General features: G+C 35.6%; 119 protein-coding genes, 2 tRNA genes and 1 rRNA gene (1 of these 122 running past the window's edge). 25 read left to right on the top strand and 97 right to left on the bottom strand.

Features of this window, described 5'->3' with window-relative positions; genetic code table 11:
• The 14 genes from rapZ to uvrA all read right to left on the bottom strand — a co-directional run.
• Positions 1 to 738, bottom strand: the 5' portion of a protein-coding gene (gene rapZ, locus NW240_RS06675) for an RNase adapter RapZ (protein WP_258436745.1). Its footprint begins 189 nt before the window's first position; the window shows 738 of its 927 coding nt (coding positions 1–738); the start codon lies at positions 736 to 738; the stop codon falls past the left edge of the window.
• A 144-nt stretch (positions 739 to 882) separates the two neighbouring features.
• Positions 883 to 2,601, bottom strand: coding sequence for a phospho-sugar mutase (locus tag NW240_RS06670; RefSeq protein WP_258436743.1), 1,719 nt, complete (start codon positions 2,599 to 2,601; stop codon positions 883 to 885).
• Between the two features lie 132 nt (positions 2,602 to 2,733).
• Positions 2,734 to 3,687, bottom strand: a complete 954-nt coding sequence (trxB, locus tag NW240_RS06665) for a thioredoxin-disulfide reductase (protein WP_258436742.1) — start codon at positions 3,685 to 3,687, stop codon at positions 2,734 to 2,736.
• Between the two features lies 1 nt (position 3,688).
• Positions 3,689 to 4,741 (bottom strand): NAD(P)H-dependent glycerol-3-phosphate dehydrogenase, encoded by a 1,053-nt coding sequence (locus tag NW240_RS06660; protein ID WP_258436741.1) that lies wholly within the window; start codon positions 4,739 to 4,741, stop codon positions 3,689 to 3,691.
• 10 nt (positions 4,742 to 4,751) lie between these two features.
• The gene (gene lgt / locus NW240_RS06655) at positions 4,752 to 5,558 is read right to left on the bottom strand and encodes a prolipoprotein diacylglyceryl transferase (protein ID WP_258436740.1); all 807 of its coding nucleotides are present in this window, start codon (positions 5,556 to 5,558) and stop codon (positions 4,752 to 4,754) included.
• A 19-nt stretch (positions 5,559 to 5,577) separates the two neighbouring features.
• The gene (gene hprK, locus NW240_RS06650) at positions 5,578 to 6,519 is read right to left on the bottom strand and encodes an HPr(Ser) kinase/phosphatase (RefSeq protein WP_258436739.1); all 942 of its coding nucleotides are present in this window, start codon (positions 6,517 to 6,519) and stop codon (positions 5,578 to 5,580) included.
• A gap of 170 nt (positions 6,520 to 6,689) precedes the next feature.
• Positions 6,690 to 7,733 carry an ABC transporter permease gene (locus NW240_RS06645; RefSeq protein WP_258436738.1) on the bottom strand — a complete coding sequence of 348 codons (1,044 nt, stop codon included), beginning with the start codon at positions 7,731 to 7,733 and terminating at the stop codon, positions 6,690 to 6,692.
• Positions 7,717 to 8,871, bottom strand: a complete 1,155-nt coding sequence (locus tag NW240_RS06640) for an ABC transporter permease (RefSeq protein ID WP_258436736.1) — start codon at positions 8,869 to 8,871, stop codon at positions 7,717 to 7,719. The genes NW240_RS06645 and NW240_RS06640 overlap by 17 nt, the downstream gene beginning before the upstream one ends.
• Positions 8,872 to 8,901: 30 nt before the next feature.
• Positions 8,902 to 9,843, bottom strand: a complete 942-nt coding sequence (locus NW240_RS06635) for an ABC transporter ATP-binding protein (RefSeq protein ID WP_258436735.1) — start codon at positions 9,841 to 9,843, stop codon at positions 8,902 to 8,904.
• Between the two features lie 225 nt (positions 9,844 to 10,068).
• The gene (locus NW240_RS06630; protein ID WP_258436732.1) at positions 10,069 to 10,704 is read right to left on the bottom strand and encodes a response regulator transcription factor; all 636 of its coding nucleotides are present in this window, start codon (positions 10,702 to 10,704) and stop codon (positions 10,069 to 10,071) included.
• Positions 10,685 to 11,743, bottom strand: coding sequence for a sensor histidine kinase (locus NW240_RS06625; RefSeq protein ID WP_258436731.1), 1,059 nt, complete (start codon positions 11,741 to 11,743; stop codon positions 10,685 to 10,687). Before NW240_RS06625 ends, NW240_RS06630 begins: the two co-directional genes overlap by 20 nt.
• A gap of 456 nt (positions 11,744 to 12,199) precedes the next feature.
• Positions 12,200 to 12,493: a PspC domain-containing protein gene (locus NW240_RS06620; RefSeq protein WP_258436729.1), complete on the bottom strand. Its 294-nt coding sequence runs from the start codon at positions 12,491 to 12,493 to the stop codon at positions 12,200 to 12,202.
• Positions 12,493 to 14,238, bottom strand: a complete 1,746-nt coding sequence (locus NW240_RS06615; protein ID WP_258436727.1) for a DUF4097 family beta strand repeat-containing protein — start codon at positions 14,236 to 14,238, stop codon at positions 12,493 to 12,495. The genes NW240_RS06620 and NW240_RS06615 overlap by 1 nt, the downstream gene beginning before the upstream one ends.
• A 184-nt stretch (positions 14,239 to 14,422) precedes the next feature.
• Positions 14,423 to 17,272: an excinuclease ABC subunit UvrA gene (gene uvrA / locus NW240_RS06610; RefSeq protein ID WP_258436726.1), complete on the bottom strand. Its 2,850-nt coding sequence runs from the start codon at positions 17,270 to 17,272 to the stop codon at positions 14,423 to 14,425.
• Between the two features lie 196 nt (positions 17,273 to 17,468).
• On the opposite strand from uvrA, the gene NW240_RS06605 reads away from it, so the two are divergent.
• From NW240_RS06605 to NW240_RS06595, 3 genes are all read left to right on the top strand, one after another.
• Positions 17,469 to 18,155 (top strand): phosphoribosylaminoimidazolesuccinocarboxamide synthase, encoded by a 687-nt coding sequence (locus NW240_RS06605; protein WP_258436725.1) that lies wholly within the window; start codon positions 17,469 to 17,471, stop codon positions 18,153 to 18,155.
• A 200-nt stretch (positions 18,156 to 18,355) separates the two neighbouring features.
• Positions 18,356 to 18,682 carry a PadR family transcriptional regulator gene (locus NW240_RS06600; protein ID WP_258436724.1) on the top strand — a complete coding sequence of 109 codons (327 nt, stop codon included), beginning with the start codon at positions 18,356 to 18,358 and terminating at the stop codon, positions 18,680 to 18,682.
• 2 nt (positions 18,683 to 18,684) lie between these two features.
• On the top strand, positions 18,685 to 19,662 hold the full coding sequence (locus NW240_RS06595; RefSeq protein WP_258436722.1) for a permease prefix domain 1-containing protein: 978 nt from the start codon (positions 18,685 to 18,687) through the stop codon (positions 19,660 to 19,662).
• Between the two features lie 188 nt (positions 19,663 to 19,850).
• Here the strand turns inward: NW240_RS06595 and NW240_RS06590 are convergent, their stop codons facing one another.
• The 6 genes from NW240_RS06590 to NW240_RS06565 form a co-directional block, all read right to left on the bottom strand.
• Positions 19,851 to 20,294 (bottom strand): pyridoxamine 5'-phosphate oxidase family protein, encoded by a 444-nt coding sequence (locus tag NW240_RS06590; RefSeq protein ID WP_258436721.1) that lies wholly within the window; start codon positions 20,292 to 20,294, stop codon positions 19,851 to 19,853.
• A 27-nt stretch (positions 20,295 to 20,321) separates the two neighbouring features.
• Positions 20,322 to 21,182 (bottom strand): hypothetical protein, encoded by an 861-nt coding sequence (locus NW240_RS06585; protein ID WP_258436720.1) that lies wholly within the window; start codon positions 21,180 to 21,182, stop codon positions 20,322 to 20,324.
• A 37-nt stretch (positions 21,183 to 21,219) separates the two neighbouring features.
• Positions 21,220 to 22,077: a hypothetical protein gene (locus NW240_RS06580; protein WP_258436719.1), complete on the bottom strand. Its 858-nt coding sequence runs from the start codon at positions 22,075 to 22,077 to the stop codon at positions 21,220 to 21,222.
• Between the two features lie 135 nt (positions 22,078 to 22,212).
• On the bottom strand, positions 22,213 to 22,548 hold the full coding sequence (locus NW240_RS06575) for a PTS lactose/cellobiose transporter subunit IIA (RefSeq protein ID WP_258436717.1): 336 nt from the start codon (positions 22,546 to 22,548) through the stop codon (positions 22,213 to 22,215).
• A gap of 1 nt (position 22,549) precedes the next feature.
• Positions 22,550 to 22,867: a PTS sugar transporter subunit IIB gene (locus tag NW240_RS06570; protein ID WP_258436716.1), complete on the bottom strand. Its 318-nt coding sequence runs from the start codon at positions 22,865 to 22,867 to the stop codon at positions 22,550 to 22,552.
• Between the two features lie 241 nt (positions 22,868 to 23,108).
• On the bottom strand, positions 23,109 to 24,434 hold the full coding sequence (locus NW240_RS06565) for a DUF2254 domain-containing protein (protein WP_258436714.1): 1,326 nt from the start codon (positions 24,432 to 24,434) through the stop codon (positions 23,109 to 23,111).
• 353 nt (positions 24,435 to 24,787) lie between these two features.
• On the opposite strand from NW240_RS06565, the gene NW240_RS06560 reads away from it, so the two are divergent.
• The 4 genes from NW240_RS06560 (at position 24,788) to NW240_RS06545 (ending at position 27,655) form a co-directional block, all read left to right on the top strand.
• On the top strand, positions 24,788 to 25,036 hold the full coding sequence (locus NW240_RS06560; protein WP_258436713.1) for a biotin/lipoyl-containing protein: 249 nt from the start codon (positions 24,788 to 24,790) through the stop codon (positions 25,034 to 25,036).
• Entirely contained in the window at positions 25,037 to 25,963 is a 927-nt protein-coding gene (gene lipA, locus NW240_RS06555; RefSeq protein ID WP_258436712.1) for a lipoyl synthase, read from the top strand.
• 6 nt (positions 25,964 to 25,969) lie between these two features.
• Entirely contained in the window at positions 25,970 to 26,971 is a 1,002-nt protein-coding gene (locus NW240_RS06550; protein WP_258436710.1) for a lipoate--protein ligase, read from the top strand.
• A 96-nt stretch (positions 26,972 to 27,067) separates the two neighbouring features.
• Positions 27,068 to 27,655, top strand: coding sequence for a pyridoxamine 5'-phosphate oxidase family protein (locus NW240_RS06545; RefSeq protein ID WP_258436708.1), 588 nt, complete (start codon positions 27,068 to 27,070; stop codon positions 27,653 to 27,655).
• A gap of 56 nt (positions 27,656 to 27,711) precedes the next feature.
• Here NW240_RS06545 and NW240_RS06540 read toward each other — a convergent pair whose 3' ends face one another.
• The 5 genes from NW240_RS06540 to NW240_RS06520 form a co-directional block, all read right to left on the bottom strand.
• Entirely contained in the window at positions 27,712 to 28,329 is a 618-nt protein-coding gene (locus NW240_RS06540; RefSeq protein WP_258436707.1) for a DUF5052 family protein, read from the bottom strand.
• Positions 28,330 to 28,421: 92 nt separating this feature from the next.
• The gene (locus NW240_RS06535) at positions 28,422 to 28,982 is read right to left on the bottom strand and encodes a TIGR00730 family Rossman fold protein (RefSeq protein WP_258436705.1); all 561 of its coding nucleotides are present in this window, start codon (positions 28,980 to 28,982) and stop codon (positions 28,422 to 28,424) included.
• A gap of 128 nt (positions 28,983 to 29,110) precedes the next feature.
• A complete protein-coding gene (locus tag NW240_RS06530; RefSeq protein ID WP_258436704.1) occupies positions 29,111 to 29,473 on the bottom strand; it encodes a TIGR02328 family protein in 363 nt (120 codons plus the stop codon).
• Positions 29,474 to 29,487: 14 nt separating this feature from the next.
• The gene (locus tag NW240_RS06525; protein WP_258436703.1) at positions 29,488 to 29,967 is read right to left on the bottom strand and encodes a TspO/MBR family protein; all 480 of its coding nucleotides are present in this window, start codon (positions 29,965 to 29,967) and stop codon (positions 29,488 to 29,490) included.
• 100 nt (positions 29,968 to 30,067) lie between these two features.
• Positions 30,068 to 30,703, bottom strand: coding sequence for an endonuclease III domain-containing protein (locus NW240_RS06520; protein ID WP_258436702.1), 636 nt, complete (start codon positions 30,701 to 30,703; stop codon positions 30,068 to 30,070).
• A gap of 173 nt (positions 30,704 to 30,876) precedes the next feature.
• Between NW240_RS06520 and NW240_RS06515 the strand changes: the two genes are divergently transcribed.
• Both NW240_RS06515 and NW240_RS06510 read left to right on the top strand, forming a co-directional pair.
• Positions 30,877 to 31,239 carry a metalloregulator ArsR/SmtB family transcription factor gene (locus NW240_RS06515; protein ID WP_258436701.1) on the top strand — a complete coding sequence of 121 codons (363 nt, stop codon included), beginning with the start codon at positions 30,877 to 30,879 and terminating at the stop codon, positions 31,237 to 31,239.
• A complete protein-coding gene (locus NW240_RS06510) occupies positions 31,236 to 33,380 on the top strand; it encodes a heavy metal translocating P-type ATPase (RefSeq protein ID WP_258436700.1) in 2,145 nt (714 codons plus the stop codon). The genes NW240_RS06515 and NW240_RS06510 overlap by 4 nt, the downstream gene beginning before the upstream one ends.
• A gap of 57 nt (positions 33,381 to 33,437) precedes the next feature.
• On the opposite strand, the gene NW240_RS06505 is transcribed toward NW240_RS06510, so the two are convergent.
• Positions 33,438 to 34,130, bottom strand: a complete 693-nt coding sequence (locus NW240_RS06505) for an MgtC/SapB family protein (protein WP_258436699.1) — start codon at positions 34,128 to 34,130, stop codon at positions 33,438 to 33,440.
• Between the two features lie 179 nt (positions 34,131 to 34,309).
• On the opposite strand from NW240_RS06505, the gene NW240_RS06500 reads away from it, so the two are divergent.
• On the top strand, positions 34,310 to 35,041 hold the full coding sequence (locus NW240_RS06500) for a MerR family transcriptional regulator (RefSeq protein WP_258436698.1): 732 nt from the start codon (positions 34,310 to 34,312) through the stop codon (positions 35,039 to 35,041).
• Positions 35,042 to 35,221: 180 nt separating this feature from the next.
• Here NW240_RS06500 and NW240_RS06495 read toward each other — a convergent pair whose 3' ends face one another.
• The 6 genes from NW240_RS06495 to NW240_RS06470 form a co-directional block, all read right to left on the bottom strand.
• The gene (locus NW240_RS06495; protein ID WP_258436918.1) at positions 35,222 to 36,208 is read right to left on the bottom strand and encodes an ornithine cyclodeaminase family protein; all 987 of its coding nucleotides are present in this window, start codon (positions 36,206 to 36,208) and stop codon (positions 35,222 to 35,224) included.
• A 70-nt stretch (positions 36,209 to 36,278) separates the two neighbouring features.
• Positions 36,279 to 37,124, bottom strand: a complete 846-nt coding sequence (locus NW240_RS06490; protein ID WP_258436697.1) for a DUF6544 family protein — start codon at positions 37,122 to 37,124, stop codon at positions 36,279 to 36,281.
• Positions 37,125 to 37,276: 152 nt separating this feature from the next.
• Positions 37,277 to 38,215 (bottom strand): hypothetical protein, encoded by a 939-nt coding sequence (locus tag NW240_RS06485; RefSeq protein ID WP_258436695.1) that lies wholly within the window; start codon positions 38,213 to 38,215, stop codon positions 37,277 to 37,279.
• 215 nt (positions 38,216 to 38,430) lie between these two features.
• Positions 38,431 to 38,919, bottom strand: a complete 489-nt coding sequence (locus NW240_RS06480) for a prolyl-tRNA synthetase associated domain-containing protein (protein WP_258436694.1) — start codon at positions 38,917 to 38,919, stop codon at positions 38,431 to 38,433.
• Positions 38,920 to 39,026: 107 nt separating this feature from the next.
• Entirely contained in the window at positions 39,027 to 40,736 is a 1,710-nt protein-coding gene (locus NW240_RS06475; RefSeq protein ID WP_258436693.1) for a C69 family dipeptidase, read from the bottom strand.
• A 225-nt stretch (positions 40,737 to 40,961) separates the two neighbouring features.
• Positions 40,962 to 42,125 carry a polysaccharide deacetylase family protein gene (locus tag NW240_RS06470; RefSeq protein ID WP_258436692.1) on the bottom strand — a complete coding sequence of 388 codons (1,164 nt, stop codon included), beginning with the start codon at positions 42,123 to 42,125 and terminating at the stop codon, positions 40,962 to 40,964.
• A gap of 236 nt (positions 42,126 to 42,361) precedes the next feature.
• Between NW240_RS06470 and NW240_RS06465 the strand changes: the two genes are divergently transcribed.
• Both NW240_RS06465 and NW240_RS06460 read left to right on the top strand, forming a co-directional pair.
• A complete protein-coding gene (locus tag NW240_RS06465; RefSeq protein ID WP_258436691.1) occupies positions 42,362 to 42,766 on the top strand; it encodes a hypothetical protein in 405 nt (134 codons plus the stop codon).
• A 91-nt stretch (positions 42,767 to 42,857) separates the two neighbouring features.
• The gene (locus NW240_RS06460; RefSeq protein WP_258436690.1) at positions 42,858 to 43,028 is read left to right on the top strand and encodes a hypothetical protein; all 171 of its coding nucleotides are present in this window, start codon (positions 42,858 to 42,860) and stop codon (positions 43,026 to 43,028) included.
• A 104-nt stretch (positions 43,029 to 43,132) separates the two neighbouring features.
• On the opposite strand, the gene NW240_RS06455 is transcribed toward NW240_RS06460, so the two are convergent.
• A complete protein-coding gene (locus NW240_RS06455; protein ID WP_258436689.1) occupies positions 43,133 to 43,330 on the bottom strand; it encodes a hypothetical protein in 198 nt (65 codons plus the stop codon).
• A 291-nt stretch (positions 43,331 to 43,621) separates the two neighbouring features.
• The gene (locus NW240_RS06450; protein WP_258436687.1) at positions 43,622 to 44,035 is read right to left on the bottom strand and encodes a helix-turn-helix domain-containing protein; all 414 of its coding nucleotides are present in this window, start codon (positions 44,033 to 44,035) and stop codon (positions 43,622 to 43,624) included.
• Positions 44,036 to 44,367: 332 nt separating this feature from the next.
• On the opposite strand from NW240_RS06450, the gene NW240_RS06445 reads away from it, so the two are divergent.
• Complete coding sequence (locus NW240_RS06445) at positions 44,368 to 44,901, top strand: hypothetical protein (protein ID WP_258436686.1); 534 nt, start codon at positions 44,368 to 44,370, stop codon at positions 44,899 to 44,901.
• A gap of 19 nt (positions 44,902 to 44,920) precedes the next feature.
• Here NW240_RS06445 and NW240_RS06440 read toward each other — a convergent pair whose 3' ends face one another.
• The 5 genes from NW240_RS06440 to NW240_RS06420 all read right to left on the bottom strand — a co-directional run bounded on the left by NW240_RS06440 (position 44,921) and on the right by NW240_RS06420 (position 47,458).
• The gene (locus tag NW240_RS06440) at positions 44,921 to 45,691 is read right to left on the bottom strand and encodes a DUF1129 family protein (protein ID WP_258436685.1); all 771 of its coding nucleotides are present in this window, start codon (positions 45,689 to 45,691) and stop codon (positions 44,921 to 44,923) included.
• Positions 45,681 to 46,043 carry a PadR family transcriptional regulator gene (locus NW240_RS06435; RefSeq protein ID WP_258436683.1) on the bottom strand — a complete coding sequence of 121 codons (363 nt, stop codon included), beginning with the start codon at positions 46,041 to 46,043 and terminating at the stop codon, positions 45,681 to 45,683. The genes NW240_RS06440 and NW240_RS06435 overlap by 11 nt, the downstream gene beginning before the upstream one ends.
• A 254-nt stretch (positions 46,044 to 46,297) precedes the next feature.
• Positions 46,298 to 46,723 (bottom strand): MepB family protein, encoded by a 426-nt coding sequence (locus NW240_RS06430; RefSeq protein ID WP_258436682.1) that lies wholly within the window; start codon positions 46,721 to 46,723, stop codon positions 46,298 to 46,300.
• A gap of 86 nt (positions 46,724 to 46,809) precedes the next feature.
• Entirely contained in the window at positions 46,810 to 47,259 is a 450-nt protein-coding gene (locus NW240_RS06425; RefSeq protein WP_258436681.1) for a DUF6773 family protein, read from the bottom strand.
• A complete protein-coding gene (locus tag NW240_RS06420) occupies positions 47,249 to 47,458 on the bottom strand; it encodes a helix-turn-helix transcriptional regulator (protein WP_396134600.1) in 210 nt (69 codons plus the stop codon). Before NW240_RS06420 ends, NW240_RS06425 begins: the two co-directional genes overlap by 11 nt.
• Positions 47,459 to 47,741: 283 nt before the next feature.
• Here NW240_RS06420 and NW240_RS06415 point away from each other — a divergent pair, with 283 nt between their 5' ends.
• Positions 47,742 to 48,083, top strand: coding sequence for an HD domain-containing protein (locus tag NW240_RS06415; protein ID WP_258436915.1), 342 nt, complete (start codon positions 47,742 to 47,744; stop codon positions 48,081 to 48,083).
• A 79-nt stretch (positions 48,084 to 48,162) separates the two neighbouring features.
• Here the strand turns inward: NW240_RS06415 and NW240_RS06410 are convergent, their stop codons facing one another.
• From NW240_RS06410 to rplM, 12 genes are all read right to left on the bottom strand, one after another.
• Complete coding sequence (locus tag NW240_RS06410) at positions 48,163 to 49,416, bottom strand: MFS transporter (RefSeq protein WP_258436680.1); 1,254 nt, start codon at positions 49,414 to 49,416, stop codon at positions 48,163 to 48,165.
• Between the two features lie 580 nt (positions 49,417 to 49,996).
• Positions 49,997 to 51,121, bottom strand: coding sequence for an FRG domain-containing protein (locus NW240_RS06405; RefSeq protein ID WP_258436679.1), 1,125 nt, complete (start codon positions 51,119 to 51,121; stop codon positions 49,997 to 49,999).
• Complete coding sequence (locus tag NW240_RS06400; RefSeq protein WP_258436678.1) at positions 51,122 to 51,685, bottom strand: ImmA/IrrE family metallo-endopeptidase; 564 nt, start codon at positions 51,683 to 51,685, stop codon at positions 51,122 to 51,124.
• Between the two features lie 80 nt (positions 51,686 to 51,765).
• Positions 51,766 to 52,134 (bottom strand): hypothetical protein, encoded by a 369-nt coding sequence (locus NW240_RS06395; protein WP_258436677.1) that lies wholly within the window; start codon positions 52,132 to 52,134, stop codon positions 51,766 to 51,768.
• A gap of 55 nt (positions 52,135 to 52,189) precedes the next feature.
• A complete protein-coding gene (locus NW240_RS06390; RefSeq protein WP_258436676.1) occupies positions 52,190 to 52,429 on the bottom strand; it encodes a hypothetical protein in 240 nt (79 codons plus the stop codon).
• 374 nt (positions 52,430 to 52,803) lie between these two features.
• Positions 52,804 to 53,139: a hypothetical protein gene (locus tag NW240_RS06385; RefSeq protein ID WP_258436675.1), complete on the bottom strand. Its 336-nt coding sequence runs from the start codon at positions 53,137 to 53,139 to the stop codon at positions 52,804 to 52,806.
• Between the two features lie 600 nt (positions 53,140 to 53,739).
• Positions 53,740 to 54,057 (bottom strand): HNH endonuclease signature motif containing protein, encoded by a 318-nt coding sequence (locus tag NW240_RS06380; RefSeq protein WP_258436674.1) that lies wholly within the window; start codon positions 54,055 to 54,057, stop codon positions 53,740 to 53,742.
• Positions 54,058 to 54,353: 296 nt separating this feature from the next.
• Positions 54,354 to 54,893 carry a hypothetical protein gene (locus NW240_RS06375; protein ID WP_258436673.1) on the bottom strand — a complete coding sequence of 180 codons (540 nt, stop codon included), beginning with the start codon at positions 54,891 to 54,893 and terminating at the stop codon, positions 54,354 to 54,356.
• Between the two features lie 5 nt (positions 54,894 to 54,898).
• Positions 54,899 to 55,819, bottom strand: a complete 921-nt coding sequence (locus tag NW240_RS06370; RefSeq protein ID WP_258436672.1) for a DUF6731 family protein — start codon at positions 55,817 to 55,819, stop codon at positions 54,899 to 54,901.
• 267 nt (positions 55,820 to 56,086) lie between these two features.
• Positions 56,087 to 56,266, bottom strand: coding sequence for a hypothetical protein (locus tag NW240_RS06365; protein ID WP_258436670.1), 180 nt, complete (start codon positions 56,264 to 56,266; stop codon positions 56,087 to 56,089).
• A gap of 347 nt (positions 56,267 to 56,613) precedes the next feature.
• Complete coding sequence (rpsI, locus tag NW240_RS06360; protein ID WP_258436669.1) at positions 56,614 to 57,006, bottom strand: 30S ribosomal protein S9; 393 nt, start codon at positions 57,004 to 57,006, stop codon at positions 56,614 to 56,616.
• Between the two features lie 11 nt (positions 57,007 to 57,017).
• Positions 57,018 to 57,461 carry a 50S ribosomal protein L13 gene (rplM, locus tag NW240_RS06355; protein ID WP_309302408.1) on the bottom strand — a complete coding sequence of 148 codons (444 nt, stop codon included), beginning with the start codon at positions 57,459 to 57,461 and terminating at the stop codon, positions 57,018 to 57,020.
• 206 nt (positions 57,462 to 57,667) lie between these two features.
• Here rplM and NW240_RS06350 point away from each other — a divergent pair, with 206 nt between their 5' ends.
• The 3 genes from NW240_RS06350 to NW240_RS06340 all read left to right on the top strand — a co-directional run bounded on the left by NW240_RS06350 (position 57,668) and on the right by NW240_RS06340 (position 60,194).
• Positions 57,668 to 58,198 carry a transcription repressor NadR gene (locus tag NW240_RS06350; RefSeq protein ID WP_258436668.1) on the top strand — a complete coding sequence of 177 codons (531 nt, stop codon included), beginning with the start codon at positions 57,668 to 57,670 and terminating at the stop codon, positions 58,196 to 58,198.
• Between the two features lie 73 nt (positions 58,199 to 58,271).
• A complete protein-coding gene (locus tag NW240_RS06345; RefSeq protein ID WP_258436667.1) occupies positions 58,272 to 58,835 on the top strand; it encodes a hypothetical protein in 564 nt (187 codons plus the stop codon).
• Positions 58,836 to 58,931: 96 nt separating this feature from the next.
• Complete coding sequence (locus NW240_RS06340; protein WP_258436666.1) at positions 58,932 to 60,194, top strand: NAD(P)/FAD-dependent oxidoreductase; 1,263 nt, start codon at positions 58,932 to 58,934, stop codon at positions 60,192 to 60,194.
• Positions 60,195 to 60,264: 70 nt separating this feature from the next.
• Here NW240_RS06340 and NW240_RS06335 read toward each other — a convergent pair whose 3' ends face one another.
• Positions 60,265 to 62,229, bottom strand: coding sequence for a LysM peptidoglycan-binding domain-containing protein (locus NW240_RS06335; RefSeq protein WP_258436665.1), 1,965 nt, complete (start codon positions 62,227 to 62,229; stop codon positions 60,265 to 60,267).
• Positions 62,230 to 62,533: 304 nt separating this feature from the next.
• Here NW240_RS06335 and NW240_RS06330 point away from each other — a divergent pair, with 304 nt between their 5' ends.
• Positions 62,534 to 63,025, top strand: a complete 492-nt coding sequence (locus NW240_RS06330) for a hypothetical protein (protein WP_258436664.1) — start codon at positions 62,534 to 62,536, stop codon at positions 63,023 to 63,025.
• Between the two features lie 69 nt (positions 63,026 to 63,094).
• Here NW240_RS06330 and NW240_RS06325 read toward each other — a convergent pair whose 3' ends face one another.
• From NW240_RS06325 to NW240_RS06295, 7 genes are all read right to left on the bottom strand, one after another.
• Positions 63,095 to 63,880, bottom strand: coding sequence for a tyrosine-protein phosphatase (locus NW240_RS06325; RefSeq protein ID WP_258436663.1), 786 nt, complete (start codon positions 63,878 to 63,880; stop codon positions 63,095 to 63,097).
• A 5-nt stretch (positions 63,881 to 63,885) separates the two neighbouring features.
• Positions 63,886 to 64,644 (bottom strand): CpsD/CapB family tyrosine-protein kinase, encoded by a 759-nt coding sequence (locus tag NW240_RS06320; RefSeq protein WP_258436662.1) that lies wholly within the window; start codon positions 64,642 to 64,644, stop codon positions 63,886 to 63,888.
• Between the two features lies 1 nt (position 64,645).
• Complete coding sequence (locus tag NW240_RS06315) at positions 64,646 to 65,392, bottom strand: YveK family protein (RefSeq protein ID WP_258436661.1); 747 nt, start codon at positions 65,390 to 65,392, stop codon at positions 64,646 to 64,648.
• 1 nt (position 65,393) lies between these two features.
• Positions 65,394 to 67,256, bottom strand: coding sequence for a nucleoside-diphosphate sugar epimerase/dehydratase (locus NW240_RS06310; protein WP_258436660.1), 1,863 nt, complete (start codon positions 67,254 to 67,256; stop codon positions 65,394 to 65,396).
• A gap of 252 nt (positions 67,257 to 67,508) precedes the next feature.
• Positions 67,509 to 69,125 (bottom strand): chaperonin GroEL, encoded by a 1,617-nt coding sequence (groL, locus tag NW240_RS06305; protein WP_258436658.1) that lies wholly within the window; start codon positions 69,123 to 69,125, stop codon positions 67,509 to 67,511.
• A gap of 52 nt (positions 69,126 to 69,177) precedes the next feature.
• The gene (locus NW240_RS06300) at positions 69,178 to 69,444 is read right to left on the bottom strand and encodes a co-chaperone GroES (RefSeq protein WP_258436657.1); all 267 of its coding nucleotides are present in this window, start codon (positions 69,442 to 69,444) and stop codon (positions 69,178 to 69,180) included.
• 173 nt (positions 69,445 to 69,617) lie between these two features.
• Complete coding sequence (locus NW240_RS06295; protein ID WP_258436654.1) at positions 69,618 to 70,268, bottom strand: redox-sensing transcriptional repressor Rex; 651 nt, start codon at positions 70,266 to 70,268, stop codon at positions 69,618 to 69,620.
• A gap of 218 nt (positions 70,269 to 70,486) precedes the next feature.
• Here NW240_RS06295 and NW240_RS06290 point away from each other — a divergent pair, with 218 nt between their 5' ends.
• A complete protein-coding gene (locus tag NW240_RS06290) occupies positions 70,487 to 72,457 on the top strand; it encodes an ABC-F family ATP-binding cassette domain-containing protein (protein WP_258436653.1) in 1,971 nt (656 codons plus the stop codon).
• A 42-nt stretch (positions 72,458 to 72,499) separates the two neighbouring features.
• On the opposite strand, the gene tsaD is transcribed toward NW240_RS06290, so the two are convergent.
• The 7 genes from tsaD to lepB form a co-directional block, all read right to left on the bottom strand.
• Complete coding sequence (tsaD, locus tag NW240_RS06285; RefSeq protein WP_258436652.1) at positions 72,500 to 73,522, bottom strand: tRNA (adenosine(37)-N6)-threonylcarbamoyltransferase complex transferase subunit TsaD; 1,023 nt, start codon at positions 73,520 to 73,522, stop codon at positions 72,500 to 72,502.
• A 12-nt stretch (positions 73,523 to 73,534) separates the two neighbouring features.
• Entirely contained in the window at positions 73,535 to 73,978 is a 444-nt protein-coding gene (rimI, locus tag NW240_RS06280) for a ribosomal protein S18-alanine N-acetyltransferase (protein WP_258436650.1), read from the bottom strand.
• A gap of 12 nt (positions 73,979 to 73,990) precedes the next feature.
• Positions 73,991 to 74,575 carry a ribosomal protein S18-alanine N-acetyltransferase gene (rimI, locus tag NW240_RS06275; protein WP_258436649.1) on the bottom strand — a complete coding sequence of 195 codons (585 nt, stop codon included), beginning with the start codon at positions 74,573 to 74,575 and terminating at the stop codon, positions 73,991 to 73,993.
• Positions 74,559 to 75,335, bottom strand: coding sequence for a tRNA (adenosine(37)-N6)-threonylcarbamoyltransferase complex dimerization subunit type 1 TsaB (gene tsaB / locus NW240_RS06270; RefSeq protein ID WP_258436648.1), 777 nt, complete (start codon positions 75,333 to 75,335; stop codon positions 74,559 to 74,561). The genes rimI (NW240_RS06275) and tsaB overlap by 17 nt, the downstream gene beginning before the upstream one ends.
• A 33-nt stretch (positions 75,336 to 75,368) precedes the next feature.
• Positions 75,369 to 76,826 (bottom strand): proline--tRNA ligase, encoded by a 1,458-nt coding sequence (gene proS, locus NW240_RS06265; protein WP_258436647.1) that lies wholly within the window; start codon positions 76,824 to 76,826, stop codon positions 75,369 to 75,371.
• A 41-nt stretch (positions 76,827 to 76,867) separates the two neighbouring features.
• Positions 76,868 to 77,002, bottom strand: a complete 135-nt coding sequence (locus NW240_RS06260) for a hypothetical protein (protein ID WP_258436646.1) — start codon at positions 77,000 to 77,002, stop codon at positions 76,868 to 76,870.
• Positions 77,003 to 77,092: 90 nt separating this feature from the next.
• Complete coding sequence (gene lepB / locus NW240_RS06255) at positions 77,093 to 77,710, bottom strand: signal peptidase I (RefSeq protein ID WP_258436645.1); 618 nt, start codon at positions 77,708 to 77,710, stop codon at positions 77,093 to 77,095.
• 207 nt (positions 77,711 to 77,917) lie between these two features.
• On the opposite strand from lepB, the gene NW240_RS06250 reads away from it, so the two are divergent.
• Positions 77,918 to 78,664, top strand: coding sequence for a class A sortase (locus NW240_RS06250; protein WP_258436642.1), 747 nt, complete (start codon positions 77,918 to 77,920; stop codon positions 78,662 to 78,664).
• Positions 78,665 to 78,716: 52 nt separating this feature from the next.
• On the opposite strand, the gene NW240_RS06245 is transcribed toward NW240_RS06250, so the two are convergent.
• The 3 genes from NW240_RS06245 to NW240_RS06235 form a co-directional block, all read right to left on the bottom strand.
• Positions 78,717 to 79,199: an LURP-one-related/scramblase family protein gene (locus tag NW240_RS06245; protein WP_258436641.1), complete on the bottom strand. Its 483-nt coding sequence runs from the start codon at positions 79,197 to 79,199 to the stop codon at positions 78,717 to 78,719.
• Positions 79,200 to 79,330: 131 nt separating this feature from the next.
• Entirely contained in the window at positions 79,331 to 79,987 is a 657-nt protein-coding gene (phoU, locus tag NW240_RS06240; RefSeq protein ID WP_258436640.1) for a phosphate signaling complex protein PhoU, read from the bottom strand.
• A gap of 137 nt (positions 79,988 to 80,124) precedes the next feature.
• Positions 80,125 to 81,372, bottom strand: coding sequence for a LysM domain-containing protein (locus NW240_RS06235; protein ID WP_258436639.1), 1,248 nt, complete (start codon positions 81,370 to 81,372; stop codon positions 80,125 to 80,127).
• Positions 81,373 to 81,592: 220 nt separating this feature from the next.
• Here NW240_RS06235 and NW240_RS06230 point away from each other — a divergent pair, with 220 nt between their 5' ends.
• Entirely contained in the window at positions 81,593 to 83,605 is a 2,013-nt protein-coding gene (locus NW240_RS06230) for an acyltransferase family protein (RefSeq protein WP_258436638.1), read from the top strand.
• Between the two features lie 51 nt (positions 83,606 to 83,656).
• On the opposite strand, the gene rlmH is transcribed toward NW240_RS06230, so the two are convergent.
• The 11 genes from rlmH to NW240_RS06175 form a co-directional block, all read right to left on the bottom strand.
• Complete coding sequence (gene rlmH, locus NW240_RS06225; RefSeq protein WP_258436637.1) at positions 83,657 to 84,139, bottom strand: 23S rRNA (pseudouridine(1915)-N(3))-methyltransferase RlmH; 483 nt, start codon at positions 84,137 to 84,139, stop codon at positions 83,657 to 83,659.
• A gap of 100 nt (positions 84,140 to 84,239) precedes the next feature.
• Positions 84,240 to 85,532: a S1C family serine protease gene (locus tag NW240_RS06220; protein ID WP_258436636.1), complete on the bottom strand. Its 1,293-nt coding sequence runs from the start codon at positions 85,530 to 85,532 to the stop codon at positions 84,240 to 84,242.
• A gap of 114 nt (positions 85,533 to 85,646) precedes the next feature.
• Positions 85,647 to 86,537, bottom strand: coding sequence for an MBL fold metallo-hydrolase (locus NW240_RS06215; RefSeq protein ID WP_258436635.1), 891 nt, complete (start codon positions 86,535 to 86,537; stop codon positions 85,647 to 85,649).
• Between the two features lie 34 nt (positions 86,538 to 86,571).
• Positions 86,572 to 88,491 (bottom strand): DUF2207 domain-containing protein, encoded by a 1,920-nt coding sequence (locus NW240_RS06210; protein WP_258436634.1) that lies wholly within the window; start codon positions 88,489 to 88,491, stop codon positions 86,572 to 86,574.
• A 20-nt stretch (positions 88,492 to 88,511) separates the two neighbouring features.
• Complete coding sequence (locus NW240_RS06205; protein WP_258436632.1) at positions 88,512 to 90,392, bottom strand: DUF2207 domain-containing protein; 1,881 nt, start codon at positions 90,390 to 90,392, stop codon at positions 88,512 to 88,514.
• A 47-nt stretch (positions 90,393 to 90,439) separates the two neighbouring features.
• A complete protein-coding gene (gene yycI, locus NW240_RS06200) occupies positions 90,440 to 91,327 on the bottom strand; it encodes a two-component system regulatory protein YycI (RefSeq protein WP_258436631.1) in 888 nt (295 codons plus the stop codon).
• A gap of 26 nt (positions 91,328 to 91,353) precedes the next feature.
• Positions 91,354 to 92,760, bottom strand: a complete 1,407-nt coding sequence (locus NW240_RS06195; RefSeq protein WP_258436629.1) for a hypothetical protein — start codon at positions 92,758 to 92,760, stop codon at positions 91,354 to 91,356.
• Positions 92,760 to 94,610, bottom strand: coding sequence for a cell wall metabolism sensor histidine kinase WalK (walK, locus tag NW240_RS06190; protein WP_258436628.1), 1,851 nt, complete (start codon positions 94,608 to 94,610; stop codon positions 92,760 to 92,762). Before walK ends, NW240_RS06195 begins: the two co-directional genes overlap by 1 nt.
• A gap of 11 nt (positions 94,611 to 94,621) precedes the next feature.
• Positions 94,622 to 95,326, bottom strand: coding sequence for a response regulator YycF (gene yycF / locus NW240_RS06185; protein WP_258436627.1), 705 nt, complete (start codon positions 95,324 to 95,326; stop codon positions 94,622 to 94,624).
• Between the two features lie 152 nt (positions 95,327 to 95,478).
• Entirely contained in the window at positions 95,479 to 96,162 is a 684-nt protein-coding gene (locus NW240_RS06180; protein ID WP_258436626.1) for an O-methyltransferase, read from the bottom strand.
• A 71-nt stretch (positions 96,163 to 96,233) separates the two neighbouring features.
• The gene (locus NW240_RS06175) at positions 96,234 to 97,631 is read right to left on the bottom strand and encodes a hemolysin family protein (RefSeq protein WP_396134599.1); all 1,398 of its coding nucleotides are present in this window, start codon (positions 97,629 to 97,631) and stop codon (positions 96,234 to 96,236) included.
• A 212-nt stretch (positions 97,632 to 97,843) separates the two neighbouring features.
• Here NW240_RS06175 and cbpA point away from each other — a divergent pair, with 212 nt between their 5' ends.
• Positions 97,844 to 98,476 carry a cyclic di-AMP binding protein CbpA gene (gene cbpA / locus NW240_RS06170; RefSeq protein ID WP_258436623.1) on the top strand — a complete coding sequence of 211 codons (633 nt, stop codon included), beginning with the start codon at positions 97,844 to 97,846 and terminating at the stop codon, positions 98,474 to 98,476.
• 53 nt (positions 98,477 to 98,529) lie between these two features.
• Here the strand turns inward: cbpA and NW240_RS06165 are convergent, their stop codons facing one another.
• The 9 genes from NW240_RS06165 to NW240_RS06125 form a co-directional block, all read right to left on the bottom strand.
• Positions 98,530 to 99,159: an MBL fold metallo-hydrolase gene (locus NW240_RS06165; RefSeq protein WP_258436622.1), complete on the bottom strand. Its 630-nt coding sequence runs from the start codon at positions 99,157 to 99,159 to the stop codon at positions 98,530 to 98,532.
• A gap of 9 nt (positions 99,160 to 99,168) precedes the next feature.
• Entirely contained in the window at positions 99,169 to 100,383 is a 1,215-nt protein-coding gene (gene alr, locus NW240_RS06160; protein WP_258436621.1) for an alanine racemase, read from the bottom strand.
• A gap of 11 nt (positions 100,384 to 100,394) precedes the next feature.
• Complete coding sequence (acpS, locus tag NW240_RS06155; RefSeq protein WP_258436620.1) at positions 100,395 to 100,784, bottom strand: holo-ACP synthase; 390 nt, start codon at positions 100,782 to 100,784, stop codon at positions 100,395 to 100,397.
• Between the two features lie 16 nt (positions 100,785 to 100,800).
• Positions 100,801 to 102,267, bottom strand: a complete 1,467-nt coding sequence (locus tag NW240_RS06150; protein ID WP_258436619.1) for a DEAD/DEAH box helicase — start codon at positions 102,265 to 102,267, stop codon at positions 100,801 to 100,803.
• 105 nt (positions 102,268 to 102,372) lie between these two features.
• Positions 102,373 to 103,779 carry a UDP-N-acetylmuramoyl-tripeptide--D-alanyl-D-alanine ligase gene (gene murF, locus NW240_RS06145; protein WP_258436618.1) on the bottom strand — a complete coding sequence of 469 codons (1,407 nt, stop codon included), beginning with the start codon at positions 103,777 to 103,779 and terminating at the stop codon, positions 102,373 to 102,375.
• A gap of 11 nt (positions 103,780 to 103,790) precedes the next feature.
• Entirely contained in the window at positions 103,791 to 104,876 is a 1,086-nt protein-coding gene (locus tag NW240_RS06140) for a D-alanine--D-alanine ligase (protein WP_258436617.1), read from the bottom strand.
• Positions 104,873 to 105,655 carry a hypothetical protein gene (locus NW240_RS06135; protein ID WP_258436616.1) on the bottom strand — a complete coding sequence of 261 codons (783 nt, stop codon included), beginning with the start codon at positions 105,653 to 105,655 and terminating at the stop codon, positions 104,873 to 104,875. Before NW240_RS06135 ends, NW240_RS06140 begins: the two co-directional genes overlap by 4 nt.
• 90 nt (positions 105,656 to 105,745) lie before the next feature.
• The gene (locus NW240_RS06130; protein ID WP_258436615.1) at positions 105,746 to 106,306 is read right to left on the bottom strand and encodes a LemA family protein; all 561 of its coding nucleotides are present in this window, start codon (positions 106,304 to 106,306) and stop codon (positions 105,746 to 105,748) included.
• A 125-nt stretch (positions 106,307 to 106,431) separates the two neighbouring features.
• Positions 106,432 to 107,139, bottom strand: coding sequence for a glucosamine-6-phosphate deaminase (locus NW240_RS06125; protein ID WP_258436614.1), 708 nt, complete (start codon positions 107,137 to 107,139; stop codon positions 106,432 to 106,434).
• 238 nt (positions 107,140 to 107,377) lie between these two features.
• Between NW240_RS06125 and NW240_RS06120 the strand changes: the two genes are divergently transcribed.
• Positions 107,378 to 108,010, top strand: coding sequence for a hypothetical protein (locus NW240_RS06120; protein WP_258436613.1), 633 nt, complete (start codon positions 107,378 to 107,380; stop codon positions 108,008 to 108,010).
• A 347-nt stretch (positions 108,011 to 108,357) separates the two neighbouring features.
• Complete coding sequence (locus NW240_RS06115; RefSeq protein ID WP_258436612.1) at positions 108,358 to 109,167, top strand: helix-turn-helix domain-containing protein; 810 nt, start codon at positions 108,358 to 108,360, stop codon at positions 109,165 to 109,167.
• Positions 109,168 to 109,208: 41 nt separating this feature from the next.
• Here NW240_RS06115 and glmM read toward each other — a convergent pair whose 3' ends face one another.
• The 4 genes from glmM to yidD form a co-directional block, all read right to left on the bottom strand.
• Positions 109,209 to 110,564 carry a phosphoglucosamine mutase gene (gene glmM, locus NW240_RS06110; RefSeq protein WP_258436611.1) on the bottom strand — a complete coding sequence of 452 codons (1,356 nt, stop codon included), beginning with the start codon at positions 110,562 to 110,564 and terminating at the stop codon, positions 109,209 to 109,211.
• A 56-nt stretch (positions 110,565 to 110,620) separates the two neighbouring features.
• Positions 110,621 to 111,592: a YbbR-like domain-containing protein gene (locus NW240_RS06105; protein WP_258436610.1), complete on the bottom strand. Its 972-nt coding sequence runs from the start codon at positions 111,590 to 111,592 to the stop codon at positions 110,621 to 110,623.
• Positions 111,585 to 112,448 (bottom strand): diadenylate cyclase CdaA, encoded by an 864-nt coding sequence (gene cdaA / locus NW240_RS06100; protein ID WP_258436609.1) that lies wholly within the window; start codon positions 112,446 to 112,448, stop codon positions 111,585 to 111,587. The genes NW240_RS06105 and cdaA overlap by 8 nt, the downstream gene beginning before the upstream one ends.
• Before the next feature lie 61 nt (positions 112,449 to 112,509).
• Positions 112,510 to 112,755, bottom strand: coding sequence for a membrane protein insertion efficiency factor YidD (gene yidD / locus NW240_RS06095; RefSeq protein ID WP_258436608.1), 246 nt, complete (start codon positions 112,753 to 112,755; stop codon positions 112,510 to 112,512).
• An 80-nt stretch (positions 112,756 to 112,835) separates the two neighbouring features.
• Here yidD and NW240_RS06090 point away from each other — a divergent pair, with 80 nt between their 5' ends.
• Positions 112,836 to 113,921, top strand: a complete 1,086-nt coding sequence (locus NW240_RS06090) for a Xaa-Pro peptidase family protein (protein WP_258436607.1) — start codon at positions 112,836 to 112,838, stop codon at positions 113,919 to 113,921.
• A 46-nt stretch (positions 113,922 to 113,967) separates the two neighbouring features.
• Here NW240_RS06090 and NW240_RS06085 read toward each other — a convergent pair whose 3' ends face one another.
• The 4 genes from NW240_RS06085 to rrf all read right to left on the bottom strand — a co-directional run.
• Entirely contained in the window at positions 113,968 to 114,774 is an 807-nt protein-coding gene (locus NW240_RS06085) for a formate/nitrite transporter family protein (RefSeq protein WP_258436606.1), read from the bottom strand.
• Positions 114,775 to 115,046: 272 nt separating this feature from the next.
• Positions 115,047 to 115,119, bottom strand: a tRNA-Thr gene (locus tag NW240_RS06080).
• 24 nt (positions 115,120 to 115,143) lie between these two features.
• Positions 115,144 to 115,216 (bottom strand) — tRNA-Asn (locus tag NW240_RS06075).
• A gap of 18 nt (positions 115,217 to 115,234) precedes the next feature.
• A 5S ribosomal RNA gene (gene rrf / locus NW240_RS06070) occupies positions 115,235 to 115,343 on the bottom strand; the annotation flags it as partial.

Here is a 115,343-nt window from a genome sequence, read left to right as displayed (position 1 = left end):
ACTTTTCCCTTCACGTTTATATCCAGGAACACAATAATCCAATAAATCAATTAACTTATTATAAAAAATTTGACTTTCCGGTTGACTCATAACGTAATCATAGACCGCCTTATCCGCACCTGTTAATCCTCTTAAATCTTGAATATAATACGGGTTTGGTAAAAAGCGTACATCCATTACAACATCCGCATCAATTGGAAGGCCATACTTAAAGCCAAAAGAGATTACATCTATTCTAAAAGTGACCTGTTCTTTCTCAGCGAAGTGCTCCATAATATAAGCTCTTAATTGTCTCGGCTTCATTTCAGAAGTGTCTACAATCACTTGGGCACGTGTTCTTAAATCACGTAATAACTCTTTTTCTTTGGCAATCGCATTTAATGTTGAAACTTCATTTGCTTGTGATAAAGGATGGTGTCTGCGTGATTCTTTATAACGAGAAACCAGCTCTTGATCATTGGCTTCTAAAAAGAGAATTCTTGAAGTAACATCTTGACTATTATCCATTGTACCAATTACATCTGATAACTCATCAAAAAATTCTCGTGTTCTCAAGTCAATCACCATCGCAATCTTAGTGATTTTACCTGATTCTCGCATCAATTGCCAAAAGGTTGGTAAAAGATTTGGCGGCATATTATCAATACAATAATAGCCAAGATCTTCAAAACTTTGGACAGCAACAGTCTTGCCTGCTCCACTCATCCCGGTGATAATGACTAATTCCAAATTTGACATGGTCTCCCTCTTTTCTGATTCCATATTTATTACTCTATATTATAGCATAAAATTATTTCTACTCTATCTATGAGTCCTATAGCTAAAAAGTCTGCTTAAATCCATTTTCTAAAAAAGAAAACGAATTTAAGCAGAGTCGTATATTTATTTAATTAATTGATTCAAAAACTCCTCTAACCTCACTAGTTTATTGTTTGCAGCCCTTTCACTCTCAGCTTTAGCACCCATATACAATTTAATTTTAGGTTCTGTGCCACTTGGTCTTAAGGCAATCCAAGAGCCATCTTCCAATTTGTATTTTAATACATTGGACTTAGGATATGAAAGGTTAGATTCTTTACCGTCAGCATAAATTAAACTGCTATTTAAATAGTCGTAGGCTTCTGCTACAGATATGCCGGCTACCTCCGTTAAACGATTAGATCGTGTCTCCTCCATCAAAGCTTCCATTTCTTTCTTTCCTTCAAGCGATGCGAAAGAAATGGATAAGGTTTTTTCTTTATAATAACCATATTCTTCATAGATGGAGATTAACGCTTCTGCGAGCGTTTTATTTTGTTTCTTATAAAAAGCTGTAAGTTCTGCCAACATTACTAATGCTTGAATGGCGTCTTTATCACGCGTAAAGCTTTTCAATAAATATCCAAAGCTTTCCTCAAAGCCCATAATAAAGGAATGCGCTTTTGATTCTTCGTACTGTTTAATTTTTTCTGCAATAAACTTAAAACCTGTTAAAACGTCTACCGTCTCAACCTTATAGGCTTTAGCGATTTCTTCAGCTAAGTCTGTTGAAACAATTGACTTGATAATCACGCCGTTTTCAGGTAGTTGGTCTTTTGCTTGATAGGCTTTTAACATGTAATCCAACATTAAGCAGGCGATTTGATTCCCTGATAGCAATTGATAATTTCCTTCTTGAGTACGAAGCATCGCACCTAATCGATCAGCATCCGGATCTGTTGCTAAAAGAATATCGGCTTCAATATTTCGCCCAATTTGTTCAGCCAGGTCAAATGATTCAGGTGATTCTGGATTAGGTGATTTAAGCGTTGGAAAATCTCCATCTGGTTCTGCTTGCTCTTCAACAACATGAATGTTAGAAAAACCAGCTTGTTCTAAAGCTTTCATACCTAGATACATTCCCGTACCATGTAACGGAGTAAAAACAATTTTTACTTCTTCTGCCATCTCTGCAATTAAATCAGAGTCAATTGTTACTTTGGCAATCTCAGCTAGATAAGCTTGATCCACACGATCACCAATAATTTCAACCTTACCTGACCCTAACAATTCCGTCTTATTCCCTACTTCAATGGCTAATGGATCTTCGATAGATCGTACATACTGAGTCAATTTATCTGCGTCTTCTGGTGGCATTTGCCCGCCATCTTCACCATAAACTTTATAACCATTATATTCCGCTGGATTATGACTAGCTGTTACCATTATTCCCGCATAAGCATGTAAATAACGAACAGCAAAGGAAAGTGTAGGTGTTGGACGGAGGCTTTCATATAAATAAACTTTAATTCCATGCTTACCTAAAACCAAAGCGGCTTCCATTGCAAACTCGGGTGAATAGTGTCTTGAATCATAGGCAATAACCACACCACGCTCTTTTGCTTCTAGACCCACCTCATTAATTAACATGGCTAATCCTTCTGTTGCCTGTCTAACTGTATAAATATTCATTCGATTCGGACCCGCTCCTATAATACCGCGCATCCCTGCCGTACCAAAACTTAAAACATTATCAAAGGCATCTTTCGTTTCATCGCCAACTTGTTCTTCTAAAGAGTTTTTAACCGCTTGGTCAAGATTTTCTTTGTTTTTCCATTTTTTATATAATTCACGCCAAGGCATATTCTCGCCACCTTTCTCATTGTTATTTATTATATCATGATTAGGATAAAATAGTAGAAATTTGACTATTCTCATTGAATTTTGGTTTTTAAAAAAAGACTTACCTTTGTTAACAAAAGTAAGTCTTTTTAATTATGAAGGCTGATCGGTTAAAGTTTGAATATATTGATAAGCCATATGGCCTGCGTGACTTCCGTCACCGACAGATGTTGCAATTTGACGTAAGTGAGTTTGACGAACATCTCCCACAGCAAAAATACCTGGAATTCGCGTCTCCATTTTTTCGTTAGTGATAATCCACCCCTCTTCATCGGTTATATCTAAATGACTAACTAATGAAGAATTAGGAACTAATCCAATATAGATAAAGACTCCCTCACAAGGATATGTGTAAGTCTCGTCTGTTTTGCGGTTTCGAACGACTACACCTTCGACCGACTGGTCACCTATAATTTCTTCGACAGTCGCATCCCAAATAAAATCAATTTTTTCATTTTTAAATGCACGTTCTTGTAAAATTTGTTGGGCTCTTAGAGTATCTCGACGGTGAATAATAGTCACTTTATCAGCAAACTGAGTGAGGTAAATTCCCTCTTCAACTGCCGAATCTCCCCCACCCACAACCACTAAGTGGCGGTTACGGAAAAAGAACCCATCACAAACAGCACAGTAAGAAACACCTTTACCACCCAATAAATCTTCTCCTGGAATATTCAACTTACGATGCTGCGCTCCAGTAGCAATAATTACAACAGGTGTTATATAAATATTTTTGTTGGTAATAACATGCTTAAATTGACCATGCAATTCAATTCCTATAACAGTTTCCATTGAATGCTGCGCACCAAACTCCATGGCTGATTCAAAAAATTTATGAGCTAATTCCGGACCGGCTATTTTAGAAAACCCAGGATAGTTCTCTACATCAGAGGTATTATTAACTTCTCCACCTGGCAAACCTTTTTCAAGAACAATTGTTTTCAAATTTGCACGCGAAGCGTATAAGGCTGCTGTCATGCCCCCAGGACCAGCGCCTACTACCACAACATCGACATTAACTATTTTCTTTTCCGTTGTATCTTCCATCTTATCTTCCTTTCTCTAGGGTGATATCTTCATTATGTTGTGCCAAGGATGCTTCTTGTTTACCAGATCGGTTCATCAATTGAAGGACCACTTCTTTGACATTTGCTCCTTGATAAAGCACTTGATAGAGACCATTGGTAATCGGCATATCGACTTGATATTCTTGTGCCAGTTCATAAGCTGCAAGGCAAGTGAAAATACCTTCTACCACCATTTGTACTTCTTCGGTCACTTCTTCAACACTTAAGCCTTTAGCCAATAAATTACCGGCTTGCCAGTTGCGAGAGTGGATACTGGTACAAGTAACAATGAGGTCTCCAACTCCACTTAAACCTAGGAAAGTTAGTGGGTCTGCACCTAAACGCACACCCAAACGTGATATTTCAGCTAAACCCCGTGTAATTAAACCGGCCTTAGCGTTGTCGCCGTAATCTAAGCCATTAAGAATTCCTGCTCCTAAAGCAATAATATTTTTCAAGGCAGCGCCTAATTCAACCCCTATCACATCCGTATTGGTGTATACACGGAAATAATTATTCATAAAGAGCTCTTGAACGGTTTCTGCAGCTTCTAGAGATTCACTGGCTGCGGTAACGGAGGTAAGATCTTCTCGGGCTACTTCTTCTGCATGGCTAGGTCCAGATAGTACGACTAGACCATTATAGAGGTCTGCAGTTAATTCTTCTTGAATCACTTGGGAGATTCGCAAATGACTTTTTTGTTCGAGTCCTTTAGACACATGAATAATTAGGGGGGGACGTTCCATTTTAACTAAAAGATTGTTTACTTCTTGAGAAACTTTACGAATCGCTTGTGTGGGTACTGCAAAAAGTAAGACCTCTGCTTTTTTTAAGGCTTGTTCTAAATCAAGCGTTGCTTTAACGTTCTTATTTAGCTCGAAGTCTTTAAGAAAACGTGAGTTGGTATGTTGCTGATTAATCTCATCCACTATCTGAGAATCAATACCCCAAATAATAACGTTATGTTGATTGTCTGATAATACTTTGGCTAGAGCAGATCCCCAAGAACCTGATCCTAGAATTGTAATATTCATGTTTTTCTCCTTATCTTTCAATATCTGATTCCTTATAGAGGGGAAGGGTCAAATGGATTCTTCGATAAACCATGATTGAAATAGCAGTCACAACAATAATTAACGAAAAAACTTGAGAGACTCTAAAGGGTCCCCAATAAAGACTATCTGTTCGCAAGCCTTCAATCCAGGCTCTTCCTATACCGTACCAAACTGCATAAAAACCTGCGACTTCTCCTTCTTTTAAGAAACGCTTCCTTCTTATTATAATAATTAGAATAAGACCGACGAAGTTCCATAAAGACTCAAATAAGAAGGTAGGTTGACGGTATTGCCCTTGGACTTTCATTTGTTCAATGATAAAAGTAGGTAATTTTAAGTTTTCTAAATAGGAGCGACTCACAATTCCTCCGTAGGCCTCCTGGTTAATAAAATTACCCCATCGCCCAACAATTTGAGCTAACATCAAGGCGGGTGCCGCCATGTCCATTTCTAAAGCTGGATTCAATTTTTCTTTACGGATAAAATACATTAAAGTTAAAAACCCTGCGATAATACCGCCATAGATTGCAATGCCACCATTCCAAATAGCAAAAACATTCATCAAATTATCTTGATAGGACTCCCAGGAAAAAGCCACGTAATAAATTCTAGCCCCGATAAAACCAATAATGATTGCCCAAAACAGGCGGTCAAAGGCCTTATCTGGATCAACTCCTTTGCGTTTAACTTCCGTTATATATAAGACATAGGCTAACAGCATTCCAAACCCAATAATCACCCCATACCAATAGACAGGCCAACTACCAATATGAAAGGCGATACGATCAATCTTCATAAAAAATGAGGTAAAAGGATTAATCATTATTCACCTCACGGTTAGACATAATTAAGGCGTCTAATTTGGCATTAAAGGCATCGGTGGCATCAAAGCCCATACTATTTGCTCTAAAATTCATAGCGGCTGCTTCAATAATCGCTGCTAAGTTCCGCCCTGTTTTTACCGGTATTCTAGTTCTCGGAATTTGAACATCAAAAATCCGGTCATATTGTTGACCAGAGCCTAAACGGTCATATTCAATTTGGCCATCATCTAAAACCATTTCAATGATTAATTCTAATTTTTTTGAACGTACAATGGCCGAAACTCCATAAAGACTCATGACATCTACAATTCCCAAACCACGAATTTCTAATAAGTTTTGTAGAATTTCTGGCGCTTCACCAATTAAGGTTAACTCATCCACCATAAAAAACTCCACTCGATCATCGGCTACTAAGCGATGACCCCTTTGGATCAACTCTAAAGCGGTTTCTGATTTGCCGACTCCAGAAGTACCCGTTAACAAGACTCCCATTCCAAATACTTCAAGAAAGACCCCGTGCTTTGAAAAGCGTTCCGCTAACTGCCCTTCTAAATAATTAGTTAAATTTGCTAAGACCCGACTGGTACGAGAGCGGGCTGAAAGTAGTGGCACCTTGCGCTCTTTAGCTACCAATATCAATTCGGATGGGATTGATATTTTTCGCGCGACTACAATAGCAGGCGTATCTTCACGACAGATAGAGCGAAATTTTTCAATGCGCTCCTGGCTAGTAAGTGTATCTAAATAAGCTATTTCTGTTCGACCGATTAATTGAATCCGATCACTAGGATAGAATTCTTTGAAGTCTGCCAGGATAAGTCCCGGTCTTGAAACTTCACTCGAAACAATTTTCTTGCCAACATGTTCATGACCATAGACAATCTCTACATCTAAAGTTTCTGTTAATTTCTGGACTGTCACATATTTTCCCATGGTCCGATCCTCCATTCATTTTTCTCTAAAATGTTATCATAGAAAGAAGCTTCTGACTAGCAAATGACGTTATCATTAAAAATAAGCTCCTTTTAATTGAAAGGAGCTTATTAGTAGAGATATTATATGAAATTTATGTTTTTCATTAATATATGACTTGGCTTAGGAATTTAGACTTTCGCCATGTCTTCAATTTTGAACGACCCTGCCGTGAATAAGACAAGACCCATCAATAGAATGATTATACCCTGAGGAAAGAAGTTAGCATAATCCAAACCTTCCATGATCCAATATAAGGGAGATAGCATCGAAAGCGGTTCAAATCTGGTGTTTTTTAACAGTTGAGGCGCAATTACGAAAAGAATAGCCAGCGCAAAGGAAGCGATTGATAACATTTCTTTATTCTTAAATAGTCGCACGATTAATAAGATATAACCAATAATAAAGACAATATTCGATACAAAGTAAGCCACAACTAATCCAAAAAAATGGAACGGTAACTGACTTACTAGCATTACGATTAGAAAGGCTATAATATTTAACACTAGAAAGATCAAACCGTAAGCAGATAAAACACTTCCCAAGATAACCTTACCATTAGAACGAGACACAAGACTACGTTTTAAGACACAATTATTGCGCATATCCAATAAATCGCCCGCGAACATTGAAGCATTAATATACATAAAGTAGAAAATCATAAATAAAGAAAACATCATTCCAAACGGCAGAAAGTCTTTTTGCTGATCTAGAGTGATTTCTGGAACTTTTTCTTGGAAACTCGCTATCCCATAATCTTGATACAAAGCTTGTATTTGATGATCTTGCCATAGACTTACGATTTCTTCTTCCACATATTGGTTATATATTTCACCATTTAAGGAAATAGCTTTAATTTGCCCATTTTCTTCAAAATCTTCAGGTATGAAATAAACAACAGCCACTGTACCTTGATCTAACATTTTTTCGGCTTGCAGGCGATCTTCAAGCATTTCTACTTGATTAGGTTGGCTCAGTAAGGGGTATATTTCTCGATTAAAAAAAGTCGACTGACTGACGTAAGCATGTACGCCTTGCTGAGGTGCATTATCTGATGAAAAAACGATACCCAAAAAAAGGGTCAGTATAACAGGTAGTATTACTAATAATAATGATTTGGGATCTTGCATAATTCTCTTGATATGGAAAGCGGTCAGTTTAAAATATTGCTTCATTTCCTTGCTCCTTTCGCCGTCTTCTCCAATAAGTTATTAATAACAATGTGATGGTCAAGCTAGTAAAGACAGCTACAATCGTACTAGCGTTCGGAACCGATTCTCCTAACATGGTAAATCTTAATGGGTTCATTATATAAATTTGCAGCCAGTTTTTTGAGAGCACTTCCTGAACAGCTCCACCCATCAAATCCCCAAGAGGTAAGAGTCCAGTAAAAATAAAGAATATAGCAATAAACTGGTTGATGGCTTGAATTCCTAATTTAGGTAAACTTGATACGAGTAACATACCTATAGCTTGGAAGAATCCAGCAAAGAGAAAGAGCCAAGGAATGCATCGAACAAAATAGCTCCCATCGATATCAGGATGAAAACTCATTAAAACTAAAATAATACTTGTGTTTATTAGCATTACTAGACTGTCTGACAGCCAATCAAAAAAGGTTTTTTCGCCAATTGTTAAAGGGACGATATTTAAGCGTTTCACTAAGCCAGAAAATTCATCCTTAGTAGCTAATTTAGCGACTGAATTAAGTCCAATAATCAAACAGTAAATTAACCCTGAAATTAAATACGTTTCTGTGGCATTTAAGTGTTTGGCCTGTGAGATTGCTTTTTTATGGATGAAATCATTTGGATTGATAGTGTTGAACTTTTGTAATTGCTGGCTAAAAGCTTGTTGTTGGCCTTGATTTAAGGCTAGACTTGCTTGATCAAGGTAAATACTATCAAGTGTGGTTTGATGCCATTGAGCCACAAAACTCTTAACCACCTCAACTTCTGACATTCGCGGATCTCCTTTGACTGTGATTTGCAGCGGCATTTCATCAACCGCTTCAGAAAATCCTTTAGGAACCGTAATAATAATTGAGGCATCCTCCTTCAGATTAAAATACTGAGACAAGGGTTCAGAATTAAAGCTTTCAAGTAAGAACTTGCCATAATTCCCCTGATCATTCACCTCTACCCAAAGATCAATATCTAAATCTCTAGAGTCCGCTTCAGATATACCTCCCATGGACCAAGCCATTAGTATAGATATAATTATCGGAAAAAGCACATAAACAGCAAGTTGAGTAGGAAAAGACTTAAGATAGAGTCTTAAATTGTTAGTGATATAATTGAGAAACTTTTTCATCTTCTACTCCTTTCAAATTCATCAAATCGCTTAATTTCTTAAACGTTTACCGGTTAATTGGAGAAAAGCTTCTTCCAATGACAGCGGTTCTTTATAGAGTGAGTTGAGCTCAAGTTTTTCTTGTGCGATGGTATGAAACAAGGCAGTAGAGTTAAATTGACTCGGGTCAACCATCAACTCTAATCGATTCATTTCTTGGGTAAGGTGATGAATGCCTTGAATCTGATTATCAATAATTTCTTTTATATTCAAAGGTAAATTGTCAAATTCCACTATCCATTTGACCTTATCTTGAACCATAGCTTTGATGTCATCTTGGTGTCCATAAGCCACTTGTGATCCTTGGTCTAAGATAAAAAGTCGCTGGGTTAGATTTTCAATTTCTTCCATATAGTGAGAGGTATACAAAATAGTAGTTTGTTGTTCTTCATTCATAAATTTAACGAATTCAAAAATTTTGTTTCGTGATTGAGGATCCACCCCTACGGTCGGCTCATCTAAAATTAAAAACCGTGGCTGGTGTAACAAAGCAACCGCGATATTTAAACGGCGCTTCATTCCACCAGAATAAGTCTTAACCGGTTTTTTAGCCTGATCGGTTAACCCTGTCATCTCCAAAGCTTCATTCACCCTCTGTTTTAGAATAGTGCGATCTAAATTATAAAGTGAGCCAAAATATTCCAAATTACCCTTAGCGTTAATTTGCTCTAACAGGGCAATCTCTTGAGGAACTAAACCAATCTGCTTACGAATTTCCACACGATCTTGGCGAATGTTCATACCATCAATTAATACCTGTCCAGAGTTTGCTGGAATTAAGCCTGTAATGATATCGATCAAGGTAGACTTACCTGCCCCGTTAGGCCCAATCAAACCAAATCTTTCGCCCTCTTCAATCGTAAAACTGACATTATTCAACACCTCTTGTTTACCAAACTTTTTAAAAACATTTTTTACCTCAATATAAGACATAGTATTTCCCTTCCTTATTGACCGCATTTATTTATTATGAAACAGCTTTTGACTTTATTTTATTTTATCAAGCTTTTTCTAACTTCCTAGTCGCAAAAGTAATTTTTAGGAGTGCCAAAAGTCACTCCTAACCATAAAATAAAATTATGAAGAGGTTTTCTTACTAAAATGCCATAAAAAAAGACCCCTCTTCCTGAAGGGGTTAAAATATGAATTCTTAAGGACTTAGAATTTGGAGTCCACTAAACCTTTTTCAAAGGCAAAAATAGCTAATTGGGTTCGATCACGAAGTTCCAACTTATTTAAAATATAAGACACATTATTTTTGATAGTTCCTTTAGATAAGAACATTTTCTCAGCGATTTCTGCATTGTTTAGTCCCTTAGCAATCCAACAGATAATTTCCAATTCTTTATCATTGAGATCATAATCTTTAGGATTGAGTTTGGCGCTAGAACTGGACATAAATTGTTGAGAAATCACCTTATCTAAAACAATTTTATCAGACATGGCCAGCTTTATTCCTTCATAAATAGATTTAGGACTAGAGTCCTTGAGTAAATAACCACTGGCGCCTAAATGCATAGCCTCATCAATATATTCGGTATCTTGAAAGGTTGTCAAAATCAACACCTTAACATGTGGTTTCTCTGCTAAAATCAAGCGGGTGCCTTCAATACCATTCACCTCCGGCATCCGAATATCCATTAAGACCACGTCCACTTCATTATCTTTCACGAAGGCATAAGCCTCTTGACCATTTCCAGCTTGTCCAACGATATCAATATCCTCAAAATTTTCTAATAAAATAGCCAAACCGCTACGAATAAGTCGTTCATCATCAACTAAGAGAATTTTCATATTTTCTTCCTCCTTTGTATACTACCAAGCGTGTTTGAAATCCTTGACCGGAAGCTGATTGGAAGCTGACCTTGCCACCTATTTGATGAACGCGTTCTTCTAATCCCATCAAACCTAAATGAGGCGTAATATGGTCTGTGCCTTTACCATCATCTTCCATATTTAAAATTAAAGCTTCATCTGCGTAATGCATATTAATGCGTATTTCACTTGCTTGGCCGTATTTAGCAGTATTACTTACAAATTCTTGAATAGCTCGATACAGGACAGCTTCTTGGGCGTTATTTAATTGCCACGTTGGCTCATTGTGATTGATTAAAACTCGGATTCTTGACAAATGTTCAAATTCCTTTAACATCTCTTCAATTCTAACCAAAAATCCTACCCGTTGAAATTCAACTGGTTTCATTTGATGAACGATTTGGCGAATATCTTGCAAACCTTTTGATGAAAATTCGCGAAGTTCTTGACTCATCTTTGAAACTTGAGGCTGAGTTGTTTGGGTCAAACTGCTAATAGCACCTAACTGGATGATAATTGTAGACAAAACATGACCGATTGAATCATGAATATCACGCGAAATACGGTTACGTTCATTTAAAATATATACGTCTTTCATCGTCTGAATATGATTCATTAAATGCTTAGTTGATTCTATTTGTTCTTGGCGTTCTTTTTCATGATGATAATAATCCTCTTTAAGTCGATAATATTCTTGAATCATAGGTCGAATTTGCCAAAAGATAATACTCGTCACTAACAATAGCAAGCTCATTACTACATTCGAATTGAAGGGATAAAGATAAGTTAATATACCAGCATTACTTACTAGTAAAACTGAGGTAACATAAAAATATCTGTCCGAATATTTTAATGCTGCTTCCCCTAAATTTAACATCAGTATGAAAACGTAGAGTTGATGATTGTAATAAGACAACCCCATACCAAACGTCATGGCAAAAAATAATAATATACTGCGAAACTTAGTCGATTGAGCAACGAACCAGCCTAGTTGTAACAAAATAATCCAGATTAGCATGAAGGATATATTTAGCCAATTCAGGCTTGTTTGCTGAAGCAAAAGGTACTGAATAAGCCCACAAAAAATGAAGGTATAGCGAAAACGGTTCAAAAGCATAGGAAGACTCCTTTACATGATACTTTATTATATCAAATTTTAAGAGGGCAGATAACGATTATAATCACTGTAGATTGCGGACTATTAAATAGTTTATTTTTTTAATTTTATTTTAAACAATAAAACTGAATAGATGATTGTTTATTAAAACCCTAATTAATTTAGAAGAAAAAATTTAGCATAAATATAACATTTATGCTAAATCGTAAAGAGGTTAACTGTTTCAAAAATAGAAACCAAATTTTATTATGTAGTATAAATTATATCTCTTAAAGATTAAAAAAAAGCGAAGAAAAACCCCGAAATCGAGTATTTCTTTCGCTTATGTGATTTTTTTACTTTATATTGTAATCTTAATTAAAAATCACTCCAGTTATCATCATCTTTAGGAGTGATATCTTTGATCACCTGGCTAGAATTAGATCCTGGATATTTCTTTTCTTTACGATGCATAGTTGGTTTTCCCACTTGATAATCATAGGGAATAATGATTGCCATTAAAACGTAAGGAAAGAAACCTACTCCTCCTGAAAACATAGCAATAAGAAAAATTAAGCGCACAAGTGTCGAATCAATATTAAAATATTCTGCTATTCCACCGCAAACACCGAAAATACGGCGATCAGATGATGAGCGTGTTAATCGTTGCATTATACATCTTCCTTTCCTGTCTCAGAATCGCCATCTTTCAGGTAAACATCCCCGAAAGTAATGCTTGCATCTATTTGAACTTCTGGACTATCTAACTGCCCTGGACGCTTGAGAATGAATGACTTACCATCATCAATTATTTCCTCACGGTCTAATCCTGACATTCTATATTTTACTTCACCTTCAGATAGTTTACCTTGTGCGGTGAATGCTTGTTCTTTTAACAGGCTGATTTTAAGGTCACCATGAACAGCTGAAAGCGAAATATTAGCTGGTTCGATATCTTTTTTAGTAATGTAACAATCTCCATTAACCGTGTTGGCTTTAATATTGCCCACTGGTCCGACAATCCGGAAGTCTCCATTAATGTTTTTAAGACTGGTTGTTTGAATGGTAGAGTTTTTGATTTTTACATCACCATTGACTAAGTTCAATCCTAATATATCGGTAGAGATGTTTTTAAGTTTTATATCTCCTAATTTAGTGTCAATATTCACTTCGTCTACCTTAGTATCAGCAAGATGAATATCCCCTCGCTTACTAGAAATGATTAAATTATCTGCTTCCATTTGTTTGACTCTTATATCCCCATTGAGAGTATTCAAAATGATTGAATGATATAGCTTATGAGGCAATTTAATCTTGGCATCCATAGCTAAATTCATAGCATCTACATGAAAAACTAATTTATTCTCAATTGTAGTTATGGTAACTCTTTCTTTGAACAAGTCAACCGTTAGCTTTTCTTGTCCACCGATAAATTTAATAGAAGCCTCTACTAAAATATCGTCGCCTTCATGGAACTCCACTTGTAAATCACCATTTAACACATTAAAATCAATCGCTGTTAAAGCTTCTCCATCAAAAGTGAAAGTATGGTCTAAGGTTTGACTCTTGATCCAAGGCACATTGAAAGATACATTAACATCTTTAGTGGTGAAATTATTGAGTGAGGATTTTATCAGATCCTTCACTTGTTTTCCGAGGCGTTTCCCTTCTCTGCTCGCTTCTTCTTTAAATTGATGCGCTTGCTCAGAAAGAACCTGAGTAGAATTAGAAATAAAACGTTTAAATTCTGGGTCAGCTTGTTGATTTTCTTTACATTCTTCATATAAATTTTCTTGTTGATCATAAAGTCCTTCGACTTGCTGTTCTAATCGATCAATTTCACTGTCGATTGATCCTTCTTGCAATGTCAAATCTTTGACTTGTTCTTTCATTTCAGCAGTCAATTCTTCAATTTCAGCCAGAATTTCTAGTTCTCTCAAACGCTGTTGAATAATGATCTTTTCCTCATTAAATTGATGAAGTCGCTCATTTACATCCTCAATTTCTTGCTGAATGGCCTGCCCTTTAGTTTCAAAAGCCTCAGCCTTTGCTTGATAAGAAGCTTGTTCCACTTGATTACTGGTCTGTTTTTTAAAAGAAGGTCTGTCATTTGTTTCTTTACGGTTTTCCAGCGAATCATTGACCTCTCTAACGACTTGATTGCTTGCTTGAGCAACTTCTTTCACTACACTTGTACCTGCATTCACTGCTTGATTTACCATTGAGCGGACTATGCGGTTGAGGTCATCTTTAACCACTGTTTTACCTTCAATTTTAATTTCATTTGTCTTAGCGCTATCTTCAGTAGATTCTAATGAATCTTTTGCTGTACCTCCTGCTTCCAGTAATCTTAACGCTTCATCCATAGATATAATTTTTTGTCGAACTAATTCGATAATTCTTTCTTTCTCGTTCATAATGATCCTCCTAATTTATACTGACCCTCTTCATCTTCTATTATGCTGATTAGCTACCATTTAATCATAGGTCCCTAGGCTGATATTTTTTTATAAGAAATCATTGTCTGATTCCTATTCTCATAATAGCGATTATCATAAAAAAAACATAGGCCGGAAGACTTAATTTCCCAGCCTATGCTCTTTATAATTGAAAGTCCTTGTCTTTATCTCGCTTCAAAATGTCTTTTAAAAATTTGCCGGTATGACTCTTGCGTTTTTTTGCAATTTCTTCTGGAGTGCCGACAGCTACTACTTGCCCTCCGTGACTACCACCTTCGGGCCCCATATCAATAATATAGTCCGCTGTTTTAATCACATCAAGATTATGTTCAATAATAACGACCGTGTTACCAGCATCTACTAAACGGTTAATGACATTCATTAATTTAACAATATCATGGACATGTAATCCTGTGGTCGGTTCATCCAAAATATAAAGTGTTTTACCATTGGAAACACGATGAAGTTCAGCGGCTAGTTTCATTCGCTGAGCCTCGCCACCAGATAAAGTAGTTGCTGATTGTCCCAACTGAATGTAACCCAAACCAACATCTTGCATTGTTTTCATTTTACGCGCTATCTTTGGATGCGCATCAAAAAATTCCACCGCTTCATCGACCGTCATATTTAAAACATCACTTATCGATTGTCCTTTAAATTTAATTTCCAGTGTTTCTGAATTGTAACGAGCGCCATGACAGACATCACATGGAACGTAAACATCCGGTAAAAAGTGCATTTCAATTTTCTTAATACCTGCTCCACCACAAGATTCACAACGTCCACCCTTGACATTAAAAGAAAATCTCCCTTTACTATACCCTCGAATTTTAGCATCGTTAGTATTGGCAAACAATGCACGAATATCATCAAAAACAGAAGTATAAGTTGCCGGGTTAGACCTTGGAGTTCGCCCAATCGGACTTTGGTCAATTTCAATCACTTTTTCTAACTCTTCGTACCCACTGATTTCTTTAAATTTACCAGGTCTTTCCTGAGTAGAAGTTAACCGCTTAGCTAAGGCAACTTTTAAGATGCGATTCACTAAAGACGATTTCCCAGAGCCAGAAACGCCGGTCACACAAGTTAAACGTCCAATTGGAAAGGCAACATCGATGTCTTTCAAATTATTTTCACGAGCACCCTTGACCTCAATCCAACCTAAATCTTCCTGTCTACGTTTTTTAGGTACAACAATCCCTTTCTCACCCCTTAGGTATTTACCAGTGAGAGAGTCGGGGTTATCCATCACTTGTTGGGGAGTTCCAGCAGCTACAATTTGTCCCCCTTGATCGCCTGCTCCAGGACCTATATCGATTAGATAGTCAGCTGCTAACATGGTCTCTTCATCGTGCTCAACAACAATCAAAGTATTCCCTAAATCACGCATCTCCATTAATGAATGAATTAAGCGATCATTATCTCTTTGATGCAAGCCGATTGAAGGTTCATCCAGTATATAAAGCACGCCGCTTAGGCGCGAACCAATTTGCGTAGCTAAACGAATCCGTTGAGCTTCACCTCCAGACAGTGAACCCGCAATTCGATCGAGCGTCAAATAATCCAATCCCACGTTATCTAAAAAAGTCAAACGGTCATTTATTTCTTTCATAATCGGTTGAGCAATCATCAGATCATGTTCATCAAATTGTAAACTTTCAAAATGTTTTTTTGCCAAATCAATGGACAATTCTGTCACTTGGGCAATATTCTTATCAGCCACTCTTACACTTAAAGCTTTTTCATTCAAGCGTTGACCTTTACAAGTTGGACATTCTAACTCTTGCAAATAATTACGCAAAACATCCCGCATATAGTCTGAACCTGTTTGATTATAGCGCCTTTCAACATTGTTAAAGATTCCTTCAAATGTCTGATCAACAGTTCGTTTCTTACCTCCGTGCATCGGTTCAAAAGTAAATTTAAAGTGAAAGTTAGGCTGACCATATTTGAGTGCTTCTTGTTGGTCTTTTGTCAATTCTTCATATGGAAGGTCCATTGGGATACCGTAAGCTTTAGCAAATTGTTCTAACATAGACGCATAATAGCCTGAACCTTCTTTGCCCCAAGGTAAAAAGGCTCCTTCACTCAACGTTAAAGTTGGATCAGGAATGATTAATTCTTCATCAGGCGTTAAACGAGCACCTAAACCATCACAAGCCGGGCAAGAACCAAAAGGTGCATTAAAAGAAAAAAGTCTTGGTTCTAATTCTTCAATAGAAAAATCACAGTATGGACAAGAATAATGCTCATTAAAGTAGAGTTCCTCTCCATCAATCACATCGACTACTAAATAACCCTTAGAAGCATTCACCGCCGTTTCAACGGAGTCGTAAAGTCGTGAGCGAATACCTTCTTTAATTACTATACGGTCAACTACAATTTCAATTGTATGACTCGCTTTTTTTGAAAGTTCGGGAACTTCAGTTAAATCAAATATTTCACCATCCACTCGTACACGAACATAACCTTCTTTAGCTACTTGATCCAGCACTTTTTTATGTTGTCCTTTTTGATTTCTTACAAGTGGTGAAAGTATTTGAATTTTACTACGATCTGGCAATTCCAATAAGCGATCGACCATCTGTTCAACAGATTGCTTAACAATGGGTAAATTGTGACGAGGACAATAAGGAGTTCCGACTCTTGCATAAAGTAAACGTAAAAAATCGTTTATTTCAGTAGCCGTACCTACAGTTGAACGCGGGTTTTTACTAGTTGTCTTTTGATCAATGGAGATGGCAGGACTCAAGCCTTCGATCGAGTCGACTTCAGGTTTATCCATTTGGCCTAAAAATTGACGCGCATAAGCTGACAAACTTTCTACATACCTTCTTTGGCCTTCTGCGTATAAGGTGTCAAAGGCTAGTGAAGACTTGCCAGACCCCGATAAACCAGTTACTACGACTAACTGATCACGTGGTATTTCTATATTTATATTCTTTAAATTATGGGTCCTTGCACCCTTAATGGTAATTTTATCTTTACTCAAATTAATCCCTCTTCTTTCTATCCATTAGAAAACTATTCACTTCATTATAACACAGGTCACATCCTAGACCAGAAAATTTGTTCGTATTTTTTTCCGAACGTTTAGCTTAAATTTCTTTTATTCATCTAACTTTTCGTACTCTTAAAGATGGGGGTGTGCTAAAATTAACGCATGTTAATAAGAAAGGGTGTTGAAATTGCAATTAGTTTATAAAGGCAAAACAAAAGACGTCTACTCCTTAGAAAATGGAAATTACCTCTTAAAATTTAAAGACGATGTCACTGGAGAAAACGGTGTCTTTGACCCTGGGGCGAACTCTGTTGGCCTATCGATTGAAGGCGTTGGTCGTGCTGGTTTAGAAATGTCTCAATTTTTCTTTGATAAAATCCATCAGGCTGGAATCTCAACACACTTTGTTAATGCAAACCTTGATGAACGTACAATGGAGGTTAAGCCTGCTAAAGTGTTCGGTAAAGGATTAGAAGTGATTTGCCGTCAAAAAGCAGTGGGTTCTTTCTTCCGTCGCTATGGTGATTATATTGAAGAAGGCAGTGACCTTCCACAATACGTTGAGTTCACAATCAAAGATGATGACCGTCAAGATCCACCGATTACTAAAGATGGTTTAGTCATTCTTGATATTTTATCAGCTGAACAAGTAGACCGCACCGTTGAGCTTACTCGTCAAATCACGACCATTGTATCTGATGAATTAAAAACTCATGGTCTTGATCTTTATGATATTAAGTTTGAATTTGGTACTTTACAAAACAACGACGAAGTTGTCTTAATTGATGAAATCTCCGGTGGCAATATGCGTGTCTATAAAGACGGCCAATACATTGAACCATTGAAATTACACCAATTACTATTTAAAGCTTAATTTCTATTTTAAATCAAAGCAAAAATCATAAACTCAAAGCGTCTCTCGATAAAATTATCGACAGACGCTTATTTTAGTTGTGTCCTCACTATCTACCTCGGACTATGGTCTGATTTTTTAAAAACTACTTTATCTGCCGTAGTAATTACTTTATAATTTAATTACTTTATCAGATGCAGTAAAAAGAGTGAGGTGATTCATTGACAAATAGTGACATTTTTAGAGGATATAACGACCTTTTCGTCCTAGCTATTTTAAATGAGAGTGATTCCTATGGTTATGAAATTGGCAAAACAATTTCTCTTTTATCCAATGAAAAATACATTATGAAAGAAACGACTCTTTACTCCGTTTTTAATCGTTTAAAAAAAGAAGGATTAATCGAAGACTATCCCGGCCAGAAGACAAATGGCCGTCCGAGAACCTATTATCGATTAACTCAAAAAGGGAAAGAAGTCTTACAAGGTAAAGTCGAAGAATGGGCATTAGTCAAAGAAATCGTGGAAAATATTATTAAAGGAGCTTAATTATGGATGTACTAAAGACCTATCTTGATTCTATGTTCAATAAGATCGAAGTCAATGAAGAAACGCTTCGACTTAAAGCAGAAATCTTGGCAAATATGGAAGACAAATACCAAGACCTGATTGATTCCGATCTGAGTGAGCATGAAGCCGTTGGGAAAGTTATTACCGAATTTGGCAGTTTTGAGGAACTGATTGATGCTTATCAATTAAAAACACAAGATAAAAATAACCTCCCACACTATCCCTTACTCACAAAAGAAGAAATCAATACTTTTATTACAAACAATACTAAGTCCAATTTATTAACAGCTCTTGGCACCTTCTTAATGATTGCTTCCTCATCAATTTTTTTGACTTTTCAAAGCATCTTGGGTGAAAACAGCACAATAACAGATATCCTCGGTATTAGCAGCATTATTCTTTCTATCATAATTGCTATCGGTCTATATATAACAGCCAGGCAATTTAAAGGCAAGCCAAAAAACCTAACTAAGGGTGACTATCGATTATCTGGTATGTTAGAAATACAATTGAAAAGCGATTTGAAAAACCAAGAGAAAGTTGCCACTTATGGGTTTATTGCAGGTACGGCTCTAATTCTTCTGCCCATTATCCCTATTGGCATTTTAGACAGCTTAAACGTAGCAGAAGGGATAGCTGATTTAACCCTTTCAGGATTCTTAGTTTGTGTTGCCAGTGCTGTCTTCCTCTTCATCTACTTAGGAGGAAATCGATCTACCTATAAAAAATTACTAGAATCCGGTCTCTCATCACAGCCTAGCTCTCAAGAAATTTACCAAAAAGAGCGGCTTAAAAAAGCCGATAAAATATTTGATGATATATACTGGCCATTAGTCACTGTCATTTATTTTGTCTGGTCGTTTATGAGTGGTGCTTGGGCAATTTCTTGGCTTATCTTTATAATCGCTAGCGTAATCGAGAATCTTTTAAAGCATTTGTTAGGATTAACAGCTGATTAAATAACATAAAGCGATTATTAAGCAGCTGTATAATAGAAACCATAGATTTGAAAGATTTTTTGCTCTAATAAGCATACCTCCGTCTATCTTTGATTTTAGATGTGAAATTTTTTCGATTTTATTTTTAATCGAAAATATGGTTAAGCCCTTTGAAAATGTAAGAGCTACATTTTCAAAGGGCTAAAACTTTATATTTTATTTAAGTGACCACCAATTTCGAACTCATACTTATGGCCTTGAGTCATTGAATGGTAGAAGCCTTTACCTTCATATATTTGAAACACCTGAGCACCCGCTTGATCCGCTTGATCAGGATATACCATTTCAACATAAGGATTATTACCTAAAATTTCCGTTAATTTTTCTTTACCTAATTCCCTTACCTGCCCTTCAATCCGAATCACCTGGATCAGATAATCTTCTTCCTTCATAGCTGTCATTGCAACAGCTTTATTAGCTTGAAGTTGCTGGTAAAGATTTGTCTTAGGGTTAGTCATGAAAAAAATTCCTTTATCATTCGCTAACCCGACGTGGACATGTCGCGCATGCGGTTTATTTTCTTCGTCAACCGTTGCTAGCACAGCCACTTTCATATCATTTTGTAATATTTCCATTATTTTTTCAATATTCATCTTTTTCTCCTTCAGATAAACCTCAATTTAATACTCTCTATTAAAAATATGATTTAAAGTTTGAGCCATATATACTTCAACTAAAGGCCCTACCCACAAAACAAGAATGAGGAAGACAATTAATCCAAACCAACCACCTGCGATAATTGGGCCTATGCTATTTGATAATAAGTATATTAATACAGATAGTAAAATTAAAACAATAAAAATCATCATGAATTTTACAAATAAAGTTTTTAAGATGCGTCCAAAGTGGCGCTTTCCTATCGAAATACTCTTAGTCAAGGTTGACCAAAAATTATATTTACCTTCCACATCATATGCAATTAGATAAGGAATAGAAATTAAAAAAACATCCATAATCAAGACAATTACACCAATCAATATTAGGGCAGCAAAAAGCGCATCCATGCTTAATTCTAAAATTTGATTAATCATTAAAAAGCCAACGATTCCAATCACAATAGCTTTCGTAATTCTTCCTAATAGTCTAGCGAAGAAAGACTTAAGTGGGAGTGTGATAATTTTTAATGGTGATGTATGAAAGAATGCAGAGTCAACAATTCGCATCTCTGGAAAATTCAACTTTTGGAAATAAGATCGACTTTGCATAATATTCAAATAACTAGTTATCATCAATGAAATAAGCGTGATAATACCACCTATCCCTGTATATTTACTAGAAAACATATCATTAACCATGAGCATCATTTGATCAGGAGATGTATTTGCGTTAATCATCCCCGCTATTTCTTCTGTAGGGTTCTTAAAAGGAGCTATCAAGCCTAAAATCTGATCCACCAAAATTGAACCTACAAAAGTAATAGCCATTATACCAATAAAATATCCATAATGTCTTTTTAGTTTCCCAATTGATTCAGATAACATCTAACCACTCCTTTTTCTACTTAAGAAAACCTATAGATTAATACTCTCTATTAAAAATATGATTTAAGGTTTGAACCATATATACTTCCACTAGAGGCCCTACCCAGAAAATTAAAACAATGATTGCTAGAAACACCAATAAACCTACTGTAACAATAATACCAAGTCCATCTATTATAACGAAGCCTAGAAGACCTATCAAAATAAAAAAGGCAATAAAGATTAAAAGAATCACTATTAAGCTTTTTGCCATTCGGCCAAAATTATTTTTAGCGACAGACAAACTTTTAGTAAAAGTTGCCCAAAAATTATACTTACCTTCCACATCATAAGCTATTAGATAAGAAATAGGCACTAAAAACACGCTTAAGACCAATGCCAACAACATAAATATCAAAACAGAAACTAAGCTAGCCGTATTCCCATATTGGCTTAGTTGAAAAATTATCAAGCCAGAAACAGTTAATAATAAGAACCCAGCGATCCAACCCAAGACATTGGCAAAAAATGACTTGATCGGAAGTGTAATGATTTTTACAGGAGAGGTATGAAAGAAAGCTGAATCTGCTATTCGCATTTCAGGAAAATTTAGCTTTTGAAAATAAGATCTTTTTTGCATAATGCGTAGGAAAGCCGATAATATCATAGTGATTAAGGCTATTAAGCCTCCTACACCTGTATATTGTGCTTTAAAAACATCTTGACTTAATTGAGCTAATTGATCCGGTGTCATCGTTTCATTGGCATTCGCAATAAGTTGATTTATTTGATTATTAACCGGAGAAAACATACCGAGAATTCTGTCAATTAATAAAGTCCCTGCAAATGTTATAAGGATAACTCCCATAAAATAGCCATAGTGTCTTTTTAGTTTCCCAATTGATTCAGATAACATCTAACCACTCCTATCATTTTCATATCTTTTATTTTATCAATTATCGTTGATAGCTTCAATATAAGGCCGACAATACTTCTCTTCTTAAACAGAAAAAATCCTTCTTAAATAACATAAGAAGGATTTAATAATTATTTATTTAATATTTTTATGAATCGGTTGGATTAATTGATATAAGTCGACGATTTCTTTTGCCATGTCATTAACAGTCATTGCATTCATTAGGTGGTCTTGGGCATGAATCATTAATAAAGATAATTCCGAACTCTTCCCTTGAGCTTCGCCTACTAACAACTTTGTCTGTAATTGATGAGCAGTTAGGATAGACTCCTGAGCTAATGCAAACTTCTGCTGTGCCAAATCAAAATCGCCTTCTTTAGCAAAACGAATAGCCTCCATTGATTGACTACGCGCATCGCCTCCGTTGGCAATCATTAGCATGGCAATTTCTTGTACTTCCTCTGCTCTCATTTTAGTCTAAAAGTGATTCTGCTTGAGACAACACTTTTCTACCGTTAGCTAAACCGTAATCATTTTTATCAATACTATCAACAACGATTTTCTTTGGAGCATAACGTTTCGACAAACCTTCTGATAAATATGACACCTGCGGTCCTAATAATAAGACATCAATATTTTCATTATTAACATAATCCTCCATTTCTTGGATCGAAGATGAGATAATCTCATAATCCAACTCTTCGGACTTAACAATATTATTCATCTTATTAACCAACATGGTTGTAGACATTCCCGTACCACATACCAACATAATAGTTTTTTTACTCATTCGTCACCCTCCATATTATAAATCACTAATAATTACTCTTATAGAATCTATATTAGCTGATTATTTAAGCGTTTTCAACGCCTTTGTGCTTTTTTTTGACAAACAGTACCATTTTTAAAAAAATAATGTTTATCGCACATTAAAAGCTAATAAAGCTATTGGATGTGATCGGCCTAATTAAAGAAACTTAAGTCTTTGCTCACACAAACAGTCTAACAAATTAAAGTACTTTTTTACACCTTTATTCCTCATTTTCCGCAGGTCTTAACATAGAAATACGCTCCATCACTTCACTAAACATTCTTTGGTCATATTCGGACTCAAAATGACTGCTTATTTTATTTGATAAGTAAGTCATAAATCCTTTGATAACTTCTTGATGTTTATGAGAAGAATTGAGGCCAATAAAATATAAGGCTTCATACAAATCACGTATTAAATAAGCGTCTTGATTAATGTATTGAACCAATTGACCAAAATTTTGAAATAGAATTTTTTGGAACGGGCAAAAATCATAACAAACTCCTACTTCTAGCGTTTGTGACGAAGATAATTCTATTTCTTCTAAATAAACTGCATACCTGGCCGGAGCCTGCCCTAATTCCCCTAATAAAATGGACTGGTAACGAAAAACATGACTAATGGTGTTGGGGTCGTTTATAGAGGGGGAGGCACTCCGCAAAGCAATATCCGTTAACTTGGAAAGAGCAAAATCAGGATTGTACATAGAAGAAGGCTCGTGTTGAAAAATAAAAGACCGATTTAATTTTTCTTCAAACTTTTCCCAATCTTTTTGTTTCTTCAAAGAATATGCCTCAGCTAAAACAGCTCCTTTACCGACAAAATCACCATTTCTAACCTTTAACACAATTACACACTTACATTCTTTTGCTAAATCAAATAAGCGGTCAATATCGATAAAATCTAGATAGCCTTGTTTCAAAGATTGAACACTCTGACTCGCTGCACCTTTTATAGAGGGCAACTGATCCACGAATTCTGCGTCTTCAAAAATCTCTTTGTTTTCTGAGATAATCTTTGATGCTCTTTCAAATAAACCTTTGATGACCTGATTATGTTGAACAGATTGTGAGATATCAAAAACAAAGCGAATAAAATATAAAACACTTGTGATCCCGTACATTAAAGCCACTGTACCTGACATCACTAAATACTCCCCTTGAGATTCACGCATAAAAAATAAAGAAACTAAACAGTAAACAAAACCGCCTAAATAAATGCCCAAAGTTTGAGTCGACGATTTACGAAAAAGAAAATTTTCAATTGTACGTGGCCCAAAACTAGAAGCATAGTAAGACATCACACTCAACATAGTCGCAAAAGTAAAAGTCGCCACAGCAAACAGAGACCCAGCTAAAGAACTTAATATCATTTGCGCAAAGTTTTGACTGGTTAACATCACACTCGGTAGCGCATCTAAATCTCCCCAATAACGCCCGTCCATTAACATAACAAGCACCGCTAAAACAAAAGCAAAGATAACGTTATATACAAATACCCACCAAGATTTTTGATCTTCAAAATATAATTTTAAACTTTCTATCATGCGCACCCTTCCTTATCTCACTCTATCTTCCATTAAGAATAGAACATTCTTAACCATTCCACAAGTAGACATTCACAAAATAAATTTTTATCACATTTTATAATAGATTATCAAGTTTAAATTATTGAATGTTTTATCACAATCTAAAGCTCAGAAGTTATTATTATTTTCACGAACTTCTCTAATACCATTAAGAAAATAGCTTTATAATAGGTTTTATCCACTTGTGTTAAAGGGTAAGAATTAGATTAAATTTTTGTGAAAAGTATTGAACATTTTTAACGAAATGTCTACAATGGAGCGTAGAGATTTCCTAGGAAATAACTTTAAATTAATTGATTGGAGGATTCATTTTGAAGAAAGAAATTGTATTTCCAAAATTAAGTTCAAAAGTATTGTCAGGGGTCATTATTGAATGGACCACAGAGGTTGGCGAAAGCATTCAAAAAGGTGAAGTTTTATATTCGGTGGAAACAGATAAAGCTGTTCATGAGATTGAGGCACCTTTCTCAGGAAAAATACTGGCTATCCATCAAGAACTAGGTAACGAAGTAACTGCTGGTGATTTAATTGCTACTATTGAAGAAAGCGAGGAAGACTAAATGAAAATAACTGCCTCTTCATCGACCCAAGTAAAACCACGTATCCGCTTTGATAATGAATCCGTCGATCAAGTAAACAACTTACTTTCTAGCCTACAACTTAATACAGTTTGTGCCGAAGCCACTTGCCCTAATCTTGGGGAGTGTTACAAAAACGGTACGGCTACCTTCATGATTTTAGGAAGTCACTGCTCAAGAGCTTGCCGTTTTTGCGATATTCTAACAGGAAACATGGAAGAAGTGAACATCAATGAGCCTGACAACTTAGCGGATGCATGTAAAACACTAGGCCTTCGTCATGTGGTAGTTACTTCTGTGGCTCGCGACGACTTAGAAGATGGAGGAGCTGAACAGTTTGCTCGCACTATCCGCGCCGTCAAAGAAAAATGTCCGGATACTACTATCGAAGTGTTAATCCCTGATTTCCTTGGCAATAAAAACAGCCTTGATACAGTGATTGAAGCCAATCCCGAAATTATCAATCACAATATTGAAACAGTGGAACGCTTGTCTCCTAGAATTCGTCACCGCGCAACCTATGAACGCTCACTTGAAGTCTTAAAATATATTAAAGACAAAGCGCCTCATATTTACACAAAAACAGGCGTAATGCTTGGTTTAGGTGAAACCAAAGAAGAAGTTGCCCAAGCCATGGATGACAGCCTGGCAGCGGGTGTCGATTTCTTCACCATTGGCCAATATTTACAACCTTCTCCTAAACATTACAAGCTTGAAGAATATATTTCCTTAGAGCAATTTGGTAAATACAATAAAATGGGAATGAAAAAAGGCTTCAAATTCGTAGCCTCCGGACCACAAGTAAGAAGCTCTTACAAGGCACATGAATCTTTAGATGCCGTCGGTGTTGACCATAACTTTGATGCTGAAAACAGCTTAGTGGCTCAATTAGCCAAAGAGGAAGCATAAAGACCCATGTTATATTTACCGACTGATTCACTCGATCCTAACTATTACTTTGCCTTAGAAGAATATTTAATGACCCAAAAAGCTTTAAAAGAAGAACTCTTCATGATCTGGCAAACCGATTTTACAGTCATGCTGGGAAATTACCAGAATGCATATGTCGAATTGAACTTACCAGAACTTGAAAAAGATCACGTCACCATTACACGACGTAATACAGGGGGCGGTACTATCTTCACCGACCAAGGTGGCTGGCAATATAGCTTTATTTCACCGCGCCCTCAAGGAGATAAGCGACATGAAGATATTGATTTTCAGCGCTTTATGCAGTCCATCATACACTCCTTGAATAATTTAGCGATTCCGGCTGAAATGAACAGTCGCAATGACTTAGCCATACATGGCAAAAAAATTTCGGGTAATGCTCAATGCTTCAAAGGAGACTACACTTTGCATCATGGTTCTCTATTATTTGATAGCAACTTGTCTGCTATGGCCCGTTATCTGAACCCTGCTAAACACAAGTTGATCTCTAAAGGAATTAAGTCTGTTAAGGATCGTACTACTAATATCAAGAATTACTGTCCGGATGGTTGGGATGCAAAAACCTTTAAAGACGCTTTGGTCAAAGAAATTTTAGGTGATCAACCGAACTACTTCCAACTAAGTGAAGAAGATGAACAAGCCATCCAAAAAATCAAACAAGAAAAGTTTGAATCTTGGGACTGGGTTTTCGGTCGCAACCCTCAGTTCTCTTTAGTCAATGAAGCGGTTTTAGCCGGTGGTTTACTCAAACTGCACTGCCAAGTTGAAAAAGGTGTGATACAATCTTTACTTTTTGAAGGCGACTTCTTTAGTGCGCATGATTTGAGTGAAGTGGAAGAGTCCTTAAAAGGCATTAGCTTCAATAAAAAAGCCGTGCAAGATCATTTTGAAAAGCACTATCCACAAGATCTCATTCACAATATAAGTAATCAAGAGATTGTTGACACCCTATTCAAAGATTTATAAACTATCTTTAAAATATATAAACATCAGGTCCTTGTACCTGATGTTTTCTTATAAAAATACTTTTATCTGTTGCCTCTTATAGAAAGAAGGGTTATTATGTCAGACATTTATCAAGCCATGCGCCGGCAAGACCGTGCTATGCCCAAAGATTTCGCTGAGACAGTCATTGATCATTCCCAATATGGTGTTCTTAGCCTCCCTGATCAACCTTATCCCTATGCCATCCCCCTCTCAATCGTTCGTAATAATCAAACTTTATACTTTCACAGCGCTAAAGCTGGTAAAAAAGTTGAATTGATTGAGGACGGCATGCAAGTCTGCGTTACCTTTGTCGGACAAGTTCAAGTTCCTAATCTATATAGTGAAAGTGAAATCGAAGCAATTGCTGATGATCCAAAGTCATGGGGAACCCTAGCCCGCACCGTTTTCACTACTGAATTTGAGTCAGCCATTGTATATGGAAAGATTCGAAAAGTCACTAGCGAAAAAGAACTGCGCACAGCCTTACGTATAATTGGCAAAAAATATGTGCCTCAACATTATGCATTAGTCGATAAGGCCATCAATACTGCCTTAGACTATGTGCAAATCTATGCTATCGAGATGGACCACTTGACGGGTAAGCGAAAAAAATATGATGATCAAGGACAAGAAATGAAACATGCGCGTGGTTGGAAAGCATAAAAAGAGCCATTCCCTTTTTGGGGGATGGCTCTTTTAAATTTGAATGTTGACTCTATCTAGTTATTTTCTAATAACTCATTATCATAAATCGTGTAATCACAACGATAGATAAAGAGATATTTGCCATCGATTAGAAGCCCTGTCGACTTGGGCACATCTGTTTTAAAGTAAGACACTTTATTGCCTGAATAGACTGCTAATGGCGTTCCATTTTGACTACGGACCATAATCGTTTTCTTTTTACCGAAGAAGGTCTGACCAATATTATCTTGTAAGCGAGAAATAAAGGGTAGGTTGGACCTAGTATCATATAAGTCTAAACGATTATCGACATCCATGGTCAAATCATTAAGACCCTTTTCAGCTGCAATTAAAGATGACCCTACGTGGGATAAGGTGTGCCCACCAATCTGAATATCTAAAACTTGTGAATCGGCTTTAGTTGATCCCTCAGCGGTTTGCGAATCAAATTCTTTATCACGCTCAATCGAAACAGATTTTCCTGTCATGGAATCGATAATCTGCGCTTGTTCATCATAGGTTTGCACCGTCATGGTTAAACCGATAAAGTCTTGCTTAAAACCCGATACAAATTCACCAATGGTTTGACAACCGGCTAAAGCCATGAACATAACTAATAGTAGTGCTATTTTTAAAGAATGTTTATTTTTCATAATATTAATCTCCTTAATTGTAAGTAATAAAATTAGTTTAGCATCAAGATCTGATTAAGAACTTGTACTAGAGACTGATTTTAGAGCCAATTTTACGACTTAGATTGGTCTATTTGGTAAATTTGCTTTAAAAAGGGATTGATTTTATCCATATGGGTCAAAAAACCAATCCGTTGATAATCACTTGCTCGCAAAAAACCTTCTTCAACCATCTGCTGATAGAATTTTTGCACCCCATTGTAATAACCATTGATATTCATAAAAAGACAGGGATTAGAGCTTTGACCGACTCGATGCCAAGAGATAGCTTCAATAATTTCTTCTAGGGTACCAGGACCTCCTGGTAAGGCGATACAAAGGTCTGATAAATCCAACATCTTTTGTTTACGCTGAGCCATCGTTTCAACCACCACAAAATCTGTCAATCCTTGATGACCAATCTCGGTTTCAAGCAGAAATTTTGGCATAACACCTATGACCTTACCACCTTTTTCAAGAACGGCATTCGCTAAATCACCCATTAATCCAGTTTTTCCCCCACCATATATTAGTGAATGGTTATTTAACGCTAGCCACTCCCCCAATTCAATCGCTGCTTGACGGTAGATTGGATTGTTCCCTCTAGAAGCACCGCAATAAACTGCTACCTTCATTGTTCCTCTCCTTTTCTTTTACCTTCCAATTGTAGGATAATTTAGAGCCACTGAATAGACTGAGTGTTTAAAAATATAAAAGCCCTCAAAGAGCCTGGGGTTCTTTGAGGGGTGAAAAACTATTTAACCTAAAGGACGATGCCTTTAGCTTTTAAATTGTCGAGACATTCTTGCAGATATTCTTCGTCATGTTCAAAATAAATTGGATAGTCTAAAGGCATTTCTTCCAAGTTATCATAGTCTAAAGCTGCTTTCCCACGATAATTAGGATTCATCCACTTCTCATCAGGTTGATAGCCTCTTTTAAGCATCTCCTCCATCACTAATAGATGGTATTGATATAACTTATAAGGAGGATAGTTAAACACATAATTCACAGTAGCATGGGGCTTTCCCCACCCCTTCCCTCTTAGTGCACAACATTCACGGTGTTGACCCAATAATTGTTGTCTAGGTAGCAAAGCAATTAGATCTTGATGCCATAGTCTCATCAGAAGCTTCCTTTCTAATCATTAGAATAGGATGCGCGATCACGGTTTAAATAGAGTGTCCCTCCATTTAAGTAAGAAGCAAAACCACACCATATTAGATAAGGCAATAATAATAGACCTGCCTTAGGCTTTTTCTGGTAAAACTTAATGGTCGTTACTAAAACCGCTGCAAATAAACCAAAACTTTCGATTAAAGCTGTCCCTCTAAACTTAAATTTGAAATATAGTAAGGACCATAAATAATTTAGCCCAAGCTGAGTGCGGTAAGCTAAAACCGCTGCATCATTGTTTTTAGTATCTTGGATGATTCCTCTTGCTACACCCATCATGGTATAAAGCAAGGGCCATACGATTCCAAAGGTTTGTTTAGGCGGAGCTAAGGGGGGTTGTTTATAATTTTCATAATCCGATTTAGCATTTCCGGCAGTCAAACCACCTACAATCGATCCACCAACAAGGGGTGCTGCCATTAGTAACCACTTTTTGACTTTCATTTCACCACTCCTTTTTTATTAAGTATAATCTATTTGTCACTAAGAACCGAATATTTTGCCTTAAATTTTACGTTTAAATCGCATCCTTAGTAAACCCCACTTAGTCTTTTAGCGTTGCTTTTAATTCTTCCATAGCCTGTGAGTCTTTCAAATATCTTTTACCAAAGTTATCAATCAAGCCATGTAAATCTTGTGCCTCTAAATAAGTAAAAGATTCAGGCATCTGAATTTCTTGCTGAAGTTCACCATAGTTTTTATAATCTCTTTGATCTAAATATGAAAATATCTTGCGTGCATAGGCATCTGCAATAAAAGCGACTTGGTCAAAAATATAGACTAATAAAACATCTGCTGTTTCTTGACCTACTCCTCGCAGCTTGAGTAATTCTTTTCTTAAATTCAGATCATATTTTTTAGCTATTTGTTGATAATCCCAATGCTGAAGCTGAAACCACTCAAAAACAGCTTGAATAGTCAGCGCCTTATTTTTATAAAAGCCAGCTGAATAGATGAGTTCTTGCAGACGACTTTTCTCTAAAGCCAGTATTCGATGAGGGTCTAAATCTGTCTGCTTTTTTAATTGTTTCAGGGCTTTATCAGCGTTGGCCCAATTAGTATTTTGAACTAAAATAGCTCCTAAGATAATTTCTAGCTTGGAATCAGCCGGCCACCAGCCACTGGGTCCTATTTCCTTTAGCAGGTATTTATAAAGTTTTTCAATGGAAACGTTCGTCATATAAACACATTCCTTATTCTATATTCATTCCTATTGTAACAAAGCCCCATATTCAGAAGGTATCAAATTGACTTAGGCTTCCCTCAGTGGTATATTATCGGTGAGATAGTTGAACATTCATTCAACTATAAACAATAATCCTTACCATTTAAATAAAGAAAGTAGGTTTTTTAATGGATACTTGCCAAGAAAATGCGATCCATCCTGAAGCTATTCAAAACGCACAAAAAACCCCACTTAATGCCGATCAATTTGAAACGTTGGTTAAACTTTTTAAAGCCTTAGCAGAACCGACTCGCGCAAAAATATTATGGTTTTTATTACAAACTGAGTTATGCGTATGTGACTTAGGCCATCTGATTGGTATGTCTAAATCAGCTACCTCTCACCAATTAGCCTATCTTTTCAAACTAAATCTAGTTAAAAAGCGCAAAGAGGGACGAGTGGTTTATTATTCCATTGCTGATGATCACGTGAGCATACTCTATAAGAATGCTTTAGAACATGCCGCTGAAGGAAAGGAGCTTGAAGCATGAGCTATAAATTTAAAATGCAAGACTTAAATTGTGCGAATTGTGCCCAAAAAATTGAAACACGATTAAATCATTTGGATAATGTTGAAGCCATTGTAAATTTTGCTCAAGGACAATTAACCATCGAAACCGATCAAGAAGTCAATCCTCCTCTAGTGAACAGTTGGGAAAAAATTGTTCAAGAGATTGAAGAGGGAGTTGCCTTGATTCCGCTCTTTGATATGGATGGTTATCAAAGACCCGAGCTTGCATCCAGTAATAGTGATAAAAAAGTTATCGACCAAGAAGGTTGGCGCATTCTGATTACGATTCCCCTCTTTTTGTTCGGATTCTTATTAACCAACTCAATATCTTCGCAATGGCTTTTAGTCACTTACTTTGCCTTAACTTACCTATTCATCGGCCAAGAAGTACTTAAAACGACCTGGAATAAGATTAAAAATAAAGATTGGTTAGAAGAAAACTTCTTGATGACCATCGCCACTCTAGGTGCTTTTGCCATCGGTGAATATCCAGAAGCTGTTGCTGTCATGTTATTTTATTCGATTGGCGAATGGTTCCAAGACCGAGCAGTGGAACAATCGCGTCAGTCTATTCAATCCTTAATGGCTATCCGTCCAGACTTCGCTCGTGTTAAACAAAGCGATGGTTCTTTAAGCAAAGTCGATCCACGAAACTTATTAGAAGGTCAAGAATTTGTAGTGGCTGTTGGTGATAAGGTCCCTTTAGATGGTCAAATTATTGACGGACACTCTCAAGTAGATCATTCGGCCATCACCGGCGAATCACTGCCCCAAACTCTAACAGTAGACGACACTATTTATTCAGGATCGATTAACTTAAGTTCGCAGCTAACTGTTAAAGTTACTAAGACTTTCCAACATTCGACAGTCAGTCAAATTATAGATTTAGTCGAAAACGCCTCCTCGAAAAAAGCAGCCACTGAGAAGTTTATTACACGCTTTTCTCGTATATACACCCCCATTGTAGTGGGCTTAGCCGTTTTGCTAGCTATTTTACCTCCTTTCTTTTTCAATGGGATTACATGGTCTAACAGTTTTTACCGTGCTTTACAATTCTTAGTGATTTCCTGTCCATGTGCCTTAGTTATTTCTGTTCCAATGAGTTTTTATGGTGGGATTGGAGCGGCTGCTCGCGAAGGAATTATGATCAAGGGAGGCAACTTCCTTGAAACCCTAACCAAAGTTAAAATATTGGTCTTAGATAAAACAGGAACCATTACTCAAGGAAATTTTGCTATCGATCAAGTCCATACTTTGTATTTAAGCAAAGGTCAATTTCTAGAAAAATTGGCCCACTTAGAAAGCCAATCGCATCATCCAATTGCCCTTTCTATTCAAGAAGCTTACGGTCAATCGCTAGATCCTAAGCGTGTTCAAAGCGTGGAAACAATTAGCGGTAAAGGATTAAAAGGGGTTGTAGATGGTCAGTCTCTCTTAACAGGTAATAAGGATTTGATGGATCAACATCAGATTTCGGTTCCTTCATTAAAAACAGCAGCCACTGTTGTCTATCTCAGTATCGATCAAGAATACCAAGGCTATGTCTTAATTAAAGACCAAATGAAGACCGATTCAAAATCTGCCTTAAAAGAATTACATCAATTAGGTATCTCATCTACGATATTACTTTCAGGTGATAATCAAGCAACTGTTGATGAAATCGCTGATCTAGTAGGCATTGACCAAGCCAAGGGTAACTTACTCCCTCAAGAGAAAATGACCGAGTTAGAAACCATTTTAACCAATGTTCAACAATCAGCTCCCAATAATAAAGCTTCCAAAGTTGCCTTTATAGGAGATGGTATCAACGACGCCCCTGCCCTTGCCCGGGCAGATATTGGCATTGCCATGGGAGCTATGGGGTCTGATGCCGCCATTGAATCAGCAGATATTGTCATTATGAATGATTCCTTAGCTAAACTTCCTCGCGCGATAAAAATTGCTCAAAAAACTTTACACATTGCCCAACAGAATATTTTATTCGCACTCGGTGTGAAGGTTCTCTTCTTAGTCCTTGCCACATTCGGTTATTCATCCATGTGGATGGCCATTGTAGCCGATGTTGGAGTGACAATTCTCGCAGTTCTCAATAGTTTAAGAACACTTAATCAAGCTAAATAAAAATTATTAATAAAAAGCTAGCTCATGAAATAACCGTGAGCTAGCTTTTTATTCTTTTTAATTATATTCATCTTCTGATTCGTAGACACGAATACCAGAAACTTGATTTATTTCTTTAAAAAACTTTTCTATATTCACTTCATTCGGTATCACCATACGCACTAAATAGTCTAATTGGTTACTGTTGTTTGCTAACGGTTTGATGAAGGAAATATTAATTAATGAGGCTTCGATAAAATGAAGAACCTCATTAAAACTTTCAACATCCTTAGCTTGAATGAAAACGGTTGTCCAAGGCGCCTTTTTCCTTAAAGAACTTTCAACCCTTTGAAGAACGGTGAGGGTAATTAATAATATAATTCCTACCACAATCGCTACTTCATAAAAGCCAATCCCAATAGCTAAGCCAATACAAGCAGAAGACCATAAACCAGCAGCCGTGGTTAAGCCTTTGATTTTGTCACGATTAGTAACTAAAATCATACCGGCACCTAAGAAACCGATCCCACTAACGACTTGAGACCCCATCCGAGTCGGATCAGCGCCTTCAAAAAATTCAGCCGCAAACTGGTTGGTCATCATGACCATGGCTGAAGTCACGCAAACTAAAATATAGGTTCGCATTCCAGCTGGGTGATTCTTTAACCCCCGTTCAAAACCAATCATCCCACTGATTAACATCGCTAAGATCGACCGAAAAAGAATAGTAAAGAAATTCAATTCCTCAAAATTAATGGCTGGTAGATTCATTTAGAGGCCTACTTTCGTAATAATTTTACTTGTTTATTATATCAATTTAATTTCCCATTACCCATCTTTTCTTTTTTTATACAAAATCAGAATGACATCTTATTTAAAAATATTTCAAGAAATTACTTGACTCTCACCTAACGTCATCCCTTAAAGTAGAAAGTGTAAGGAGGTTGTTTATGTATTCAATCAAAGAGGTGGCGGAAATATCCGGAGTTTCTGTACGTACGCTCCATTATTACGATGAGATAGGTTTATTAATCCCTAATAAAAATGACAAAGGGTATCGATCTTATGACGATAAAGATTTAGAACGACTTCAAATCATTCTTTCCTATAAATTTCTTGGGTTTAAGTTGTCCAAAATCAAAGAATTTTTAGCCTTAGGTATGCCTTCAATTGTTATTTTAGAACAACAACTCACTTCGTTAAAAGAAGAAAAAAACAAGCTGCTTACAATAATAGACACGCTTGAAAAAACCATTAAGGTTCAGAAAGGAGAATTACACATGTCAAGTGAAGATAAATTTAAAGGGTTTAATTGGGAGAATTCTGCCTGTTTTAAACAAGAGGCGGCTGAAAAATTTGGAGAAAAAGTAATTGAGAACTCCTTTCAACGGATGCAAGGACATGAAGAAGAAATGGTTTCACAGATGAACACAGTCTTTCAATCACTTGCTGACCATTTGAAAAATAATGTTCCTTTTAAGGATAGTCAAGTGCAGGCACAGATTCACGTCTTATATGAAATAATCAACACCTATTCGTTCGATTGTTCCTTAAGTGTCTTTGCGGCTATCGGCAAAGGTTACGTGGCTGATCAACGCTTCACTCAAAACATAGATCAGTTTGGACCAGGCACCGCTCAATATGCCTGTGATGCCATTCAATATTATGCAGAACACCGTTAAAAATTGATGGAGTCACCAATATATAACATCCCTAATTATTTATATCACTTGATAGCTTTCTTCCATTGATAAAATAATTGGGGTCTTTTTTCGTATGCTTTATCTGTTACATTCTAACTATAAAAATAGAAGCCTATACGTTGACTATCCTCTTAAAAATATGATAAAAAGCTCTCAGCTTTACATCTCAATGACTTGTCCTTTATTTATTTCAATAGCCTTTTTATAGATTGCTTTGCCAACGACAATATCTAGAACGGCAGAGCCTGTTGTCTTAAAGATAGTCAGTTCATCTTCCGATTGACGGCCAGCTGTCTTAGCTGCCACTAGTTGACCCAATTCACCAGTAATATCTTCTTTCTGGATAATTCCCTCTTTAAGTGGGTTAATTAAGTCCCCCGACTCATTCAAAACACCGTCTTCGGTATCTAAATAAATTTTACCCGCTTTAGCGAAAATTTCTGCTGGCAGTTCTTGCATTTCAGGTGTGTAAGATCCTACGCCATTAATGTGTACCCCTTTTTTAAGGTCTTCACTATCAAAAACAGGAGTTTTGGCTGTCGTTACCGTGGTAATAATATCAGCATCCTTGACGGCTTCCTTAGGTGAAGCAACTGCTACAATTTTCACATCAAACTTCTCAGCGAATAAATCCATCATTTTTTGTGCAAACTCACTCGCACGCTCTTGATCAATGTCAAAGACACGCACCTCTTTAATGGGACGCACTGTCAAAATGGCCTCCAATTGATGCTGGGCCTGTCCTCCTGTCCCAAACAAAGCAAAGACTGAAGCCTCTTTATTAGCTAAGAGATCGGTCGCTGCTCCTACCACAGCTCCGGTTCGTAACCTTGTTAGATAGGTACCATCCATTAAAGCTGAGACTTCTCCTGTCTCTTCATTTAACATAACCATAGTCGCCGGCACAGAAGTAATACCTTTTTGAATATTATTTGGATAGACGGAGACAATTTTAATGCCTGCAGCCGAACCAGCTAGGCCTGGCATGTACAAGTTTTGTCCCTCAAATGCTTCTACATCAATATTACTTCTCAAGGGGATATCTGTTTTTCCTTCCGAATATAATTTTAAAGCTTCTTTATCCGCCTGAATAGCCTCTTTCATGGTCATAACTGCTTGCATATCTGCTTCTTTCAGTATTCTTATTTCCATGGATACACTCCTTTTACTCAACTTAATTATTATTCTCATATTGAGCCTATCAAAAAAGAAGCTATTAATAATATTGAATTTCAGAGATTTTTCCATCAAAATAGTCAAACTTTTTACCATCAATCATCCAACTAGCGACAAAGCGTGTCGGTATTTTAACACCTTGGTTATTAACTTGATAATCAAGGCATTCTGCCACCCAAGTCCGCTGGTGAACCTTACCATCTGCCTCGACGTGAGGTCTTTGATCGGTCGTAAAGCGAACCATTTCTCCTTCTTGGTTAAATTCAAATACACCTTGTAGGTCATAACCATCTATAGAAATGGTCGCTAAAACTCTTTCACTGTCAAGCTCTTTAAAGCTAATAGCTTCATTAAAAATTGCACTAGGCATTAAGAAAACTTCCGAAAGATAGGTCAATAGCCCTCCTTTTCTTAAGTCTTCACCTTCTTGCTTAAAAAGGTTGATTTGATTCAATAACTCTCCTTGCATCCTTGACTGTTGATTTAAGAAAACATCATAACCATTAAATTTTAAAAAGTAGAGTTGGCTATCAATATAGGCTATTCTTTTAGGGTTAAGGCTGCTTTCAGTGACATAATAGTCAATCGTCATTTTGGGTTTTTCTTGGTCTAAATAAAAATCAGCTTCTTTAAAGAACAGCTGCATGCCGTTCATCCTAGCTTTACCTAGATAACCCATTTTTTGAATATAGTTCACGATTGGTTGGGGAAATCCGGCTAAGTCAGCAAGAGTGAAAGGTGCTTGATTTTCCTCCTTGTGACTAAAGAAGTGTTCTTGCTGATTTTTTTGATAAGTAGTACGCAATTTAGAAGGTAAATAATTCATTATTATTACTGTTATGGCTAATATGCCTAATATAATTAAAAGGAGTTTAAGATATTTCATCAGTAGGGTCCTCCAGCTATTTTATATTGATTGCAAAACAAACTTATTTCTACAAAATTCAATAAATCATTAGCATTAGTATAATAGCTAATATAGAGATTAAAGATTTTTCAAGCCATAGTGATTTTCTTACTTAAATTGTACTTCATTGACTAATTATATCTATTTAACATATCCACCAAAATACCAACAGGATAAGGATTAAGCTTGTCTAATTTTATGCCATTTTCATAAATTACAAACTTTGCTGGACTGTCCCAATAGTTAAAATGCCCTGACATAGGAAGCCCATCTAGTTCAAATTTAACCCCGTTATTAAAATCTCCTGTGTATTCTGCAATAGAGATAGAAGTTGGTTCGTCAGTCATGAAACTGGTCACTGTTTTTTCTTTTGTATTAAACAAATAATATATTTCATATTCTCCGTGTGGAAAGTCTTGAACATACGCATATTCATAATCGCTCTCTTTAAATTTACCTTCAGCAGAATTCTTGATATAAGAATTTTCTTCTTTCAACGCATCTTCTTCTGAACGAATAAGTTTTTCATCCACTTCAAAGCCGTTTAACTCATAGACTTCTTTAGCCACTTCCTCAATGTCTTCTATTTCATCTTCAAGTCCAAACACTATTAGGCTAATACTTTTTGTTTCATCAAAATATAGATTAAATACCGATAAATTTTCTTCAGAATTTATATACATTGTTGCATTATACAGGGTTCCATTTAAGCTGGAGTCTTTATTAGCTATAGTGTTTTTCCAAAATAATTTAATATTATTTTCTTCTGCTGACTCTTCAAAACCCTCAAAAACATTATTCTTAATATCATCATTAATATCTTCAATTTCAGGTTCGCTCTCTTTAATATCAGAAATAAGTATCATTAAGAAGGCATTGTTTTTTTGGAAAATCAGTGGATCTTCTTCTCTAACTTTTTCATAGTCCTCAGGCAACTTAATCTCAGTTCCTTGAATACTCACAACTTGTTCCTCAGCATGAACATTTAATTGAATAGAAGATAAATTCAATAACAACAATACTGCAAAAATAAGCTTGAATACTCTGACTCTCACATTCCCAAATTTCATCCTTACTCACTCCTAATAAATTTTTAAAGGTTAACATTTATTATTTCAATTATATATTGATTGTGTTTAATTTATAACCCTTTACAATAAAAATTTAAGATAAAAAATATATAGATTTTTTTAGATTAGACTATCTAAAATGATAGAATCAATCTTCAAATCAACCCCGACGCTAAAGTTACTCATCAATTATTCTTTCGCTGGACCTTTTTGATCTAGAACTTTAGAATCTCATATTCAAACCCAATCGCTTCAATAAATTTCAGCAAATCCTGTGTCTCGATAAAAATAGTCTTCTCATTAGTATTGGGATGGAAGCTCATACGGTCTTGGCCCATAATTTCATAATCAAAATAAACTTTAATATCCTTCTCCTCATTAAACAACAAACCAAATGGCGAAACCACACCAGAAGATAATTGCATTTTTTCTTTTAAAGATTCTGCTGAAGCCATGCGAACTTTATTAGCATGGATTAATTCTTTCAACTGGTCCATATCTAATTGTTTTTGATCGTTCATGATTAAGAGATAAAATTCTGTCTTTTTCCTATTCGTTAAAAACATTGTTTTAGTCCGAACTCCCTCTATCCCTTCAATAAAAGCGTCAGCTTGCTCAGTAGTTAAAGCAGGTTCGTGATCTACTATTTGGAATGAGATTCCTAATTCCTTTAATTTTTCTTCCACAGCTTGATAGCGATCCATATTTTATTCCCTTTCTTACAAGATATCTATAAAAATGTCCTCAAAAGTCTGATTAAAGCAAACTTTCGAGGACAATTTCGCATTGAGTATCAAAATTCTTTTATTATTTATTTAGTATATTCTGCTTCAATATCTTTGATCTGATCAAAAGCATCTTGAGCTAATTGCATGGTCTGTTCAGTAATCCACTCTGCAGCTGCTTCAGGATCTTCAGCGTACATGGTGATTAATTCTTGTCGCAATTCTTCATATTTATCTTTACCAGCTTTTTCAATGGCTAAGATTTTTTCTCTAATTTCTGGTTTCAAGAACTCTTCATCTGCTAACATGGCAGCTAATAAATTGTCTACAGCCCAGTAGAATGATTCTGGGTCATATTCATTCGTTTCAACCTGATAAGCTGAAATTGTATCATTGATATTACCAAAGTATGGTAAGTAAGGAGAAACGGTAGGTGAGCCCATCGCTAACCACATAATTCCAGGTACTTGGTCTGGCATATCTTCATAAATTTGGAAGATATGTGCCTCCATGGTGTTTTTATTACCAATTGGATATAAAGCATTTTCTGGCATTTGTGGTTCTTCAGTTTCTTCACCTTCTGTGGCTTCGGTTTCTTCACCTTCTGTGGTTTCGGCTTCTTCACCTTCTGTTGATTCGGCTCCTTCGCCTTCTGTGGATTCGGCTTCTTCACCTTCTGTGGTTTCGGCTTCTTCACCTTCTGTGACTTCAGATTCTTCGCCTTCTGTGGATTCGGCTTCTTCACCTTCTATAGCCTCTGTTTCTTCGCCCTCGGTAACTTCTACTTCTTCATCTTCTGTGGCTTCAGTTGCTTCTTCAACTTGTCCACCTGTTGCTGAAGCAATATTATCAGCTGGAACATAATCTGTATCTTCTAAACGATTACGTTGTAAGCTCATCACTTGATCCAATGTGATTATTTTATCGGTCGAGTGTAAGAATGGGAATTCTGTGTCATCTAAAGAGACTTCTGCATCTGGATCTAAGGCTTTTACACCAGACCAATATCTTGATACAGAACCTGGATCGATTTCAGCAGCATAAGAATCTGCTACACGAATCATACCTTCTTCTTCTACGTAAGTGCCTGCTTCTTCTGCTGTTTTGATTAAGTCAGCTGACGCAATGACATTATCACTGTCATTAACATCGACTGTTTCTAAGAAGAATGAGTTAGGAAAAACAGCAAACATATCATCTGGTAATTTCATAGCTGCATATTGGTGTCCAGATAAAATTTCCATATACCAAGTTTCATTCTTATCCGCAATAATTAAACCATTACCTTCAGAAGAACCTTTTTCATCAATAATTGATGCTAACAACTCCACACCTTCACGAGCTGTTTTTACGTGGCCTAAAACGACAGTCGTCATGATTCCTTCAGAAAGGCCATTTTCAACTAAAGGGTCCACCGCTAATACTTCGTCATTGGTATAAGTAGTAGTGGTAGCATCCATGGCTACACCATACTCATTATAACCGGCTTCATAATATAAGCCCCACTCAGGAGTCGTATCTGGCACAGCAAAATACTTGTAAGATTGGGCTGGTAGTTCAAATTCAAACTTGGTATACTCATCCACTAACTTGGCGCCTTCTTCATTTTCCGTCGCTTCAATCACAACAAAAGTCTTATTATGGCTTTGTTCTAAATCTTCTGTTCGGCCGAAAATAACTGAACCATCTTCTGTTAGATCCTTACCGACATAAACACCCGTACAGGCAGCTACTGGTTGGGCCAATAGCATCCCTGCTGATAACATAGCAACAATGCTTGCGAAAAACTTCTTCATAAAATACCTCCCTAAAATTTTTTGTAAACGCTTTATGGATTTATTATAACACTCGAATATTACTTAATCATTTTATATAGCATATTATTTTTATAAATAGATTATGATTGAATAGTTATAATCTTCGATCGTTAAAAATAAACCTATCTATTTGAAAAAACAAAAAATGCCTAACTAGATTTGAATTCTAGTTAGGCATTTTTAATTATAAAGCATTTTAAATAATTACATCATTTCATCCATTCGCACGAACTGATAGCCATTAGCTTGGACGTTTTCAATGACTGCTCCTAATGAATTAGCTGATTCTTGATAGATGTCGTGCATTAAGATTACTGGACTCGGTAATAAGGTTGCAACTACTCGATTTATAATCGCTTGTTCATTACGACTCTTCCAATCTTCTGAATCAACATTCCATAAAACCGGAGTCATCTGAGTCAACTGCATTTCACGTTGGCCACCTGCGCCATAAGGCATGCGGTAGTATCTCACTGGATCATGGGTAACATTTTCAATAATTTCGTTGGTATGGTTCAATTCATATAGAATATCTGCGTCACTGATTAAAGTATAATTTCGGTGACTGTAGGAATGGTTACCTACTATATGTCCTTCATCATGAATACGTTTGATAATTTCAGGATACTGTTCAGCGTTTTGGCCTAAGACAAAGAAAGTTGCTTTTACATTGTGGGCCTTAAGTATATCCAGAATTTGAGGAGTGGTATAAGGATTAGGCCCATCATCAAAAGTTAAAACGACAAAGTGAGAAGAAGTTGCTTGGTTATTCCGCTCATCTGAGTCAGTTGTAGTATTTAAAAACTTCCCTAAATCCGGATCTCCATATACCCGATCAGGTACTGGTGTGGCTTGTTCTTGAATTTGTTTACTCCATTTTTGATAGGTGTTAGTTAAATCTTTATATGATCGTGATAAATTTAAGGCTGCTAATTTATCATCAATCTTATGGACTTTAACTAAGATACCCGATATATATTCTGTAGTGTTTTCCAACATGGTCTTTAAGGAATTTATTTCTTGATTTAATTCAAGAATAGGACGATCAAAAGCGGCTAAAGACTGAATCGATGCTTTGAGAGATTGATCGGTTATTTCAGTTAAAATATCCTCTATTTTTGTATTATACTCATCGAGACTGACATCTTTTAATGCTCTTTCTTCAATCACTCCTTCTTCAGTTATGGGTTGAGTTTCATATAATTCTAATAGTTTTTTGCGATAAGATTCAGGCGATTTATTCTTTCGAGCACTTAATTCAATTATTGAAAGCTTTGATTCATCCTTATTGTTAGCATTGTAAGCTATATATATAATCAAAGCAAAAGCTAAAAAAACTGTCAGACTAGCCGCTATTTTCTTATACATTTAATCACCCTATTTAATATCTATTTAAAATCATTCTCATTTAATTCATTCTTCTAAGGATACCGTAAATTTCTGCGATTATCTAGACTAGGGGTAAGAATAATAAGATTTTTTTATTTATTATTTTTAATTATTTATCTTGAAAAAATCAGCCTAAAGTCATAAGCTTATCATAAATAGGTATGATATTTTCTATTGTAGATAGTCTTTATAACAAAATTAGGAGGCTGATAAGTATGGTAAAGAAGCTATTACTTTTAATTTCTGTTATTTTTCTTTGTGGTTGTAGTATAGTGGGTGGGAAAAATCACTCTATTGAAGATATTTTAGCAATGCACCGTATATACACTCGTCTGGGAGAAGAAAATGAACTGGATGAGCCGATGTCTGGCACCTTTTATATCCTAGCAAAGAAAAACGACCTCAAAAAACTAGAAGATATTAAACTATTAGCAAATGAATCAACTATCAAAAAAACAAATTATAGCGAAGATTTTAACATACCCTCAAAAACAGGCGCCTATTTCACATATGGGAAGATAGAATTTGAGGATTTAGAAAAAATTAAAATTGATGGTGATTTGCCAGATAGCTTAAAATCTAATCAGATTGTCATCATGGTGGAAGAAAACACCCAATAAAATCAAGGGTATGCTATAATTGGTCGAACTCAATAAAGAATACCTAGAGTCCTTATTTGCAAATGACGTAGCACTTTCAGGAGGATGGATTATGAATAAACAAGAAAAGATTTCGGTAATCATTTCCCTTTTACTATTTTTTACATTTTTAGTTTTCTCTCTACTGACAAACAATTGGAAATTTCTCCTTTGGGCAACTGTGTCCATAATATTTAGCAATGTTATTGTTTTTTCTTCAAAAAATATTAAAACTAAAAAATAAACAATAAAAAACCTTTAAAGTATCTAATAACACTTTTTAAGATTGTTTTTATAGCTTAAAATACCCAGCCAATTATAACGGCTGGGTATTTTAAAAAATTCTATTTAATTTGTTTTTGAAACTTGTGCTTTCTCCCACCTAATTCCAGCTACCACTGAAAAGAATAAATAGACTGCAAGTAATGTCCATGAAAATTCAAAGGGAGTGCCCTTAATCAATTGATCCACAATCTTTACAAAAATAATCACGCTTAAAAACCAGATTGTTCTTTTTAGTGAATAGGTCATTTTTTTATCCGCCATTGTTTACTCCTTTTATAATTCTCGCTTGATTAATTTGTTTGAATAAAATATTTGTACTGAACAATTCTTTCGATATAAGGAAAAAATATTCATACATATATAAGAAAACATTATTCTCATTGGCATTGAACCAACTTAACACAAATTGATCAAAATTTTAAATTTGTAAATTAATTATAGTCAATTGAAGGACCCGTTTCAATAAACTATCAAAGATTTTTAATAGTTTTCGCAAAATAATTTGTCCTATTTTTGGGACGCAAAATTTTATTAAATAATGTTGGTTTAACCCTATTCTTTAGAGAAATCTTTTCTATTTAACCATTTATAGACTCCATAGAAAATTAGCGCCGAGATAATTTCACTTACAATATTAAATTTCAATGCAAAAAGACGATTCAAAATGAAAGTGATGCCAAAAAATGCTATCACAAATAAAGGTAATTCAATATACCACTTTAAAAGCATTCTCCCTTTAGTCATTTCTTCATTTAATTGATCAACCATTACTTCATCCTCCTTAAGTAAATAATCTAAGCTTACTTCAAAGTCCTCAGATATTTTGATGAGGGTAGCGATATCTGGATAACTGGTATCTGTTTCCCATTTAGAAACAGCACTTCTTGAAACGGATAAATTATCTGCCAATTGCTTTTGAGTTAAACTGTTTTTTTCTCGTAATTTTTTTATTTTGTTCCCAAACATTTAATTACCCCCTAGATTTATTATATACTCGTTATTTTTAAAGTGGTGATACATTCTTTCACATCTAATGATGTGAGTAAATGTATCTTATTTTACTTTATATAAGATACCATGAAGTCTGCAAATATAAAAAGATTGCACAAAGAACATGATTGCCTTCCTATAAAAACAAAATTTTAGATAGCTGCGATTCAAAATACAGCTTAAATTCACCAAGATTTATTAAACAGCCAATATAGGTAAGCCATTCATTTGAAGCAAGTCTTTGGTGATGTTATGGTTAATATATAGACAAGAAATAAAACTATTAAAATCATAAGGAGGAGTCATTAATGAAGAAAAGTTTAGTGCTATTGACAAGTATGATGATGCTGGGTGGAGTGACTGTCTCCGCTCAAGATGAAGAAAAGATTGAAGAGTTGAGAATCGAAATTAAAGATCTCAAAGAGGAACTGAAAGATAAGCTAGACGAATTGAAAGAGTTAACTGGTGAAGACGAAGAATTTATTATTACTGATGACAAAGACTTCTTCATCAAATACGTCGAAGTCAATGAAAAAGATGATGAGAATTTTGGGGACTATTATGAGTTCGTCTTTGAAGTAGAGAACAAGACAGATAAAACCATGAATGTCATGGCAGAAGATGTTACGATCGATGATGATTTAGTCGATGAAAAAATGGTCTTTTTATCAGAAGAAATTGAATCAGGTTCAAAAGGTGAAATCATCTTGAAAATTCAAAGCCTAGAAGAAGATGAAGAAGTTCCTGAATTAGATGATGATTTAGAAATGACACTTAAGTTGGTAAACGAAGAAGATCCTGACTTAAATATTGATTACCCTGTTTCGATTGATTTAGATTAAAATGATTAAAACGCCTAGTTTATAAACTAGGCGTTTTTTTCTCTTCCTTTTTAAAAACATACCAAGCATACAGTGCAAATCCTCCTATCATAATAATCAACGTTAAAATTTGCTTTAGCTCGTAGGGCAGAGGCGATAGATTCAAGAGGTATTCTGGTAGAGTTATTAATAAAAGTGTTACGAGTAAAACCGCTGTTTTGGACCAAATGGAGAATAAAATTAAAAGCAAAACCATAATAGAACCAATGATGATGCTGACAGCCGGTCCTAATGTTATAACTGGCGTTTGAGCAATTCTATCAACATAATATAATACGACATAGGCAGCTATAGTCACGAATGAAATACCAGCAAATACCAGATACTTTATTTTATCGGATAATTTGGCTGGAACAATATGTCTAAAAGCAGCAAGTATTGCCACAAGAAATGCTCCAGCAATAATTAAGTGACCCATAATCTCTAGAATCGAAAAAGAAAATTCGCCTCTCATCAAATTAGGTAAGATGACGAAAGAATAAGATGCAAAAATAATGCTAAGTATATACTTGAAAGCAGAACGGTAATCCACTGACATTTCATTGGCTATTGACTCCATATACTCTTTAGGCGACGCACCAATGATATGCTCAATCGGCTTCCCTTGGGCTTCAGCTTGCATGAGATGATCTTCTAACTCATTAACTATCTCCTCAATCTCATTCGTTTCCTTACCTTTAGAAATTAAGTATACGTTTAAATTTTCTAAAAACTCCTTACTTTCTTTCGATAGTTGAATCTTATTTTCCATTTGTTCCATCTCCTTTATCACTCTCCGTGTACGACTCGCTATTCAAAACTTTGTTAACGCTACTTTGAAGGGTCTCCCAGCGCTTAATAAAATGCTCCAATTCATCTGCGCCTTTTTCAGTCAGAGAATAATATTTTCTTTTGGGACCTGCAGTAGATTTTTTTAATGTCGATGATACTAATCCTTCTCTTTTCATTCGCATTAATAAAGGATAGATCGTTCCCTCACTCATCGAATGAAAACCATATTCGGATAATTTCTCTGCCAGTTCATATCCATATACTTCTTTATTTTTTATAATCATCAGAATACATCCGTCAATGACTCCTTTTAACATTTGTGTAGAAGACAAATTACCCCTCCTTTTACAGAATGAATTCACTATCTTGTATTACATAGTAGCTCGAATTTATTATATGCTTAACTACCTTGTAATGCAAGACTTGTTTTAAAAAATTAAATCACCCCATCTTTGAAGATGAGGTGATTCTTTAATATTGATAGTTTATTTGAAGCCAGCATTTTTATAGGTCTTTTAAATTAGTGAAAATTTACCCATAACCTTTAGTTTTTAGACATCTTGTAATTAGTAACTTCTTATTAGCCTTAAAGTTGAGTGAAATATTGATTTTGCCACTTTTGGCTTTTTTGAGCCGTTTCATTTAATGCTTGATTCCAACTTGGATACAATCTAAATCCCATTTTACCTTTGGAATTTTTTGATTGATAAATGCCTTTGCTCTCTAGAATATTTGATGGAAAGTCAAATATTCCTCTTAAGTTCCCATCTTGAACACAAATTAAAAGTCTTTCATTAGGATCTGTCACTTCATAGGGTTCATTTTTACCATCTATTCCTTTTTGCCAGACTGCTACAAATACACCTTTTTTCTTTGGTGTCAGCTTAGCCATTCTTGCTCTATAAAAATTACCATTAAATATAAATGCGCATCCTTCATACTCTGAATTTTGCTGTTTTAGTTCAATAATTTCTAATTCATCTTCCCAATTGTTTATTTTTAAATACTTCATGATCATTTCTTTTGATTTGATAGTTAGATCCCTTTCCTTTTCTTAACTTCTTTCTTAAAGAAGTTGAAACATATACGGACTATACTTTAAATTATTTCCCACTTATCTTCTTTAATTAGGAAAAAATATAATACGCCAAAGTATATCAAAAATTGTATAAAGAATATTATAACTATCCATATAAATCTGGTATCCAAAACACCTGAATATTTCTCACCATATTCCAAGAAATTTTTAACAGAAAGAGGTATAGTAATCGCTATTGCCGATAAAATCGTTGAAATCAATCTGATCGTTCTCGTTGGTAACTCAGGCAATGAAATAAAATTCCGCTTATAGAAGTTAGCAATCCTTTCATAAGCCAACATTAAGAAAATAATAGATAATTTATCAATGATTTGAATCCATGAGCCTTTGTTGATAAATAGATCTGCAACCATTGAAACAAATAAGAATTTAATCACTAAGTCAAAAGCCTTTGCTTTAATGCTTATCTTCGATAATTCAATTCTTTCATCTAAAATATTATTCTTCATTATTCTTATCCTCCCAAAATAATTCATCCAAACTCTTATTTAATGCATAACAAATTTTTAAACATAATTTTATGGTGGGGTTATAATTTCCAGTTTCAATTAATCCAATAGTCTGTCTTGTGATTCCAATTTTATCTGCTAATTCTTGCTGAGTCATATTTTTTTCCAACCTAGCCATTTTTATTTTTATATTTTTCAGAGTTATCATCTCCTTCACAACAAAACAATAGCATATATAATTTGCATATGCAAACTATATTTTGCATCAGCGTGATATTAATAACAAATTGGAAGTTTATAAAATCATTTAAAATTCTTCATTATCTAATATTTAGAGATAGTATTAAGATGATCAAAACAAAAAACACCTTCCAATCAAAGAAAGTGTCTAGAATAGTTGATGTTATATAGTGTCGTATAATATTAAGACATCTCTTGAAAATACTTTATATTTAATTGAATAAAAATGCTTTACCGGTGATATACCAACCTTTGACAAAACTAAGTTTGATGATCAATCTGAGAAAGAACTATTAAACGAATGGGTTAAAAGCTTCCCATCAAAAAACACAAAATTAATGTTTGAACTGTATCAAGAAATGGAAAAAATGGAAACGCCTGAAGCAAAGGTTTATAAAGCTATTGACAGCTTGGAAGCACTCATACAACACAATCTGTCAGATTTAAGTAAATGGACTGAAAAAGAAAAAACTTTTAACCTCACTTATGCTGATGCAAGAGTAGAATTCTCTGATTTTTTAAAAGAACTAAGAAGAGAAATAAAAAAAGATACTATTATTAAATTAGATGAGCAAAGATATTAGAAGTAAACTAATAGGGATAATATTGACAAAAAGTAGCACTCGTTTTATACAAGTAAAAATTCTTTATTCCATATATTTCTTAATGATTTTGAACTTTACTAAAAGTATAGATGAAGGCTGTTAAAATTATGATCATATAAATGACTGCAATGGAATTATATGATAAATAAATTACTAATGCAGAAAACATCAATCGCGATACGACTTCACCAAGCTGAAAGTAAGTAACCATACCTCCAAATGTGGTGGCTAATTTCTTCTCATCAATATTATTAAATATAATAGCCCCCATTTTGGGATTTAGCGCACTAACAAATATACTTGAAAGAAATGAACCAAATATTATCAAATAAATATTTTGGTAGTAAAATGCGATAAATGAAAGCAAAATTGTCAATAAATTCATCTGTAGTAAGCTAGCGATAGAAAGTTGCTTAAATTTATTACTAATTAAAATCAAAGCTCCCCCTAAAATTCCCCCAGAAACAGTACTAATTCCCAATAATGAAATGGTTGTGGCAGAATTGATAATAGTCAGTGCGGTTCCTTTAGAAAGATTAACTACAACTAGAGGTATCAGGATCGCTAAACTTCCATTAAGGATTGGGATAACTAGTAGAGTCGTTCGCATATTATTGATTCTAAATAGATGCTTAATAGCGAGTCTAAGGTTTGAACTAATATCAGAAAATGCAGCTCTAAAATCAATGGGTGACACCTTATCAGAAGAAGTTTTTTCTTGGTAGTATTTATTAATCTGGTTTTTTAGGCAGAGCATGATTATAAGACTAGCAGCAAAGGTCATTGAATTTATAATAGCTAAGTGGAAAAAACTAAAAATAGTGATTAAAAACGCCCCTAATGACTGATTGATAATGTTCATAGTGGAGGTTATTGTTTGTTTAAATGCCATGGTTTCTTCCCTATCTGATTTTTTCACTATTCGATTGGAAATAGGATAAAAAAGACCATTTTCAAACTGCCCCAATGTATCTGAAATAAGGTTAATCACACTAGCAACTATCACTACGATAATGGATGCCCTAAAATTCATGGCTATAGCGACTAATAGGTATAAAATAACCCGTATCCATAACGTTTTGATAATCATCTCCACTTTATTAAGTGTTTTATCCGCAATCATACCAAAAAATACTGTGAATAAAATAGGTAGACTCTCTGAAACAGTTACGATTGAGATGGCTAAATTACTATTCTTAATCTCAGTCACATAGGTCATTAGAGCGATAAAATATAGTGTATCGCCAAAATTTGATATAAGATCTGAAATCAGAAGCTTCAAATATAACTTATTGCTTAAAATTTTTTTCATATGGTATCCTCACATTTAATGTAATCTATCCCTTTATCATCGTCCATAACTCTAAAATAGATATCTCATTCTACGAATACCTATTCAAAAATCAGAAGCTCTGTTTATCATATCAAACGCTTACAATCATAACAATATGCTTAAGCGTATTAGCGAAAATCACAAACCCTTAAGCACAAAAAAAGACACCTTCCAACAAAGGAAAGTGTCTTAAATAATTGATGTAAGAATGATTGGTACTCGATTCCTGCGGAATCTCCGTCCCATAGCACATTTATAAGCGAACAAGTTCGTAATGACTTCCCTAATAACGTTTTAAAAATTGGGAAGCTTTACGAGCTTTCTTAAGACCTGGTTTGTTAGTTTTTGATTTATCTGGAGTTGTTAGTGTTAGCCAAACATTACTTTTACGGCATTTTAGTAAAAGTATTTATCTAGTATTAACTAACATTTTCTAAAAAGTTAGCCATTTAACTAAATTAACTAATATTTTAGTGAAAGTTAGCCACAAATTAACTTAGTACGTTGCCCTGTGATTGTGATTTGAATCATTGAATTACACTTTCATAATTAATCTTTGTTATGTTTCAGAAACTTGAAGCTTATTACTATTTTCATAGTTCTCCATTGTATATTTTATGTATTGTTCAAAATCTGGAAATAAGTCTTTTTCATAATAATGAAATTCTTCCAATTTTCTACCCAGCTCTGTTTTTATATATCTAAACGCATCCATCCTTTTACGATTGAATTCTTTATTCAATTCACTACGATTTTGACCAAATATATGGATATTTTTAATCATATGATTTTTAAAGCCAGTATTTAACCCATTTTCATTTTCTGTTATTTTTGTTTTTAATTCTTCATACTTAGAAAATATTTCATCTTCTTTATTCTCAATATTTATTTTTATACGTATTCTATTTATTTTTTGTATGGAGCTTTCAGCTATATCTGATAAGTTATCAAAACACAAAAAAGCTCCCTTTTGAGCAATAATTCGTTGATTACTACTATCCTTTTTAACAGTTACAAACAAATTATTCATTTTATGTTCTTCGTTAATTGAAAAGCAATCTATAACAGGATCATCCAGTTCATCCCTATTTGATCCAGAAATCATGAAAAGCATAGCTATATATGGATTCTCTGTCAAATCAATTAAACTAGTGTTGAATCCATAATGTTGCAACATTGATAGCTGTTTTACTCTTTCGCTAAAAGAAGTAATCTCCATATTTTTTTTGAAAGGAATATATTCTACTTTTTCTGGAAAATCTTCTGAAACCTTCTTATATATTCTTTCAAATTCGTGCCTGAATTCACTTGAGGTTTCTTTTCTAAGGATACCGGGTAGTAATTTCCAATCCTTTCTTTGTCCCCTGAAATAATTAAATTTATATTTGTTTTGTATAAACTGGAATATTTCTTTGTATAAATAAAACACCTGCCAACTCTTCGAACTTTCATTATTAATTTCTTGGATTTGTACATTTAATTTTTTTATAAATGTATCTAAATCTTTATATAGTGGTGATTCATGAATATCTGATTTAAACTCGATTTTAGATATTCTATAAGGTCTACTTAATTCACTTGTATTATCGATTTCTAATAACAATGTAATATCTATTTCATAATTATTATATAAATCTATCTTGTCACATCTCGTTTCAACTTCATCATATAGATTGAATTTCAATTATATCGCCTCCGAGAACAATGAAAGATTATTGAACCGAAACCTTAATGATTGTTCCGATACATTTAATAGTCTAGCTGTAACGTATACTATTTCATTCACTTGATTTTCTGAAACTTCTTCATTTTCATTGTATTCTAATATTTCGTATGCGTGATACAGAGCAAGTACAACTAATCTTTTAGGCAATAAGAGTTCGGCTGCAAATTTATTTGCATTAGTTTCATTCATTTTTTCAATTATACTAATGTATTCCGGCAACTCTGTTCTGTATGAAATATTGTGGCCCAATACAGCATGTCCTAATTCATGTGCTAAAGTAAATCTTTGTCGGAACTCTGGCTCAAGCTCATTTAAATAAATAATATTCTCAGAAGGGTCGTACATACCTGAGTGAGAGAATATTTTATATTCAATATTTATGCCAAGAATATCAGAAATTTTAATTAAGTCGATTTGGTAATCTTCGTCCTCTATTTCTAAAGTTAAGTTCTTAATTTCATTTAAGTATACTTCGTCAAAATTACTTAAAAAGCTACTGTCATACAATTCTTCATATTTCATAGTATTCCCTCCTCATTTTTTTATTCATACATATTATAACATACGCTTATAAATTATTACTCGATAACTTTATTGAGTAATTAAACAAAATTTCGTTTCTTAAGATCTATTCTTATAAAATCATCCATTTCAATAAATAGATAAGCTCCTTCTGCTTTAACTCCTATTTTATCGAACTCAAAAATATCAATGACTCCCTCAATGAATGAAGTTTTCTTTTTAGAGTCAATGTAGGTAAATATTATTTCTAACTTTTGAGTAAACGCTTGGCTCAACAACATCATCTTTTCTTGAGAACTTTGTCTTTGGTATATTGCTTGACCATTGTTGTACTCTTTATTAAGAGTTGCAGTATGCTCAGATAAAAAGAAACCCATCCACTTGGCCATCTTCCTATCTTGATACTCCCTTGCTGCTTTGGACTTTAAGTAAGAACGGTCTACCCCCATATAATCACTTCCTTTAAGGTTAATTATACGAACAAATGTTCTTAATGTAAAATAGTTATTTCTTTAACAATTCAACATCTTTGATTGAGATAATGGTATTTCTATTGATTGAAGTATTTTTAGACTTTAATCTACCTTCATCGATCATTTCTTTTAAACAATCGCTAATATATATTTCATCGATTAAATCTATATCTTCAAGTAATGATAGTTCATCGCTAAGGCACTTCTTGTGGTCATTTGGAAATTTGATACATAGTCTAATAAGATCTTTGACATCTTCTTTGAACTTCATGCATCTTCCTCCTCATTTATGATGCATAAAGTATATACTTTAGTTAAATCCAGAACAATAATTTTTTAAATTAATTACCAAAAAATTCTTCACTTCTATATTGAAAGTGGGAAATTTTTAACTTCTAACCTCATTTAGCATACTATACCCATTCATAATTAATCCTGAAATGAGCTTAGAATCGATATTTACATATAGCGGCTTTACATATAATAGGTATACTTCTAAAAAGTAAAGTTTTAACTTGTATTGAGATGAAAGTTTGTATCATTAAATGATATAATATACATGAAAAGATTTCTTTTAAGGTAATCTTTTCTATTTATCAAACAGTCACGATTGATTCCTTGCTAGGGATTAGTTGTGGCTGTTTTTTATTCTTCAATTGGAATAATATCATTATTTTTCTGGCTATATGCCAATAGGTAAATTGTATCAACTTCAATAATGTAATCAGTAACAATTGCATATAAATTATTGTCTAAGTCTTGTGCTAATTCTTTAGTCTTTTCTCGGAGGTCACGTATTTTATCTTGATCCTCTTCAGTTCTTTGATCACTATTAATGCGATCGTTTGCTTCTGCGATAGAAAAATCCGTCAACGTAATTCTATACTCTGTGTGAGGTTCAGCAATTTCATTAGTTGAGACTTCTTCGTTTATTTCAAAACGAATATCATCTCCAAAGAGTTCTTTTGCTTTAGATTCCATATCCTTCATCTCAATGGTTGTAGTTACTTCAACCGGTTCCTCAGTAGTTTCATTATCATTAAGATTGTTTGAATTCCCACAAGCCTACAATACAAAAATACTCGATAATAAAAAATTGATTTTTTCATAATAGACTTCCATTGATAAATTTATACTTAATTGCAATTCTGCTTCCAATTAAAATACATAGCGACAAGATTTTATTTTAAATTTAGTATAATACTAAATATTAAAAAAGAAAAAATAACCACTACCATTAAGCAATGGTTATTGTCCTACTTTCAAACACCCAACCCCCGTTTTCATTTGAAAGTATTTTTCCTATTCTAGTAAGAATAGAAGTAATTCTTTTTCTACCCTTTCAATGATATTTTTGAGATTCTTAACACTCTTTTTTTTGTTAAATATTCTTTCAAAAGCTCTCCATATCAATGTTGATTTTTCGTGAGAAAATATGTACAGTACGGCTTGAAGTCCTGTTTTTAGTGTCACTAAGGAGGTCCCCCCTCTCACGCGTGCGCGAATATTTTTCCGTATTCTTCCCCCCTCCCCGTTGTCTGGTTCCCCGATTCAACCTCATTTCAAATCGACCAGGGGGGACTACCATCGTTCTTCATTTGTAAATTTCTTTTGGTTTAACAATAATTTCTCTGGGTGTTCTTTGTTATGACATACATTACATAAGCTAAGTAAGTTCTCTATCACTAACACAAGCATCGGATTATCTCTTACATGTTGGATGTGGTGAACCATCTCCGCAGGTGTGTGTTTACCTTCTGCCTTACACACTTGGCATTCGTTGTTATCTATCTTCATTTGCATCGCTCTAGCCTTACGCCATTGTGACAAATGATAGAACCTAATAAGATTGTCTTCTGCAATCCATCGGATTAGTTTAGCTTGGAATTGTTTTTTCATGCCTACGTTTAGCTTCCTTAACACAATGAACTAAATCGCCTATCTTTACATCCGGTGAGTACGGCAAACCAACGGTTACATCTTCTCCGTTCATCTTAGCTGTCGCTTCTAAATGTATTAGAGATATCTTAACAACTGGCTCCCCATCGCGGTAAACTGCTTTAAAGCCAAAAACTCAAATTTTAATATTAATATCGTGTAATTCTTCGTCCATGTAATCTCCTCTATTTAGTGCATAATAAAAAGACACCGGTTGGGGTATCTTTGATTCATGTTATACTTTTTAATTATTTTAACTAAGCTTGATTTTTTGAGTATTTTTTTTGTAATTTTTCTTTATCTTCTTCCGTGAGAGGTGAATTCTCTTTAATTCTTTTATTGTTTTTGTTTAAAGGAACTATCAAAAAATAGTAAGTCGTCCTTATCGAAGAAACAAGTGTCGTTATAGCAATCCCTAGGCAAATTGATATTAAAATATTTAAATATTTTTCAAAAATTTGATTTGATACCAGAAACTGTAACATTACTGTATATACTAAAAGCATTAAATTCGAAAGCAACGTTTCCGTTCCAAATTGAACTAATAATTTTTCACCTTCTACCCTCTCTAACTCTTTCATAATTGTAGTATTATCTAGGGATATTAAAACACTGAACAAAGCTATAAGAACCCCTACAATTATAGAAGAAAAAGTAATAAAGTGATTGAATAAATTATCTATTCCTTCCGATTTCATAACAACTGGCTTATAAATTAAACAGAATATTATAAAGGCAAACCCAAATAAATAAGGGACTATTAAAACGAACTTATCAATCAAACCTTTTTTTTTCATTTTTCTCACTCCCTATCAGCTATTGCCAACATACTTTGTAGCATATCTCTTCTTCCTCTTTCATTATCATAACCGTAATATATTTCCCCCATTGCTTGGCTAACTACATCAAATCTTAAGACAGCGTTTGATGGGAGATTAAATGTCATGGAATCTTTTATAGCGTCAGAAAAAATATTTATTAGCTGTGATTTCCCTTCCTCTAAAATTGTATACTCTACTTTGTCAAACATTTCAGGGTTATCAACTATTTTTTCCAATAAATATTCTGATTCTGACTCGTCGATTTCTCTTTTTCTATAATGTCCAACTGATAAACTGAGTTCTACATAAGGAATATTTACTCCTCTCACAGCTTTTATCGCTTTTCCTATTTTTGTATTCCACCAATTATCATTTTCTATATTCAAATTATCCAATTCAGCTAGTCTAATTCGTATTTTTTTGGTGGCTTCCGCATTCCTAATTCTGTTTAAAGAAGACCTATTAAAGACACGATCTAAATTTATGTCGATATTATGTAAGAACTCATTAATATAATTTTTTATTCCAACCGCAGAAACACTATCTCTGTTTTTTTGTATCATTAATAAATGTAAATTTGGGTCGTACAGACACACCATTGGTTCAGCAATAAACTGGTTTTCTTCTAAAGCTAATTCGGTGGAAACTTGATCCATTTTACAAAGCAGAGGGACATCTTTACTTCTAATTCTAACAAACTGCATAAACCAACATCTAAAAACTGGATCAAAATGAATATCTTCAATTCTGACATAGTCATCAAGGTACTCTCTAACATTCGTTTGATAATTCGTTATTTGTAAAATATTAATCCAATTTTGCAAGTCAAATAATTCAGCTTCATTATTACCATTCAAAGTTGTAACACGATAATATTCACATTGATATTTCTTCTCATCCATATTATCAATTCCTCTTTTTTTAATATAACTATACCAAAAACCACCCCGACTGGCGAGGTGTAAAGTGAAAGGAATTGGTCTGTTTTCGGGTTGATGTAATAACCACTATCAAACAAAAAACTATTTTTCTCAATTATAATTTATTGTATAAATTTTTTATCCCTTCGTCTGATAAACCGCAACTATGATATCCTTTATAGATTCCTCTATAGATAAAATCGGTAATATACCTAAATAGGTTAATAGCTTTACCCATTGTATTTTCTCCTAATATTGATAGTTGTAGTAACCCTCTTCGTGGAATATTTCGCGAATAATTTTAAGTTCAAAATCAAGTTGAGCATAAATAGTACCTGTCCTTAATAATGCATTATGTTGCTGAATTTCTGTACAATATTTCGATTTGTTCGGATCATAATATCCTTTTAACTTTGATAGTTTTGGCATTCCATATTCTTTCGCCATATTATTATTAATGCGTTCTTCTTCTGTTTCTTCTGGATCGTCATAATAAAATATATTTTAAGGTTATACCACTCCGGATTCTCCTTTAATTTTTATTCAATTCCTGCTTTATAGTTCGGATAAAATGTAATTCTTTAAATTCTTCCAATAAGCGGATTATAGAAATTTAAAAGAATAGTTAGCTAAAAGTTAGCCAAAACAAAAAAAAGACACCTTCCAATAAAGAAAAGTGTCTTGAATTTTTGATGTAATACATGATTGGCACTCGATTCCTGCGGAATCTCCGTCCCATAGCACATTCGTAAGCGAACAAGTTCGCAACGACTGTCCTAACGTTTTGAGAATTGTGAAGCTTTACGCGCTTTCTTAAAACCTGGTTTCTTACGTTCTACCATACGAGGGTCACGTGTTAGAAGTCCAGCTGATTTTAATGCAGGACGGAAGTCTGGATCCACGTTTAATAGTGCACGTGCGATTCCGTGACGAATGGCACCTGATTGTCCAGAGAAGCCTCCACCTTTAACGTTAACAATAACATCATAAGATCCTAAAGTTTCTGTAGCGTTGAAGGGTTGGTTAATTACTTCATGTAAGTGAGCAAATGGAATGTATTCTGCCAAAGGCTTACCATTTACAGTAAATTCGCCAGTTCCTGGTATTAAGCGTACACGAGCTGATGAATTTTTACGACGACCTGTTCCTAAGTATTGTACTGTAGCCATTTAATCCCTCCTTAAATTAATGTGTTGATGTCTAAGTGTTTAGGTTGTTGAGCCGCATGATTGTGCTCTGAACCTTCATAGACAAAAAGTTTAGTGAATTGTTTACGACCTAAACGGTTATCTGGTAACATTCCTTTTACTGAACGTTCGATTAAGCGTGTAGGTTTCTTATCGCGCATTTCACCTGCTGTAGTGACGCGCATTCCACCAGGATGTCCTGAGTAGTTATAATATTTCTTGTCTGTCGCTTTTTTACCTGTTAAGGCAACTTTTTCTGCGTTGATTACAATTACAAAATCACCAGTATCCACGTGTGGTGTATAAGTTGGTTTATTTTTTCCACGTAAGATTGATGCTACAACAGTTGAAAGGCGTCCCAAAGGGATGTCTGTGGCATCTAATAATACCCAGTTGCGTTCAACTTCGTTCTTTTTAGCCATATATGTTTGACGCACGTTGTTTTCCTCCAATATTTGTCTAGTTGTTTACGGTTACGATGAGTTTCCGGGGCTCATGTGTGGGGTAAACAATACCGTCCACTATTATATTCCTTATCAACCCTTAATGTCAAGCGATTTTCTCACACTGCTTCAAATTTATTTTACTTTCAATCAATTATTATTTAACTTCATGTTATAATCTTTTCAAAGGAAGTGAATTTATGAAAGCCCAAGAAAGACGTCAAGCCATTTTAGCATTTTTAAAAGAACAAAGCGAAGCGGTAACGGCCAATGAATTAGCCAGTCGTTATCAAGTCAGTCGCCAAGTCATTGTTGGGGATATCGCCCTCTTGCGTGCCCACTATAAGGTCGAAATTTTGGCCACCAATCAAGGATATTTAATTCCCACACTCTCTAATGTCGATGCTTCTAGGCAAGGCTACACGGGTGTGATTGTTTGCCGCCATGATGACTCTAAAATGCGAGTAGAATTAGAAACCATTTTGGCGCATCAAGGTAAGATCTTAGATGTTCAAATTGAACATCCTGTCTATGGTTTACTTTCAGCCGCTCTTCATATCAATAATCAAGCAGATCTTGAAGCTTTTTTAGACCGAATGGCCGCTTTTGATGGTGAAATGTTAGCCTCTTTAACTAATGGCATTCACTCTCATACTATCCAAGTTCCTTCATTAAAAGAATTTGATCAGATTCAAAAAGTTTTAGAAGATGAAGAAATACTATACATTTAAACAGTTGTCTTGACACCTGTTAAGTTTACTGCTAAACTTCGCTTAGATTAAATACATATTATCGGAGGACACTATGCCACAGACAATAAAATTATCAAAAACGCGTCAATTAACCTTTGCCAGTCTTTTAACTGCCATCGGTATCATTATTCCTATTGTTATGCCTCTAAAAATTGTCATTCCACCGGCTTCTTATACTTTAGCTAGTCATGTGGCCATTTTTGTGGCGATGTTCATCTCCCCATTTACCGCTGTTTTAGTCAGTTTAGGAACAAGCCTTGGTTTTCAATTAGCAGGTTTTCCATTGATTATCGTAGCGCGTGCAGCTTCCCATGTTGTCTTTGCCTATGTGGGCGCTAAGATGTTACAACAACGTCCGGAATGGCTATCAACTACTAGCAACAAATGGACTTTCTCAGTCATTATCAATATTGTCCATGCTGCAGCAGAAGTTGCGGTTGTCTTCTTCCTAACCCAGTTTGGTTTAAGCACTGCTAGTGAAAACTTCTTATACGTTTTAATTGTCCTAGTGGGTGGAGGAACGGTTATCCACGGCATGGTTGATTATTTCTTAAGCGATTATTTCGCTAAACAATTAGCAACACGAGCTAAGATTCCTGTCTATCCAACTGTATAGCAAATCCTTTTTAGTAAAAGGCAAGTGGAAACACTTTGCCTTTTATTTTTGTCTTATGATACAATCAGACCGAATTCTCAAGTAAGGAGGGGAAAAATGACTCAGTATGATGTAATTGTAATAGGCGGCGGCACCAGTGGCATGATGGCAGCCATTCATGCCGGTCTTAATGGAGCCAAAGTTCTACTTTTAGAAAAAAACAGCAAATTAGGTCGCAAGTTAATTCTGACTGGTGGTGGACGATGCAATGTCACCAACCGATCACCACGCGAAATCCTGATTGATCATATTCCTGGTAACGGTAAGTTCCTCTACTCGGTCCTAGATCAATTCGACTCTCAAGATATTGTCGACTTTTTCCAATCGCGTGATATTCCATTAAAAGAAGAAGACCACGGGCGTATGTTCCCTATAACGGATTCTGCGCGCACTATTCGCGACTGTCTGATTAATGAGATGAGACATTATGCCATTGAAGTAATTGCCGGTGAAGCCGTTGAAGAAGTTCTTTATAATCAGGAAACAGCTTCAGTCAGAGGCGTTCGTACTAGCAAAGCGACATATACTGCCAAGGCAGTCATCTTAGCCTCAGGTGGTAAGGCTTATCCTCGCACCGGCTCAACAGGCGATGGCTACAAATGGGCCAAAGATGCTGGTCATAGTCTGACTGATTTTTATGCCACTGAAGTTCCCCTCCTTTCCAATGATTCCTTTATTCAAGACAAATCATTACAAGGCATTTCATTAAGAGACGTCAATGTTAAAGTTTTAGATGATAATGGAAAGACAATTGTTGCCCATCAAATGGATATGATCTTTACCCACTTTGGTTATTCAGGACCCGCCATCTTAAGATGTTCCGGCCATGTTAATTTATACCTTAAAGAAAGCCAGCCAAAAGTTGCCCATTTAACCATTGACCTTGTCCCTGGGACTTCTTATGAAGAGCTCAAAGCTCTAGCAGAAGAACAAAGAGACAAACAAGTCGATAACATTCTGCGCCCATGGTTACCTGAAAAGCTCAGTCGCTTAATTCAAGAACAAGTCGGAATCCAAGAAAAGATGGCCTATAAGCAAGTCAACCATTCGATACAAGAAGCGCTGTGGAAGCAAGTCAAAGCATTTCCTCTCACTGTATATGGCAGTCAACCCATTGAAAAAGGTTTTGTAACGGGTGGAGGAATAAACTTGAAGGAGATCACCCCTCAAACCATGGAATCCAAATTAACGAAAGGCCTCTATTTCTGTGGCGAAATCATTGACATCAATGGGTATACAGGCGGTTATAATATTACCGCCGCTTTTGCAACGGGTGCTGTTTCTGGACAACACGCGGCTTGGTCGAGTCTTTCTTCGTAAAGGCTTAAAATTTTATTCTAATAAAAAACATCGCAGCCAAGGCTTGCGATGTTTTTGTTGTTACCTTTTTTTATTCAGCACTTGTTTCTTCAGTTTCAGCGCTTTTTTCTTCAGTGCTATTAGCGTCGCTATCATTGTCTTGATCTTCTACTTCAAAAGCTTTCGGATCCGATACAATTAAAACGCCATTTACAACCATTGATTCAGCTGGTAAATTGTTCCACTGTCTCAATTGGTCAATACTTACTTCATATTTTTCTGCTAAGACTTCAAGTGTTTCACCAGGAGCTACTTGATGGTAGTCTACCCATGGGTTAGTGACTGCTATTTCTTCACCAATATAGACCACATTATCGAGTAAGCCATTCCATTCACGAAGTGCTTCAACAGGAACATCATACTCTCTTGCAATACTTTCTAGTGAATCTTCTTCAGTTACTGTATATAATTCAGGCGCCTTATCAGGGTGAGAAAGGGTTAACTCGGTTCCTTCCTCAATCGCTTCACCTTCTTCCAATTCGCTCCATTCAATAATTTGAGCTTCTGTAACTGGGTAAACTTCTAATAAATCTTGAATTCTTTCACCTTCCATTAAGGTATGCTTAATCGGATAAACATCTTCTAAAGGACGGGCTTGCTTAAAGACTGTAATTGCTTGACTTGGATCTTTCAAGTAAAGGATATCACCTATTTCAATCGCATCATTTAAAAGACCGTTCCATTCGCGTAGATCTTTCTCATCAATGTCATTAGCCTTGGCAATATCTGCTAATTTTTCCCCTTCAGCCACTTGGTGAGTAGGTAAATCAATACTATCAGGATCTAAGGCCTTAGTGGTTGGATCCGTAAGCTTGTCTTCGTCTTTTTGTAAAGATTTAGGCTTGCGAATATTCACTTCACGTGGTTCTTTTTTAGGTGACTGTGGTTTTTCGTTATTAATAACCGGGCCATCGCTTTGTGGTTGGGAATTATTTGATGTATCTGGCGAAACAATAGATTGATTACCCGTTGCCGTTGAAGTACTAGACCCTGTATTAGGTTGACTCGGTACATAATTCGACGCTGAACTTGGTAAATAGATCACTTCACCTGGATAGATCATGGTATCTGTCCTGCCATTAAATGCCATCAGTTGACGGCCCGTCATACCATAAGCTTGAGCAATAGTGTCAAAATTATCACCCGCAACGATTGTATAAGCATTGGATGAATATGACGGTTGACTTGGTCGGTTAGGTTGAGTTAGCTCTGTCGTTCCGTTTGAATTTATAGCTAACTTATCTCCCGGATAGATCAAATCTGAAACTAATCCGTTCCATGCGATTAATTGATTGACAGTCACACCATATCTTATAGCAATAGTAGAAAGATTATCACCTTTGTTAACAATGTATGAACCTTGGCCATTAGTCCCTTGATTAGAACCTCCCGGTGTCACAGAAGTGGTTCCGCCGTCAGCTACTGCTAATAAGTCACCCACATCAATGAAGTCGGAAGTCAGTCCATTCATAGCCTTTAACTGACTGACTGTTAAGCCATAAGCATTCGCAATTTTATAAAGACTATCGCCTTTTTGAACCACATAAGTGGCTGAGTCTTCAGTCACTACCGGTGGTTGATCCGGTGTATAAGAACCATTTAATGCTAAACGATCACCTACATCTATAAAGTTACCTGTGAGACCGTTTAATGCTCGCAATTGGTCTACTAATAAACCAAATTGATTCGCAATGGAATAGAGGGTATCACCTTTTTGAACGACATAATATCCTGCCGCTTCTTGATTACCGCTATTATCTTCTTCACCTTTACTCACAATCAACTGAGTCCCTATATTTATATTTGTAGTTGTTAAGCCATTTAAAGCCATCAATTCTTGTTCAGATAAGCCGTATTGTCGAGCTAGACTATAAATTGTATCGCCCTTTTCGACCACATGGGTAGTATTAGCTGAGACTTGAGCCATGCCCATTAAAGAGATAACCGACAGGCAAATGGCCGATTTATTGATCAGCTGCTGAATTGTTTTCTTCATCTGTGAGAACCCCCTTTAAAATAGTTTTGCTTGGTAACTATAGTATAACATGCCCCAATAAGCTGGCAAAGTTATTCCATCGGAAATCATTTTAGATTCATACTTTTGTCATTAATTATTAATATGACAGTAAGATATATCTTTTGTTTATTAGGATTTTCTATAAATCCTAATGATATATTAAATTTTAGCAAAATTGCAAAAATGCCCTTAATCCCTATTGAAACAACAATCACTATATGGTATTTTCATCTTGTTTGATAAATATTTTTTGGTGGTGATATTCTTGTCGTCGATTTTTAGGATGAGTTATAAAGTTGTCCCTTGCCATCGTCACTATTTTTCTTTTCTACAGCAAGCTTTAAGAAAAGCACATTACCTACCGTCTCATTATCAAATTGTTCCTATTCTTTTTTGTGACCTAACCCCTTACCATTTGAACATTAAGACTCTTATTGTTGATAGTAATGGTGACGTCTGGTTTTCCAACCAACCCTCAGAAAGTTTGTCGCAAAATATTCTTCAAGATCAACACCTCTTTATTCCTTTCAATACATGTTTAGGTAGTCTTCTCTGGCTCAACTTACGCTATTGCTCCTATTTTAATACACTAGAAGATCAAACTAGTCGTCATACGGTTATCAAATACGGCTTCTTCTACTATCAATTAAATACTCATCGCAATTTATCTTTTATCTACCCCCTCTCCATTCGATACCAATCTTTAAGTTTTGACATCAATCGTTGTAATAACTCTCCCTACTCTTTTAATCACTCTGCAGATCTTAGCCTATAAATACACATAAAACTTTTAATTATAAAATAAAAAAACTTGATTGCCGTAATAAAACGACAATCAAGTTTTTTAAAAGAGTCCAAAGAATCTTTTTTTCTTTTTTCTTTTTGACTTTGAGCGTATAGGTTCTAGCTTCTCAATAGGATCTCCGTTAAAGATATCCCGAGCATTTTGTAAGAAATAATTGACCTTTGCTGAATCAAAATCTTTCTCTAGTTGATTAAATGCAGCCTTCATATTAAAGGGACGGAAATCAACATGATGGACGTCAGAAGCAATGACATGTACTAAGTTCAGTTCAATCATTTCTCTTGCAGTTCGTTGAAACTTCTCACCATATAAGCCCACATAAGATGAAGAGGTGATTTGTGATAAACATCCCATTTCGATTAAGTCATATAAATCATCATAGTTTTCAGCTAATTGATGATTTCTTTCTGGATGGGCAATTAAAGGTGTTATTCCCATATCAATCAACTGCGATAAAATTTTATGAGCAAATTCTGGGACTTTAGCAGTTGGAAATTCAATCAAATAATATTTATCTGATCCATCTAAAGATAATAAGTCACCATTATAATAATCATCCATAAACTGTTGGGTTAAGCGTATTTCCTGACCGGGATATACTTTGACTTGTAGGCCCGCTCTTTCATAATCAGCAGACAATTTGTCTGCAAATTTTACAACATCCTCTTTATGATTGATAAATTGTCCGTTACGATGGTGGGGAGTTAAAACAATATGTTGGACCCCTTCTTCTTGACCCATTCTTGCTAGGTTTATAGAATCTTCTAATGTCTGTGCGCCATCGTCTACTCCTGGTATGAGATGTGAATGTAAATCTACAATCATTTTTATTACTCATCCTTGCTATTACTGTCAGTTGTATTACCGTATCCATAACCATAATATGAATAATATCCTGATTTTTCTTCAGGCGGAATGCCGTTCATGACATACCCTAAAATATTAGCATTGACATTATCTAAGATTTCTTTAGCTTGACGCACTTCTTCACGCCGAACATATCCATAACGGGATACCATCAATACACCATCCACACGCGTTGCTAGAATTTGAGGATCAGCCACAGCAGTGATTGGTGGCGTATCATAAATCACTAAATCGAAATATTGATTCAACTCATGCATAATCGATGTCATGCGAGCAGAACCAAGTAATTCTGAAGGGTTAGGCGGGATTGGTCCACAAGGCAATAAGTAAAGACCTGTTTCAGGATTACGTTGAATAACCTGATTAAATTTCACATCTGGATTAGCAATTAAAGATGATAATCCTTCTTTATTATCGATTCTGAAAGTTCGATGAAGAGTTGGCTTACGCATATCCGCATCAACAATCAACACTTTTTTCTCCGTTTGAGCCATCACAATCGCTAAATTTGCTGAAACGGTCGACTTACCTTCAGCTGGAATACATGAAGAAATTAGTAAGGTCTTAAGTTTTCGGTCGACTTGGGCAAATTCAATATTAGTACGAATTGCACGGAATTGCTCTGCATTAATCGATTGAGGGGATGTATAAGTAATTAGAGAGGTTCCGAATTCTTGATCTTTTAATAACTTAGTTTCTTTTTTCTTCCGAGAATTAAACATGCTAAACCTTCTTTCTAGTACGTTTTTGTGATTTGCTACTTCCTATACGAGAACTCTTAACTTCTTTATTTGAAAGTTGATAAACATGACCGAGATCATTCATACCTAAACTTGCCATAAATTCATCATCCTTTACTGTTGTATCAGAAATTTCTGTTAGTAAAATAGTTAAGACAGCAATTGCCAGACCCATCAGTGCACCAATAATTGAATAAATTGCTAAACTAGGAGACACACGGTTGGGATTAAATGAGGCTGGAGAAAGAATAAAAATGTTTGTATTTTCTCCCCCATAAATGTCACTAACGGTTTCTTCAAAAATAGTAATCACATCGTAAAGGACATTTTGAGCAGTCTGAGGAGACTCTAGCTGAACGGAAACGTAAAAAGCTTGTGAGTTTGGTGATTGTTCTACCGTAATAGCATCTTTTAAATCTCTTACTGAATATAATTTATCTGTGTCGTCACTCACCCGATTAAGGACACTATCACCAGTGATAATATCACGATAAGTGTTAATCAACTGTGAGTTAGCTTGCAATTCACTGTATTGAATAGGAGATTGCCCCATATTTTCTTCAGATTGATTAACTAAAAGCTGAGCAGTTGATTCATAAGTAGGTGATACTAATAAAACCATAAAAGCAATAGCTAAAATGATGCCTAAAATCATTAAACTAAAAATCTTAAAAGCATGCTTTGTAAATAGTTTCCATAAATCCTTTAGACTAATTTCTTCTTGTTGCATATTAACCTCCATATTGTGCGCTATCATTAGCAAATTTTATTATTTTTTCTTTCATAACCTTAGGTTGATGAATTGACTCTTTTAAACTTTCAACAAACTGCAAAGTTTCTTGTAGTGGGATAGGTACAACTTTTCCAACAAATATTTGATCATTTAACTGATTTTCTACAAGCTCTGAAGATGTTAACAATTCTTCGTAAAGCTTCTCACCTGGTCGAATACCAGATTCACGTATACCGATTTCTTCAACAGTATGTCCAGACAAGAGAATCATTTTCTTAGCTAAATCAAGAATTTTAACTGGTTCCCCCATGTCGAGAATAAAGACCTCTCCATCTTGTGCAAAAGTACCTGCGAAAACAACTAATTGACTCGCTTCTGGAATGGTCATAAAGTAGCGGATCATTCTAAAATCAGTAACTGAGACAGGACCTCCAGCGGCTATTTGTTTTTTAAAAGCAGGAACAACACTACCACGACTACCTAATACATTACCAAAGCGTACGGCACAATAAATGGATTCTGATTGCTTATTCATACCTGTAATAATTAACTCAGCAACCCGTTTAGTCGCTCCCATAATATTAGGAGGATTCACCGCTTTGTCTGTTGAAATCATTACCATCTTCGGAACTTTTGCATCATCGACAGCTCGTGCCACATTATAGGTGCCTAAAATATTATTTTTATAGGCTTCGACCGGGTTCGCTTCCATTAAAGGAACGTGTTTATGAGCAGCCGCATGATAGATAATATCAGGTTGATATTCTTCAAATATTTCTAATAGACGGTTGTAGTCTTGGATATCTGCAATGACTGGAAAATATTGAATCATATTTTCATTGTGACTTTTAATCATTTCATGATAGATAAGATAAATAGAGTTTTCGCCATGCCCTAATAAAATAACTTTTGCTGGATTATGTTTTGATATTTGGCGAACTATTTCTGAACCGATAGACCCCCCTGCTCCTGTAATAAGAATTGTCTTACCCTCTAATTCCTGTCTCATAGCTGACTCATCTAATTCGATTTCTTGACGACCCAAAAGGTCTGATATTTTGATTTCACGCATAGCTCGTTTTGGTTGATGGATTCCTAATAATACGTCTTCAACTTTTGGCATATTATAAGCCCTTACACCTAACTCGTTACAATATTGAAGAATTTCTTCATATTTTTCTGGTTTCAAGGAAGGTATAGCGATAACAGCTTTAGCAATATTATATTGCTCAATTAATACAGCAAGCTGTTCTAATCCGCCCACTACCTCGACTCCTCCAATATTCATACCAATTTTAGCGTGATCTTCATCTAGAATGGCTACCACTTTCTCATTTCTAGGGTGACGTTGGTAAGCACTCATAAAAAGTGAACCTCCGTCCCCTGCACCAATCAAAACAATATTTTCTTTATTTGAATTATCAGTGTTAGAGCATCGGTTTTTAGTATGATAAATATATTGCCATGCTATACGCAGTCCATTGATAGCAACTGCTGCGAGACCCGCTACAATGACTAAATAGCGGAAAGAGAGCCATTTAACCATCACGGATAAAATCAATCCACTGATTAAATTCGCAAAAATAACAATTAAAAATAAGAGTGAAAAATCTACAATGGTAGCATAACGCTTTATACGCAAGTCGACTTTGAAATGTTTAGAGATTGCATAGTATAAAACAAAAGACAATAATAAATGCCCCGCATAAAACTGCACTGGGACTTTAAATATGCCTAAAAAAATTACTAAAGCAACTAGTGTTGATAGACAAAAAGCTAAAAGGTCACTGACTGCCCATATCAACCGTTTGTGGGCAAAAGGTAAGCTTTCAACCCATTGCACGAAACGTAGTGATAGCATTTCTTGCCTTCTTAACATGTTTTCATTCCTCACTATAAACTATTAGCTATAAAGAACATTACCAATTCCTTGTTCGTTCTATTTTTGATAGCCACTTTATCTCTATCATTTTACCTATATTATTAGGTACTTTCAACGTGTTTAAACATAAATTTCATTAAATCTATCTATTTTTATTGTTTTGAAGAAAGAAAATAAAAAAATAAACGATTTAAGGTTAAAATAACCTTAAATCGTTTATTTTTTTTTATCTTACATCATACCCATACCTGGATTAGCTGGCATTTCAGGTTCATCTTTAGGAATTTCAGCAACTACAGCCTCTGTTGTTAATAAGAGAGCTGCAACAGATGCTGCATTCTGTAAAGCTGAACGAGTTACTTTAGTTGGATCCACAATTCCAGATTGAATCATATCTTCGAATTGGTCAGTTGCAGCATTGTAACCTGTTCCTTGTTCAGAAGAGACGATTTTATTAACGATCACTGAACCTTCACGGCCTGCATTTTCAGCAATTTGACGAACAGGTTCTTCTAAAGCACGTACAACAATTTTAACCCCTGTCGCTTCATCATCTGTTAAGGCTTCAGTAGCTGCTACCTCATCTTTAATATTTAGATAAGCTGTTCCTCCACCAGGAACAATTCCTTCTTCAACAGCTGCACGAGTAGCATTCAAAGCATCTTCAATACGTAACTTCACTTCTTTTTGTTCTGTTTCAGTTGCCGCACCGACTTTAATAACTGCCACTCCACCTGCTAATTTAGCTAAGCGTTCTTGCAATTTTTCTTTATCATAGCTTGAAGTCGTTTCTTCTGCTTGGTGACGAATTAAAGCAACACGCTCTTTAATAGCGTCTGACGAACCAGCACCTTCAACAATTGTCGTATTATCTTTGGTTACTGTTACTTTACCAGCTGATCCTAAATGGTCAATGGTAGCATCTTTCAACTCAAAACCTAATTCTTCTGAAATCACAGTTGCTCCAGTAAGGATAGCAATATCTTCTAGCATCGCTTTACGACGGTCTCCAAAGCCTGGTGCTTTAACAGCAGCTACATTTAAGGTTCCGCGTAATTTGTTCAATACTAAAGTAGGAAGGGCTTCGCCTTCTACATCTTCAGCAATTAGTAATAATGGACGTCCTGATTGCATCACCGCTTCTAAGACTGGGAGCGCATCTTGGATATTTGAAATTTTGCGGTCAGTAACTAAAATATATGGATTTTCAAGGTCTGAAATCATTTTTTCATTATCAGTTACCATATATTGTGATAGATAACCACGATCAAATTGCATACCTTCAACAACGGATAATTCAGTTTCAATAGTTTGAGAATCTTCAATGGTGATTACACCATCATTACCAACTTTTTCCATAGCGTCAGCAATCAATTCGCCAACCTTTTGGTCTCCTGAAGAAACAGCTGCTACTTGCGCAATCGCTTCTTTAGAAGATACAGGCTGTGATAATTTCTCTAAAGCTGCCACTGCTGTCTTAGTTGCTTTGTCAATTCCTCGACGAATACCAACTGGATTAGCTCCTGCTGTAACGTTTTTCATTCCTTCGCGTGCAATCGCTTGAGTTAAAACAGTAGCAGTAGTTGTTCCATCTCCCGCTATGTCATTCGTTTTAGAAGCCACTTCTTGCACTAATTGAGCGCCCATATTTTCATAACGATCTTCTAATTCAATTTCACGTGCAATGGTTACTCCATCATTGGTAATAAGTGGAGAACCGTAGGTTTTATCTAAGACAACGTTACGTCCCTTAGGCCCCATTGTTGTTTTTACTGTATTTGCTAATAAGTCTACCCCGCGCAATAAAGCTGCACGTGCGTCTTCTGAGAATTTTAATTCTTTTGCCATTTATATCGCTCCTTTTTCTCTTTTTCTATTGAGTTTCTTTATTGAAAATCTTTTATTCAATAATTGCCAAAGCTTCTTTTAATTCAATGATAATGTATTTCTCACCTTGATCTTCAATCTCAGTTGCTGAATAAGATTTGTAGATGACTTGATCGCCAACTTTGATTCCATCTTCTGATTCAATTTCTGGTCCGACAGCTACTACTTCACCGATTTGTTGTTTTTCTTGAGCAGAGCTAGGTAATACAAAGCCACTTGCTGTTGTTTCTTCGACTTCTTTTGGTTTTAGAACAATACGTTTTGCTAAAGGTTTCAACATGAAAATCCCTCCAAATTTTAATATTTAGCACTCGATTCATTTAAGTGCTAATCACAATTTATATATTAGACCATCTTTGATTAAAAAGCAAGAAATAGATAAAAAATATCCTTCTTTTCTCTTAAAGCAATAAAAAAACTCCTCACTATAAATAGTAAGAAGTAAATCATTTTCTATTCTCTTGCTAACTGATCAGCAATTTCTTCTTGGTTAATGAAATAAATCAAGGTCTGTAGCTCATTAGTTAAATCAACGTTTTGTACGCGGACGCTATCAGGTACTTCGAAACGCAAAGGAGTGAAGTTCAAAACTCCCTTAATGCCAGCAGCAATTAATCGCTCCATTATGCCATCTGCATACTCTTGAGGAACAGTTAAAATCGCCACGTCGATTGCTTGGATTTCTAATTGTTCTTCTAATTCATCGATTGAATAAATGGGAATGCCCGAATGGACGGTTCCAATCAAATCAGGATTGACATCAAAACCGGCACCGATTCTAACATTATTGGATTTTCTAAAGTTATAATTTAACAAGGCATTTCCTAATGAGCCAACCCCAATCAAAGCAGTGGTAGTCAGACGATCTTGGTTGAGCGTCTTTCCGAAAAACTGAAGTAAATATTCTACATCATAACCATAGCCTCTTTTACCAAGGGCTCCAAAATATGAAAAATCGCGCCGAATGGTCGCGCTGTCAACTTTAACAGCATCACTGAGTTCGGTTGATGAAATACGCGTCTTACCAGCATTGTATAAGTATCGTAAATAACGATGATATATTGGCAAGCGCTTGGCCGTCGCTCGTGGGATTTCTTTCACCATTCTTCTTCCTCCGTTCATCCTGATTTTCACTTATTTGTGTGTTTTATCACAATTTGATATGCCTAGTATATCATCAAATGAAGATAATGCCAATTATAAGAAGTTCTTTTTTTAAAATATTTCACAAACTTTTATTTAAGATCTTCTTTGATCAAAGCTAGTGAGAGATTATGAAGCATGCTATAATAGAGGAGATTGAAAAAGGGGGATGATGGCCCATGATTTTACTACAAGCAAATAATATCAGTCGTCGCTTTGCTGATGTGACCTTATACGAAGATGTGAACTTTTCGATTCAAGAACGTGATCGAATAGCATTGGTCGGACGGAATGGAACTGGCAAGTCGACTTTAATCAAACAAATAATTGGGGATGAACCTATCAATGATGGTCAATTTAGCCGTGCTAAAAAGTTAACTATTGGTTACCTAGAACAACACATAGCGGTAGATTCTATTTTAACTATTTGGGATGAAATGCTGTCTCTTTTTACCAAAGAGTTAGCCATGCGCGATCAAGCCCAAGAAATTGCTGACAAACTAGCGGATCTAGCAGATCAAGGTGATACCCAATCTGTTTTATATCAAGAGACCTTGTCTCAATATGATCAAATTCAAATGGAAATGCAAGCCAAAAATGTGTATCAAATCGAATCTACTATTCGGACTGTCCTTCATGGTTTTGGTTTTTATCCGGAAGATTATGATCAACCTATTCAAAGCCTATCTGGAGGTCAAAAGACGCGCATCGCCTTAGCCAGACTGTTATTACAAGACTATGACTTACTCATTCTTGACGAGCCTACCAACCATTTAGACATGCAGACTTTAAGTTGGCTCGAGAAGTTTTTAACCGCCTATCAAGGTGCTCTTTTAATTGTTTCTCATGACCGCTATTTTTTAGATAAAGTGGCGACACAAGTCTATGAAATTCGTGACCACCATCTACATCATTATCAGGGTAATTATTCTTTTTATGTCCAAGAAAAAGCGGCCCGTATGGAACAAGCTCAAAAACAATATCTCAAACAGCAAGCTGAGATTAGTCGTTTGGAAGAATTTGTCCAAAAAAACATTGCTCGTGCTTCCACTACTAAAAGAGCCCAAAGCCGACGCAAACAATTAGAAAAAATTGACCGCATTGAAGCTCCTAAACAAGATGCTAAAGCCCCTCGTATTCAATTTTCAATTGCTAAAGAATCGGGTGAAAAAGTTATTCAGGCAGAAGACTTGAGTATTGGTTATTCTCCTACAGATGTTCTTTGTCAAAACATCAACCTTGACCTGACCAAACAAAACGCCATTGCTATTGTTGGTCCTAATGGAATTGGGAAAACGACACTTCTAAAAACTCTTTTAGGCTATCTACCAGCTATCGATGGCGCTATTAAGAAGGGAACCAATGTCCAAATTGGCTACTACGACCAAAACGTCAACCATCTGGACGGCGACGTTACCGTACTCGAGACCCTGTGGCGTGCTCACGATACGACCGACGAGTGGAAAATTCGTTCCATTTTAGGTTCTTTTCTATTTAGTGGCGAGACGGTAGAAAAGAAAGTCAGTCTACTCAGTGGTGGCGAAAAAGCTCGATTAGCCTTAGCACTTTTAGCGGCTGATCACGATAACACCCTATTATTGGATGAGCCAACCAACCACTTAGATATCGATTCGAAAGAAGTCTTAGAAGAAGCGCTCATTAACTTTAACGGAACCCTACTATTTGTTTCTCATGACCGTTACTTTATCAATCGGATTGCGACCCATGTTTTAGAAATAGCTGCTGACAAGAGCCAGCTTTATCTTGGGGATTATGATTATTATTTAGCTAAAAAAGAAGAATTGGAAGCTTTCGAAGCTGCTGAGGAAAACAAGGATGAGCAAAAGGAAGAGCTTATCTCTGCTGGTCAGCTATCCTATGAAGAAAATAAAAAAATAAAAAATGAACTTAGAAAATTACAAAAACTAGCGGATGAGGCCTGGGCTGATATCGAATCTCTTGAACAAACTATCGAAAAAGATAAAGAAATAATGCTTGAAGCAGCCAATGCTAACGATCATCAATCTCTAATTGATATCGATCAAACAATAAAAGAAAAGCAAGAAGCCAGTAATCACCTTGTAGCACAATGGGAAGAGTATAGCCTCGCTATCGAAGAGTATCTTGAAAAATATCCTGATTTAAAATAAACAAAAAAAGCACACACTGAAAAATTATTCAGTGTGTGTTCTTTATAGAGCCATACCGGGTCTGGCATTAACTGTTAAATCAGTATATTCTTTTTTTATTAACTTCGGATAGGCTGCTGCCCCAATCATAGCTGCGTTATCTCCGCATAAAGCTAAGGGAGGAATTAAAAGTTCCACATCAGGATAGTGAGCTTCAAAGAGCTTTTGCATACTTGCTCTCAACTCACTATTAGCTGCTACTCCACCTGCTAAAACAAATTGTTTAATCTCTGGGCGACTTCCCAAGGCCTTACTAACTTTTCCTGTTAAAACATCCACACAAGCACGCTGAAAGCTCGCCGCTAAATCAACTGCTTGAATACTCTCTCCTCTTTGATTAGCATTGTGAACCAGGTTCATCACCGCACTCTTCATACCTGAAAAAGAGAAATCTAAATTATCCTCATTTAGCATGGCACGAGGGATTGAATAAGCTTCTGGATTGCCTTCTTTAGCCATTTGGTCAAGATACTTACCTGCTGGATAAGGCAAGTCTAACAAGCGGCCTACTTTATCATAAGCTTCGCCAACCGCATCATCTTGCGTTTCACCAATGACCTGATAATCATCTGCCGACTTCATAACCACCAATTCAGTATGTCCGCCACTGACTATTAATGCCATTAATGGAAATTCTAAATTTTTAATAAAGCGGCTCGCATAGATGTGTCCAGCTAAATGATTAATAGCAATTAAAGGCTTTTTATACAAATAGGACAAAGTTTTAGCTGCAGTAACCCCAATCAAAAGGGGGCCAACTAAGCCAGGACCTTGAGTCACTGCAATTGCATCCACTTGGTCAATTGATTCTAGCTGAGCTTCTTCTAATGCTAACTTTATAACTTGACTAATTTGTTCTACGTGATGACGACTGGCCACTTCAGGAACAACACCGCCAAATCGCATGTGACTTTTTACCTGGGAAGCAACAATATTCGCTTTAATTTGACTGCCATTTTCTATCAAGGCTGCGCTTGTCTCATCACAAGACGATTCAATGGCTAGTATTAAATTTTCTTCTTGCACTGACTATTCCTCCTACTCAATTGTTAACTGCATTACCCATCCATCTTCAGCCGGATCATGGTAATAATTCGGACGTCGATCAATTATTTTGAATCCCAAGGCTTGATATAAGGCAATGGCCGCCTGGTTACTCGCGCGAACTTCCAAGTTGACTTTTTCTACTTGATTTTCTTGAAATTGATCTAGAAGAGCCCTTAGAAAAACCTTGCCCTTCCCTTTGCCTCTGTGTTTAGGAGCCACCCAAAAATAATGTATATTAGCTTCTTCAAAGAGGATTTGTCCACCACAACAGGCTACTAAGTCTTGGGCATTATCCCAAATCCATAATCTGGCATAGGGACTCTGCCATTCTTGAATGGTGGCATCCGCTGACCAATGAAAACTTTGAGCAATGGCTAAGATTTGCCGAAGTAAAGCAGGGTCTTTATCTGCTTTTGCGATTTCTTTAAGCATCATTTCTTTAACTCCTTATAAATAACAACGGAGAAAGAGTGCCGATTCACCATTATCTTCATAGTAGAAAGGCTTTTTGTTCTCAAGGACAAAGCCTTGTTGGTAATATACTTTTTGAGCATGCGTATTGCTTTCTCTTACTTCCAAGGTCACCGACTTTCTATCCAATTCACGACTAATTTGAATCCATGTCCTCAATAAATAGGAACCCAGGCCTTGTGATTGCCACTCAGGATCAATGACTAATTGGCTAATATGTGTATTTTTAATTAAACATCTACCCGTAATCATTCCAATGATCTTAGACTTATCAGATGATAAGCCTTTTGCTTCAATAACTAAGTATAAGATTTGTGGATTTCTTTGCCAATCTCTTTCAAAATCGGATAAGTCCCATGCAATATAACCTGCATAACCTTTTTGCTCTAACTGTACTAAGGCTGGTAAGTCAGTTTTTTGAGCTAGTCTTACTCTACAATTGATGTTATTTTGGTTTATGAGTTTTATCGGTTCTAACGAATCAACAAATGGACTAATTTGTGCCATTGCTTTATGTCTTACTTTAGTTTCCTCTTTAAAAGGATTAAATACTCGTTTCATTAGTTTGCTCAACATAACTTTCATTCATTTCTTGGTTTTGATTTACTTGTTTAGCTGCCCATTCTTGCTCTGCTAAGGTCAAATGTGCATAAAAAGGCTCAAATACATCAATATCTTCAACATGCTCTCGCTCAATATAAGGCACTTTGCCAACCTTAGGCCAAGCATATTGACCAATTACAAAATGAAGGTCAATACTTTGCTGAGAAAGACTTTCTTTTACAAAATTAGTAAACTCATTTTCATGGGCACTCACGAATATTACCTGCTTAAGCTTTGTCTCGTTAGTTTGCGGTAAAAGTGTCTCCTGGATCCAAGTTTGCCAGTCAACATGATCATCTTTAATTTGATTTTTCAATAAACCATCTTGCCATTGATAGGCTCCTGTGTAGGCTGTTCCCCTTCGTGCATCCATAATAGGGATAATCCAAGATTGGCCTCCATCATCGGCAACTTGACTTGCCATAATCGCTAAACTCGAAAAGCTCTCTAAATCACTTTTGCTGGTAGAAGTCCAAACCTTGGCCATCGTTGCTCCAATTCTCAAGCCTGTATAAGAACCCGGTCCTCTCCCTAGCCAAATTTGATCAATGGTTTCCCTCTCCCAATTGACCGCAAGTAATAACTTTTCCACCAAGGGTAGAAGGAAAGCCCCGTGTTGCTTGGAGACATTAGAATTGACTTCGATGATCAATTGATCCTCCTCAAAAAGAGCTAGAGATAAAACATCGGATGAGGTATCTAATGCTAAACTTCTCATCATGATCTCCTTTCAACCTATTGGTTAACTTTCTTAATAAGCTCTCGCAATCCAAACCGTTTCTTTGGCAGGTTTTCCAGTTACAATACATGTATCTTTCTTAACAAGGGCGTTTTCGCCTGCAAAATAATTATCAAACGGTAAATTACGTGTTGTAAAGCCAGTTAATTCTTTAATCTTAGCTTCAGATTCTTCACTACCATCCCAGCCAACTAATACCCAACCTGGAATTTCATTGGCTGCTTTTTTGCCTTCAATATGGTCAATTAATTCATCCAGCGTATTAATATGAGTATACATATTGGCCTGATTGCGTTGGCGAGCTTTTTCTAATAGACGAGTTTGCATTGCTGTTAAAGCTTGTTGAACCTGTTCAACCAAATCATCCATTGAAATAGCTTGTTTTTCATCTTCATCTCTAGCTTTCATAATCACTTGATTGTTTTCAATGTCTCTTGGACCAACTTCAATACGAATAGCTGCTCCACGCAATTCCCACTCATTAAATTTATATCCTGCTGAGTTATCTGAATCATCAATATAGGTTCTAATACCTACTGCTTTTAATTGAGCATCTAAGGTTTTTACTTTTTCAAGCACTTGGTCTAATTTTTTCTTAGGTCCAACTGGGATGAAAACAACCTGCTGAGGCGCTATAGCTGGTGGTAAAACCAATCCTTGATCATCTGAGTGAGTCATAATCATTGAACCGATTAAACGAGTCGAAACGCCCCAAGAAGTGGTATGGGCATAAACGTGCTCATTCTCTTTATTTAAATACCGGATGTTAAAGGCTTCTGCAAATTTAGTACCCATATAATGAGAGGTTCCTGCTTGTACGGCTTTACCGTCTTGCATCATAGCTTCAACTGAAAATGTTTGTACCGCTCCGGCAAAGCGCTCTGAAGGGGTTTTCTCACCTTTGAAGACTGGAACTGCTAATAACTCTTCTAATAATTCAGCGTAGATTTCTAGCATGCGCATAGTTCTATGACGCGCATCTTCCTCATCGGCATGCGCAGTGTGGCCTTCTTGCCATAAAAACTCAGAAGTTCTTAAGAAAGGTAAAGTGCGCTTTTCCCAACGGAAGACATTGGCCCACTGATTAATTTCATAAGGTAAATCACGGTAGGAATTAATCCAATTAGAAAAAGCATCCCCAATCATGGTTTCTGAAGTCGGTCTTAAGGCTAATCTTTCTTCTAAGACTTCTCCCGCTGCTTCAGTTACCCATGGCAATTCTGGACTGAATCCTTCAATATGATCTTTTTCACGGGTAAAGAACGACTCAGGAATAAGCATTGGGAAATAGGCATTACGGATGCCGTCTTCTTTTAAGCGCTTATTAAAATATTCTTGAATATGTTCCCAGATTTCATACCCATTTGGTTTAAAAATCATACAACCTCTGACTGGTGAATAATCCATTAAGTCTGCTTGTTGAATTGTTTGTAAATACCATTTTGAAAAATCTTCTTTACGTGTAACCATTATTTTCCTCCTATAAATAAAAAATAACTGTCTTCATCCTATCAAGGACGAAGCACAGTCAGTCTCCGCGGTACCACCTTATTTGCATCTTTAAAATGCCCACTCAAAGCGATAAAGGAGCCACCTAATTTTAATAAGATAGTAGGTTCATTTGCTGAGTGGGGAGACACTTCCATCTTCTGTCTCTTGCTAGGGACCGTCCACAAATTACTAATCTATTTTCACTTCTTATTATAAGGAATCAGGGGATAAAAACAAGCTTAAGTTTATTCTACAACGATAGCATCACCTTGAGGATTGAGCTCATAATCTTCTATTTTACCAAAGTTTTTAATCGGCCAGTAGATAAATGTTGCTTTACCTAAAACTGAATCCGCATCAATTAAGCCAAAACTCCGACCATCCACAGAATTTTGTCGATTATCTCCCAAGACGAAAAATTTTCCTTCAGGAACAAGCTCTTCACCCGTAATTTCTTCCATTGCAAAATCTTCAGTGAAATTTCCCCCTCCAACGTTTCGATACTCTTGAGCTTTTTCGTTAAGATAGACTTCATCGACAGCCTGTCCATTAATCAAAAGTTGATCATTTTGATAAGCAATTTTATCGCCTGGTATACCTACCACACGTTTAACATAAAGCTTGGGTTGTCTACCTGGTAAGGGATTAGGTTGCGGAAAAATTACCACATCAAAGCGTTCGATATCAGATAATTTCCACATCCAAACCTTTTCACCATCTTCCAAAGTATGTTCCATAGAGGAACCATCTACCGAAAAAGGTTGCGCAACGAAATGGTAAAAAGTAAATAAAACAGCTAACCAAATCGCCATATACATCAACCAAGAAAAAATTTCTTTAAAAAAACGTTTTGTTTTATCCATACGTCACCTCTAAACTTTCTGTTTCTTATTTTATAACTTTTATTTAGAAAATGCACCTGCTATTAGTATTATAAGACAAAATATTATATTATGATTTTATTTCGAATTTTATGAATTAAGTATGTTAATTAAGCTATTTTATTTAATTTTGTACTCAGTCATGTTAAAATGAACGTGATTACTTTGTAGATAGAATTGGAGGAATATATGAGTAAAAATGAATACCCTACCCCTTCACGTAGTCGGATTCCTAAAAAAAAGAAACGGTTTTCCTTTTCAACTTTTTTTGGCAGCCTTTTGATAGTGATTGCCATTGCTTTGTTTCTAGTCAACCCTCTTAAAAATTATTTAATTCAAAATAAAACCAATGATATTCAGATTGCTAATATGACACGTGACCAAATTATGGCGAATCAACTAAAAGACGTTTCTTTTGATTTTAATGATGTTCAAGCAGTAGATCCATTTACTGTTATCTCTAGTAGTGTAAATCCTAAAGACTTACCAGTTATTGGTGGTATCTCAATCCCTGATTTGAAAATAAACCTACCCATTAATAAAGGTACCTCAAATGAAGGCATGTTCTTCGGAGCGGGTACCCTTTATGAAGATCAAAGAATGGGTGAATCCAATTATGTTCTAGCGAGCCACCATATGTATGATCCGGATTTACTGTTCTCTCCTTTACAAAATGCAAAAGAAGGACAGAAGATTTATATTACGGACCTAGAAGATGTCTATGTTTATGAAATTTCTTCTATTGTGGTAGTGGACCCATCCGCTATTCAATATTTAAACCCCTCCACAGAACCTATCATTACTCTCATTACATGTACACAAGACTTTGTTAACCGAATTATAGTTAGAGGCGACTTAGTTGAAAAAGTATCCATCGATGATGCAACCAACGAAATGATGGCTGCTTTTGAAATTGAACAACGTATTACCGAATAGTAAAATAGTTTAATTAAACACCTTGAATAAATTCAAGGTGTTTTTCTATGCTTTAAGATTCAGATAAATCCATCGCTAAGTCTATCGCTAAAATCGTTGCCAAGATGAGCACCTCATCAACCGTCTCATTTATAATTTCAAACTCAAACGTATCTGACCAAGACAAAAATTTCTTTTTAATACTTGCAATTTCTTTACCCTGATTATCAAAAATTGTGTAATCGTGTTGTAATATACTTCCATCAACAACCCAATTCATTCCTTCAATTACATACTTAGGTTTGAAAAAAGAAAACTTTTTGCGAATTCGAGAGACAAACTTCCCATTTTGAGTAACGTCCACCGTCGGAAACAATGAAAAAACCTTCTGATTAACTTCGCATAGTGCCTCGCCCGATTGAAGATCTAAAATTTTAGCTTTGCGTCCAAAAGAGATTAATTTACTGTCCACGCGATAAACCGGTTCCTGCTTATCATTATAAATATCGAAATCTTGTTTTAACGAAAATACTTTTTGCTTCATATAAAATTTCATAAATTACTCCTTTATGGCTAATTAAACTTATCATTTACAATCTAATTAAACTACATTATAAAAAAGCAGTCAATAAACCGCATCCTTCGATTTGATTTAATAACCGCAAATTGTTTTCTGATTTAATTTATCTAATTTAGATAAACTGTTGACCCGGTTTCAAGATATAAAACATGCTCACAGATATTAGTAATGTAATCCCCAATGCGCTCGAGGCTATTCACTAAATCAATCGTAAATATTCCTGCTGGAATACAGTCTTCGTTGGTAGCCATTTTTAAAGTAATCTCTTCAAATACCAAGTCATATTGCTTATCAATTTGGCTATCCATAAGGGCAATTTGACTAGCCTCTTGAATATCACCATTCTTGATAATATCAGCTAATGGCTCAAACATTAACTGTAAACGTTCTACCATTTGATTCACAATAACGATTACATCTTGATAATTTGAGAAATTTGGCTTGTTACGTTTAATGCGTTTAGCAATAGTAGTTGTATGTTCAGCAATACGTTTCAGTTCAACACTGGTGTTCAGTAATGCAAAAATGTAACGAAGGTCCGCTGCAACGGGTTGCTGTAAGGCTACTATTAGATAGGCATCTTTTTCCAATTCGACTGATAATTCAATAATTTTTTCATTCATCTCAATCGTTGAAACGGCAAGCTCATTATCTGAGTCAATCACTGCTTGAATAGTATTGTCAAAAATACTTTGTGTCAAGTCAAACATTTCGTTGATTTTTTCTAATAATCCTTGTAATTCTTGTGTGTAAATTTTTCGCATAATTTATCCTCCTTTCTAGAATGTATTTTATTATCTGACTATTTTAGCAAACATGAAAGCGCTTGTCAATTTAGCAAAATGGTTTTTCAAGATAAAAAGTTCTCACCATCAATTGTAGTGAGAACTTTAAATATCAATTAGTTATTAAAAGAGACATGTACGTGGTCATAATGGTTTTGCGTCACACTACCACGATCTTCCATTGGTTGCCATTGACCACCAGTCCAGTTACCATAAATTTGTTGTTTCCAGATAACATAAGCAATATTGTTATTACCCATATTAGCAATTGCGTCTGCAGCGATTTGATCGCCTAATGCAGAACCAACTGGTACCATAAAATCAACAGCTAATCCTCTACCATGGTCGCCACTATCTCCAGGTCTTAGCCCATATGCAGTAACTCCGTACTGATTAGCAATGCGGCTGCCGTAATTAGCAGCTGATTGTGATACGCCAGCTAATGTCGATGGTATAGAATAATTAGTGGTTACTTCTTCATTAACATCCCCTACTAATTCCTCTGTAACAGGTGTTTCTTCTACCTTTACTACTTCTTCAATAATGTCTTTGGTAGTTACAGTTGATTCAGTCAACTCTTCTGACTGTTCAACTTCTTCAATAACGTTTTCAAGCTCAACAACACTTGATTGTGTTGTTTCTAATTCAACATCTTCTGCTTCAACAGCTTCTTCTACTTGGATTGTTTCTTCAGCTATTGATTCATTAGGTTCTTCATTTTCAATTACGGGACTTACTGTAGCTTCTTGAGTCGTTGAAACTTCTTCAATAGTCGTTTCCACAATTTCATCAGCCAAAACTTCTTCCTCTACAGGAGGGATTTCATTTACTAACTCCGCAGTTGTTTCAACAACTTCTTCTACTTGGATTGTTTCTTCAGCTATTGGTAATTCTTGTTCTACTTCAAAATCTTCTGCTTCACTAACGTTTAAAATGATTTCTTCAACTTCAGGCTCTTTTTCAAAAACAACTTGTTGATCTTCAGTTTCAGCTTCAGGAGTTAGACTGACTGGAATATCCATTTCAAATGTTTCACCAGCCGAAGTTTCAACGTTTAACTTTTCAGCTTTATGATTAATGTCATATTGAGCAACTAATTTTGTTTCTGGATAAATAAGGTTAACATTTTCAATTTGGTTAGCTGCAGCAAGAAAATCTAAATCAATATCCATTGCTTCAGCAATTGCTCCAAGGGTGTCTCCGTATTTTACAATGTAGGTCATTTGATTGTCTTCATTTACCGTTAATTCAGCACTTATTTCCTCAACCGTACGCGCATTCCAATTTTGAGCCGATGTAATCGCCACTGGGGTTAACATCAACATTAGCGAAGCACCTAAACTCACTTTCTTGTTAAATTTCATTTTATATACACCTCAAATAGTTTATTTTCTTAAGTAATTGTAGTTTAATTCAATTACTTTTCTTAAACAAGATTTAAACGGTCAAATTAGTGAATTGATTTGGTTCTGTAACCTCTCAAACATATTCAATCGTTTTATGTAATCTCTTTGTAAAACTTCACGCTTCCTTCAAATTTTTATGATAAAATAATTTTCTACATAATAGTAAAGGAAGGGTATTATGCCTCGGATTAAATCATTTGACGGTATTAAAGGAATTGCTATTTTTTTCATCATTCTCTATCATCTATGGCCAAGTATTTTTCCTGGCGGATTTTTAGCAGTCAATGTTTTTCTCGTTATGGGAGCCTATTTTTTGGCCTTAAAAGTCAACGAAGATGAAAATCTAACGACTTGGCAGTCACTATTCTCTCTATTCTTAAAAACAATTCACCGTTTATTCTTTCCTATGATGTGGTTGATTATTTTGATTCTAGTCTTTCTTCAAATTTTTAACCCTCTCGTACTCAAGTCTATGCGCGCCGAACTGTTTGCGAGTCTTTTTTTTGCTAATAATTATTTTCAAATCTTAAATGGTCGCTCATACTTTACAGACATGGCAGTAACTTCTTATTTAACACATTTATGGTATGTAGCCATTTATCTTCAGTCCTTTATACTGACTGGATCCTTAGTCTTTTTAAGCAAAAAAGTAAAAATACCCGCTATTTATTTAAGTGTATTTTGGCTTTTAATTTTTAGTTTATGCACTTTTTTAACTGCTAATGGCTATTCTTATCAAGAGGATCCCTCAAGCATTTACTATGGATTTCAAACGCGCTATGCTTCATTTGCCATAGGGGTGGCTAGCTATTATCATATTCAATTTATCCACGAAAAAATTGAAACGATTCAAAAAAGTCAATTAAGAATGCATTACTTCTTTATTGTCATTACGTCCTTAATATTATTACTCATTCAGTTTCTTTCTCTATCTGACCAAGAAGCTGCAGCCTATATGTTAGGGCTTCCTTACTCTAATATATTTACAGCCCTACTTATTATTGGCGTTGGACAAAAACTCGTCATCTTCGAAAAGGTTTTGGGTAATAAAACCTTTACTTGGTTAGGAAAAAGATCTTATAGTATATATCTTTGCTATTACCCTCTCTTAGTAATTATTTATGGCTTCCAGCGTGTATTTGCTGAGTATATTGATGTACTAAAGCTAATGGGCCTGTGCTCAATTATCTTTTTTTCTTCTATCTTTTACTATGTTTTTGAGTCCAACCGTTTCCATATGCTTTTCTCAAACAAAACTAGGTTAAAAAGAAAGGTTCACTGGATTAGAAGACAATTACATTTTCCAATTAGAAACAAAAAAGATTTTGGTCTTACAATGACTTATCTCTTCTTAATAATTGCTAGTTTGACTGGCCTTTTTAGAAGTAATAATCATATACCGCTTGCTTTGTTTGATCTAGAATATGGAATCTATGCCACCAATCCAAATCCATTTAGCCCTTATTATAAAATTGACCAAACATTCAAAAGTTCTCAAAAACGTTTGAATGATTTTGATAAAATAGCGGCAAGTAATTTTTCATACTCTATCGACCAAACGACAGTCGCTGATCAAGCCATTCAATCTTTTCAACAAGATTCCATATTAAACCAAATTGGACATCTCTCTCAGCAGAAGAGGCAAAGATTTGAAATAATTCAAAGTGAATTACCGAAACTATCAACTATATTAAGCCCACAAGAAATTCTCTATGCGAACGAACTTCCTATCACACTATTCGGAGATTCGGTGGCTCAATTTATTGGAGCTAGCATTAATAAACTTTTTGAACAAGCTAATGCATTCGGTTACGTCAGTTTAAATATCTGGACTTCTTATGATAAATTTCAAGCACTTTTAGACCAAGGTTTAGTCAAGGATAATTTAGTAGTTAACTTAGGAACCAATGGCGGACTAGATGTTCCTGCCGTTGAAGAATTAATTGAAATGGCCGGTGAGCGTGAAATATACTTAGTCAATTCAAATTCTGATATCGAATTTTTAGATCAAATTGATCAAGTGATTCAAACTCTTACGCAAAAATATCCAAATGTTCATTTAGTCGATTGGCGAGCTATCTCAACAGGTCATCCTGAATATTTTCGTGAAGATGACATTCACCCAAGTATGGAAGGGGCTGAATTTTATCTTTTAGAACTTGCTAAAACAGTCTATCAAAATCGTCCATAAAAACATTCAACCTCAGATGGAAATTATCCATCTGAGGTTTTTAAAAATTACTTATTTATGATAGGCATGATTATTAATAATACGAAAAGATCGATAAATTTGTTCAATTAAAACTAATCGTATCAACTGGTGAGGAAGGGTGATTCTGCCAAATGAGATGGCTTTATCACTTGATTTCTTCAATTTTTCAGCTAAGCCTAATGAACCCCCAATAATAAAGCTAATATGCGAGTGTCCATAAGTAGCAAATTGATTCATGGACTTAGCTAAATCCTCTGATGTTATTAGGTCCCCTTCAATAGCTAAAACAAACACTTTACTTTGCTTATTTAATTTTTTCTCAATTCGCTCAGCTTCTTGTTCTAGAAGCTGTTCAATCTCTGTATCGGTCATTTGTTCTTTAGTAGCTTCATCAGCTACCTCTTGAATAGAAACCTTGGCATAGGCTGACAATCGTTTGAGATATTCAGACATGCCTGCTTTAATATACTTTTCTTTAACTCTACCCACACAGATTATATCGACATGTAGCATTCCTTACTCCTTTCATTATTTGAATAACTGTTAATAAAACAAAGACTTATCCACAGTTTATTATAAAAGTTGTGGATAAGTCTATGTGTTTGTGGATAAACTAATAAGGAACCACACTGTTAGATTCTTCGGACTCTTCCTCAGATGGGAAAGGCTGAATTTCTGTAGGATTTTCAACCGCTGCTTCTAAAGTAATTTCTATCTCCATGTCTTCTTTAGCACGACGTATAGACAATTTCACTTTATCGCCTACTTTGTATTCATAGAGGAATTTTTTCAAATCATTAATTGTCTCAATTTCCTTACCATCAATGGCACGTATTAAATCGTACTCTTTAAGACCCGCTTTAGCAGCCGATCCTTCCGGCTCTACTTCACGAATAAAGGCTCCTTTAACATCTTCTTCATCTAGGTCCATTACTTGGGTACGATAATCGGGATGCACTAGTCTTAAGCTAGTATAACGGATGCCCAATACGGGTCTGACAACTTCTCCATTTTTCTCAAGCTGACCAATGATATCTACCACATCTGAAGATGGAATAGCAAAGCCCATTCCTTCTACACCTGTAGCCGATAATTTACTTGAATTAATTCCAATTAATTGACCGGAGGAATTTAAAAGGGCTCCCCCTGAATTACCAGGGTTAATTGCCGCATCGGTTTGCAGTAAACTCATATCCCAATCTGGTACACCATCGCCATTTAAATCTACTGGCACTGACCGGTCTAAACCAGAAACAATACCTTTGGTTACCGACGTTGCAAATTCACTTCCTAAAGGTGACCCAATTGCAATAGCGACTTGTCCAACTTGTACGTTATCAGAATCTACAAATTCTAAGGCTTTGCTAGCTACAGAAGCATCGATCGTTATTACAGCTAAATCACTTAAAACATCACTTCCGATGATTTCTGCTTTAACTGTTTCACCATTTTTTAAACGCACTTCTAAAGCATCAGCACCTTCAATTACGTGATGATTGGTAACAATATAGGCTTTATCACTATCTATGCGATAGACAACCCCAGATCCTTCACCAATCACTTGTAAGTCGTTATCTTCTTCATCCGGCATAAAGTATTGATTATACTGATATTGCCAAAAAGGATCTAATCCTTGATTGCTCTTTTGCATGTTAGCAATTGAAACAACAGCTTCACTGGCTTGGTTCACTGTATCTACCATATTTTGTTCGTTTTCTGGTAATTGAATTGGGTCAGCAGTTTTAATTGCGTTTTCCACTTGAGTGGACTCTTGTGAAAAGGCCGAAAAGTCATTATGAAGGCTTAAACTACCCGCCATTAATAATGATAAGGTCAATCCAGAAAGACCCACAAAAATTTTACGCCATCTTTTTGTACCATCGTTTTGATTATATTCTTCGCTCATTGTTCCATCCGTCCTTTCCATAATGTTTACAGAATGAACTATAACACTGTTTTTTAAAGAAAGTATGAATTATTATCGTTCATTTAATATAAATTGAGTAAATTTTAGTTCTATTTAGATTTTTTGAATAGGAGTAGCCTCAATTGGATCTGTCATGTGGAGCGTTAAATCATTTGCGGTATCCACATCATATTCTTGTAATATGTCTTCCATCGTTAACATGGCTAATTCCTTAGTATTGTTATCCTGGCTTAAGTGTCCAAGATAGATATCTTTAGTTTTTGAACCCATTAAGTCTCGGATAGCTAGTGCTCCATCTTGATTAGATAAATGACCTTTATCACTAAGGATACGCTGTTTTACAGACCAAGGATAAGGACCATATCTCAAAAGTTCAATTTCATGATTAGACTCTATCAAATAGGCATCCGCATTCCTAAGTTGACTGCGCAACCGATCGGATACATAACCTGTATCCGTCAACATTACAAATTGTTTATTACCTTTTTGAAAGGCATAAAACTGTGGTTGGGCTGCATCGTGACTCACATTGTAACTTACAATATCAATATCACCCAATTGCAACATGGTCTCCGGTTCAATATATTGTTTATTTTCTGGGGAAATCTCACCGACCATTCGTTCCATTGCCTTCCAAGTTTCTCTGTTAGCGAATATAGGAAGATTATAGCGACGAGAAAGAACGCCTACCCCATGAATATGATCCTTATGCTCATGTGTGACAAAGATCGCATCGACTAGACTAATATCACGGTCGATTTGTTTAAATAAAGACTCAATCTTTTTCCCACTTAATCCCGCATCGACCAGAAAACGTTTCTGGCCCGACTCAATATAAGTACAATTGCCAGTTGATCCACTTGCTAAAATAGAGAAGCTTAAGTCGGTCCGTTGGGCTGAGACATCTTCTATCTTTTCTTTAGTTGTCTGACTTTGATAGTTGGTATATAATTGTTGCTCAAATTCCAGCTTTGCTTCTTCCATTTACGCTCACTCCTGTCCTATTAAATAAGCCCAACTAAAATCCTCCTGAGAAAGTGCCTCCACCGGATCCACCCATCGATCCACCAGAGAATCCACCACCGAATCCGCCTTTATTATTCCCTGCAAAGCCACCTTGTCCTGTCGATTGCGGTGAAACAGACTGAATGGATTGAGTCACTTGATTGCGGAATAAAGACCCATAGAGGTAGGGATGCGCCAATGGATAGTGCCTTTGTCCTTGGGCTTGAATTTCGCTCGGTTTAAACTCCAACTCAATTGCTTTAACAACCCTATCCGCAACCCCTAAACTCGTTGCAAAGACCAAATACTCCTCCCACAGAGGTAAAGAGGCAATTTTTCGAACATTAAAACGCCCAATATCTTTTAACATTTTTCTGAAAGCTTGCCATTTGTCTCTCATCTCTTGTTGCTCGGTGGTCATGAGTGGATGTTTTTTCATGACTATGCGCATATAGATGTATAGTCCAATTGATAAGACTGACCCAATTCCGATAATCATCCCGATAATATTCATCGGTAATAAACGAGTGATATCCAAACTATATAAAAAGAGTAAATTAATAATAATTCCAGCAATCATTAAAATAAGCGCTGTATTATTGGTCACTTCTATTTTTCTTGTCTCAACTAGAGCTTGGCCTAAAAACTTTTCACCTTCGGCTGCTAATTTATTTTTAAATCTTAACCAATAGCGATACTGTTTCTTGCGAAAAGAAGGGTTGTCTTCAGCTAACTGGTCTAATTGAGCTAAAGTAACACCGGCTCCTTCATTTGCTTGAGTAAAGTAATCCCAAACAAATTTCTCATGCTCTAGAATACCTTCTGGATAATCCGTTCCCCAATGAAGTGGGGTGATCATTACAGTTTCAGCAGACTGTTTTCTACCTGGTTGGGCCTCTATTTTCAACCAACCTTTTTGAACCAGGTGTAAAAGAGTCGCAACGAAGTCATCTTCATTTGGCCATTCACGAAGATATTTAGTTGCCATCTGCCCAGGTGTCGTTTTTTCAGGTAAATCATAAAAGTAATCTGGTACATAAACGGGTTGAGGATTTAACCGCTCAGATTGACGACGATATTTCATTAAGCTAAAAAAAAGTAATAAAGGAGGTGCGACTGAGCCCAGTATAGCCATTGTGTAGGCAATCATTTTCATTTGATCTACATTTTTAGCATCTTTTTCTACTTGCCCTTGGGCAGCTTTTAAGATTTGATCTAATCGCTTTTCATCGACCTTATTAAGGTTTAAGGATGTCCAATCAGTAGGAAACACAATCTGTCCTTCAACAAATTGACTGGCTTTGCGCTGAGGAACGTCTAGATAGACAACCGTTTTTTGATCTTCTTCGACAATTCTTACCTCCCCTTGAGGAGCCCCATAACCCCATGCACGGACCTCTTCTTTACTTTCAGCTTTTTGTGGAAGTTCGATGCGAATTTGAACGTCTGTTGTATAGTTTGAGCGTCCAAATTGTCTAAGAAGTTCCGCGGTATCTTGATAATTAGTGACTAATTGTTCAAGGGTATATTGAAAAACAAAATACTTGCCTTCGTTTTCTAAGGGGTAGAAAATCTTGCTCTTAAGGATGCCGTTTTCCTCTTGCGTTTGATAAGTCCCTCTGTTTTCAGTATTGGCTAAATTCAAGGGCTTGATTGAACCTTCCTTATTCTCACTAATACCCACTGAAAAGTTTGAAAGTTGATAACCCTCATGATCCAATTCAAATAAGACACCGTTCATAAAATCTGCATCATAATACTGATAATCTGTAAATTCAACACTTCCATCTTCCATTACCTTGGCATTAATAAACTGATCGGTAATTGAAAAATTAACTTCTTGAGCAGCTATTACTGGAGTTAAGGACCCTGCTAAAACGCACAGAAATGTCACTACAAAAGCCAAAACCTTTTGAATGCGATACTTAATCATAAAAATACCTCCTCTTTCGCCTAGTCAACTTCTGAAAAACGACGTAACCATTTACCTTTAGGATCAATTAGTTCAATCCATTCTTTGATAGCTGGTTGTAAAATATCTGCAACAGACCCATGGACACGATAAAAATCACCATTTTGACTTCTACTATTTTTTTCTAAGTCCTTCATGTCAAAATGATGGGTAAATGCTTGTTGAATAGTAGCTGTTTCATCTAAACAGACAGCGTAGATTAATATTTTTTCCCACTGGTCAATCGTTGAGTATTTTGTTAAATCGATTTGATTGATATTACGTAGATCTTTTTTATAAGCATTCCATACGAGTTGTTGTTGATTGGTTGAATTCATCTGCTTTCTTTGCTTATTTAATAAGAAAAGAAACGCCGCTTGAACGATCAACATACTTCCAAGCAGTAACAACACCCAAATCAACCATTGACTTCTTTGCTGATTAACCAAGTCGTAAGATATTCCTATAGCTGAGAGAACGGTTAAAAATATAACAGTTATCGCGATAAGAGTTGAGAAATTTTTATTTTTTGCTTTTAAATGATCTGCTGACACGCTTTTAACTTCAATGGCATCGGTATATTTTTTCCATAGATCGTGATACTTCTTCTTATTTTGTTTTCTTTGTCGAATTTTGGTAATGATTTCTTCCAAAGTTATAACTGAACCTTCCTTCACATCTATACTAATTAGTTGTAAAACATAGCGTTCATGGCTTGGAAGGAGAGTTTGTATTGATGGGTCTTCTGCCAAGCGAAAGGCCAAAGTGAAACCACTTCTTATTCGACTGTGGCTCCTATTTTTCATCCTAACAGGAAGAATCTTCAAATACCCTTTTCTTCCTAATTCTAAAAGGCTAGCAGCTAACTCATTAGGCCCAGGGGCTTGATTATAAACAACCGCATTAACCAAATAGGCATCCATCGGTTCAGGAACCATTCCTAGCCTTGTTTTTTCAATTACGGAAGCTTTTTGATTCTTTTTATTTAATTGGTAGCTACGATAAAGCAAGAATGTCCCCATAAGAGGGAATAAAACAGCTAAAAAGATTTTCACTAATGATTGATAATTTTTTTGTTTAATCTGAGCTGTTAAATCTTTTTGAATTTGCGTTTCTCTCGCTTCAATCGATTGTCTCCCTTTAATATCAATTATATTTGAATTATTAGGGGTAACCGATTTAGGGAAGAGGGTATGGAGAGAAACAGGACTAGTCTTATCTTTAATTTGAGCGATGACAAGATTCAAAGTCAAGCTTGTTTGACCTTCTCGATTCAGAAATTCATACTTCTCTACTCCACTACCATATAACCAATAACGTATCATTTCTTCCTCTACTTGACCTGCAAAAGATAAGACCAATTGAAGTTCGTTCGTTCGTTCTTTAGCTGTATCGACTAAAGGAATCCAACTTCCTTCAAAATAAGCTCCATCTTGATAATTAATCACTGATTGTTGCAAATCATATTCGATAACATATTCTACTGTTTTATCGACAACCGGATAGCTTATATTCAGCTTAGCTTCTTGTGGGGTTTGAATCAATTGATAACTTCCTGCGACTCCACTAGAAGTTTCAGCAAAATAATTAATCGATTGGTCTTTCTCGATCATTCCCATTCGATAAGAAGATAAACTCTGATTTTCTATTGGGATTCTTATTTCTAATTGATTTAAGTAGTTAGCCTCAATTTGATAATATAAACGCACCCGCGTCTCACCTTTAGCATCAATCGTGGCTTTAATCGTTTGGCTTTTCACTTCATAGGAGTTTTCTTGCGCCATTACCTTTTTATTTAAAGCTCCTGCAACCAACAAAATAGAAAGAACGATGCTATAAATTATGTATTTTTGTATGCTCTGCAAGCAAAAACTAAGCTTCATATTATACACCTTTCATCTTTCAGCATTCAATTTAAGAAAATGGTTTTCTATGTTTTAGTCTTTGTATTAACAACATTACCCTTAATAGCATCTACTAACACAGAGACCGTTTGACCATTTTCTTTACGGTAGTAGATGACTTCCCAAGCTGGTAAATACAAATTAAATTGCTTGGTTTCGACTGAACGAAAATAGCCTAAAGTCATTGAGACAATTTCAGCATCATTAGGCAAGGTGGTATCAATTCGGTTTTCAATAACAGCAATTACCTCATTAGTTGAAATCAATTTTCTTTGATCTTCTAAACGCACAAAAGGGTCTTGATATGTTTGCATATAAGAGACCATATCATAATTTTCATCTAATAAAATACGAATCTCTGCTGTTCCGTCAGAGATTGGTACTGCTGATTTCATAGAAGAGTCTTCTAAACTTCCTCCTCTTTTAGTAACCATGCGAATTATAATCATCCGTTCTTGCGGAGAATACCAATGATTTAAATAAAGTTCTCCATTAATAAAGTAAGTGGGATCCTTTAATATATTTTCATGAATCCAAGCAAAATCTTCACTTGTTAAGCTGTGTGTTTCTTCTCCAAGTGATATATCCATTTCAACTGGACTTGAGAACTCGCTCACTAAAACACCATTTGGATCAATGGAAATGTTTTGATTTTGTAATTGTTGTCTTTTACTCCATAATTCATTGTTTGGTGTGTTTTTTAACACAGCTAATTCAGGAGCATTATCATTCATTTCGACAGCGGAACTAAATTTAATTCCACGATCTTTCATTTCCTGAACGGGATTTATTTGAGATGTTGGATCTTGAAAATTAAGACCAAATGCTCCGCGCTCTACTAGGAGATAGGCTAAAAATATATCAAACATTATAAAGAAAACGAGCAATATAATTTGTATTCTTTTGAAATCCATTTTTTCTCCCCTCTATATTTAACTATTTAAGCATTGGTCCTAGCATCTCTTTGTTGTAACATAATGCGTAAGCTACCATCTTTTAATTGGTCAATCGAGTACACTTGTGTACCTACAACAAAGAACCACTTAGGTACCAAGTTTACTTTCTTAAAATTCTCCATATCTTTTTGCCATTCAAAGCCTAAAATAATCTGGTTAAATTTTGAGAATTTAAGGTTTTGTTCTTCTAACAATTCAGCAATTTCTGAGCCCGATTCCACAATTTGAGGTGAAGATAAATCGGAAATATTTACGCCCAAAATCACCAAAGACATTTGTAGCTTTTCTAATTTCACTTGACTTCGTTGAGAAACAAAGTTCAATTTGCTCGCTCCATAATCTGGTATAGTAGGATCTGAAAAAATAGGCATTCCTGCTAAAAAACGACGTAAAATTAACTGGTTGTTTTGTTCAGAAAAGACCCTAACATCCTTTCCCCAATAATTAAATCGCTCGGTTAATTCGATACCTTTTACTAACAAGGCTTTTTGGGATATTAAATCCTCTTCACTTCTTAAAAGGCCATTGATTTGATTATTATGATGATTAACAGTCATCATATTGGTATCATCGTCAATCATTAAACTACTATTATAGGTGTGATAGGAACGTACATTATTTAGGTCAGGTTGAGTAATATCAAAATTAGCTCCTTCAAATACTGGGTCAATAAAATAGTTTTCTGGCACCTTCTCAAGTGAATATACCTGACTTGGAGAAGTTAAAGATTCTTTAGGCAAATATACTGTATCACGATTAATTTCATATTCTACCATTTCAATTCGATCGGAAGAGCCTGACTCAATTACAGAAAATAGTTGCTCAGTATCCATAGATTGTCTAATTCTACCCTCTAAAAACGATTTATTTATAGAATCTACAAAATATACTTTCCCTTCTTTTTCAGTAGGAAGGATGATCCGGTTAATCTTAAATTGAGTGGATATCCCTTCTGGTATTTCAACCATATCTTCTAATAAAAGTAAAGAAAGCTTTGTCAAATAGATAAATTGGATATGATCTTCACTCATAATTTCGTCCAATTTAATTGGATCAATCTTCGGTTGATTATCCACTAGTTCAGTGATAGGCTGATCAGTTAACTCATGAATTTCTTGGATAACTTGCGACTGGTAAGCATGATAGTAAGTACCTTCATTTTTAATAATAAGCTGGTAAGGGGTGACCATATCAGTAAGTTTTAGTTGATGTGTTTGAAAATAAGGTTGATCAATCGTTACCTCACCTATCTGCAACTCTGACTTTGGTAGATCTGCATACTTTTGATAAAGCATTTCAAATGCTTGATTATTAATTAAAAAATAGGAAAAAGTAACATTAATGAGAATAGCCATAATTAATGAGACTGAAATCCAAAACCGCTTTTTCATTAGGCATCCTCCCAATCATCTTCAAACTCAAGCTCAGTATAAGGAAGGGAGAAAAAGAAAGTTGATCCTTTATTCTCTTCACTTTTAACCCAAATTTTACCGCCATGAAGTTCGATTACTTCCTTAGAAATAGCTAGCCCCAAACCAGTTCCTCCTTGTTGACGCGAGCGTGCTTTGTCCACTCGGTAAAAACGATCAAAAAGATATGGAAGATCTTTTTGTGGAATTCCTAGGCCTGAGTCTTGCACACTAAATACAACATGATCGCGATAATCAGCTAGAGTTACTATTATTTTACTACCATCAGGTGAATATTTCATAGCATTATTCATTAAATTATCAATAACTTGCGTCATACGGTCTTGATCAATTTCTACATAAATTTCTTTTTTAGTTAAATGACGAATAATCTGATATTTAGGTTTAGCTTCACTTTCTAAGGTGAACTCTGCCCGGTCTAAAATATAGTTGACTAGGCGTTTAAAATCAATGTATTCAAAGTTCGGCTTCACTTGACCACCGTCTAATTTTGATAAATCTAGTAAATTGCCAATCATTCGAATCATTCGATTGGACTCTGATTGAATAACTTCAAGAAACTCTGGAGCAATCGTTTCATCTTTCCAAGCACCATCCACTAAGGCTTCTGAATAAGACTTAATACTTGTCAATGGTGTTCTTAATTCATGAGAAACATTGGATACAAAGTCACGTCGTTCCTGTTCATTTTTCTCTTGTTCAGTAACATCTTGGATTACACATACCAATCCAGTCACAAAGCCTGTTTCACGTCTGATGACTGAAAACTCACATTTTAAAACCGTTTTTGTTCCATCGACAAAACGATTGACTAAGACTTCACGATCTCCTTTTAAAAATTTTGCTAAAGTATAATTTTCATTGATTCCAAGTGTTTCCAGAATTGGCTGACCGACAGCTTCGTTTTGATACAGCCCCAGTAATAGTAAGGCTCGGTCATTTACTAACAAAATATTTCCTCGACGATCGGTACCAATTACGCCATCAGTCATGTGTCTTAAAACACCATCTAAACGTTGCTTTTCAGATTCAGTTGATTCTTGTGCATCTCTAACTTTCACAGCTAAATCATTAATCGTTAAAGCAAGGTCACCGATTTCATCGTGACCGAAGACTTCAGCCGGAAAATCATAAATTCCTTCTGAGATACGCAGTGCTTGTTGACGCATATTTTCAATAGGGGTAGTAATACCTTGCGAAAGCACAAAAGCTAAAATAAACCCAGCTAAAATGGCAATTAAAATAGCTCTTAAAAAAAGGTCTGTTACTTTCTCTCTTTGTTCATTTATACGGTCCATTTCTGTTTGCACAACAATAGCCCCTAACATAATGGTACGATCTCCCTTATTTGAAAGAATCGGTTTCACCACATGATAAGGTTGTTGGAAACGTATAAAATAATCATCCTCTAGCGGTCGTTGGTTAATTAAAACATTTCGAACTAATTCATCATTCGTTCGAGTTCCAATTGAAGAACGCTCAGCTAAGTCATTGGTAGCTAATAAGTACTCTTGTGAATTTACAATTTGAATTTTAGTGGAATAAGTAGAACTGAAAGAATCCAGCGCCTGTTCGAGGCGCTGGTTACGGTCTTCTGTCGTCAGTTGTTGGTCTTCTAAAATGGGGACAACATTATTGGAAAGGAAATCGATTTGCGTATTAATTTGTTCCTTCATCGCAGTAACGGTCTGTGTTTCCAACTGGTCAATAAAATAGATACTGACAAACTGAAAAACAATTACTAAAATTACTACAAATAGCAATGGAATTTTGACATAAATCGATTGAATCCATGAAAACGAACGATTCATTAAACTGCTCCCTACTCTTGATCTGGGTTCTTTAGGAAATAGCCAACCCCTCTTCTAGTAATAATATAGGTCGGATGACTTGGTAAGTCTTCGATTTTTTCACGCAAACGTCTTACTGTAACGTCCACCGTCCGAACGTCTCCAAAATAATCGTACCCCCAGACAGTTTCTAATAAATGTTCACGTGTCATCACTTGACCAATATGTAAAGAAAGGTAATGCAATAATTCAAATTCTCGATGCGTTAATTCAATCTCTGTTCCATTTTTTGAAACAATATAAGCATCTTGATGAATAATCAAGTCACCCACTTCGATATCGTTGTTTTGAGCGGCTTCTAGTTCCTCTTCTCTAACGGTATTTCGACGTAAGTTCGCTTTGACACGGGCGATTAGCTCACGGTTAGAAAAGGGTTTAGTAACATAATCATCTGCACCTAATTCTAAACCTAAAACTTTATCAATTTCAGAGTCTTTAGCGGTTAACATGATGATTGGAACAGAACTCGTTTTTCGAATCTCACGGCATACTTCTAGCCCATCCATTTTAGGGAGCATAAGATCTAGTAAAATAAGATCAGGTGATTTTTCAACAAATTTTTCAATTGCTTCTTCACCGTCATAAGCCGTCTCTACTTCAAATCCTTCATTCTTTAAATTAAACGTAATAATATCTGATATGGGTTTTTCATCGTCCACAACAAGAATTAGTTTCATGCTGTTTCACTCCTTGTCTCCTTCTCTTAGACAATACGCTAATGAGAAAGGATTTATTATTGGGCTTGCTACTCTATTTTCTTATATGCATATTATACCTTTATCAAGTAAATAGTCAAAATGCGACACTTTTATTTTACTCGATGATAAACTTAAAAATCCACCTTATCTGATTCCTTACGAATCATTAGCAATCCGTCTCCTAGCGGGATTAAACAGGACCGATGCTCCCTAGAGGACAATACTACTTGATGTAGCTCATTGAGTTTGCGATGAATTTTACGTACCCTTTTGGGAATCTCTTTTTCATCTTTTAAAATAGTTCCTCCCTGAAAAACATCATCAATAATTAAAATACCTCCACGTCTCAAAAGACGCATGCATTCAGGTAAAAATTCGATATATTTTGCCTTAGCTGAATCCATAAAGATTAAATCATATTCCTCATCCAACTGAGGTAATATATCTGCTGCATCTCCTTCAAGAAGTTCAATATAATCATTTAACCCCTGCTTAGAAAAATTTTCTTTAGCCCTTTCATACATGTCTGGGTATCGATCAATAGTCGTTAAGTGTCCTTCTTTATCTAGGTGTTGAGCCATTAAACTAGCTGAAAAACCAATGGCCGTTCCAATTTCTAAAATGCGGTGGGGTTGAAGGGTCGCACATAAAAAGTCAATAAACTTAGCTGTTTCATGAGGAATAACAGGAATGCATCTTTCATTGGCATAGGCTTCTATCTCTGCAACTTTTCCTTCAAAAGGCAATTGGCTTTCTCGCATAAACTGAACGATTGATTCCATAACCACTGGACGATGCATCATTTCGTTTAACATACTCTCATCTCCTTATAAACAAAGAATGAACGAGAGGGCCCCTTAGACTCACTCGTTCACTATGATTTATTTTATTTTTTTTCAGTATCTAAACCGTAATCATTCTCTCTACGATCGCTATCATGTTCAAAGTCATAGAGGCTATAATCTGTTTCTAAAGCATAGGCTGAGTCATGAGTGACTTGAATGCCACGGATTCTTCCACTTTCAACATTACTTGTTGTTAAAACATAGTCATTCATTCTGACTGATGTACGCTCGTCATCATCTGGAACATACCCTATCACTTGAATCATTAATCCAGCGATGGTATCCACTTCCTCTGAGTCTAGGTCCTCATCGAAATAGTGATTAAATTTTTCTAAAGTCATCACGCCATTGATATAATAATTCATATCGTCAATTTTGCGAACGACGGAAGCTGTAATATCGGACTCATCATTGATGTCGCCCACAATCTCTTCAATTAAGTCTTCTAAAGTAACAATTCCTTCCACACCGCCATACTCATCTCTTAAGATGGCCATATGTGTCTCTTCTCGACGGAACTCTAAAAGTAAATCATCAATATAGGCCGTAGAAGGAACAAAAAGAGGGTCGTTAGCAATTTCTAAAAAGTCAATCTTGTCAAAACCTTGTTGACTAGCTGTTTTTAATAATTGTTTGACATGAAGTACACCAATAACATTATCCTTACTCTCTTCATAAATTGGTAAGCGAGAAAAAGGACTATTTAAAATGGTAGTGAGGATTTCATCGTACTCATCCTCAATGTCAATCATTTGAGTGTCAGTCCGAGGAACCATAACTTCTCTTGCCAGTTTAGAATCGAGCGATAAGACTCCTTCAAGCATTGAATACTCCGCTAAATCAATCGTTCCTTCTTGTTGACTTTGAGTTAGAATAGCTACCATTTCTTCACGCGTAAATTGATCATTATCGGCATTAAAATCAATAGGTGTTAACCTTTTTAAAAAGCCGGTAGAAACCGATAATAAAGCTACAAAGGGTGTAAATAATTTTTGAACCCATTCAACAATTGCACTAGTGGCCATTGCAACCTTATCCGGCATTTGCAAAGCGATTTGTTTAGGGTATAACTCACCTAAAACCAAGGTCACATATGAAAGTAAAACCGTAACAATGACTATTGAAAGGGTCTTGGCACCCGGAAAAACAGGTATCCATCTCACAATATAATCTGCAAAACTTGTTGCAGCTGACGCAGACGATAAGAAACCTGCCAAAGTGATTGCCACTTGGATGGTCGCTAAAAAATCATCCGCATTATCTATTAATCTTAGCACCCGTTGTGCTTTTTTGTTTTGCTCTTCTTCCGCTAACGTTCTCATTCTTGATTGGTTAATTGAAACAAAAGCAATTTCTGCTGCAGCGAAAAAAGCATTAATTGCTGTTAAACATAAAATTAAGACTAATTGCGCTATCAGTGAATTCTCCGAAGAGTCCATAGTTAAGTTCATTTCTCCTTTATGCATCTAAAAATTTCGACTACTTTTATAATAGGTAATTTCAATATAAAAAGCAATACTTTATCTGCGTAGAATCTTTCGAATCATTAAAAAATTATGAGAGAACAATTGCGCATTTTAATTACTGTGATAAAATAGGAGAATAGATGCTAACTTTTACCTAAATAACTAGTAATGAATTGGAGTAACTAATGATTGAAGACTTAATGACACCCAAAAAGGCCATTCTTACTCTACCAGAAACATGCACTTGTCTGGAAGCCGTTGAATTATTAGAAAAAAATAATCTTCGTTGTGCCCCTGTGGTAGATGATAGCCAATCCATTTTCCGCGGTAATATTTACCGTTTCCATATTTATCAATATAAATTTCACAACCCTGATGCCGACCTCAGCTCATTACCCGTCACCCGCTTTTTAAAAAACACTACCAAAATCATCCGTATTCATCATTCTATTTTGGAATTGTTTTTCGCTATAAAAGACCTGCCCTATGTTGCTGTCTTAAGTAAGGAACATACCTTTTTAGGAATTGTGGAACACACAAACTTTCTAAGTTTTTTGAATCAAGCTTGGGATATGCCGGTCGTAGGTTATATTCTAAAGGTTGAAGCCCTCGGTCAAAAGGGGAATCTCACCAAAATTGCCCGGTTAGTGAATCGTTATTGCGATATTTCCTCCTCAATGACCATTGATAAGACTAATTTTAATAACCACTCCTATATCCTCTTTCAAATTCACCAAGATACTAGTCGTCTAACCTTCCAAAATCTAGTTCAAGATTTGCAAAAGCGTAAGTACTCAGTTGAATTTTGGTATATTTAAAAATTAACCCCGTTAACTTTGCTTAAGACAATGTTTAACGGGGCTTTTTATCATTATTTAGGAAAATAAGGATTATTTTTTCGCTCTTTGCCAACAAGCGTTGGAGCACCATGGCCAGGGTACAACTTATAATTATCATCTAGAGGTAAAATTTCGCGTTGAATACTTTCAATTAATTGTTGATGACTCGCATTCGTTAAGTCCGTACGCCCAACACTACCTGCAAAGACCAAGTCACCAGATATGACAAATTCATCTTCATCAAATAAATAAATCACATGGCCTGGGCTATGACCGGGTGTATGTCTTACTTTAAATTTAAAGGAAGCGATAGATACTTCTCCCATGTTTTCCCAGAGGTGGTCTGCTTTACGCTGAATAATAGGTTGCGAGGCCATTGTCGACAAGTTTAAAGCAGGGTCACCGAGGAAATCAGCTTCTAAAGCGTGAACATAGACTGGAACTTTATAATAATCTCTCAATTGATCTAATCCACCAATATGATCAAAATGACAATGAGTTTGGAGAATTGCTTTAGGTTTCCAGCCTTCTCCATCAATCCACTCAATCAATTGATCCGCTTCTGCACCCGGATCAAAAAGGATGACCTCTTGATTAGGATGAATCACTACATAAGCATTCTCTTGCATAGGACCCACTGTTTTCATTGCTACTTTTAACATATTATCCTCCTATATATAAACTCGAGGGACTCGCTCACTAATACAGGATAGCATCTCATAAGAAATCGTTCCTGCCATATGTGCTAACAGGGATGGGTGATTATTGTAGTTACCATCTTGACCGATTAATGTGACTTCCGTTCCCACAGCAAATTCTTTAGGTAAGCGAATCATTAACTGGTCCATATTAATTACCCCTAAAACTGGACATGGATACCCTTCTACTAAAACCGGAATGTTAGCATAAGCTCGAAGCCAACCATCGGCATAACCAATTGGTATGGTACCAATCCATTCATCCTCCGGACTTTCATAGCTTGCTCCATAAGAAATACGCGTCCCTTTTTCAACTTTCTTCACATAAGACAATTCAGACAATAACTGAAAGGCTGGCTTCAAATTAAGTTCACTATTAGGATTGGTACTGCGTAAACTGTCCTTGTCTAAGTGATAAGCAGCAATCTGCCGATCAGTCACTAAATTATCAGGGACACTGTCTCTACTACTTAGACCATACATGGAAATGCCTAAGCGTATAATATCTGAATGGTCGCCAATCGCAGGGTGAAGTCCCATGGCTGAATTATCAAAGTGTCTTAAAGATACAAAATCAGGAATATAAGGAATTAGATCTTGCCAACGCTCCCATTGATAATCAATATAACTTAAGGGGCCACCACCAGCCGTTGCAAAATGAGTAAAGACTCCTTGCCAATCTAGCCATGAATAATCTTTAACACCTTCAACAAAGGCTAACACTTCTTCTTTGGTCCTTACCCCCACTCGAGACATCCCCGTATCTAGCTTCAAATGAAATTTTAATTGATTATCTTTCAACAGATTCTCTTGCTGATTCTTTTTAAGCTGGTAAAATGCTTGCTCAAAAAAGCTTAAATCTGAAACAGTAATCGTTAAATCATAATATAAAATCTCGGCTATTCCATAGGGTAATGTCAAGCCCATGACTAAAATAGGCGTGTTAGTCAGACCCGCCTTACGGAGTTGAATGGCTTCATCTACTGTTGCAACACACAAGCCATCGACACCCGCTTCAAGGGCTACCTTAGCAACCGGAATGGCTCCATGGCCATAGGCGTTGGCTTTAACTACTGCATATATTTGTTGATGTGAAGCTTTCTTATTTTGGTATAGCTTGATGTTATGTTTGATATTTTCTAAACTAACGACTGCCTGCGTTGGGCGATGTTCACTTGCTCGATACATTTTGTGACTCCTTACGACTTAATAAATTTTTGATAGGCTTGATCAATCATTTGCTGATCACAGTCAATTACGACCATAGCCGTTGCATAATCTTGACTGTGACTAATCGATACTTTAGCATGCTTTACTATTGGACCTGCTGTAATCACAGGTCGTCCTCTCTCGTCATTAATAATTGAAATATCAGAGAACTTCAACTGTCCAATCCCTGTACCAATAGCTTTAGCATAAGCCTCTTTAGCACAAAAGCGGCCAGCCAAGTAAATGAGCTGCCGCTGAGAGGGATATTTATCAAATACTCGTAGTTCTTGATCTGATAATATTTTATTTGGGAAAGATTTGTGTCTAGTTAAGGCCTTAGCAATCCGATCAATTTCTACAATATCAATTCCTATCTCCATTTTAATACCTCAAATTTTAACGCTCTTTTTTCTTCATCTTAAAGTTTTTCTTGTTAGACTTTGAATAATTTCCTTTATTACTGTTGGAATATTTATTGCGGGACGATTTGCCAGTCTTCTTGCGATAATTGTCGCGGTTATTCCGCTTTTTACGATCCGCATTTGGTAATGGCTTTTGCGGCGAAATAGAAACGGCAATTTCGCGACTTTCTGAAACAATTTGACCTAGAAGGGCTGCTACCAAGTCTTCTGCTTCATAGTTAGCTAAGAGCAATTTAGCATTTTGACGACTATGATTAATTTGATCGCCTTCTAATTGTTCATTAATCTGTTCGATAATCTGGTGAATTTGTCCTTGTTGTGCTTCTTGAATGGTCGGTGGTTTCATTGGTTGCATTTGCTTACCTACTAATTTTTCAATAGTTCTTAAATAAGGCATTTCAGTCGGTAAGACAAAGGTTAGTGACATTCCTTCATTACCTGCACGTCCTGTACGACCGATGCGGTGAACATAAGACTCAGGATCCTGTGTAATGTCATAGTTATAAACGTGTGTAACACCGGTAATATCTAGCCCTCTAGCGGCCACGTCGGTTGCGACTAAAAGTTCTACATTGCCTTTTTTGAAGGCATTAATCACGCTAGAACGTTTCTGCTGAGTAATGTCACCATGGATCACCTCTGCATTATAACCTCTTAGATTGAGACCGCGGCCGACTTCATCAACACGTTTTTTAGTCCGACAGAAAATAATTGCTTGCTTAGGCATTTGAACATCAAGAAAACGTGATAAAGCATCAAACTTCTCATCGTCACGACACTTGGCGTAGAATTGCTCGATTAAATCCGCTGTTACATGTTTTGTTTCAATATGCACATGGGCAGGCGATTTAAGGAATTGATCTGCTAAGTTTCGAATAGCTGGTGGCATTGTAGCTGAGAAGAGTAAAGTTTGCCTTGCCTCAGGTGTTTTAGAAACAATGGACTTGATATCTTCAATAAATCCCATATTTAGCATTTCATCTGCTTCATCTAAAACCAAAGTTTGTACATGTTCTAATTTCAAAACTTTTCTGTTGATTAAGTCTAATAACCGTCCTGGAGTCCCCACAATAACTTGTGGTTTATTACGCTTAATGCGCTCGATTTGCTTACCAATTGGTGAGCCGCCGTAGACCACATAAATACGCGAACGAACACCTTTACCTAAGCGGAATAATTCTTCCTGAACTTGGATAGCGAGTTCTCTTGTTGGAGCAACCACTAAGCTTTGAATATTGTCATGGTTAGTTTCTAATTTGTTTAATAAAGGCAATCCAAAAGCCGCTGTTTTTCCTGTTCCTGTTTGTGCTTGACCGATTAAATCACGGCCTTCAAGTGCTACAGGTATTGCTTTTTGTTGGATTGGAGTCGGTTCTTCAAATCCTAACTCGTCAAGTGTTTTAACTAATCGTTCATCTAATTGTAAATCTTTAAATTTCAAATAATTCTTCCTTTTCTTTTTTTGATAAGAATTTCAACAAGGGACTGAGTATTAAACCCAGCCCCACTATCATCTGTTTATAAAGTTTTTAAACCTTATGGTTGATCATTGTGTCTTGATTCCAGTTAACGCCGTCACTACGCTCAGTAAGTCTACACCGAAGCTTGACTTAACTAGGATGACATCTTCATTTGATGTCTCCTTATTAAGAGCGTTAATCAAACGTTGATGATCTGCTTTTTCATAAAACAACTGTTCCTTTGCAAAGGTCTTTTGCAATTCATCATATAAATAAGCCATCTGGTCGCCAAATAAGTATACCTTATCTAACACGCTTAAGTCCAGTGAATCTTTTAAACTTCGATGGTATTCTTCACTTTTAGCACCTAACTCCCTGATATCACCCAAAACAGCAATTTTACGGCCTGCCCCTTCCACTTCAACATCAGCCAAAGTTTTTAAGATAGCACGCATTGAAGTTGGACTGGCATTATAGGCGTCATTTAAAAGTCTTGCACCATTCTTAGTGGTTAGCCATTGTACTCGATTGGCTGTCAATTTAAATTGAGATAATTGAAAAATAGCCTGCTCAGTAGGAACTTCTAATAATTTAGCAATGCTCAAAGCAATTAGTGCATTGGTTACATTATAGGCACCGATAATTGGTATAGAGCATAACACATTCTCATCAATATTCGTTCGGAAAAAGGTTTTATTATATTCTTGGTTAATGTCATAGGCATAAAATTCATAGTCTTCTTCAAAACCAAAGCGATAACTTTTTAAATTAGCTTGTTTTTTTTGAAGTTCTACTTCAATTAAAGGTTCGTTGCCAGGGTATAAGAAAATACCATTTGAAGTCAAGCCATCTAAAATTTCCAATTTTGCTTGCGTAATACCCCGTCTACTTCCCAGGAATTCTAAGTGACTTTCTCCAATAATTGTAACCACAGCAATATCGGGCTCAGCAATTTTGCTTAAGCTGCTAATCTCACCAAAATTACTCATCCCCATTTCTAGGACACATACCTGAGTCTCGGCTGGCATTTGTAGTAAAGTATAAGGCATACCTATTTCATTATTATAATTGCCTTGTGTTTTATGAACAATGTATTTAGAAGTTAAACTCATGGCTGTCATGTCTTTAGCAGTTGTTTTGCCGTTACTTCCCGTGATCCCTATCACAATAGGCTTAATAAGATGGCGGTAATAATTGGCTAATTGATGGAATGCTGCTAATGTATCTTCAACCTTAATGACAATCAATTGTTCAGAGGGTGCTTCTTCTAAAGGACGTGACCAAAAACAAGCCTTAGCACCATTATCAATAGCATTTTGAATATAGTCATGACCATCCGTTGTCCCTCCTACTAATGGGACAAACAAACTAGCATTTTGTATTTTACGCGAGTCAAATTCTACACTGGATATTTCGTGGTCTAGTACTGACTGATAAGCGGACGGATTTAGTTTTAAAGTCTCGATGATTTCGTTAATTTGAATTGCTTTCAAACACTCGCTCCCTATCCTTTATAACTTTTCATTTGAGATCTAATCTGATGGCGACTCAAACCTAATTGAATAAGTTCTTCAATTAAGTCCCGGTATTCTAGACCTGTTGCTTTCCATAGGCTTGGATACATAGAATATTGGGTGAATCCTGGCATGGTATTTAACTCATTAATATAAATATCATGATTAGAAGTGACAAAAAAGTCCGCTCTCGCTAAACCAGAGCCATCAATCACTTGATAAGCTTTTTTAGCATATTTTTGAATTTCTTCACATAAACTCTCAGGTAGATCAGCCGGAATCTCCATTTCAACCGTATTATTAATATATTTTTCAGAATAATCGTAGAAATCTTGGGTCTTGACCAATCGGCCAACACAAGAAACATGAATATCCTCATTACCTAAAACGGCTACTTCACATTCATCCGCGCTAATTCCTTGTTCAACAACAATGCGACGGTCATATTTCAAGGCTTCATTGACTGCTTCAATCAGCTGATATTTATCTTGAGCCTTGGAAATTCCAACACTTGAACCCATATTGGCTGGCTTGACAAACATTGGATAGAGTAAGGTTCCTTCAGCTTTAATAATTAAGCTCTCTTGCTGACTTTTCCATTCGACATCATCGAAAGAAACGTATGGAACTTGAGGAATACCTGCTTGAGTAAATAGAGCCTTGGAAATAATTTTATCCATACCATTTGCTGAAGCAGTAATTCCCGCTCCAACATATGGCATATCTAGAACTTCTAAAAAACCTTGAATGGTTCCATCTTCACCATTGGGACCGTGTAAAACAGGAAAAACAATGGCATTTTCCTCTTGAATATCACCCGGTTTGATAATAATTCCTTTTGAAGGAATATTTGTGGTTGACCATTCTGCATAATCTGATTCTTTAAATATCAATTGTTGATCACCTAAAGAAGGCTCATTCATTTCTGGACCTTGAATCCATTGACCGTCTTTAGTGATGTAAATAGGTTGCACGGTATATAAATTGTACATAATTGCTTGCGAAATATTATGAGCTGAAATGATAGAGATCTCATGCTCAGCACTTTGCCCACCGTATAATAAAAATATTTTCATTGAGTTCCCTCCGTCTTGTCTTCAAACTGTTGGCTTAAGTCTTCAATACGCCATTGACTCGTTGATTCTTGGTAAATTATCTGACCAACAGCATCTTTCCGATCGAAATTACGTGTTAAATAAGTTAAGTCATCCTCAATTATGTAGAGAGGGATACTCCAAGTATCGTTTTCTTTAATGGCTTGATTTAGATCAATTTTTAACCCATTCATAAATAAGGGGCTTAGTTCTTCTACCAGTCTAACTGGCATTGTTGATACTAATTTCTTCCGTCTAGTGAACCACCTAACATTTTCATTAATTATGTCAGATAGATGTTCACTTAAAGACCGAGCAAAACGACCATAAAAATGAGACATATGTCGATAATATATTTTATTTAGGCCATTTGACATCGTCAAATACACATAGTTATTTTGCAACTTATAAAAAAAAGGCGATCGCAATGCTTTATTGGCATGAAAAAGGTAGAGTAATTCTGAAATTTCAACTGGTGTCAATTGGTGCATCATTTCAATACTATCAAAATCAATCCAGTTCGACATACGACGTCCTTCTTTTTGACAAAGTTCAAAATAATCTAAAACTTCTGTCTGGTTGCGTAGAATTTTAAAGTCCGTTTGAACATCAAAGCGACCGAATTCTTCAGGAGCGTTTGCTAAGATAATATTTTGGGGTAAATATTGACGATTGAAATCTATTGTTTTTAGGGTGATTCCTCGTGTCATAAAGTAATTGGTAACAGCGTCATAATGTACATAAAGATTAATTCGATTCATTCTCTACCTCCTTCCTTCAAAGCTCGGTACCTCACATTCTACTCTCTTTGATTTCCAATGCAAAGCCTAATTTTAAAGAAGGGAAAAATATTAATTAAAAGATACTTGAGGTGCTTTACGAGCAGCTTCTGGAGCTTCTAAATAATTTTTCTCACCAAACCCATGAACTCCTGCCACCACATTGTTAGGGAATACTTGAACTTTTTCATTATAGGTTTGTACACTTGAATTATAAAGTTGGCGAGAAACAGCAATCTTATTTTCTGTATCTTCAAGTGATCTTTGTAATTCTTGGAAATTAGAATTCGCCTTTAAATCAGGATATTGCTCTGATACGACAAGTAAACGTGACAAAGCCGAAGTTAGACTATTAGATTTGCTATTGACTATTTCAGGACTTGCATCTGCTGGTAGATTAATTAACTGTTGACGCGCTTTGGTCACATTTTCTAGCGTTTCGCGTTCATGCTTAGCATAACCTTTAACAGTTTCAACTAAGTTCGGTATTAAATCGTTTCTTCTTTGAAGTTGAACATCAATTTGACTAAAGGATCCTTCTACCCCATTACGAGCCTTTATTAAATTATTATAAGCACCTACCCAAAAGAGGGCCACTACAACCACTATCCCCAATAAAATATACATAAACATATGCTTGACACATCCTTTCATATAATTCTATTATAAGCGATTTCAATAAAAGAGTGAACATAAAGGTGTTTTCTTTAATATCTTAAATGCAGGCATGATGAGACTTGATTATTTATTTTAAGACTTTAACGATTTAACAAGGATGCTGCTTCTTTATCTAAGAGCACATAGACATTCGGATGCTTTTGTAAAACACTAGCTGGTAAGTCTGATGTGATAGGACCTTCAATCATTCCACGAACAGCTTGAGCCTTTTGACTACCAAAAGCCATAATAATTATTTTTTTTGCTTTTCTGATTGCTCCTACGCCCATCGTGATTGCTTTAGTCGGTGTTTCTTCTTTGGATGCGAAAAAACGCTGATTATCATCAATGGTAGATTGCGTTAGGTTGACCAAAGAGGTATTAGCTTCTAAATCGGACCCAGGCTCATTAAAACCTATGTGGCCATTCGAACCCAAGCCTAACAATTGCAAATCGACCGGATTTTCTTTAATGACTTGATCATAACGTGCTAACTCATCTTCAATATCCTTAGCCTGTCCATTAGGAATAAAAGAAGCCTTAAAGGGTTTATTCTTGAAGAGACGATCATGCATATAATAAGCATAACTTTGAGGGTTCTCACCTTCCAATCCAACATACTCATCCAAATTGATTGAAACAGCCTGACTGAAATCAATATCTGACTGACTTAAAAGCTCATATAATCTCTCAGGGGTCGAACCAGTGGCCATTCCATATACATTAGCCCCCTCTTGTTGGCTACTCTTAAATATTTCTAAGGCTCTTAATGATGCCTCTTCTGAACTATTATAGATTTCAATTCTCATGAAAATCCTCCTTAAGTATTAGGCTTTTTTCTTTTAAGTATTTTATCATTAAATATATATTTAAAAAAGCGACAAAAATGACATTCTTCTCAAATTCGCAACATTCACGTAACAAACCACATAAATTAAATAAATAGTGATAAACTAGCATTGACAAATAATTAGGGAGGAGAGTATAGAAGTGCTTGAGCAAAACCATTTAAAATTGACCCATTCGAAGACTATTATATACTTAATAATGTTGCTTAGTTTTTTTGTCATTACTATAGATTCTCCCTCTACTGAAGCTAAGGCTTCAAATTATCATAGACTTTCGAGTCCAGTTGAGACTAAAACGGTAAAAAATCCAAGTGACCAACAAACTACATCTGTTGAGAAACCTAAGGATGAACCGACAACCACCCAGGAAGTGATTGCGCCTACTCCACCGATTACTTATGATCCAGATGAAATTACCCAAACAAGTCGTCAGTCAAGTAGAGATGAATCAACCATAACAACTGCACAAATAACCACAGTCATTAGTGATAATGATAGTAATAGCCAAGAAAATACAACTACTCAAGAAAAAATTAATCCCTCTGAATCGGCCCGACAATCTACAACTTCAATAGAAAAAGTATTTGAAGCCGGTAAATTAACAGTTGTTAAAAAAGGTACTGTCCCATTAGAATACATTCTCACTGAATTCGCTACTCACCTCTATGAAAATTCCGATTTAGTTCAAAACCTCTATTATCAAGGAATTTTCCTGATTCGCCATTTATTAATTATTCCGGATGCAGATGTCTTTACCTTATTTGATCATAAAATTATTCAATGGCTCAATCTTTATACAGAATATTTTATGCAAAATAAGATAATTCTGTAATCATCAGTCTTCTCGTAATTAATATAATTTTTTTCTGCATCATTCGTTATCAAAGTTTTTATGAGTGTCTTATGTCTATTTTGCGCACCATTGTTTTAAGTCTCACAAAGATTTGGGTGTCGCATTATAATTTCTTATTGTTTTAATAAGTTTTTTTAAAAATCATTAGTTAAGTTTAAAAATATTTAAATCTTAAAGCTTAATCATAGAGGATTAAGCTTCTTTTTGTTAATTAAATTATCATATAAAGTTTTTAACAATCTGACTATACCAATCGGAATAAGATTAGTGTATAATATTATTAAAATGATATATTGTATGAAACATATAAAATAAGGAGGGTCGCTATGTATATTTCTAATATTAATTCAGCTTCTGTTAAACTAGATGGTATTCAATCCGAAAAAATCACAGCCAGTCAAAGATTTACAATTGAATCTTCAGATAAATTAGTTTTAATTTATGTTCATAAAGGGGCAGCTGACTTTATCTCTGGAGAGAAAATAGGTAATTTTAAGAAACGTGATATTATCATCTTAAATCCAAACCATTCGATTGATATTCAACCGATACGTAAATTAGAATGGATACGTGTTGAAATTTCCGGTATTTTATTTACTTCATCTGCTGAAATTGAATCAATGGATAATATTTTTATCGTTTCTGATCATTCACAAACTATAAAGAACTACTTAGATCTTGCCCTTATCGAATATGAGCAGCCCTTTAGAGGGTCTGAAATTGTTTTAAGAAAACTAATTGAGTGTGTCATGGTTCATGTGCTCAGGCACCATGAATTATCAATTAAAGACTCCTCTATTCAAGTGCGACACCAAGAAATCGAAATGATTAAAGAATACATTCGTGAGCATTTTTCTGAGAAAGTCACCCTTGAACAACTTTCTGATATTGTAGATATTAATAAATATTATATGATCAGACTTTTTAAACAACAAACAGGGCTTTCACCTATTGATTACCTTATTCATGTGCGATTATCTGAAGCAGAAAAACTTTTAGCTCAAACTTCTATTACTATTTCAAAGATTTCTGATATTGTTGGGTTTCATTCTCCTTCACACTTTTCAAAAACATTTAAAGAAAGTAATCACATGACACCTTCAGCCTATCGACGTAAATTTTCGAATCTAGTATAAATAAACAAAGCGCTTCATGAATTTTTCATGAAGCGCTTTGTTTATTCAATCCCTCTAACTTGACGGATAACATCCGCAATTTGATTAACATATTTATCCACTAATTCATCCGTTGCTGCCTCAGCCATTACTCTTAACAATGGTTCTGTTCCACTTGGACGAACTAAAATTCTTCCTTCTCCGGCCATTTCTTTTTCAACAGAATCAATTACTTGTTGAACCTCTGCTTCTTCTAAAACGGTATGCTTATCTCTCACGCGAACATTGACTAACTTTTGAGGATAGACTGTGACTTCTCCTGCCAATTCAGAAAGTTTCTTGCCTGTTTCACTGATAACGGCCATTAATTGTACGGCTGTTAAAAGACCATCTCCTGTTGTATTTAAACTTAAGAAGACGATATGCCCAGATTGCTCGCCACCTAAAGTATAGCCACCTTCACGCATAGCTTCTACTACATAACGGTCTCCTACATTAGTTTTTAAAGCGGTCATTTCATTGGCTTCTAAAGCTTTATGGAAACCTATATTACTCATAACCGTTGAGACGATTGTATTGTCATTTAACCGTCCTTTTTGCTTCAAATGATTGCCACAGATAAAGAGTATCTTATCTCCATCGACTAAATTGCCCTTCTCATCAACAGCAATTAAACGGTCTCCATCACCATCAAAAGCTAATCCTAAATCCACTTCTTTTTCCTTAACTAAAGCTTGCAAAGCTTCAGGATGAGTTGAACCCACCTGATCGTTAATATTTATACCATTAGGTCGGTCTCCCATTGTATAAAAATCCGTATCTAAATCAGCAAACAATTGATTAATTAAGGGTGCAGTAGCTCCATTTGCCGCATCAATAGCCACTTTCAACCCACTTAATTCAACCGAAATGGTTGATTGTAAGAAATTCAAATATTTTATTGTTCCTTCATGGAATTCGTCAACTAAACCTAAACCTTCAGCAGCTGGTCGTGGTAGATTATCTTCTTCTGAATCTAACAATTCTTCTATTTCTTCTTCTTGCTGATCAGATAATTTAAAACCATCAGCACCAAAAAACTTAATGCCATTGTCTTCTGCAGGGTTATGTGAAGCAGAAATCATGATACCTGCCACAGCGTTTTGAGTTTTAGTTAAATAGGCTACAGCTGGAGTAGGCACAATTCCTAATTGCATCACTTCAATCCCAACCGATAAAAGTCCTGCGGTTAAAGCCGCTTCTAGCATTTGTCCAGAAACCCGTGTATCTCTAGCAACTAAGACTCTTGGTGTTTCAACGGATTCTGCATGCTGTAGAAGAACATACCCTCCATATCGACCTAATTTGAATGCTAGTTCTGGACTTAACTCCTGATTAGCAACTCCTCTAACACCATCTGTTCCAAAATATTTTCCCATTTTCTTCTCCTTTATGAATCTTCTAAATGAGCTTTCTTAAATCTTCTAAATTAGACTTATTGATTTAATTTAACTGGCTCAATCGTAACTTCTACTTTTGCTTCATTGATACTAGCACTTGAAATACCACTTGGTAAGTTCAGTAGCCCTACTACTTGGCCAGATTCGGTCTGATTTGAGACATCTACCACCAGTTCGACTTCTTTAATCTGATTAAGGATTTTTTGACTACCAAATAGTATGACTTTATCTTGATCAATAATTGAATACCGATAATTATTTTTTGTATTGTCTTCTCCTATTGCAGTAATTTTCAACGGAAATTCTTTCGAATTTTGGACAATATTAATTTGTGCCTTAATATCCATCGTTTCTGAGTTCACATCGAGAAGCTTTCCATCTTTATCTAATATTTGTAAGCGATAATTGCCTGCAAATGATTCTGCAACCGGTTGATTAGAGCGAATACTAATTCCTACAAAATCAATGGCATTAATTACTTTTTGGCTGCCTACCAATTTAACTTCCTTAGGGTCAATATCAACAGACTCTACCTTAAAATCGGATTCTAATTGAAGATCATCAAGTGAGACTTCAACGGGAACTGTCACAACTTTACGTTGTTGGACCTCTACTTTTACTTTGGTAGGTGAGATAGTATAGGTAATTTCGTCTGGTAAGCCATCTATTAATAGAGTTAATTCCTGATTACCAATTTGGCCTGTTGAAATTTTTTCCGTTTGTACCATGATATTTTCGCGAGTTACTTGATTTAAAATGTTCTTGGGTCCATCTAAGCGAACAGTTACACTTTCTTTAAGATCACTAACGTAAATATCATCAGGATGTTCGCCTAAATATAAAGGCACATTATACAAAGTCTCCGATGTGTTAAAACTCGAAGCTAATTGTGAATTGATGGCTGCATTACGTGCGTTATTTTCGTTAGTAACGAAGGTATAAATAAATAAAGCGAAGATTAGTGAAATAACCCCCACAGCCCAATTTTTTTCAAATATCTTATTCATTATTTTTGCCTCCTTTACTTGATCGCATCATGTTAAAGAGGTTTTTGACAATATTTGAATCTTGTCGTTCGGAATCTTCTTTTCCTATTTCTGTATATAGATATTTATTAAGCAACTCATGAAGCTCGTCTTTATCTAGGTCACGATGTAAAAAATCATTTTTTACAATACTAATTGCGCCCGTTTCCTCGGATACTATCAAAGTCAAAGCATCTGTCTTCTCTCCCAGTCCAATTGCCGCTCGATGCCTTGTTCCCAATTCCTTAGGAATTAACTTACTTTCTGAAAGTGGTAAATAACAAGAGGCTGATGCAATTCTAAAATCATTTATGATAACTGCGCCATCATGTAAAGGCGTGTTGGGAATGAAAATATTGATTAATAGTTGACTAGAAATTACTGAATCTAATGCTGTACCTGTACTAATATATTCTTCTAACGAATCTTCTGCTTCAATCGAAATTAGAGCCCCTATTTTACGCTTAGACATGTAGAGTAAAGACTTTTTTAAATCTTCAATTAACTCTTCACTTGGATTCCGTGAAGATTGTCTGTTTCTGAACAGGATTTTCCCTAGATTTTCTAAAACTTTTCGTAATTCAGCTTGAAATAAAATAATTAGGGCTACTACTCCCCATGAAATAACTTGCCCCAATAACCAATCGATTGTTTGTAAACCAATTCCTTGACTTAAAAACTTAGCAAAAATAATTAAACCTATCCCTTGTAAAAGATTCATCGCACGAGATTGTTTAGCATAGCCAATTAAACGATAAATAATGAACCAGACAATAAAAATATCCAGTAAACTAACTAATGGATGGTTGCCTAAGAATTGATTGAGCCACTCTAGCATCCTTTCACCTACTTTCAACTTAATTACTATTTTAACATAGACTTATTGACCCATGGTAAAATTATTTATTCACCCATTGCCGTCTCAAAGTAAAATGGTCTGGCACAGGATCTAATCCTCCCTCACGGAAGGGGTGACACCTTAAAATACGCACTAAACCCATTAACAGACCTTTCAGTGCTCCAAATCGTTCAATTGCTTGAATCGTATAGCTAGAACAAGTTGGTGAATAACGACAAGAAGGAGGTGTTAAAGGGGAGATGTATTTTTGGTAGAATCTTATTAGTTTTATGAAAATCTTGTTCATTTTTTATCTCCTATCGTTACAATAACTATTTTCTTCTATTATAATAGTTTATGTAAAAGATACCAAGTAGGAGGAAAATTATGAACAAATTAGCCCTAAAAAAACTAATAGCTGCTATGCGAGACAATGACATGTCACAATTTTTGATATCTGATCCCTCTACAATCGATTATTTAGTGGGATACTACACGGATCCTGGTGAAAGACTGTTATTACTATCAATTAAGAGCAATGGACAGATGCAACTCATACTCAATCGTTTATTCCCTACTTTCAAGGAAAAAGATAATCTGACTATTAAATACTATAATGATGGAGAACCCATTATTAAAGAACTAGCCGAAGGCTTAGAGTCAGGGAAAATCGGTATTGATAAGAACTGGCCAAGTCATTTTTTAATTGACTTAATAAAACAATATCCTAATGGAGAATATATTAATGGTAGTCTTTTAGTTGATAAAATCCGCGCTATCAAATCAAAAGAGGAAATTGATATCATGAGGGAAGCATCTCATCGAAATGATCAAGTGATTCAAGCGCTTATAAAAAAAATTAATGCCTCTACTAGTGAAAATGAATTAAAAGAATATCTAGCTTCATTATATAAAGAATACAAATGCGAAGGCTTTTCATTTGAACCCATCATCGCCTATGGTCCTCATGGCGCTGATCCTCATCATAATACCGACGATAGCTTACCTCAAGTCGGTCATAGCATTATTATTGATATTGGATCACGTTATAATGGATATTGTTCAGATATGACTCGAACTCTCTTTTTTGGTGAAGTGTCTAATAAGCATAAGGAAATCTATCAGACAGTGTTGAAAGCAAATGAAGAGGCTATAAAGCAAGTAAAACCCGGAGTATCATTTGCTTCAATCGATTTAGCTGCTAGAAAAATTATTGAGGATGCAGGCTATGGTGAATACTTCACACATCGTACAGGACATTTTATTGGTAGAGATGTTCATGAATATGGAGATGTTAGTCAACATAATCACGATCTAGTTGAAGTGGGCAATGTCTTCTCAATAGAACCCGGTATTTATCTTCCAGGTGAAATGGGAGTCAGAATTGAAGATCTTGTTGTTGTCACAGAAACAGGTTGTGAAGTCATCAACTTAGCTAGTAAAGAATTAACAATTCTTCCTAATAAAAAATAAAAATAACCCTTGTGGCACGATATGCCACAAGGGTTTCTTAATAGAATTAATCATGCAGTGGGAGTCCAGCATCATTTAACCATGCGTAAACTAAACCAATTACTAGTCCGCCACCAATAAAGTTAGCAATCCAAGCTACAGCCCAAGCTGAAAGTACAGGTAATAATTGAATCACTTCTGCTTGATAATTACTAAAAGCAACCAAACTAAATGATCCAAAATTAGCCACGACGTGCTCATAGCCTAAAAAGACGAACATGAAGATAGCGCCGAAAACAATAACAATTTTGGAAATTTCTTCTTTAGCTAAAAGATAACCAAGAATAGCAATATTTACAAAAGTGTTTGCTAAAATTCCTTCAATAAAGATTAAAGCTAAGTCCTTACCTAATTTTCCATTGACTGTATTTACAATGAAGCTTTCAGCTGTCAAATGACTGAAAGCTCCGGTTTGTGCCACAATGAAGGCTGCTAAGAGAGCGCCTATTAAATTACCTAAGGTACAAAACAGCAAAATTTGAATGGTCTTGTTAGGGCTTATAAACTTGTGATAAGTGCCTGCCGTTAAATACATCATATTTGAAGTAACTAATTCTTGATGTAAAAATAAAATAAATAAAAGACCAAAAGCAAAAAGGAAAGAATAAACAAACTTGCCGATATGTGGAGCTCCAACATTTATATAATCTGCAGCATAAACACCAATGGCAGTAGCTAAAACCAACATAGCTCCAGCATACATGGAGCGAACAAAATAACGCGCTTTACTCTGATCGAATAATCCGACCTTCTTATTCACCGAAGATTCAATGATTTTGACAAACTGTGACTCATTTACAATATTTTCTTTCATTCTGCAACTCCTTTAAAGTTATTTAACAACATTCTATAGTTTAGAGGTTTATTACTTTATTATCAAGTTAAAATAGTAGAAAGTCTGACAAGAATAGTAAAAGTTTTAAAAATCTCAATGAAAGGAAGTTATACATTTTGATTCTATTAAAATAATTACTATTAGAATCAAAAACCTTAAAAGAATAATAAGTACATGAAAAAAAGCCAATTAGAAAGAATTATCAGCGATTCCAACTAAAAGGCTTTAAAATTGTAAGTTATCCATATTTAAGCCACCTGCCGGGATTGAACCGGCGACCTCTTCCTTACCATGGAAGCGCTCTACCTGCTGAGCTAAGGCGGCAAAATAAATATATAAAAAAAAAAACTCCGCCAGTAGGGCTCGAACCTACGACATCATGATTAACAGTCATGCGCTCTGCCAGCTGAGCTATGGCGGAATAACTTTGATATGACACGCGTGGCAACGTCCTACTCTCACAGGACCAAAGGTCCAACTACCATCGGCGCTAAGAAGCTTAACTGCTGTGTTCGGCATGGGAACAGGTGTGTCCTTCTTGCCATCAT

The organism is Facklamia sp. 7083-14-GEN3, from assembly GCF_024742075.1.
Classification (GTDB): Bacteria; Bacillota; Bacilli; order Lactobacillales; family Aerococcaceae; genus Facklamia.
Note: the sequence above shows the minus strand (reverse complement) of the source record. Positions and strands in the feature narration are given on the sequence as shown.

Bases quoted from the DNA above. Each gene is read 5' to 3' on its own strand.
- NW240_RS06670 (WP_258436743.1), bottom strand. From the start codon at position 2,601: ATGCCTTGGCGTGAATTATATAAAAAATGGAAAAACAAAGAAAATCTT.
- trxB (WP_258436742.1), bottom strand. From the start codon at position 3,687: ATGGAAGATACAACGGAAAAGAAAATAGTTAATGTCGATGTTGTGGTA.
- NW240_RS06660 (WP_258436741.1), bottom strand. From the start codon at position 4,741: ATGAATATTACAATTCTAGGATCAGGTTCTTGGGGATCTGCTCTAGCC.
- lgt (WP_258436740.1), bottom strand. From the start codon at position 5,558: ATGAAGATTGATCGTATCGCCTTTCATATTGGTAGTTGGCCTGTCTAT.
- hprK (WP_258436739.1), bottom strand. From the start codon at position 6,519: ATGGGAAAATATGTGACAGTCCAGAAATTAACAGAAACTTTAGATGTA.
- NW240_RS06645 (WP_258436738.1), bottom strand. From the start codon at position 7,733: ATGAAGCAATATTTTAAACTGACCGCTTTCCATATCAAGAGAATTATG.
- NW240_RS06640 (WP_258436736.1), bottom strand. From the start codon at position 8,871: ATGAAAAAGTTTCTCAATTATATCACTAACAATTTAAGACTCTATCTT.
- NW240_RS06635 (WP_258436735.1), bottom strand. From the start codon at position 9,843: ATGTCTTATATTGAGGTAAAAAATGTTTTTAAAAAGTTTGGTAAACAA.
- NW240_RS06630 (WP_258436732.1), bottom strand. From the start codon at position 10,704: ATGAAAATTCTCTTAGTTGATGATGAACGACTTATTCGTAGCGGTTTG.
- NW240_RS06625 (WP_258436731.1), bottom strand. From the start codon at position 11,743: ATGCTAATCTGGATTATTTTGTTACAACTAGGCTGGTTCGTTGCTCAA.
- NW240_RS06620 (WP_258436729.1), bottom strand. From the start codon at position 12,493: ATGCAACGATTAACACGCTCATCATCTGATCGCCGTATTTTCGGTGTT.
- NW240_RS06615 (WP_258436727.1), bottom strand. From the start codon at position 14,238: ATGAACGAGAAAGAAAGAATTATCGAATTAGTTCGACAAAAAATTATA.
- NW240_RS06595 (WP_258436722.1), top strand. From the start codon at position 18,685: ATGGATGTACTAAAGACCTATCTTGATTCTATGTTCAATAAGATCGAA.
- NW240_RS06590 (WP_258436721.1), bottom strand. From the start codon at position 20,294: ATGAATATTGAAAAAATAATGGAAATATTACAAAATGATATGAAAGTG.
- NW240_RS06585 (WP_258436720.1), bottom strand. From the start codon at position 21,182: ATGTTATCTGAATCAATTGGGAAACTAAAAAGACATTATGGATATTTT.
- NW240_RS06580 (WP_258436719.1), bottom strand. From the start codon at position 22,077: ATGTTATCTGAATCAATTGGGAAACTAAAAAGACACTATGGCTATTTT.
- NW240_RS06575 (WP_258436717.1), bottom strand. From the start codon at position 22,548: ATGAGAGCAGAGGAAGTACAAGAAATTGCCATGCTAATGATTGCCAAC.
- NW240_RS06570 (WP_258436716.1), bottom strand. From the start codon at position 22,867: ATGAGTAAAAAAACTATTATGTTGGTATGTGGTACGGGAATGTCTACA.
- NW240_RS06565 (WP_258436714.1), bottom strand. From the start codon at position 24,434: ATGATAGAAAGTTTAAAATTATATTTTGAAGATCAAAAATCTTGGTGG.
- lipA (WP_258436712.1), top strand. From the start codon at position 25,037: ATGAAAATAACTGCCTCTTCATCGACCCAAGTAAAACCACGTATCCGC.
- NW240_RS06550 (WP_258436710.1), top strand. From the start codon at position 25,970: ATGTTATATTTACCGACTGATTCACTCGATCCTAACTATTACTTTGCC.
- NW240_RS06545 (WP_258436708.1), top strand. From the start codon at position 27,068: ATGTCAGACATTTATCAAGCCATGCGCCGGCAAGACCGTGCTATGCCC.
- NW240_RS06540 (WP_258436707.1), bottom strand. From the start codon at position 28,329: ATGAAAAATAAACATTCTTTAAAAATAGCACTACTATTAGTTATGTTC.
- NW240_RS06535 (WP_258436705.1), bottom strand. From the start codon at position 28,982: ATGAAGGTAGCAGTTTATTGCGGTGCTTCTAGAGGGAACAATCCAATC.
- NW240_RS06530 (WP_258436704.1), bottom strand. From the start codon at position 29,473: ATGAGACTATGGCATCAAGATCTAATTGCTTTGCTACCTAGACAACAA.
- NW240_RS06525 (WP_258436703.1), bottom strand. From the start codon at position 29,967: ATGAAAGTCAAAAAGTGGTTACTAATGGCAGCACCCCTTGTTGGTGGA.
- NW240_RS06520 (WP_258436702.1), bottom strand. From the start codon at position 30,703: ATGACGAACGTTTCCATTGAAAAACTTTATAAATACCTGCTAAAGGAA.
- NW240_RS06515 (WP_258436701.1), top strand. From the start codon at position 30,877: ATGGATACTTGCCAAGAAAATGCGATCCATCCTGAAGCTATTCAAAAC.
- NW240_RS06510 (WP_258436700.1), top strand. From the start codon at position 31,236: ATGAGCTATAAATTTAAAATGCAAGACTTAAATTGTGCGAATTGTGCC.
- NW240_RS06505 (WP_258436699.1), bottom strand. From the start codon at position 34,130: ATGAATCTACCAGCCATTAATTTTGAGGAATTGAATTTCTTTACTATT.
- NW240_RS06500 (WP_258436698.1), top strand. From the start codon at position 34,310: ATGTATTCAATCAAAGAGGTGGCGGAAATATCCGGAGTTTCTGTACGT.
- NW240_RS06490 (WP_258436697.1), bottom strand. From the start codon at position 37,124: ATGAAATATCTTAAACTCCTTTTAATTATATTAGGCATATTAGCCATA.
- NW240_RS06485 (WP_258436695.1), bottom strand. From the start codon at position 38,215: ATGAAATTTGGGAATGTGAGAGTCAGAGTATTCAAGCTTATTTTTGCA.
- NW240_RS06480 (WP_258436694.1), bottom strand. From the start codon at position 38,919: ATGGATCGCTATCAAGCTGTGGAAGAAAAATTAAAGGAATTAGGAATC.
- NW240_RS06475 (WP_258436693.1), bottom strand. From the start codon at position 40,736: ATGAAGAAGTTTTTCGCAAGCATTGTTGCTATGTTATCAGCAGGGATG.
- NW240_RS06470 (WP_258436692.1), bottom strand. From the start codon at position 42,125: ATGTATAAGAAAATAGCGGCTAGTCTGACAGTTTTTTTAGCTTTTGCT.
- NW240_RS06465 (WP_258436691.1), top strand. From the start codon at position 42,362: ATGGTAAAGAAGCTATTACTTTTAATTTCTGTTATTTTTCTTTGTGGT.
- NW240_RS06460 (WP_258436690.1), top strand. From the start codon at position 42,858: ATGAATAAACAAGAAAAGATTTCGGTAATCATTTCCCTTTTACTATTT.
- NW240_RS06455 (WP_258436689.1), bottom strand. From the start codon at position 43,330: ATGGCGGATAAAAAAATGACCTATTCACTAAAAAGAACAATCTGGTTT.
- NW240_RS06450 (WP_258436687.1), bottom strand. From the start codon at position 44,035: ATGTTTGGGAACAAAATAAAAAAATTACGAGAAAAAAACAGTTTAACT.
- NW240_RS06445 (WP_258436686.1), top strand. From the start codon at position 44,368: ATGAAGAAAAGTTTAGTGCTATTGACAAGTATGATGATGCTGGGTGGA.
- NW240_RS06440 (WP_258436685.1), bottom strand. From the start codon at position 45,691: ATGGAAAATAAGATTCAACTATCGAAAGAAAGTAAGGAGTTTTTAGAA.
- NW240_RS06430 (WP_258436682.1), bottom strand. From the start codon at position 46,723: ATGAAGTATTTAAAAATAAACAATTGGGAAGATGAATTAGAAATTATT.
- NW240_RS06425 (WP_258436681.1), bottom strand. From the start codon at position 47,259: ATGAAGAATAATATTTTAGATGAAAGAATTGAATTATCGAAGATAAGC.
- NW240_RS06410 (WP_258436680.1), bottom strand. From the start codon at position 49,416: ATGAAAAAAATTTTAAGCAATAAGTTATATTTGAAGCTTCTGATTTCA.
- NW240_RS06400 (WP_258436678.1), bottom strand. From the start codon at position 51,685: ATGAAATATGAAGAATTGTATGACAGTAGCTTTTTAAGTAATTTTGAC.
- NW240_RS06395 (WP_258436677.1), bottom strand. From the start codon at position 52,134: ATGGGGGTAGACCGTTCTTACTTAAAGTCCAAAGCAGCAAGGGAGTAT.
- NW240_RS06390 (WP_258436676.1), bottom strand. From the start codon at position 52,429: ATGAAGTTCAAAGAAGATGTCAAAGATCTTATTAGACTATGTATCAAA.
- NW240_RS06385 (WP_258436675.1), bottom strand. From the start codon at position 53,139: ATGGAATCTAAAGCAAAAGAACTCTTTGGAGATGATATTCGTTTTGAA.
- NW240_RS06380 (WP_258436674.1), bottom strand. From the start codon at position 54,057: ATGAAAAAACAATTCCAAGCTAAACTAATCCGATGGATTGCAGAAGAC.
- NW240_RS06375 (WP_258436673.1), bottom strand. From the start codon at position 54,893: ATGAAAAAAAAAGGTTTGATTGATAAGTTCGTTTTAATAGTCCCTTAT.
- NW240_RS06370 (WP_258436672.1), bottom strand. From the start codon at position 55,819: ATGGATGAGAAGAAATATCAATGTGAATATTATCGTGTTACAACTTTG.
- NW240_RS06365 (WP_258436670.1), bottom strand. From the start codon at position 56,266: ATGCCAAAACTATCAAAGTTAAAAGGATATTATGATCCGAACAAATCG.
- rpsI (WP_258436669.1), bottom strand. From the start codon at position 57,006: ATGGCTACAGTACAATACTTAGGAACAGGTCGTCGTAAAAATTCATCA.
- NW240_RS06350 (WP_258436668.1), top strand. From the start codon at position 57,668: ATGAAAGCCCAAGAAAGACGTCAAGCCATTTTAGCATTTTTAAAAGAA.
- NW240_RS06345 (WP_258436667.1), top strand. From the start codon at position 58,272: ATGCCACAGACAATAAAATTATCAAAAACGCGTCAATTAACCTTTGCC.
- NW240_RS06340 (WP_258436666.1), top strand. From the start codon at position 58,932: ATGACTCAGTATGATGTAATTGTAATAGGCGGCGGCACCAGTGGCATG.
- NW240_RS06335 (WP_258436665.1), bottom strand. From the start codon at position 62,229: ATGAAGAAAACAATTCAGCAGCTGATCAATAAATCGGCCATTTGCCTG.
- NW240_RS06330 (WP_258436664.1), top strand. From the start codon at position 62,534: ATGAGTTATAAAGTTGTCCCTTGCCATCGTCACTATTTTTCTTTTCTA.
- NW240_RS06325 (WP_258436663.1), bottom strand. From the start codon at position 63,880: ATGATTGTAGATTTACATTCACATCTCATACCAGGAGTAGACGATGGC.
- NW240_RS06320 (WP_258436662.1), bottom strand. From the start codon at position 64,644: ATGTTTAATTCTCGGAAGAAAAAAGAAACTAAGTTATTAAAAGATCAA.
- NW240_RS06315 (WP_258436661.1), bottom strand. From the start codon at position 65,392: ATGCAACAAGAAGAAATTAGTCTAAAGGATTTATGGAAACTATTTACA.
- NW240_RS06310 (WP_258436660.1), bottom strand. From the start codon at position 67,256: ATGCTATCACTACGTTTCGTGCAATGGGTTGAAAGCTTACCTTTTGCC.
- groL (WP_258436658.1), bottom strand. From the start codon at position 69,125: ATGGCAAAAGAATTAAAATTCTCAGAAGACGCACGTGCAGCTTTATTG.
- NW240_RS06300 (WP_258436657.1), bottom strand. From the start codon at position 69,444: ATGTTGAAACCTTTAGCAAAACGTATTGTTCTAAAACCAAAAGAAGTC.
- NW240_RS06295 (WP_258436654.1), bottom strand. From the start codon at position 70,268: ATGGTGAAAGAAATCCCACGAGCGACGGCCAAGCGCTTGCCAATATAT.
- NW240_RS06290 (WP_258436653.1), top strand. From the start codon at position 70,487: ATGATTTTACTACAAGCAAATAATATCAGTCGTCGCTTTGCTGATGTG.
- rimI (WP_258436650.1), bottom strand. From the start codon at position 73,978: ATGATGCTTAAAGAAATCGCAAAAGCAGATAAAGACCCTGCTTTACTT.
- rimI (WP_258436649.1), bottom strand. From the start codon at position 74,575: ATGAAACGAGTATTTAATCCTTTTAAAGAGGAAACTAAAGTAAGACAT.
- tsaB (WP_258436648.1), bottom strand. From the start codon at position 75,335: ATGAGAAGTTTAGCATTAGATACCTCATCCGATGTTTTATCTCTAGCT.
- proS (WP_258436647.1), bottom strand. From the start codon at position 76,826: ATGGTTACACGTAAAGAAGATTTTTCAAAATGGTATTTACAAACAATT.
- NW240_RS06260 (WP_258436646.1), bottom strand. From the start codon at position 77,002: ATGGAAGTGTCTCCCCACTCAGCAAATGAACCTACTATCTTATTAAAA.
- lepB (WP_258436645.1), bottom strand. From the start codon at position 77,710: ATGGATAAAACAAAACGTTTTTTTAAAGAAATTTTTTCTTGGTTGATG.
- NW240_RS06250 (WP_258436642.1), top strand. From the start codon at position 77,918: ATGAGTAAAAATGAATACCCTACCCCTTCACGTAGTCGGATTCCTAAA.
- NW240_RS06245 (WP_258436641.1), bottom strand. From the start codon at position 79,199: ATGAAATTTTATATGAAGCAAAAAGTATTTTCGTTAAAACAAGATTTC.
- phoU (WP_258436640.1), bottom strand. From the start codon at position 79,987: ATGCGAAAAATTTACACACAAGAATTACAAGGATTATTAGAAAAAATC.
- NW240_RS06235 (WP_258436639.1), bottom strand. From the start codon at position 81,372: ATGAAATTTAACAAGAAAGTGAGTTTAGGTGCTTCGCTAATGTTGATG.
- NW240_RS06230 (WP_258436638.1), top strand. From the start codon at position 81,593: ATGCCTCGGATTAAATCATTTGACGGTATTAAAGGAATTGCTATTTTT.
- rlmH (WP_258436637.1), bottom strand. From the start codon at position 84,139: ATGCTACATGTCGATATAATCTGTGTGGGTAGAGTTAAAGAAAAGTAT.
- NW240_RS06220 (WP_258436636.1), bottom strand. From the start codon at position 85,532: ATGAGCGAAGAATATAATCAAAACGATGGTACAAAAAGATGGCGTAAA.
- NW240_RS06215 (WP_258436635.1), bottom strand. From the start codon at position 86,537: ATGGAAGAAGCAAAGCTGGAATTTGAGCAACAATTATATACCAACTAT.
- NW240_RS06210 (WP_258436634.1), bottom strand. From the start codon at position 88,491: ATGATTAAGTATCGCATTCAAAAGGTTTTGGCTTTTGTAGTGACATTT.
- NW240_RS06205 (WP_258436632.1), bottom strand. From the start codon at position 90,392: ATGAAGCTTAGTTTTTGCTTGCAGAGCATACAAAAATACATAATTTAT.
- yycI (WP_258436631.1), bottom strand. From the start codon at position 91,327: ATGGATTTCAAAAGAATACAAATTATATTGCTCGTTTTCTTTATAATG.
- NW240_RS06195 (WP_258436629.1), bottom strand. From the start codon at position 92,760: ATGAAAAAGCGGTTTTGGATTTCAGTCTCATTAATTATGGCTATTCTC.
- walK (WP_258436628.1), bottom strand. From the start codon at position 94,610: ATGAATCGTTCGTTTTCATGGATTCAATCGATTTATGTCAAAATTCCA.
- yycF (WP_258436627.1), bottom strand. From the start codon at position 95,326: ATGAAACTAATTCTTGTTGTGGACGATGAAAAACCCATATCAGATATT.
- NW240_RS06180 (WP_258436626.1), bottom strand. From the start codon at position 96,162: ATGTTAAACGAAATGATGCATCGTCCAGTGGTTATGGAATCAATCGTT.
- NW240_RS06175 (WP_396134599.1), bottom strand. From the start codon at position 97,631: ATGGACTCTTCGGAGAATTCACTGATAGCGCAATTAGTCTTAATTTTA.
- cbpA (WP_258436623.1), top strand. From the start codon at position 97,844: ATGATTGAAGACTTAATGACACCCAAAAAGGCCATTCTTACTCTACCA.
- NW240_RS06165 (WP_258436622.1), bottom strand. From the start codon at position 99,159: ATGTTAAAAGTAGCAATGAAAACAGTGGGTCCTATGCAAGAGAATGCT.
- alr (WP_258436621.1), bottom strand. From the start codon at position 100,383: ATGTATCGAGCAAGTGAACATCGCCCAACGCAGGCAGTCGTTAGTTTA.
- acpS (WP_258436620.1), bottom strand. From the start codon at position 100,784: ATGGAGATAGGAATTGATATTGTAGAAATTGATCGGATTGCTAAGGCC.
- NW240_RS06140 (WP_258436617.1), bottom strand. From the start codon at position 104,876: ATGAAAATATTTTTATTATACGGTGGGCAAAGTGCTGAGCATGAGATC.
- NW240_RS06135 (WP_258436616.1), bottom strand. From the start codon at position 105,655: ATGAATCGAATTAATCTTTATGTACATTATGACGCTGTTACCAATTAC.
- NW240_RS06130 (WP_258436615.1), bottom strand. From the start codon at position 106,306: ATGTTTATGTATATTTTATTGGGGATAGTGGTTGTAGTGGCCCTCTTT.
- NW240_RS06125 (WP_258436614.1), bottom strand. From the start codon at position 107,139: ATGAGAATTGAAATCTATAATAGTTCAGAAGAGGCATCATTAAGAGCC.
- NW240_RS06120 (WP_258436613.1), top strand. From the start codon at position 107,378: ATGTTGCTTAGTTTTTTTGTCATTACTATAGATTCTCCCTCTACTGAA.
- NW240_RS06115 (WP_258436612.1), top strand. From the start codon at position 108,358: ATGTATATTTCTAATATTAATTCAGCTTCTGTTAAACTAGATGGTATT.
- glmM (WP_258436611.1), bottom strand. From the start codon at position 110,564: ATGGGAAAATATTTTGGAACAGATGGTGTTAGAGGAGTTGCTAATCAG.
- NW240_RS06105 (WP_258436610.1), bottom strand. From the start codon at position 111,592: ATGAATAAGATATTTGAAAAAAATTGGGCTGTGGGGGTTATTTCACTA.
- cdaA (WP_258436609.1), bottom strand. From the start codon at position 112,448: ATGCTAGAGTGGCTCAATCAATTCTTAGGCAACCATCCATTAGTTAGT.
- yidD (WP_258436608.1), bottom strand. From the start codon at position 112,755: ATGAACAAGATTTTCATAAAACTAATAAGATTCTACCAAAAATACATC.
- NW240_RS06090 (WP_258436607.1), top strand. From the start codon at position 112,836: ATGAACAAATTAGCCCTAAAAAAACTAATAGCTGCTATGCGAGACAAT.
- NW240_RS06085 (WP_258436606.1), bottom strand. From the start codon at position 114,774: ATGAAAGAAAATATTGTAAATGAGTCACAGTTTGTCAAAATCATTGAA.